Here is a 115,343-nt window from a genome sequence, read left to right as displayed (position 1 = left end):
TAATTCCCTGATATGCGAAAGCTTTTTATACCTTGATTGTAAATAAAGCAGGATCGCCGCCAACGATACTAAAACAAAAGCACCCAAAGCGTAGTAGATATAACTGCGGGTCTTCTGAAGCTGCAGATCCTTTTGGGCCAACTGCAATTTGTTTTGAGACAGAACTTTCTCCTTTTCGGCCGTTTGGTATTTCACTTCCAGTTCTGCGGCATTTTTCTTGATTTTTTCGTTGCTGGCACTGTCGCGGTAAACGATGTATTTTTTAAAGTAATCCAAAGCCTGCCCGTTATCGTTGAGGTGTTCGTGCGCCTCCGACAGGCCCTTGTAAATGTCGTCGAGCTGGATCACCACGTCCTTTTCCTTACCCAGTTGCAAAGCCCTGTTGTAGTACCGGATGCTTTCCCGGAAGTTCCGTGCCAGGCGATAACCATCGGCAAGTCCCATGGTGCCGATCAACTGGTACTGCACGTCGTTGTTGGCAGTGGCATATTGCAGCACCTGCCGGGCGTGTTCGATGCATAGACCAGCCTTGCCCCATTTGCGGTACAGCTCGGCCATGCTGTTATGGGCAACGCATAAAGTGTAGTCATTCCCACGCAAAGTAGCCAGCCGGACGGCCTCGCTGGCATTTGTTAGTGCCTCGGGAAATTTTCCCTGCGAGGACAGGCAGTTCGTCATTCCGTACAGCGTCTCCACCAGCGTCGACGTATCTTTGGCCTGCATAGCCGTCTTAGCGCCTTTTTGAAAATACATCAATCCCTTATCGTACTCGTCAAGGTTGAAAAACAGCACACCCATAGCACTATACGCGTTCGCGAGAATGTTCTGGTATTTCGTATTTTGCAAAAGTTGGATCGCCTTCGAAATCCGGTTGACTTTTTCATCAATTTTACCGAGCCTTTCTGCTATCGCACCGATATTCAAATGGCTGTACGCTTCCATATCAACCCGGTCGGTTTTCTTTAGATACACGGTAGCCGAATCAAAATTCCGCATTGCTTCCACATCATTTGCCGCTTTGGCATTCATATATCCCCGGTTGAACCAAACCATCCCCGACCAATAGGGATAATTCAATTTTTTACTGAGGCGCATCAGTTCATCATACAAGCGTGCCGCCTTCTTTTTGTCGGAATCTACAAAGCTGAATGCATAATTGGCCAGCCGGATCACTTTGGCCGAATCGTCTTTGGCTGAAAGAATTTTTACTTCTTCAGTATCCTGGGCAGCTGTCGCATGCGCGATCCATAAAAAAGCAAAAAATAAAGCAGAGATTTTATTCATCATGAAGGGCCGGTTATCATCACCCAAAGTTAGTTTTCCTGGCCTGATTTTCAACGCGTGGTATAGAGCCGCAGATTCGGGACGCTGCAAACATGATGCTCCCGCGTTTTGGCCGCCATACCTGAACAGGTTTGCAAGGTGCTTTCCAAAACCTGTTCGACCGGTTGCGGAATGTTATTATTTTTTTTTCCTTCCAATGCCCTCTTCCATCGTCGAGCAAAGTACATTCAAAGCGACACAAAATGAGAGAAAGCTCAATCCAAACGTATTCATAGAACATCGATAACTAAAATGCTAATAACCATTACAGTTTAATGAATTCCACGCGGCGGTTTTGCGCCTTGCCTTCTTTCGTCGCATTGTCGGCAACGGGTTTTGCTTCGCCCATTCCTCTCGTTTCCATTCTGGAAGCGTCTATCTTATGTATACCTGCGAGCGCATTTTTTACAGCATTTGCCCGGCGCTGGGACAGGTCCAGGTTCTTTGCATCTTCCCCATCGCTATCCGTGTAGCCGTCAATCCTCACCCTTACCTGCGCATTCTCTTGCATTACCGAGGCTATTTGTTTCAGCACGCCGGCGCTTTCCGGTTTTATATGATCGGAATTGGAATCGAACAGGATTCCGTTTGTTACCAGTTTGCCTTCCGTGATGAGCTTGCTACGCATATCGGCCGCGCCTTCCGATACCAGGATATTTGAAACGAATACGCCCACATTATCCTCCTGGTTATTGTCAGCCATTAAAAAACCCAGGTGGTTGAAGGCCGTTTGCGGGGCTATCGCCTGCGGTATGTCATATACTTTTTCCTCATTGATCCAGCAGCGCAACCGCTGCTTCTGCACCCATATCGCCACATGAAAGGGCTTTCGGTAATTGTTACTGAATTTCCTCAGATCTTTATTGCCGCCCTCGAAATACATGTCGCGTTTGCTATAACTCTGCACATAAATCGAAGAACGGTCCTCATAAGCCGGCTGGACGATCAGACTTATTTTGCTCACCTCGTTTCCGCCCTGGGCAAAAAGCCGGGCACTTTCCTGGCCGGGCGCCAATTGCAATAGCTGCCATTCAAATCCGGGAAACATAGACCCGAAATCCTGTTCATCGCTACCCATGTAAGTGAGCAGCATATCAAATTCAACCGTGAAATTATCCGGCAATTTCTTAATCTCCGGGGAGACAAACTCCCCAATAAACATGCGCATCCATTTGCCTGGCAAACCGTCAATAGAAACTGCCTCGCCCCGGTTGTTGGTAGCCCAATGCATAGGAAACTCACCGATAACATCCTGCGAGAAATCCTCCGCATATATGACATGCTCGCCGCGCACGAAATCATAGGAAGAATAACTTTTGAAGGCATCTCCCGCGGATACCGGATGCGCGGTTTCATTTTTGCCGCCTTTACCGGGTTCTTTCTTTTCGGGTTTTTGTGTGATCGCTTCCTCCGCCTTGTCGATGGCGCGGTCCATCGCCTGATCAGCCCGCTGTTCGGCGCGGTACCTCGCTTTGTCGTGAAATCTGTCCAGAACTGCCTGACACCGGCCGCCGGTAGCAGAGAGAAGAATAATAGAGCATAAAACAAGGGTATTTTTCATAGCTATTTGTGATTTGATGCTACAAAGTAACTTCATCTCACCAGCCGATTTGTGCGAGGCAATACTGATATTTAAAGATACGTAGAAGTACGTACGTCGGCTATTTTTTAGCGATTCATGCCAGTTATCACATTCTCCATTGGCTTCCCGTTCGAAACCGGATTTTAACGTAATTTAACTGGCAACGGGCCTGGCCGGCTTACTTTCAGAAGGTAACCAAATCAGGGGGCGTATATACATAACTGTCAGGCATCCAACCCGGTGCCGCCGGCTGCTCCGGACATTTCCGAGAAGCTCAGGCAGGTTAAGTAATATTAAATCACTGAAATACAGCGCGTAGCTGATAGACAATAATGCCGTTAACCGGCATTCGAAAACATACAACTTCCGGATCGGATTGGAAGTGTATGGGGCTCGCCTCCCTTTTTGAAGCGAACACCATCTAACATACTGAAAAACAATCAATATCACCGATATTACACTGAATCGGCAGAGATAAATCACAAGAAATTGCAATTTTAACGGGCGCATTGTAGTATCAAAATGACAATGAACAGTAAATTGCATAGTTAAAATCTCTCTTAACCGAATTTAACTTTCCTTAAACTAAATGCGAAACACATTTACCTCCTCTCCCAGCCGTATGGGCTGGCTGTGCCGGCTTCTATGCGCGGCACTTGTGGTTATGGCAACCACGGGATACGGCGGCACAGCCCTCCCGTCCCTTTCGCCGGGTGTCCCACTTAACCGGGTATTCTCCACCGCCGACAAACCCGTAAAGGGAACCATCAAAGACGAAGCCGGAAACACCCTCGCGGGCGTCAGCGTCGTTGAAAAAGGAACAACGAACGGTACTATTACCGATCAGGATGGAAAATATAGCCTGACCGTTCAGGGTGAAGGCGCCGTTCTTTCCGTTTCTTTTATCGGTTTTGTTCCCAAAGAAGTCACCGTAGGCAACCAAAGCACAATCGATCTGGTGATGTCGCAGGATATCAAGCAGCTTAGTGAGGTAGTGGTTACCGCACTCGGGGTTAAGCGTGAAGAAAAATCCCTGGGTTACTCGGTACAAAAGGTAAGCGGAGCTGCCATTCAGACTGTTAAGGGTACCAACCTGGCTACATCCTTAACCGGAAAAATCTCGGGGCTTTGGGTTAAAAACAGTACGGAATTCAACGAGGCACCTACGCTCGATCTCCGTGGTGAAACCCCTTTGCTCGTCATCGACGGTGTACCTTATGTGAATATCTCCCTGAAAAACCTCAACCAGGACGATATTGAAAGCATTGATGTGCTGAAAGGTCCCACAGCGGCTGCTTTATACGGTTCGAGAGGCGGCAGCGGGGCGGTTATCGTCACCACCAAACGCGGCGCTGCCGGTAAAGGTCTCTCCGTCACGGTGAACAGCAACAACATGTTCAATGCGGGCTTTTTGATGCTGCCGAAAGTCCAGCACTCTTACAGCGCCGGACTAGGTAGTGCATACAGCCCGACCGACTATATCTGGGGGGCCAAACTGGATAACGGCACCATGGCCAACCAATGGAACCCTATTACCAAACAAATGGAAGTGTCGGAACTGCGGTCGGTAGGAAAGAACAATTTCCGGGACTTTCTCGTACCTGGTCTGATTTCCAACAATAACGTCAGCATTACACAGACCGGCGAGAATGGCAGTTTCCGTGTGTCGATGAGCCATATCTACAATAAGGGCCAGTATCCCAACCTCAAATCCAATACTACCAGTTTCAATGTGAGCGGCGAAATGAAGGTTGGCGATAAGTTCAGGCTGAACAGTCAGGTCGGGTACAACCGCATCACAGCTCCACAGATTGCAGGTTCAGGATACGACGCGCAGGGCTACATCTACAACATCCTGATCTGGATGGGGCCGGAATATGACCTGAGCCTGTACAAAAACAATTACTGGATCACACCCAATATAAAACAAAACTGGCACTACAATGCATGGTACGACAACCCATACATGATGGCTTACGAAAAGCTGAACGGTATTGAAGAGAACAAAATGAATGCCAGCTTCACCGCGACGCTGGATCTTTTTGAAGGCGCCAAAATACTGGTCCGCCCGGGATTTGACCTCTACCAAAACAATGAAACCCGCAGAAACCCGCCGGGAATCCTCTCCACCCGCGGTTGGGACGCTTCCGGATTGTATTCCATTGCCAAAAGAAACGGATACAGCTTTAACGGGGATGCTTTCTTTACCTACAATAAGACCTTCGGCAAATTAGGTATCGACGCCCTGGCAGGTGGTACGATCTTTAAATATGACAACAACTATCTTTACAGTGCAACCCGAAGCGGGTTGCTTATTCCAGGCTATTACTCGCTCAACAACTCCGTCGAAAGGCCGGATGTCAGCGTTGTAGATCCTAACACGGCTGCTACTAACCCCCGGTTCCGCAAACAGGTAAACAGTTTGTTGGGAAAAATCAGTTTGGCCTACAACAACACTTTCTTTCTGGACGTAACCGGCCGAAACGACTGGAGTTCGTCCATGCCTGCCAAAACCAACAGTTATTTCTATCCTTCGGTGGGTGCCAGCGTGGTGGTTAGTGAATTTTTCCAGTCTTTACCCGAATGGCTGGATTTCTGGAAAGTACGTGGATCCTGGACGCTGGCAAAATCCGATTTGGCCGTATACGCCACCAACAATACCTATTCCACCAGCACAGGCGTATGGAGCGGCCTCAACTCCGCAGCTTATCCCGGCACGATCATCAACGCAACAGATGTAGTGGCGGAAACCAACCGCACCTGGGAAATCGGGACGGCAGCTTACTTCTTAAAGAAACGCTTCAAGCTGGACATTGCTTACTTCAACAAGTATAATTACAACATTCAAACCAGCGCGGCGATATCGCAGGCTTCCGGATTTAACAGCACGCTGATCAACATCGATCAGACCTACGTTCGCAAGGGTATGGAAGTTTCTCTCGATGCGAACATCCTGAAAAAAGGGGACTGGCAATGGGATGCAACCGCCAACTGGTCGTACAATCACCGCTACTTTAAGGCGTTGGATCCGCAATATTCTGCTAAAAACAACTGGACAAAAGTGGGCGGACGCACGGACACCTACACTGGTGCTACCTGGCTGAGGGACTCACAAGGCAATCTGATTCACCAGGCTAATGGCCTTCCCCAGGCAAGTACGTACAGCAGCTTGTATGGCTACACCGATCCAAAATTCATTTGGGGGCTGGCAAACACCGTCCGTTACAAACGGTTTACGCTCACTGCTGCATTTGACGGCCGGATCGGCGGGTTCTTAAATAACTACACCTCTTACAAAATGTGGGACACCGGCGCACATCCTGACTCGGATAACGAATGGCGCTACGACGAGGTGGTGAACAAAAACAAGTCGTTTGTAGGAAAAGGCGTGGTGGTAACTTCCGGAAGCGCTACCTACGACAATATGGGAAATATCACCAGCGATACCCGCGAGTATGCGCCCAACACCACGAAGGTCTCCTATGAAACGTACGCCCGACGGTATGGTGACGGAACACGCGGTGTGACCAACGCTACTTTCTTCAAGCTACGCGAACTTTCCATTGGCTACTCGCTTCCACCGTCTTTTGCAAAATATGTGGGTGCCAAATCAGCTTCCATATCATTTACCGGACAAAACGTATGGATGTGGACCAAGGATTTCCGTTTTGCCGATCCTGACAAGGCCAACGACACGCAGCTTACTTCTCCTTCCGTACGCTACGTAGGTGGTAACATCCAACTCACTTTCTGACAACACAAATTGACCTATATCATGAAGAAATTCATTGCTAAATATATGCTCGCGGTTGGGGGTTTGCTTGCGTTGAACAGCTGCGCAGACTTCCAGGAGATCAACACCAATCCCAATGCGGCGACATCGGTGTCGCCCCAGATGCTGGCAACGAACCTGATTTTGAACATCACCTCCATCAGCTATCTGGACCCGGCGCTGCTTTCCAAAGCTATTAACCACACCGAATTCCCCAATTCACTGCAATACAACAATTTGGGAAAACAGGAATACAGCGGACTGGTCGTGCTCACAAACGTGCAGAAGATGATCGATCTGGCGCCCGAGGGCGCATTGAAGAACTCCTTTACCGGGCTCGGCAAGTTTGTACGCGCATGGAGGTTTTATGATCTGACCATGCGTCTGGGAGATATTCCCTATGCAGACGCTTTGCAGGGAGAAACAGGCACCATCCGCCCCACGTACTCTACGCAGAAAGAAGTGTTTCTGGGGATCCTGAAAGAGCTCGAAGAAGCAGATCAGGCATTCTCCCAGGGTACGACTTTCGCCGGTGATCCTATTTACAACGGCGATGTTACAAAATGGCGGAAAGTGGTTAACACTTTTGCATTGAAGGTGCTTCTGACGCTGTCGGCCAAAGAAAGTGATACCGATTTAAATATCAAGTCACGCTTCAATACGATTGTTACGACAAAACCCATCTTCGAAAGCTCGGCCGACAACTTCCAAAGGGTATATTCTGATGTAGCAGGGCAGCGCTATCCCTGGTATAAGTTAAACAACCAGGGGCTTATCTACCCGGTGATGTCTACGATGATTGTAGATAAACTAAAAGAGCTGGAAGACTACCGGCTATTCTATTATGCTGCACCCTCGCCCGTTAAGGTGGCAGCTGGTATAAGCCCCTCGAGTTACGATGCCTACCGGGCAGTCAACCCTTCGGCGGTTTACTCGGACCTTACCGCGGTGGCGTCGTCGAAAGATTATTCCAACCTGAATGCCCGCTATTCCGAATTGGCCAACTCGGAGCCGATTTACCTGATCAGCTATTCAGTTTTGCAGTTTATGCTGGCAGAAGCTTCATTAAGAGGGTGGATCAACGGCACACCTGCGAGTACCTATTATGAAAATGCGATCCGCACGGGAATGCAGTTTGTAGCAAACAACACTCCCGACAATGCTGATTTCCACCATAACCGCAAAATCACTGCCGATTATATCACGGCCTACCTGGCCTCACCTAAGGTAAAATTGTCGGGTACTCCCGAGCAGCAGCTTGAGAAAATCATTACCCAACGGTATCTGGGAACTTTCCTTCAAGCCGGGTTTGACGGATATTTTGAAAACCGCCGCACCGGCTATCCGGTCTTCCCGGTTAATCCACTGTCCAATAACAATACCGACAAGGATAAAATACCCGTTAGGTGGATGTACCCGGACACCGAGATCAACTACAATTACGATAACCTGACAAAGGCGATTCAATCGCAATACGGCGGTAACGACGACTACAACCAGAAGATGTGGTTACTTAAATAGTCAGGCAGGCATATAAATCAAAAAGCTCTCGCAATGAATAATGCCCTCTGAAAGCATCTAACTTTCAGGGGGCATTGTTCATTCAGGCCTGTCCGCGAAGCATGGCTGGCCTCAAAGCATCTGGTCCAGATCTGTCCGTGCCGGGCCGGTGAGTACATGCCCGCGGCAATCGTACCGCGCGCCATGACAAGGGCAATCCCAGCTTTTCTCTGTGCTATTCCATTGCACAATGCATTTCGCGTGCGGACACACGGGATCGAGCACGTGGACTTCCCCCCCAGGATCACGGTAGACCGCCAGCTTCTCGCCTTCAAGCTCGATAATCCTGCCCTCATCGGGACTGACATCCGCAAGTGAATCGATATGGGCAATGCCCCAACGATCGACAATGAAACGTTTTACGACGTCAGCATTTTCTTTCACTACTTCCGCAAATCCCGCAACCGGTTTTACCCGTGCCGGATCGAACAGCGCCTTGTATTTGCTTTCACCGGTCATAATGAGATCGCTCAACACCAGCGCGGCAGCTGTACCGAGGATCATCCCGTTGCCGTTGTAGCCCGTGGCCGCATAGATACCGTCCGGGGCACCCGGAAGGTGCCCGATGTAAGGGAGGCCGTCGGCTGGCACATAATATTGGGCTGACCATCGGTAGGCGACCTGCTCTACGTTATAATACTTACGGGTATAGGCTTCCAGGTCTGCGAAAGCCTGTTCCGGATCATTGTGGCCGGTTTTATGGTCGTGGCCGCCCGCAATAAGGTATGGCTGTCCTTCGATCGTATGTGTTCTGAAATAATGATAAGGATCCTGCGAATCATACACCAGGGCGTCCGGGTAGGCCTCGTCTGCCAGTGTAGCCGCGATAACATAACTGCGGTAAGGTGCATTCCGGAAATGCAGCACGTTGATACCGCCGGGCGGGATATGCGTTGCGTACACTACCCGCTTCGCGCGGATGCGGTGGTGATCCGAGATCGCCGTATAATATCCGTCACCAGTTTCCACTTCCCGAATGCAGGCATTCTCCACAACCATTCCGCCGGATTTCCTGAATTCGTTCAGCAGGCCGCCGATGTATTTCAAGGGATGAAACTGCGCCTGCCCCTCGAATACAATGGCTTTCAGGTAGGGTACCGGCGTGGGTACATCGTCTGCGAGCGCCACTTTCACGCCTGCGCGCAACGCACTTTCATACAGATCGTCGAGCTCCCTGACCTCTTTTTCCGTCTCGGCATAAACATACCCCGGCCGCCATTCCAGGTCGCAGTCGATCCGATAGGTATCGACAAAGTGCCGAATCAGTTCCACGGCGTCACGGATCGATTCGGCGAACAGCGGGGCAGCATCCGTCCCGAATGCCTGTTCCACCTCGGCATAGGTAGTGTCTGCAAATGTGTTTATATGGGCCGAGGTGCCACCCGTTGTACCAAAACCCGCGTGATGGGCATCCGCAATGACACACCGATTTCCCGCCTGTTGCAGGAGCAATGCGGTGGTCAGCCCGGTTATGCCTGCACCGACGACGATCACATCGTAAACGTCGGTCTCCGGGAACGTCGTCCCCTCGTTTTTCAACGTAAGATGCCTGTTCCATAAGCTGGCATTTTGCCCGTCCCGCTCCCATTCAGAGGCGTCGGGCACAATATCAGTTTTTGAAGTGTATTTAGTCTTTTCCATGATCGTTCTGATTTCCAGTGCCGTCTTTTGGCTAAAACCGTACCAGGGCCCAATGCGTCTTTTAAAAACGAGGAAAGTTGCCCAGGCCGCGGTTTTACCCAAAATCATACCACGTGTTTTTCTGCGGGAACGGATTTTGTTAAAACTACTCGATTAAAACACAGAAAATCATGGATAACCAAAAAGATAAAGCGACGCAGGATGCTGTCGCGGAAGCACTTAGAAACGGCAGAAATGCCAACGACAATTTCAACGAAGGAAATGTGGACGACTACGGCACAGCGTCACAGGAGGAAATCCAGGAACGGAATGAAATTAAAGGCGGCGCGGGCCAGCACGGGACAGGAAGGAATGCCAACGACAATTTCAACGAAACCAGATCCTATCCGCAGGACCAATCACAGGTTATCTTTACCGATCTGCAAGGCATCAGACGCCGGGGTATTTACAAAAAGGCCCAGGGCTTTCAGGAGATCAGTGAAACAGAAGTTCCGCTCGAACAACAGTCCTTCTTCCCGGAGGACGATGTGGCCGGGTGGGAATATGAACCGGAAAGCCAGTCAGAATAGCACGCGCCCGGCGTAGACCAGCACCAATGTTCTCATTTAAGTCACATCGTTCACATTTGAGAACACTTTGACGCCGGGGCCGTCGATGCTCCAAGTTTTGTCCGATTTCGCTCCCTCATTTCCCTGTGAATCAAGTATGAGGTGCCAATTTGGTCCTTCGGGCAGCGAGAAAGCCAGTTTTTCGTCGGAAAAATTAATATAACAATACAGCATTGCCCGCTCGTCACGGCTGCTCCGTTTCAGGAGTAATACCCTGTCGCTCAGCACGTCCACTGCGACGCCGTCCTTATCGAGATTGCGTAATGCGGCATGTGTTTGCCGCAACGTGATGAGGGTTTTGGTCCAGACGAGCAAATCAGCGTATCGGCCTTCGGTACGCTTTTCCCAATGTATTTTAGAATGCAGAAAAGTCTCCTCGTCCTGTGGATTACGAGGTTTCTGTCCATCCCCAAAATCTTTGAAATCGCTTTCCCGTCCTTCGATAACGGCCTGGATCAGGTCAGGATCGGTGTGGCTTACAAAGAAGAAAAAGGGCGTATCCTCCCCATATTCCTCCCCCATAAAGAGCATTGGCACGTAGGGCGAAAGCATTAATGCGGCCATCGCCACTTTCTGCCTGGCTATGCTCACGAGCTGGCTGAGCCGCTCCCCGCCGGCACGGTTTCCGGCCTGATCGTGATTCAGATTGAAAGCAACGAACGAAGCGCCCGGAATGCCTGCCGAGGAGGCCCCGTGTTTCCTCTTCCTGAATTTCACGTAACCGCCGCTATGTACAAAACCATCTTTGTAAGCTTTGGCAAGCTGTTCGATAGTCCCGAAATCGACATAGCGCTCACGGCCTTTCTCATCGAGCAGTACGTAAAGTGCGTGGTGGAAATCGTCCAGCCATTGGGCATCGAACCCCATGCCGCCGATTTGGACGGGTTTGATCACACGCGGGCTGTTCAGATCGGATTCGGCAATGAGGTAAAGACTACGACCGCTGTATTGCTGATGTGTACGGAGTTTTTCATGCACGAGTTCCCAGAAACTGAATGCCCCCTTGTCGAAAACTTCATGGATGGCGTCCAGCCGAAGCCCGTCCAGGTGGTAGTATTCCGACCAGAATACGATCAGGTCCGAAAAATAGTCCCGCACACCGTCCGACCATTCGCCGTCGAGATTGATCGCCTTGCCCCAGGGCGTTGCGTATTTATCGGTAAAATAAGGCCCGAAATGGCCCAGGTAGTTACCCTCGGGGCCGATGTGGTTAATGACGATATCTAGAAAAACGGAGATACCAACCCCATGGGCGGCATCTACCAGCGCTTTCAGTTGATCGGGCCCGCCGTACGCACTGTGAACGGAATAGGGAAATACGCCGTCGTAGCCCCAATTCCGGTTGCCTGGAAATTCTGAAACGGGCATTAACTCAATGCCATTGACGCCCAGTTCTGCCAGCGCTGCCAGCCGGGGGATTATCGCCTCGAACGTTCCTTCCGGCGTAAACGTGCCGACATGCAACTCGTACAAAATGAGGTCTTCGAATGCGCGGCCCCGCCATTCACCGTCCGTCCACCGGAAAGCAGTGTGATCTACAAACTGTGAATATCCATGCACACCTTCGGGCTGAAAATGCGAGGCAGGATCAGGAAAAGGCCCCTGTTCGTCCGGTTCATATTGATAACGCCACGGCCCGTCCTGCCAGGGTAATGTCAGATTGAAATACCCGTCGTCATCCGGCTCCATTCGGAAAGTTGCAGGTTCGGCTTGCCGACAAATCAGGTTCATTTGCCTGGTTTGCGGGGCCCATACCCTGAACCTGACTTGCTCGCCGTCCCTGTATGTCCCTCCTTTGAAATTAATCATAATATAAAATGTTAAACACCTGCCCCCTCAGGATTTCCGGCCTGAAAAAAACTTATGCCATGTCACCGCCCGTACAGGCGTGATTTTGGAAGGGCTGCCAACTATTTCAAAAAGACAGGACAATGGAACATACAACGGCGATACTTTCACTGGAACCGGCCTTCGGACAACACAAGTGGTGGCAACACGGTATTATTTATCAGGTATACCCCAGGTCTTTTCAGGATTCCAACGACGACGGCATCGGCGACCTGAAAGGTATTACCACGCGGCTCGACTACTTGCAGTGGCTTGGGATCGACTGTGTGTGGCTCTCCCCGATCTTCCCCTCGCCGATGGCCGATTTCGGGTACGACATTTCCGATTATCGCGGCATTCACCCGCTTTTCGGAAGCATGGAGGATTTCGACGAACTCCTGAACGAGGTGCACCGGCGGGGTATGAAGCTGCTGCTCGATCTCGTACCCAATCATACCTCCGACCAGCACCCTTGGTTTCAGGAAAGCCGCTCATCGAGGGATAATCCCAAACGGGACTGGTACATCTGGCATGACGGCAAGGAAGACGGTTCGGTACCGAACAACTGGCTCAGCGTATTCGGCGGGTCGGCCTGGGAATGGGACGCGCACACCGGGCAGTATTACTATCATGCATTTCTAAAAGAACAGCCCGATCTCAACTGGCGCAATCCGGAAGTGCAGCAAGCGATGCTCGATGTCATGCGGTTTTGGCTCGACAAAGGGGTCGACGGATTCAGGGTGGACGTTATGTGGCACATGATCAAGGACAGCCAGCTGCGCGACAATCCGCCGGTACCCAATGCGCCGGGTAATACTGCCCATCCGCTGTACAACGATTATCTCCCCGTTTATTCGACTGACCAGCCCGAGGTGCACCAGATTGTACGCATGATGCGTGAGCTCACGGACGCCTACGACGACCGGGTGCTCATCGGGGAGATCTATTTACCGATACCTAAACTGGTAACCTACTACGGCCCGGACAATACGGGCGCACACCTCCCATTTAATTTCCAGCTCTTGACCCTGCCCTGGAATTCTCAGGAAATCGCGAGCGCGATCGACGCCTACGAAGGTGCGCTGCCCGTCGGAAGCTGGCCCAACTGGGTATTGAGCAACCACGACAAACCCCGGATCGCCAGCCGCGTGGGATTGTCGCAAGCCAGAATCGCGGCGATGCTGCTGCTCACGCTCCGCGGCACGCCCACCATTTATTATGGCGATGAGATAGGAATGACCGACGTGCCCATCCCCGTCGACGAAATCGTGGATCCGCAAGGACTGAATATGCCCGACCTGAATATCAGCCGCGATCCTTCGCGGACACCGATGCAATGGAGCGCGGAAATCAATGCCGGCTTTTCTGCCCGGAAGCCCTGGCTCCGACTACCCTACAATGCGGCGAGAGTGAATGTTGAGAAACAAAAAAACGACGCGCACTCCATGCTGTCGTTCTACCGCAGGCTGATCGACATTCGCAGAAAAAGTGCGGCACTAAGCGTGGGGAGTTACAGCCCGGTTTACTCAGATGGACAGCTCATCTCCTATCTCAGGCAGGAGCACGATGAGACATTCCTGATCATCCTCAACCTGAGTCACCGCCCGGCCTATTTCCGTCCGCAAAATACCACCTACAAGGGCATTATAAAGCTCAGTACTGAAGAAGAACGCGTAGGAATGCATGTCGCAGACGTGATCACCCTGGCAGGGGATGAAGGTATTGTAATACAAATTGATGATTGAGCAACAAGTGTAGGCATCAGGAAGCTTCGGGAAACTAATGAAACAGGAACCCGAAGCTCTACTTCGCCTTAGTTTTTGCCAGGTTGAGGTGCAGCGTCAAACAGTGCCTTGGCCATTTCCAAATGATGTTTCAATGCGGAGATCTTAGAATCCGCCCATTTCTTAAGGTCGGGATCCTGGCCTTTATTGGATTCGCTCTGAAAAAGGCCGATCGTCTCTTCGTGAGACGCAATCATGATGTTCATATAGAGCATGTCAAATTTCTCACCGCTCTCCGCCGCGAGGCTGTCGTAAATCTGCTGTTTGGCAGTACTCAACCGGGTCGGGACCGATATCTGTTTTTTACGGGCAAGTGCTTTCAGTTCGTCATTGATCTTGCCATGGTCCGAAATCATCGTTTCTGCGAAGTCTTTACATTTGGGCATTGTCGCCCTTTTTTGGGCCAGCTCTCCCAACTTTACTTCCAGCATCCCACCGTCGGCAGCGGAATACACAAAGGCTTTATCGGCAGCATCTTGTTTAAAACGGTCTGAAAACGCCAGAAGGGCGGCCAGCAATATACACATCAGTAGTAGTAAACCCGCTTTCATAGGATTGTTGATCAAGTGAAAAAAGAGCAGCATGCTAACAAAACCATGCCAATGTGATACCGAAACCCGAGCCGCTTTTTGAAGGAAATGCCTGCGTCACATGCAAGCCGGAGCTCAGCACGTGGCACAGCTTTTTACCAGCGCCGCAAATGTCGATTTGAGAATCAAATCCATTACACATATATCAACCACACAATGGAACGTCGCATTGAAAACGAACTACTTGAATCTGCCGGTGAGCAGGAAATAAAAACACTTCCCGGCAAACCTTATCCCCTGGGCGCAACCTGGGATGGCCATGGAGTCAACTTTGCAGTTTTCTCCGAGAATGCGCATAGCATCGAACTGTGCCTTTTTAAGCCAGAAAACGAGGGAGAGGAGTACATTAAGATCAAAATTGAGGAAGTAACACACCATGTCTGGCATGTATATGTTCCAGGCCTCGGCCCCGGACAGCTTTACGGCTACCGAGCCCACGGGCCCTACGATCCCGGAAAGGGACACCGGTTTAATCCCAACAAATTACTGCTCGATCCCTACGCGAGAGCGATCCATGGCAATGTCAAATGGGATCCCGCGGTGTTCGGCTACCAGATCGGAAGTGCCGAGGAGGACCTCAGCTTCAATGACAGCGATAGTGCAGGTTTCATGCCGAAGTCGGTGGTGATCCATTCCGACTTCGATTGGCAAGGCGACGCACCTCTGAACATTCCCTATCATAATACCGTCATTTATGAAGTCCATGTAAAAGGCTTTACCAAACTCCGGGACCAAATTCCGGAAAACATCCGCGGCACCTATGCGGCCATTGCCCATCCGGCGTCCATTGAATATTTGAAACAGCTTGGCGTCACCGCCATTGAACTGATGCCCATTCACCATTTCGTGGCGGACCAACACCTGATCGAAAAGGGGCTTACCAATTACTGGGGTTATAACACCCTCGGTTTTTTTGCGCCGGACATCCGGTACAGCAGCCACCGCGAGCCGGGAGCACAGGTCAACGAATTTAAGGAAATGGTGCGCGAACTCCACAAGGCCGGCATCGAGGTAATTCTGGATGTGGTATACAACCATACAGCGGAAGGCAACCATTTCGGCCCCACCTTTTCATTCAAGGGATTGGACAACGCTTCCTATTACCGGCTGGTACAGGACAACCCACGGTACTATATGGATTACACCGGTACCGGCAATACACTCAACGTCCAGCTTCCCAATGTACTGGCGCTCATCATGGATAGCCTTCGCTACTGGATAACCGAAATGCACGTGGACGGCTTCCGGTTCGACCTGGCCGCCACGTTGGCCCGTACGCTGCATGAGACCGATACCCTCAGTTCGTTCTTTAACATCATCCATCAGGACCCGGTGATTTCACAAGTCAAACTGATCGCCGAGCCATGGGACATTAACGAAGACGGCTACATGGTGGGCAAGTTTCCTGTGGGCTGGGCGGAGTGGAACGGGATTTACCGTGATCAGATCCGCGACTTCTGGCGTGGGCAAGATGTCGAAATGACCGCATTTGCGCGGCGTTTTACAGGTAGCCCGGACCTCTACAAAAGCGATTATCGTAGGCCTACGGCCAGTATCAACTTCATCACAGCTCACGATGGTTTCACGCTCAATGATCTGGTAAGCTACGACCAAAAGCACAACGAAGCCAACGGCGATAATAATCAGGACGGCGATGAAAGCAATCATTCCTGGAATTGCGGCGCAGAAGGCCCCACGGACAATGCAGATATCAATTCACTCAGAAACAGGCAGAAACGAAATTTCCTTACCACCCTGCTGCTCTCCCAGGGAGTAGCGATGGTGGCCGCCGGTGACGAGTTGGGCAAGACCCAGCAGGGCAACAATAACGCCTATTGCCAGGATAATGAGATCTCCTGGCTCGACTGGGCCAATGCCGATCAGCAATTGCTGGAATTTACCCGGGCACTGATCCGGCTGTGTAACACCCACCCTACTTTCCGCCGCAGGCGCTGGTTCCAGGACCTGCCCGTTACAGGCACTGACGTGAAAGATATTATGTGGTTTTGGCCAAATGGGCAACAAATACCCGACCAGGAGTGGGAAGGTCACATCGCCCGGACCTTCGGGGTGTTTCTTAACGGCCAGGGGATCCGGTGCGTTGATCCGGATGGTAATAAAATTACGGACGACAACTTTTACATTATTTTCCATGCAGGAGACCAGCCAATGGATTTCATCCTACCTCCTGCGGAATGCGGCTCCGAATGGCACGTCGTAATTAATACGGCAGAGAATTTCGTCGGCGAATCTGATCAGACAATTCCATCCGGTGGAAAACTGAACGTCACCGACCGCTCGGTAGTTGCCTTGAGGTGTCTGTCGTCTCCCCCTCAAACCGATATGTAAACTATGGGCCCCTGGACGGGGCCCACATAGTTTACTTCCCTGTTTCCATATGGGCGGCATCGACGGGTTTGGATTCCGGCGAACCTTTTTGCCTTAAAAAAATCGACAGAATAACAATGGAAGCGACGGAAAGGAATTCACTTTGCCAGTTCTGAAAAGTCTCAAACCAGAAATCGGGTTCGCCCAGAAACTTGCTCAACGATTGTTCCGGCTGTCCGCGAAGGACCCTTTCCTCGTTGTGATCGGTATAGCTTCCGTACAAATGGCCCATCCAGCTTCCCAGAAATAGCAGGATAAAGGCTATCGATAGTGATTGCTGATACAGTCGCAATTGCCATCCCCCCCGCTTGACCGGCCCCGGCGCGTCTTTTTTGGAGGGGTCGGGCTCACGGTCGACTTCTTCCGGCTTGACGAGGTCTTTAGACTCGGCTGAACCAATCTGACGAAGTGAAATAGTCAGGACCACATACATGGCCATTTGAAGAAACTCGCTCTGAAAGTTTTCAAAGGTGGAAGAAAAAAAGTGACCGCTGGAAAGGTACTGTGTAAATGCAATCGGGCCCGCGCCTAGTTCATTTAATTCCTCATTATGCTGCTTCCAGCCAAGAAAGGCCTGTGCGACGAGAGCGACAATGAAAAATGAGAGGAAGACAATTGATAGTCCGTTTCTATAAAAAAAGTGTGGTTTATTTTTCGACATAGTTGTGATGGTTAAAGTCTGCCTTTTGAATTAGAAAAGTTATGCCAGCTTATTTACCACCCAATATCTCGTGTACAGGAAGAATGATCTGCTTAAGAGGCGTCGAAAAAATTTCTTCCGAACCTCTTTACCTTTGCAAGGTCAGAATAACGATAATAAATATACGTGACTCAGCTTTTACAGCATACACTGTAATCATCCGAATCACGTAACAACCATAATATCCCTTTACTCTTTTCAAAATTATACCTTTTCAAATAGAGCGGTATTGTAAATTGAGGCTATTCTTTTTGCCGGCCGATCTGTATGATAACGTAGGATGTTTGCAGGAACGCCCTCGGGAATAAACCGAATGTTTTCTTAAATGCATTGCTGAAATGTGCCTGATCAGTGAAGCCGAAATTCTCCACCGCCTCGCTAAGTGTCATTTTCCCCGAAGCCACTGCATAGATTGATTTTTTAAGACGTTGCCATATAATGTATTGCGTGAAAGGGAGACCAATCTGCTCGGTAAACAAATGTCTGAAACGATGAGAAGACAGGTGTGCCAGGTTCGCTACCTCCGACAGGTCGATGTTCTTGGAAAGATTTTGGCCAATAAAAGATATCACCCGTTCCATCCGATCATCCATGTTTCTCCCGGGCAACGCCGGAGTTTTTTGGACGAGCCGTGCAAAAAACTCACGAACACACTGCGCTACAATCACTTCCCCCATCGCTTCGAGCCCGCGCGGCAGGATTGCGTCAAGCTCCTCAACAGCAATCAGTTCCTCGACAAAGCACACCTTGCGCCCCGAAAGCAAAATCCTGAGATCATGGCCCCATCGGCTCGCAGGTTCGATGAGGCTGATAAACGTCACTGCCTTACCGGCATCCCAGGCATGCTGTACATTCCGATCGATGATAAAACCTTTAACAGCCTTGTAATGATGCCCATTGATCTCCGAATCAAAGGTATCACCCAAGGTAATAACAATCTTGAATCCATATCTGTTTTGCGTCTGTACAGAGTGGTCCGTTGTCTTGATAATATAAGAGATACTACAATCCTGCAATTCTCTGGATTGAGAATCCGCAGAAACAGATAATTTCATAAACGCGCTACCCCCGTTCTTTCAAAAAGTTTAAAAATATTGGGCGTGGTTCCGAGCTGAAACCGACAAGGTGAGCAAAGGGAGCGCTAAAATGGAACAAACGTAACTACGCCACAACCTTTTGAAAGAAGAAAAGCCCTGAAACTGTAAATATTAGCCCCAATTTACAAGTCTTCACTATTGGCAACAACTTCTTCAACGTGCGCATCGTCCTGGACAATAACCCTGCATTCAACTAAAAAAGTAGATGGGTTCAATCCGAAAATGCTTTTAAAAGTCTTATGGAAATGCGAAAGGTCTGTAAAGCGGTAATCGCGGCAAACCTTTGAAAGCGATTCACCCGACTCGATTACAGTTTTGAGTGTGCGCCGCAGCCGCTGCCACAAAATGTATCTGGATAAAGGAATTCCCACTTCGGCAGCAAACAAATGTCTTGTCCGATGAAACGAGAGGTTGGTAAGATCGAGGATTTCCTGATTTGTGATTTCACTCGTGAGATTTGCAGATACGTAGTCAATAACCCGCCTCACGCGCGGATCGATCAGGTTCGAATCCTGAATTTTCAGCCCCGTAATGAGAAACATCAGTTCGGATATGTACGGGATCAGATCGGTATCTTTTAAAAGTGCATGGTTTGGGGGAAGAATAACCCCAAGATCGTCCACATCCAGTATTTCTTCGAACCGTATAAAATCTTTATTACCAAGGATCGCCCTGATCCTGTTTCCCCACGGGCTTTGCGGCTCAATTAAGATATTCAGCACGGGCCCATCGGGAGAGATACATTTGTGCAGCGTACGGCCATTGACCACAAACCCTTTCATTGCCGCATAGTTAGATCCCCCCACCCGGCATTCGATCCGGTGATCAAGGCTCACAGCCACTTTGTAGCAATAGTGTTTGTGAATGCTGACACTTTTCGTGTTGGATATATATGGCAGGCAGACTTTCCAGAGCCTCTCCGATAAATCATCTGTTGTATACATAAGCTTATGATTAGGCTCAAATGCGTTGTACAGCAATTATTGTGCCCATCGGTGCAGGTTGTACGAAGAGGCTATTCTTTGCTGCTACGAAGTCTTTCTACATAGCTACGGCACACCTTTTGAGGCTTCCATGCACCATTACAGATAGAAATGCCCGGAGTCCAACGTGACCCGGTTGTGCTGAAACTCATAGAAAGGAAAAATGGAACCAATCAACCTGAACCACACCATAGTCAACATCGTATACTACACACAGCCGTTATGCCCTGTCAGCTGGCGAATGCAGCAGCATTGGCAGGAATTCACCAGCAAATTCAGCGAATTGATTAATGTCAGGTTCTGCCTGGCCACACGTGACGCCATGAGCCGCAGCCCGGAGGGACCAGGCGGTGAACCTTCTAACATCAGGGCCTGCCAGGCGGTGAAGGCAGTATCATTACAGTCGCAACGAGCAGCGGGCCTTTATATGAATGCCCTTCGCAAAGCCGCGTTCGTTGAAGGGAAAGACATTTCGCATACAGGCGTTTTGGTAGACCTGGCGCGGGAAATCAGCCGGGAAAATCACGGCATTCTGGATTTACAAAAATTTGGAAATGATTTCGACAGTCCGGCGACACGGCGTGCATTGCAAAAAGACGCACTGAAAATCCGCACGAACAAGATCGACAGCTGCCCTACCCTTACATTTACAGTGAATGGCCGGGGCCTCAAGGCGACAGGGTTTCTTACTTTTCCCCAAATGGCCGCAATGCTCAAAAAAGCTTTGACACCGGTGCCCTCGCCAGCAAGTAATTTGCAGGGGCTTTTTTAAGAATCCATAAATTTTTTACGATTCTGTAACTTTTCCGCCCGGCTCAGGCGAAATATTGGCTACGATGGTTGGAATTTTAATTTCCGGCTGTAAATTTACAACTGTAAAAAAACAATTGGAATGACGTATCTGAGCGCGATGCCGCAAGCGGCTACATCCTGGGAGGAGATTTGTTATCCGGTGGATTCGGTGTTACTGGCCGACATGCTGCCTGAGTATGACATTATCGCGACCGACCGGCAGCAGCTGATTGTAGGCACACCGCCCGGGCACAGGAAGACAATTTTCGGGATACAAAGCTCCGGCTACACGATTATTCCTAATGAAATGATCAGACAGGCTGTGGACAGCCTGTTCAGTCAATACGAACTCCAGATCAAGCACACCATTACCGGGGAGTTCAGCATCAGCATTATCCTTCCCGAGGAACTGCCCATCGGAGGGGAGCGCCTGAAACGAAGTATTATTGTTACCAATGGCTATAATGGCAAAACGCCTTTCAGCATACAGGGGCGCACGCTTGCTGCTGACACCGGCTTGCCAGGCGGAAGCATGTACAGGGCAGTATGCCAAAACGGGTTAATGGGCTGGGCGGATTCCTTCACAGAACTCTCCCACTACCAGGAATGGCTTCGCGGACAATTACCCGGCGCTTTCAAGGGACAGCAAAAGAAAAGCGGTTCTTCCAGCAGTCCGGAAGCTTTACCGCAATTGCGCAGACCCAAAGGAAACCGGAAAATAGATTTGGAAGTACTTCAGCAGCAGCTGACCGACCTGCTAAGCTCTGTAACACAGCAGAACCTTACGCTGACAGCGGCGGTGTATGAACGCTTTCAGAATAAATCCATGACCCGCAAAGAAGAGAATGTGCTGAGTAGTTTGCCGATCCCCGTTCAGTTGGCCCGGCAGGCCCGCGAGCGCCTGAGGATTGAGCAAAACCTGCTCGGAGTAACCCCCTCCTACTGGCTGATGTACAATGCCGTAAACTATGCACTTTTCAACGCCCGCAGCAGCCTTACACTCAACGACCGCTACAAGCTCGACGAAAAGGTATTTCATCAATTTGCGGCATTGGCCTTTAATTAACCCATATAAAATAAGAGAGGATAGTAGTGATTATCAATCGATTGGAATGTATGGATAACATGGGAATTTCACCGGCACTGGAAAAAATCCAGCAACTTTTCAGTACACATGGCCAGTTTCGCCAGCACGAAGCTGGCTTGCCGGGCCATCGGCCTGATATGTCCATCATAACAAACTTCATCCGCGAGAATGCGGTCGTCTTGGACGAAACGGGTACGATACAACGGCAAAGTCAGGTTGGAAACCGGACGGCGAACTCATATAAGATTGCTACCGAACGATTTTTGAGGATTCTGGCCCGGCTAACCAAAGCGAACGAGGGCCTGTCGCGGCAGGAAAGGATTTTCGTTTACCAATACTGGTCCGACCTCCAAAACACTTCTCCCGCCAATTAGCAAAGCGGGCATTTGCCATTCAGCACAAACACATAACGCTATCATTGCATGCAGTTCCATCGCAGCTCAATAAGAGTTGCAATGGACTGCAATCGGCTATTCCTGAACCCATTCATTTTGAAACCACTCCTTATACAACTAACCAACCCAAAAGCATCATGAGCAGCAACACAAGCCCTGTCATACTTGGAAAAAACGATTTTCGCCTTCTCAAGCAGTTTGCGAGCAACTTCTCGGATAGCCCCGCCGCCAGCGAAATGTCGCTTGCTTACGAGCTGAACCGTGCCATAGTCGTAGAAGACGATGAACTTCCCGAGGATAGCATCCGCCTCAATTCACAGGTAAAGGTTTTGGAATTGACCACGAACCGGGAAATGGAATTCAGTATCGTCATGCCCCATCTGGCGGACATTAAGCAGCAAAGAATATCCATCCTCACCCCGATGGGAGCCGCTTTGATCGGTCTTTGCAAGGGTGAAACCGTAGAATGGAAAATGCCCGCCGGGATCCGGAAGTTAAAGATCCTGGACGTCCGTTCTGCTTGAATGCGGGTGATTTAACCACCCGTCGGCAAGCCCGACAGCTTAATACATGGCGTACCAGGCGTCGTATCCCTGAAAGCCCGCTTGCGGGACATATACAAACAACTGTTTCAGTCTGAGCTTGTAGGTTACCTGCCCCAGTTTCGGGTCATTATCCTGATAAATGAAAGTGATGAATGATTGGCCCCCGGCTTTATTCACCTCTCTGGCGCCCGCCAGACTGGAATGTATCCTGGAATGGGCAGGGTCTATATAAGCGGATTTACCGGGAAAGACCATATCAAGCAGCGCCGGCGTATATTTTGAGGCGACAACCAACGTGCCTTTTTCCTCATTCCATTCGCAGGTCAGTCCCGAAGGGTAAGAAACCCTTTTAAACAAGGCGAAAGTTCTTGCCGGCCCTTCTATTTCAGTATTGGGAAATTCATCTCCGAGATAAAGTCCGATCGGGCCTTCTCCCCGATACGGGAAGGCAAGAAAGACTCTCTTCTGGTAAACTTTATAGAGCGTGTCTATTTCAAAAAGACTCACCGAGTCCTTGCCGACATATCGATAGGCCTGATCGACGTATAAAACTCCCAGGTTGACCGAATCCCTGTTCAACCTGGACGAAACTTCGACCGCCTGGACTTCCTTCTTCGAACAGGCTCCTGCCATGAATGCAGCAACCATAGCGACAATAACAAAACAGAATAGCTTTTTCATAGCCTGCGTCTCCATATTTCCTAATATTCTATTGGACACTTATTTCAATCCCAACCGTTGCGAGTTCCTACAGACCAGTGATTTACAACGCTATATCGGACCGGCTAAGATGGTCGTCTATGACGGCGTAAATGCAACTGAATGTCCATAAAATTAATGTAGAGTATAAGTAAATTATAATATATCTGTACTTACATCATAAAGTATCCGATATGTTACGATTTACCTGTGTCGCATTCCTGATGTTGGCCTGTGAATTTGCAACAGGTCAGGACAAAGTATCGCCCTTTGTTTCTGACATCACCTGCACCTTCGAATTGAAATTTTATCCCGATAGCACAAGCAACGTTTCCAAAACGGAGTCGTTTTTTCTGTTTATCAATGGGGAGCAATCCCTCTTCAAGAGCCAAAACAGGTATTTGCAGGATTCGGCCATCGCGGCAGCGAGCGATGGCGCAAACCGCCAAAACCTGGCTTCATTTCTACAACAGCACCGGACGGATTTCGATTTTAACATCGTCAAACACGGCTGCAACTCGATCCATACAACCGACAGGATTTACCACGATTACTTTTCATACGCCGAAACCGGGCGCCATTTGCAATGGACTTTAACACAAGACACCGCGAGGGTTGCCGGTTATCCGGTCCAGCGGGCCACAACGGAATTCGGCGGCAGAAAATGGGAGGCCTGGTTTACGGAGGCAGTGCCGGTTAGTGAAGGACCATACAAGTTTTGCGGACTGCCTGGCCTGATAATCCGTCTCACGGATTCAAAAAGACAGTACGACTTTGTTTTAAACGGCCTAAGGCAGTCGCGGCGCGAAATGCCTGACACGACGCCGTCGAAATTCGTCAAAACTGACAAACGGACATTTTTCAGAAAACGCGAAGCATACCGGGCAAACCCCATCGGCATAGCCGAACAATCCGGCGTGGTTTTCACATCGGGCCGAAGCGAAATAACCCAACGAGTGCAGCAGAAGATCAAATCCGACAACAACCCGATTGAGTTTTATACCAATTGAAGATTGGAATAACCCAGCGAATCATCTTAGCCCTCGTTCTCTTCATCCAGATCGGGAGCAGCCAATCCCATGCCCAAACTATCATATCGGGCAAGGTGACAGACGAGCGCGGCACAGCTATTCCAAATGCAAACATCGCGATCGTTAACAAAAACAATACGATATCCGCATTCACATTCAGCGCCAATGACGGGAGTTTTACATTGAAAATAGCCCTCACCGCCGACACGCTTATTCTAAAAGCAACACGTCTGGGATTCGAAGTGGGAGTGTTCCTGCTTTCCAACAAAACGCAGTCCGTACTGCTGGTCTTAAAGGAAAGCGCATTAAAACTGCAAGAACTAACGGTTAAAGCGCCCCCGATCATTTTACGAAAAGATACGATCGATTACCCGATAAGCGCTTTCAAGGCCGAAGGCGACCGGACGATTGCAGATGTTATCAAACGCATGCCAGGCATCGAGATCAAGGAAAACGGACAGATACTCTACCAGGGAAACCCGATCGGGAAATATTACATCAACGGCCTGGATTTGCTCGAAGGCAGATACAATCTTGCCAACGAGAACCTGCCGGCCGACGCCGTCAGGAAAGTGCAGGTGATGGAAAACGACCAGCCGATCAAAATTTTGAAATCAAAAGTATATTCGGAGAAGGCCTCACTCAACATTCAGCTCAAAAAGATCACGACAACCGGAAGCGCAAAAGCCGGCGTCGGGTTGAGCCCCGTTTTGTGGGACGTAAACGTCACTCCTATGGTATTCAATCGAAACTTCCAGTCGATAGCGAGCGTACAAAGCAATAATGCCGGGACGGACCTTTCCAGACAGCAGGATGTCCTCACCCAATCGCCGCAAGTAAGGGGCCCGGCTCCGGTACTGAGCATTCAGTCGCTGAGTACGCCCAATATCAGCCCCGACCGGTGGCTCGACAACACATCTCACCTCGGCTCATTAAACCTGATCAAAAAAAACAGGAACCAAACCGAGCTGAAATTGAGCATAGGAATACGGGACGAAGTGCAGTTCCAAACCGGAAAAAACTATACACGACTGCTAACGCCCGGCGAAACCGTCGAGATCGACGAACGGATCACGAACCGCTCCGATTCAAAGGCGCTGAATACCCATCTGATCATTGAAAAGAACACCGAACAGCTGTTTTTGAAAAATAATATCAGCGGGCAATTCGGACAAATCGACGGTGCTGGTAAACTAAGCCGTAACCTGCTTCCAACGGATCAGAATTTGGCAAGCAAACAAACCCAACTGCAAAACAACCTTACCCTCATTACACATGCGGGCAAGCAGCTATTAAACATCAACTCGCAAACAATTTACAACCGGCGACCGGAAACGCTGACCGTTCGCCCCGGCGTTTTTCAGGACCTGTTTAATGCAGGTAAAAGTTTTCAATCCATTTCTCAAAATCTACTTACCACCGAATTGGATACGAGAAATTCGATCAGCTTTACCAGGCAATTTTCACGAATCGCATTCACGCCGTTAGCAGGTTTGAACTTCCAAAACCATCAATTCGAAAGCGTTATAAACACCACGGCCAGCGACAGCACACGGACGCACGGCAATGCATTTCGAAACGAGTTGAAGTACATACACCTGACCTCGTTTGTACAAATAAGCAGCTACTATGAATCTTCTAAATGGCAGGTTGAACTGAATCTCCCGCTAAGGGTACATGCATTCAGAGTATCAGATTTCATAAAAGACGAACTTCAAAGGCAGACTCGGCTGGCATTCGAGCCCTCGATAACGGCAAGGTACCGCGTCACGGAATACACCGACTTTACCTCCGGTGTATATTATTCATACGACTTCGGCAGTCCATCGCAGATATACAATGGCTTTATTCTGAGGTCATACAGAAACGTGCAGAAAGCCATCGGAGCCATTCCGGTTAACAGGATCCTCACGGGCAGGATAGGAATAAACTACAAAAACCCGCTTTCGCTGGTATTCCTCAATCTGGCCGCTTCGGCAATGCGGATCAACAACAACTTGCAATACCGCACCAGCATCGATTCAACAGGTGCTGCGGAACTTACCTTCGGCCTAAATAACAATGTTCAGCTTTCGAAGAATGTCCATTTAGGAATTGGTAAGTATTTTGGTGAAATCAAAACCTCCCTCAAACTGAACAGCGACGCCGGATTTACCCGATCCGAACAGATCGTGACCGACCGCGGGGTTTCGGTTCGAAACAGGAATTATCGCCTGGGGCTATCGGCGTCGACATTGTTTACGAGTTATCTTGGCATGGAACTTTCGGAAACCATTCATTTTTTGCAAAGTCGGATCGCCGATCAGCGCAATAAAGCATCGGGCATTTCGCAACTGCAATTAGGAATCGACATTTACCCCGCTAATGCACATGCACTGCGATTGGACGCAGAACATTATACTACCTGGGGAAGCACGAGTCAAAACCAGTTTTATTTAAACCTGCGATACCGTTATACTTTTGGAAAAAGGAAAACCGATCTCGAAATCCGGGGAACGAATCTGACGAATGCACAAAATTATCTATCCATCGTAAATTCCGCATTCACAATCGCGGAGAGCGGCTTGCAACTCAGGCCACGGCAAGTAATGATCGGCGTCCGGATTCCTTTTTGATATTTAAATTGTTTATTCTTTGCAACCGGTTAAATGAGTCATCAATAGCCGCGGTTATTCGATAGTCACACATTATCTTGACATATATTTTGCAGTAAGACACCAACTTTCAAAAAAATGCAAAGGATTTACATAAATGCAGCCCGCGTTATAGTATTGATAGCAATTGCGATAATTCTCCTGTTACTTATACAGTTTCAATTGCAAAATTGGAAAGTAGGACCCACTTTGTATGTGGTTCTTGGCATTCTTGTTGCTGTTGTGATTGGAGACATTTGTCGGAGCAAGATTAAAAGATCGAAATGATATTCGTTCATTACCTTGCACCAACCTCGTCACCAACACCAACTCCACGGGGTCCGGATGTTAAAGAATTTCCTTAACACTTCAATATGTACCCTGGTTGCCAAACAAGTTATTGCAATCACCCGTTTTTAAGTTTCGGCAAGAGCCCGGTGATAATGCCGATCAGCGGCAAAAACGCGCAAAGTTGAAATACATATTCGATACTCGTCTGGTCGGCCAGGTTACCCAGCATTGCCGAACCGAGCCCGCCCATACCGAAAGATAATCCAAAAAATAATCCGCCGATCAGACCGACTTTTCCCGGCACCAATTCCTGTGCGTAAACCACAATTGCCGAGAAGGCGGAGGAGATAATCAGTCCGATAGATACCGCGAGAATGGTTGTCCAAAACAGATTGGCATACGGCAGCAGCATGGTGAATGGCGCGGCACCGAGGATCGAAATCCAGATAACATGCTTGCGCCCGAACCGGTCGCCTATCGGCCCGCCCGCGACGGTGCCAATGGCGACGGCCGACGAGAATATAAACAACTGAATCTGAGACTCCTGAATGGTCAGGCCAAATTTATTCATGAGGAAAAAAGTGTAATAACTGGTCATACCGGCCAGATACACATACTTGGAGAAAATCAGGATAAGCAAGATCACCAGAGAGAAAACCACCTTGTTTCGGCTCAGCGAAGCATGGGTAGCGGACGCTGTTTTGGCCGTTTTCTGTGAAATACTACCCTTGTACCATTTCCCGATGTAGATAGCCAGCATCACACCCATGATCGCAGCCAGCGAAAACCACATAATGCCATGCTGACCAAAAGGCGCTACAATCAACGCAGCCAGCAACGGCCCCAGGGCACTGCCGCTATTGCCGCCGAGCTGGAAAAACGATTGAGCAAAGCCGCGCTTGCCGCCGGAAGCCAAATGGGCAATGCGCGACGATTCCGGGTGAAAGATCGACGACCCCATACCGATCAGACTCACGGCGATCAATACGAATGCGAAGGAATCAGCCCAGGCCAGCGACAGCACCCCGATCAACGAGAAGCCCATTCCCGCGGCGATCGAAAAGGGTTTGGGGTTTTTATCCGTATAAAGACCCACAAACGGCTGCAAAAGAGAAGCCGTAATCTGATAGCACAATGTTACCAGGCCTATCTGGGCGAAACTCAGGTGAAAATCAACTTTGAGCAAAGGGTAAATCGACGCGATGACTGCTTGCATCGTATCGTTCAGCAAATGCGCGAAACTAATTGCAAAGAGAATCGGGTACACCGTTTTGGCGGATTCCAAAACAGGCGCGGGAGTTTCCCTGATCGCGGAACTATTCATCATATCATCTGATGTTTAAGTTTAAAAAAATTTAATGCCTCAAAATTTCCCTGGCGCAGCGTAATGCCTGCTCTTCGTTACCATCTTTAATGCTCATAAACAGGGATTTGTGCAAATCGTTAGTTTGAATGAATGAACTGGTATCGGGGTGGATTTGTAAAAACCAGCTTTTCAGTCGGGACGAAAATGCATAATACATGTCGGCCAGAATTTCGTTGCCGGATGCCCTGGCGATGCTTACGTGAAAATTGATATCTGCCTGGATGCATTCCTCGATCTTGCCCTGGTGAGCAGTTTGGATGCGCTCATTCAGGAAACCTTCTATTTCGTCGAGCTGCTGCTGGGTACGGTTGAGCGCTGCTTTTTGCGCGATTTTAGCTTCCAGCAACTGCCTTACCTCATCAATATCCTTCGCTGCCGCACGGTTTAATCGCTGATGTAACGTTTCATTTTCTTCTACAAACTCATTGATGAATGTCCCCAGGCCTTGCTGCACACGCAATAACCCGGAATTCGCCAGCATTCTGACTGCCTCGCGAATGGAAGACCTCCCTACCCCGTATTGCTTCATCAATTCGGGTTCGGTGGGCAGGCGCTGACCGGCCACGTAATGCCCCGACCGGATATAGGCCTTGATCTGGTTCGCGACCTCGTCGGCTAATGATCTTTTATGTATGGGCGTATTCATCATATCATCTGATGACAAAGATATACCGGTTTTTGAACAAATACATCAATTCTGAAAAAAATACATCAAATGGAAAATCAGCAATGTGTTGCTGAAAACCGGGCAGGTTGTCTTACCGAAATAAAAGTAGCACCAGTCAGCTTATTTGAATAAATTTTATAAAAATTGTAATAGTTTTGCTTTAAAAACCAGTTTTTCCCTCATCATGGCTACGCACAAATCAGATAACGAGCGCGAAATGCTGCGCGAGCTAGCCGATGGAAGCGAATCAGCCTTTGTATGGGTTTTCGATGCGTACAGCCCAAAGGTTTACCGGCTTGCCTTGAAGTTTCTTAACTCGCCGGATGCTGCCGAAGAAATTGTGCAGGATGTTTTTATGGACGTATGGCTGAGACGAGAAAAAATGGCCGACGTCCTGAATTTTGGGGCATATCTGCACGGAATGGCCAAAAAGCAGGTATTCGATGCCTACCGCCGCAAATCTAACTTTACCGAAATGATCCGCGAAATCGGCTATCAGGAACAGGCCGATAACGCCACGGAACGGATGGTCCAGGAAGATGAGCGCGAAAGGCTGTTGCAGGAGGCTGTCCGAAGTTTGCCCGACCACCAGCGGGAGATCTTTCAACTGGCAAGGGAAGAAGGGCTCTCCCACGAGGCCATCGCCGAGCGGATGAACCTTTCGAGATTGGCCGTCAAAGCGCATATGAAACGCATTCTACGTTTTATCCGTACCCGGCTCGCCCCTGTTTTAAAGGCCGAGACGTTCTTCTGGCTGCTGATTTTCGCAGTAAAATAATTTTTTTAAAAAAAAATTGCCCCCTACCGATTTTTCAGGAGACATATGAAATAAAGGGCCGTTCCCGGCTCTGATCCATTCATGTGTTAGTAGAAAAACAGATGCCCTCATGAGCACCGACCACGATGCGAATGCCCCCGGCGATTTCCAGCAATCGGGAATAGAACGATTTGATTTCCTCATGACCAGGTACCTCGCAGGAGATGCCTCCAATGCGGAAAATCAGGAGCTCCGGCAATTGACGGAAAATGGTTATGAGTTCCGTTTCCGGGAGTGGCTGGATGCGCATTCCGACACGGATTCGTCAGAAATAAATCTGCCTGGCAAGGCGCGCGAGGAAATCCTGACCAATATTCTAGGTACCGCCCGCCCCAAAGCGGGGAGGGCGACCATGTGGTGGAGTTGGGCCGCGGCAGTGATTCTGGCCCTGGGCGGCGTCATGTGGCTGACGTTAAGGAGCAGCCAGACGGCCCGGGTGAATATAACCCACAATGAGCAGCCCTCCCGACAGGACCAGCCTCAGGTCGTTCGGGGAAAACAATTTTTAACGCTCCCGGACGGCAGTACGGTGCTGATGAACGAGCATGCCGAGCTCACCTACTCACCGGCCTCTTTTCGGAACGGGTCGCGTGACGTGACATTGCGGGGCGAAGCCTATTTTGACATTGCTCATGATCCTACGAAGCCCTTCCGGGTGAAATCAGGCACTGTCGTGACGCGGGTGCTCGGGACAGCATTTAATGTGAACATGCAGAAAGATAAAGTGGTCGTCACGGTTACCCGCGGATTGGTAGAGGTCGGAAGCGCGCAGCGCGTGTACGCGAAGATCAAGCCGGATGAGCAGATTACCGTCAATACCCGGACCGAACGCTACAACACGGCCTCAGTGAGCGCTATTGAAGAAACTGCGTGGAAGGATGCCTACCTGGTATTGGATAACATCGACCTGGAAAAAGCCGGCCAGCTCATCGGAGAACACTATGGTGTAAAACTGACTTTTAGCCGGGCGGAAGTCCGGAAATGCCGGATCACAGCCTCATTCCTGCATCACGAAAACCTGGATACCGTCCTGACCGTGCTTACCAAAATGATCGGCGCCTCTTATACCATCGAAAACGGCAATGTCTCGATAGAAGGTGGCTCCTGTGATTAATGCAAATGCCGGTAGGAATCCCGATTATGATTACTAAACCCTGAAAACAATGTCGTACGGATCAGATCTTACGATTTTCCCCAGAGACGGCTGAGTGTTGTCTCAATGCCTGAAAATTCGAACCACATTCAAGCAAAAGCCCTTCGGCGGGAACCGAAAGGCTTTTTAACCCGCAAGTTAGGCGTAACGAACGGGTGTCGCTTTTAATAATTGGCTATCACTAAAAACGTCTGGTAAATGTACAAAAACTTTATCATCGGGGGAAGGTATGCACTTTCCAACCATCAGCCCGGTCTCCGATTTCTTATGCGCTTAGGTTTATCCTACTTGATCATCGCAGTAAGCTGCATTCAGCTCATGGCCGCCCGGCCTTCCGAGGCGCAGCCCCTGGCCGAGATGCAGGTTACCATTCAGTTGAAAAACGAAGGTGTGCGGGACCTGTTCCGTAAAATCGAGAAGCAAACCCCGCTTCGTTTCGCTTTTATCGAGAACCAGGTCGACAGCGAAGCCCGCTTTGTCGTCGGCAAGGGAACCTACCGGGTAACGGAGTTGCTCGACAGGATGCTCGGCTCGCTGCATTTGACGTATATGAACACCGGTAGTATGGTGTATATCATTAAAAATCCGCAGAACGGAAAAGAAGCGGGCGCACCGGCCAGTGGTCTGAGCAAAGATTTGCCGGAACAGCGCCCAAAAACCCTGCCCGTGAAAGGAAAAGTGACCGACGAAAAGGGCGAACCACTCCCGGGTGTCAACGTAATCATCAAAGGCACGCAGCAAGGCACTACTTCCGACAGGGACGGAAATTTCAGCCTGGATGTACCGGATGAAAATGCAGTGCTGGTATTTTCATTTGTCGGTTATGTGAGTAGGGAAATCCAGGCGATAGGAAACAAGACACTGATCGAGGTTGCCTTGAAAGTGGATGAACGGAGCCTGGATGAGGTGGTAGTAGTAGGATACGGTACCCAGAAAAAAGGAAACGTAATCGGCTCCGTGTCGACCATCAATGCACAGTCTGTTGAAAACCGGTCGGCTTCGACATTGTCTTCTTCGCTGGCCGGGTTAGCAGCAGGTGTCAATGTGCAGGCAACCACGGGTAAGCCGGGTGCGGACGGATCGAGCATACGCATACGCGGCACGGGCACGTTGAACAGCACCTCTCCTTTGGTCGTGATCGACGGCGTGGTAGGTTCCATGGACGCGGTGAACCCCAATGACGTGGAAAGCATTTCCGTACTCAAAGACGCGGCCACAGCGGCTATTTATGGCTCTCTTGCGTCCAACGGTGTAATCCTGATCACGACAAAAAAGGGTACTAAAGGCAAAACCTCCGTGAACTACACGGTGATGACCTCCCTCCTGCGGCCCAACAACGTGCCGGAGTTTGTGACCGACTATGCCCGGCACATGCGCCTGGTCAACGAGGGTTTCAACAACCTGGGGCAGGCCTCGGTGTATTCCAATCCTACGATCGAAAAATGGGAAGCGGCCAAAGCAAATCCCGACGCATTAACCGACCAGGGCATTCCGAACAGTGTGGCGTATCCGAATACCAACTGGGGAAAGGTTCTGTTCGGAGAGCGCAGGCTTTTGCAAAACCATAACCTGACCCTCAACGGCGGCTCGGAAAACACGCAGTATCTGTTTTCGGTGGGTTATCTCAACAACCCGGGAACCATGCCTGAAACGGGCGCCGACAACGTGCGGATGCGGATCAACCTGCAATCCAAAGTGGCCAAATTCCTGACCGTGGGAACACAGACTTTCGGCGACCTTCAGAATACCAGCGTAGCCGACGTGGGCACCGCTTACTCCTACCTTACCCAGACCGTACCGGGTGTTTATCCGGTTTATCAGGGCAAATATGGCTTTCCCGCAGCCGCAGAGGAATCTGCAACTGCCAACAACGCGATTGCCTGGCTATACAGCCAGGGCGGCAACAACCGGGTAAGCCGGATCAATACCACATTGTTTGCGAAGCTGGACCTTTTCAAAGGGCTGGAATTTGAATCCAAAGTGCATTACAACCAGGGCTACACCGAGAACAATACGCACCCGGTTCCATACGAAAAGTGGAACTTCGCGACCAATACGCTAAGTACCGCAGCACAACCCGCTGCCCAAATGACCACCCGGTACTCGTTGTACAAAAGCCGCAACCTGATCCTGGATAATGTGCTCCGGTACAACAGGGAATTTACCCATCACGAGATAGGTGCGCTGGTGGGGTACAACCAGCAATATTTCAACCAGTACAACTTTGACGCATCCAAGCAGGGCCTTACGCATCCCGACCTGACTACTTTGAATTCAGGCACCACCATGACGGGCATCAATGGAGACGAAACGGACTACGGGCTGAAATCGGTTTTCGGGCGGCTCAATTATTCTTTCAAGAAACGATATCTGGCCGAGGCAGTATTCCGGTATGACGGATCGTCGCGCTTCGGGGAATCGAGCCGGTGGGGCTTTTTCCCGGCCTTCTCGGCAGGTTGGCGCATTTCGGAGGAAGCTTTTATGCAGCCGCTGACCGATATTTTCGACGATATCCGGATCCGCGCTTCCTGGGGACGGACCGGAAACAATGCAGCCGGCAACTACGATCATTTGCCCGCGTACGGCACGGTGAATTACTCTTTCAATAACACGGCCATAAAGGGGCTCGCCCAAACCAAAACAGGCAACCGGGACCTGAGATGGGAAACGACCACAACGACCAATATCGGGCTCAGTGGTTTTGCGCTCCGGCGGAAGCTGAATTTCGAACTCGATTTGTACAAGGGCTTTACGGACGGAATCCTTTTCGCCCCCAATATCCCGCTCATTGTAGGTACTGCCAGCCCGGCTACGATGAATATCGCCGAAGTGACCAAACGCGGTATAGAACTCAGCCTCGGATACCAGGACCGGATTAACGATTTCCAATATTCGATATCGGGCAATTTTGCCTACAATACCAACCGTGTCGACACCTATAAAGGCCAATTACAGGAGGGATATGCGGATGTTTCGGGCAACCGCGTTTACCAGTCCAATATCGGCACGGTGTCGACCGGCGGTACCGAACGTATCCTGGAAGGCCATGTCATCAATGAGCTTTACTTGTACCCGGTTTACAAGGGCTCGGGTAATTACCGCCACTCCGACGGTTCACTGGATGTCAACGGAGGCCCGCGCGACGGGATGATCCGGACGGCGGAAGACCTGACCTGGCTGCGCGGGATGGTGGATGCCGGATACAAATTTCAACCCGCGGACGGCATCGACCCGACCAAAATCTGGTACGGCGATTTAATCTACGCGGATACCAATGGCGACGGCATTTACGGCAACGTGTATGACCAGCAGTTTACGGGCAAACGCGCTACGCCTTCCATCAACTACGGATTGACGCTCAACTTGTCGTACCGCGGCTTCGATCTTTCGATGATCTGGTCGGGTGCGGCCGGAATGCATTACTATTGGAACACGATTTACCTGAACCAGTCGATCGTAGCGCAAGGAAAATCGGTGCCAACGCTGGTGGCGGACAACCACTATTACTATAATGAGTCCAACGCCAGTGACCCCGCCAATAACCTGAACGGGCATTACCCACGGCTCAAAGGGGTAACGGACGCGCAGAACGGGCGTACGAGTAACTATTATTTGTACAATGCCTCCTTCGCGAAGCTCCGCAACCTCCAACTGGGTTATACCTTCCCCAGCCGATTGACAAGCAAACTGGCCATGAGCAAACTGCGGGTTTACCTGGCAGGTGAAAACCTGCTGACGCTTACGAAGTTTCCTGGATTGGACCCCGAAATCGGGCCTAACCCCAATTATCCGACCATGCGCCAGTTTTCGCTGGGGTTGAATGTTTCATTTTAAATGAAGAAAAATGATGAAAAAATTCTTTGCTATAATCATTGCCCTGAGCCTGGGCGGCTGCCAGGATAATTTGCTCGATACAGCCCCCTACTCTTCCGTTTCCGATGCCACCATGTGGACGACCGATAACCTGACCGACCTCGGGATAGCCGGCATTTACAATACTTTCAGGCTTGAAATGGGCCACAGCGGACTTACTACCGTACATGAGCTTTACCAAACCGACCGCTTCGGCTACACCGGACAAGGCCGCTGGGACGAGCCGCTGCTGAGAGGCACGATCACCGCCGGCGACGCGATGTTTTCCAAAGTGTGGCAGCATATGTATGAAGGCATCCAGCGGGCCAACGACGCCCTTTTAAATATTCCTGCAAAATCACCTTCCACCGATAAGAAGAAAGCGCGCTACCTAGCTGAATGCAAATTCCTTCGGGCCTATTTCTATTTCCGGCTCAACCAGCTGTACAAAGGTGTGCCGATTTACCTCGAACCCTTTACGCCCACGGAAGCGACCAAACCGCGGGCTACCGAAGCCGAGGTCTGGAACCAGGTGCTTGCCGATCTCAACGATTGCATCAATGAACCAAACCTGCCCGACCGTTACGCTAGCGGCAATGCCGATTATGGCCACGCCACCAAGGCGGCCGCCTACGCTTTACGCGGGAAGGTGTATATGTACCTGAAACAATGGGAAAAAGCATCCGCCGATTTTCAGAAAGTGAAGGATGCCGGGCACGCATTGTTCGGCGACTACAAAGCGCTGTTTACCGAGGCCAATGAGCAATGTTCCGAAATGATTTTCTCTATCCAGCACCGCGGTGAGCAGGGGTATGGAAACAACTTTCAACTGTTTATCGGCTGGCCTTCGGCATTTCGCCGCGGATGGAACTACTACATGCCGTCGCCGAACCTGGTGGACCTTCACGAGAATATCGATGGCACCCCATTCAAGTGGGACGATGTTATACCGGGTTTTTCGGGTTTGACGGTGGCTGAGCGGGAGGTATTTTTCCTGAGAAACAATATCACCGCAGAGGAACATGCGGCTGCCAGTGCTCGCGGGGCCAAAATGAGTTTGTACCTGCCGCAGGGTAATGAAGAAAGGATCAAAAAAGCCTATGAAAACAGGGACCCTCGCTTGCAGGCCAATGTGGTTACCCCTTATGCCACCTTCCGGGGCGCTTTCAACTTTACGGATGTGGAGAGCTTGCAGACGATGCGGTGGCCGTTCCGGGGACAAGCCGCTACGGGTGGTGATATCCAGAGCGATACCCAGATCAATTTTTACTATTTCTACCGGAAGTTCGTGATTGAAGGCGTTTCGGGACTAATCGATCGCAACTACGGCCCAACCGATTTCCCGATCCTCCGGTATGGAGATGTGCTGCTCATGTGGGCGGAAGCACTGAACGAGGCCGGTGCAACTGCGGAGGCAATCGAGAAAGTAAACGAAGTACGAAAAAGGGCCGGGGTCGCATTGCTGAACTCGAATGCGGCTACGGCGGTAAAAGGCCAGGAAGACCTCCGGCAAAGAATCCGCAACGAACGGAGGATCGAACTGCCGGGCGAAGGCATTAACTACTTCGATGAACTGCGCTGGAAAACGTGGGGCGAGAAAGTGTTCTATACCGGAAACGGCAAAAAACAGATATGGGGCGCCAACGTAAGCGATTATTCTTATAAAGGAGACTTCCTTATGACGTGGCCGATACCTACGGGCGAGATTCAAATGAATCCCAACCTGGTTCAAAACCCGGGATGGATTGATTAATATCCGATAAACTGGCTCTATCAATTCCCAAAGACCCGTTCGCAAACGTGAAAACGGGTCTTTGGGATTACTACCTCCCTATTCTCAATAATGTCAGAATGTCGGCGGAGTGGGATTCAGGTCGGAATCCAGAAAATCGGTGATCATGGGAATAAGCCAATTGGGACGCTGTACCACCATTCCTATGTGAGTAGTTCCTGGCAGTATCGCCAGCCGCGATTTGGGAAGGCCGTGCATATCGCCCATCTTGCCGCCGCCCTTGGCGCGGAATAGCTCAATAGCATGCTCATACCGTACACCGTCGGCATCTCCGATGGCCATGAATATCGGTGCTTTGATGTTTTTTACGTCTTTCGACCAGTCATAAGGTTTCAGGTCGATACTCATCACTTTTTTGAAGAATTCGGGAAACTTCGCTGGGTCGTTGCCCAGGCTATCCCACTGGGTTTGAATGGGCGAACCTTTGAACATATCCGCTGTCGTCGTCGAAAAGCTTGCTTCGACGTCGGGCCACCAGCCATTGTGCGCATAGGCGCCTGAAAGTATTACCAATCTACGGAGCTGTTCGGGGTGACGCACGGCAAACTGAAAAGCCACACCGCCTCCCATACTGTAACCAAGGATATCAGCACTATCGACTTGCAAATGTTTGAGAAGACCGGAAACATCGTCGGCCATGGCTTCGAAACTCAATGACCGGGCGATATCGCGGGTGCGGCCGTGCCCCTGCATTTCGGCTACGATCACCTGCCTGCCGGCCAGCATCGGGATAATTTGCGACCAGTTGGAAATAATGTTCATAAAGGATCCGTGCAGCAAAACCACAGGCTTGCCTTTGCCGTAAACTTCATAATACATTTTCAATCCATTGACGTCGGCATAGCCGCTTTGGGATGGCTTGACGGGCTCGCTGGCTACCGAATCCTTCGGCGCGGCCGGATTGTCCTGCTTTTCGTTCGAACCTTGCCGGCAACCAAGGTTGAAAACGGTAATGGCCGACAACAGGATGATAAGGATGTGCTTGTTCATGAGTGTATCAGTTTTTGTGAGGATACAAATCTCGGCACACTTCCAAAGCAATGAGGGGTGCAATTGCGGCAATGATGGGGGGCTAATAGCCCACAGAAGCTCCGTCGGGAAAGGCGAATGTATAACCGACCGGCCCCGTGGAAGCGGATCGCTACTGTCCCATCAGGTCATCATTCAGAATACCTCGTTTTTTACGTTTGAAACCGCCTTGGAGCTTCCCAAACCGGTAGGTAAATGTCAGCATGTAACGATGCATGATAATTGCGTTGGTAGAAACCATCGAAAATTGGCTGACTTCGGTTACGGTTCGGTTCTGACGGCTTGGGATAAACGGGCTTACGGCGGAAAATGTAAAATCCCCCTTTTTGTCTTTCAGGAAACTGTAATTCAATGACAGGTTGTGAGAAAAGAAACCGATGCTCCGCGCCTGGAAGGATAGGGACGCGGAAGTATAGGATGCGGCTGCATTGGCGCGCAGCGATTTTGTAAAGGTATAGCCGGCGCTGAATAAGCTACTGTACGTCAGTCCGTCACTCGACGTCTGTCTTTGGTCGGTCCTGCTCCTGAACCTTCGGTAATTGATACTGTTGTTCAGATTTATAAAAAGCTTTCCCAAAAAAGTGGAGCTAATCCCCAGAGACAACCCCGAACCTGATTCACTCCCGACGTTACCAAAGGTAGTACGGGCCACCGTGTCGGCACCAATCGTGGTGAACTGCAAAATGGCGTTGTTAGTAAAGTTGTGATTGAGGTTTAACGAAAAATTGGTTTTACCTGTAAACGTATTAAAGTTCAGGTTCACTACATGGCTGACAGTCGGATTGAGCGAGGGGTTACCGTAAAAGATATTATAGGGATTCTGGTTATTCACAAATGGGTTGATGAAAAAGAGACTAGGCCGCTGTAACCGCTGATTATACGATAAAGACAGATTGGTAGATGTGCCAAACTTTCGTGAAAAGGCAGCATTTGGCACTACATTGAAATAATATTGATTGGCCAGGGTACCGGTTGTCCTGAAATTCGCCGCAACCCTCGTCTGCTCCACCCGGGTGCCCGTCCTCAACAACCAGGGGCCCCATTTCAATGAAACGGACACATAGCCGGCATGGATAGTCTGCCGGTTGTCGTACTGGTTGGTCAGGCTGGAATCACGTGTAAACAGACTGGTACCGGCCAACTCGTGGTCAAAAAAATAACTGCTGTTATTGGAGCGCAAAATGGTCTTCAACCCTATTTCCAGAGAGTGATTTTTAATAGGCTGCACATAGTCTATCTGAGCCGTCCGCTCGGTAAAACGACTGCTATTTTCCGAAACTCCACCCCTCAGATAGGCGTTTAACCTCTCTGCTATGCGATTTTGGGAATGTGAACTATTCTCGTTTTCAAGCTCCCGAAACGAAAAGGTCAATAACTGCTGGCTATTCTTCTTAAACCCAAGCTGGTAGTCAAAACCCCAGTCGTGTCCGGGAGAGACCGAATTAAAGGTGTTCAGGGAACGATACGATTGCAAGGCCTTTCCGCTCATGTCCCGTATATTCACCCGCGTGTCCGACAAGCTCTCGCTAGTGGAACGGGTTGAGTTGTAATGAATGTTTAGAAGATTCCGATCGTCGACCTGCCAGCTTAATTCGCCTGATAAATTCAAATTTTCGTAGTTCCCCTTATTTTGTCCCGCCTGTTGCAGAATAGTACCAAAAAGTTTGTCAAGCCGGTCAAGGGAGTTGGTCGTGGTGGGGCGGCGGCTGTTTGCAAGACTCCATATTCCTGCAAAACCCAGGCCCCCCGCTTTGGCTTGTACCGAGCCACTGGTTACAGGCCCTCCCGGCGCTGAATAACCTGCCCGGGCCGATCCTGAATAGCCCGTTACATTCCGGCGATATGTTACGATGTTGATGATCCCGCCAATCCCTTCCGACTCATAACGGGCAGGCGGGCTCGTGATCACTTCAATACTTTTTACCGAGTTCGCGGGAAGGCTTCTGAGCGCCTCTTCCACATTGCTTACAAAAAGCGACGAGGGCCGGTTATTCAATAATACCAGAAAGCTGCTGCTGCCATTCAGTTCAATGCCATCATCACCGTTAATGGTGAGCATGGGAATCTTGCGAAAAAGCTCAAAGGTATTAAGGTTCGCGTTGGTCGGGTCGTTTGCAACAGTGTAGATCAGCCTGTCAGCTTCGTATTGAACCGGATTTTTTTGCGTAGTCACCGTAACCTCATGGAGGGAGACAGGTCGTGCCGACAGTTGCAAAGAATCGAAACGAATGTGACTGTTGGCGGTCATGGGTATACGCAGAACTTTGGACCCGTAACCCAAACAGCTTATTCGCAATTCATAGGGCCCGCCCCCCGGACCTGACAGTACAAACGCTCCCTGTTTGTCGGTCAATGCCAAAGCAACCATCGAATCTGTTCCGATGCTACCCAGCAGCACGGAAACGTTGTTCATAGGAACTTTCCCGGCCGAGTCCCAAACAATACCGCTGATTCTCAAAACAGGCATTTGAGCTACCGGATCAGGCGTTTGACCCTTAACCGATCCCACTAAAGTGATACAAAAAAAAAGAACCCCGCAGCCAATGCTTCTGATTTTGTCTGTGACACAAGATGTTATGGCGCAATTGAATGGCATGGGCTATGTAAAACTATGGTGTGAAAGCCTGAATGTGCTGCAATGTCAAAACAGGCGCCAGTTATTACCAGCCCCTGTTTTGACGCCTATCGCCCGTTAGCGATCTGCTGCAAATCTGACATTTTCAATAGGAATTATTGAAGCAGGACACTCGAAGTGTTAAAGTTGACATAAAGACCACCTGTTGAGCCGGTTGGCGTTACAGAAGAATAGGTACCGTTGGCACCCTCTCCTAAGCACGCACCGCCTACTTCCGGTACCACGCCATCTGTCGTAACTGTCCCCAAACCAGTCAAATTAAAACCGGTAATCTTGCCCAGGTTGTTTTTTCTCGCTTCGTAAGCGATGGTCGAGTTGACCACGGTCGTTTTGTTGAAGGTTACATTATGCGTTTTCTCACCTCTTGTTCCTTCGCCAGTAACCCACGTGCAAACCGCGTCGTATGAGTCGGTGGAATTATAAGTGAAAGTTACGGCGGGTGCGTTAATCTGCAGCGCCGCATCATTCCAGCCGAAGGCGAGCTGCACATCACCCTTGCCTACAAAGCCAATTCCGGTAGCCGGGTCAAAAGTAACGCTTACTGCTTTCTCTTTACCGTCAGGAAGGGTACCAGCGGTAGCTACGAAGTTTACTGCCAGAACAGTAATAAGGATAGAGGCGGTGGTTTGAAAAAACTTTTTCATGATTGAATAATTAAATGGTTAAAATGAGAGAAGGGAGAAAATGTTAATCAGCATAAGAACTTTAAATACAAATTGCATTTAAAATATCCAGAGCTTCAACAATAAAATATTGCGATAAATCTAAATATTAGTTTTTGTATTACTACAACAACTAATTGAAATATTTTTGTAACCAAAATTACACCAATATATTACTTCTACATTCTTACAATATCAAAGAAAACTATTTCTAATATGCAATAGATATACTTCGCATTTTTTAGACACTTCATCAATATATTTTTGGGTATAGCCTACAAATGAGATGACAAAAACAAATTAAAAAGTACGAGAAGATTAATTTATAGGCACAAATAAATCGAACAATTCAATGATTATCAGCAACTTAAAACACTCATAATTCATCTGGTATTATTCTAGCGAACATGCGAAAACACCGTTAAATAAGTTTTATCAGTTACTCCATTTAAATATTATAATTCCAGCTAACATTCTTTTTATAACTCAGGTTTTATCGAAATGCATTACAACAAATGCGAAGCATTTATTCCTGGCATAAGCTTAGAGATTTGTATCTTTTTGATATTAAGAATAGTGAAAAGAGACGATCGTTTATTACCCGGCGGATTATTGGAAATATTTCAAAGACAAGCTTCCACTCGTAACCATTTTGACGGTTTTCGTATGGTGATATAAAGAATGATCAACAGAAAGTAACCGGACCAGATATTCCCGACTACTTTACACCGCGGGTCACCGACAAGTTTGCCTCACGGCATACAGTCCTCTCCCGCAAGCCCTGCCATTTCGGTCACATTCACAACAATATCCGCGTCGGGCTGCCGCGAAACAGAATCGCCCCGTGTTCACTCCCCATTTTCCAGGTAATGGCGAATGCAACATTTGGCTTTTTTCAACAAAAAATATTAGTAAATAGCGTACCACCGGACTCTTTCTACTGCATATTTATTGGCTGCCAAGTCCCGACCCCGGACAGGAAACAAGTCGACAACGCGGCAGGCTCCGTTCGGGCAATCGCCTGATTCAAAACCGGCGAAAACGCTTTTCAAGTTTTTTTTCAACTACACCTAACGAACTAGTTTATGAAAAAAAAACAATTCTACTCATCGCTTAATTTTGCCCGAAAACAACTTGCTCAGCTTGCGTGTGCCCTGGTGGTCGCCATGACCTGCTGCGTATGCGCCGCTGCACAACCCGTCTCCGGAATCGTGCTGGATGAATCGGGGTCGGGCCTGCCTGGTGTAAGCGTCGTCGTGAAGGGGACGGCAAACGGTACCACCACCGACACGAAAGGGAAATTTCAACTGGATGTGCCCGGTGAGAACCCAACCCTTGTTTTCAGCTTTGTCGGGTACGCTACTCAGGAAGTCCTCGTCGCCAAACGTACGAGCATTACCGTTAATATGGTGGTCGAAGATCGCCTGATGACCGAGGTGGTCGTGGTAGGTTACGGAACCCAGCAAAAAGTAAACGTCACTGGCGCAGTGGGCGTGGCAGATGCGAAGCGTATCGAGAACCGCCCCATTGCCAACACCGGCGAGGGGCTTCAGGGCGTAATACCCAACCTGAACATTACGGTCCGCAACGGAGACCCCGCTCAATCACCTACGTTTAATATCAGGGGCTATGAATCGATCAACGGCGGTGCTCCGCTGATCCTGGTAGACAACGTCCCGATGGACATCAACCGGATCAATCCCAACGACATCGAGAGCATCAGCGTACTGAAAGATGCCTCCGCTGCGGCCATCTACGGCGCCCGTGCGGCGTTTGGGGTTGTGCTCGTCACTACGAAAAGCGGCAAATCGGGGAAGGTACTGGTGAATTTCGGTACCCAGTTCTCCCTGGCCAAACCCATTTTCAACATGGATGTGGTGACCGATCCCTACCAGTTCGTGCTGGCCCGCAATGCGGCCAACATCCGGACCCTGGGCGCACCGAGCTACAACGACCAGTTCGTAGCGGCTGTCAAAAAGTACTCGGAAAACCCCATTCCTGAAAACGAATGGGGCGTCGTGGACGGCGCGCTTCAATACTACGGCTACAACCGTTACCAGGAAAAGATCATGACTGATTACGCTCCCACCAACCAGCAGGATTTGTCGATCTCGGGCGGTGGCGAGAAATCCAAATTCTTCTTTTCATTCGGACGGTATAGCAAGGATGGTTACCTGCGCTACAACAATGAGAAGTTCAAGCGGTATAATATCCTGATGAAAGCTGATTTTCAAGTCAACAAATGGCTCAATCTGTCAGAAAAAGTGGTTTTTAACTCTCAGAACAGCGATAAGCCGCACTTTTATAACTGGGACGTAAACATCAACTCACTGGCCAGGGTGAACCCGCTGCAAGCGATACAGTTTCCGGATTTGCCGTATTACATGACACCCGGAGATCACGACAAATACGCGCCTTTGATCGGCAAGTATTTCGGCGGAACGAACTTTTTCCCCTACCTGCTCGACGGCGGACGGGAAACCTTCACCAAAAACGACCTGTGGCTCTCGCAGGAGGCGGTGCTCACGCCCCTGCCCGGTTTGAAGATCACGGGGAATTTCTCTTACAATATCTACAATAATATCTATCAGGATGTTCAGAGCAAGGTGGAGATAGTGTCCCAGGATTTGAAAGAAGCCAATCCGATCAGTTATGGTTTCAGCGGTGATGACTGGATCAAGAATGTCAACGATTACAACCGGTATTATGTACTCAATACATTCGCGGAATATACATTTCAAAATCTGGGCAAACATCAACTGATGGCGCTGGTGGGTTATAACCAGGAAATGGGTAACTACCAATCTGCTACCGCTCAGGCCCGTTCGCTGATCACCCCTCAGGTTCCCGACCTGAATACCACCACCGGCACACAGCAGACGCTTGGCGGCCGGTCGCAGGTGGCATTACGCGGCGTATTCTACCGGGTGGCTTACAACTATGCCGATCGGTACCTGCTCGAATTCAATGGCCGCTATGACGGCACATCGCGCTTTCCTAAAAACGACCGGTTTGGCTTTTTTCCATCCTTCTCGGCCGGATGGCGGGTCAGCAATGAGAAGTTTATGGGCGGCACCAGCAGTTGGCTCGATAACCTTAAACTGAGGGGCTCTTTTGGAACACTCGGGAACCAGATCATCCAGAACCGTAGCACCGGCGCTCAAATCTATTACCCGTCCGTCTCAACGATGGGTTCGGGGCAAGCTCCCTACATTTTTGCAGGCTCGCTGATTCCCTATGTTTCGGCAGCCGGCCTGGTGAGCCCGACGCTCACCTGGGAGTCGGTTACGTCCAAAAACATCGGCCTTGACCTGACTATTTTAAGGAGCCGGCTGGATATGTCGTTCGACCTTTACACCCGCGACACCAAAAAAATGCTGATGAACGTGGCTTATCCGGACATTCTCGGCACGACGGCTCCCCAGGAAAACGCCGCAGACCTGCGCACCAAGGGATGGGAACTGTCGCTGACCTGGCGGGATAAGATCAAAAGCGATTGGAATTACGACGTTACCCTGGCCCTTTCCGATGCCAGCGCGACCATCACAAAGTTCCGCAACCCCTCCGGCGCGTTGCCCAATGAAGGCAGCGGGATTTACTACGAAGGTCAGAAACTGGGAGAAATATGGGGGTATCAAACCGTAGGGATATTTCAATCGGCCGATGCGGTGGCTGCGGCCCCCAACCAGTCGCGACTGGGCAACAACTGGCGTGCGGGCGACATTCAATACGCCGATCTGAATGGCGACGGCATCATCAGCTCAGGCAATAACACCCTCGGAAACCCCGGCGACTACAAGATCATCGGCAACTCCTCGCCCCGGTACACCTACGGGATCAATGCTAGCATCGGCTACAAGGGCCTGCGCCTTACCGCATTTTTCCAGGGTATCGGGAAAGCGGATTACCTGCCCAATAACGGAAACTGGAACTGGTTTTACCCCTTCAACGCAGGGCATGTCGAAAAGTATTACATCACCGACACGTGGTCGGAGACCAACCGGGATGCCTATTTCGCAGCTCCGCACATTTCTACCAGCGATAAAAAGAACATTCTGCCGCAATCGAGGTATGTTCAGAACGCCTCTTACCTGCGGGCCAAGAATATCATGCTCAGTTACACATTACCGTACGATCTGACGGGCAGGATCGGAATTTCGCGCGCACAGGTATTCGTGTCGGGAATGAACCTGTTCGAATTCTCGAAAATCCGCAAACCGCTCGATCCTGAAACGATCCGGACGCCGACGATCGAGTACCCTATGCAGCGTATCGGCACGATCGGGATCAATATATCCTTTTAAGCGGGCTAAATGCAATAGACGGTCTCGCCCTTTCTCGCGGGAGATGCATTGCAGCTAAGCTCATTAATACACAAATATTCAGTTGATTATAAATCAAATTTGTATGAAAGATATATTCTCAAAAACCATAGCGGTCATGGTACTGCTCTTGCTGGCGGGCTGTAACGATGAGTTTCTTGACCGGACGCCGATCGATAAAATTACCAACGCAACTTACTGGAATACTGAAAGCGATCTGGCGGTCTACAACAACAGCCTTTACAACATTGCGCGCAACGACTGGAAGATCCCTATTATGATGGGCCACACCGAGGGATTCGACAGCCACTTCGGCAATATCTGGTCAATCGACGAGCTCTCGGATAATATGGCCCCGCGCGAGCCGAGACACAACTTTTTCCAGCAGATCCGCGCGGGAAAATACAATGTACCTTCCAGCCCCGACTGGTTTGGTTACCAGGGTTGGGATTTTGTCAGGGCCATCAATGTGGGGCTTGCCAATTACGACCGCGCCAAGGTAAGCCAGGCTGTCAAGGACAAATACATTGCCGAAGCGCGGCTTTTCCGCGGATGGTTCTACGCCGACAAGGTACAGAAATATGGCGATGTACCTTTTGTAGAAAAAGAGCTGACGATTGATTCCGAGGAACTTTACGCCGCCCGCACCCCGCGCGCGGAAGCCATGCAGAAAGTACTCGAAGACCTGAATTTCGCAAGCCAGAAGCTGCCTAACAATTGGGGAGATGGCAATGCACCCGGCAGGATCAACCGGTGGGGAGCATTGCTGGTCAAGGCCAGGGTGTGCCTCTTCGAAGGCACCTTCAACAAATACCACGCAGCGGGTGACTCCAAAATGTGGCTGGAAGAAGCTGCCAAAGCAGCCGCGGAATTAATGGATACCGGCCCTTACCGCATTTACAGCACAGGCAAACCCCAGAGCGACTACAATGCCTATCACCGGATATTGGACCTGGCTGGTAACTCCGAGGTGATTTATTGGAGAAAATACAAAACCGGGGTCATTAACAACCACGTCCAACAATATTTCAGTTACACCGGCGGCGCGACAAAGAGCCTGGTGGAAGATTATCTCTGTACCGACGGACTGCCCATTACATTATCACCGCTGTATAAAGGCGACGAAACGATCGAAAGCACCTTCGAAAACCGCGACCCACGCCTGCGCCAGACCATTCTGCATCCCGAGGACACAGGTATCTACAAATACCATCTGGCCGACGGTCGCGCCTATCCGATGCTGGAAGGTATGCCCGGCGGAGGCTTTAAAACGACTACGGGGTATCACATTATCAAGCATTACAATGCCGATGATATGATTGGAAAGGCCTACAACACCGGCGAGTCACCGGCTATTACCCTCCGCCTGGGTGAAGCGCTTTTGATTTATGCGGAAGCGACGGCGGAACTGGGTACCATTAGCCAGGCCGATCTTGACAAGACCATCAATAAACTCCGCGACCGCGTAGGCATGCCGCACCTGCTGCTGTCCAAAGTCCCTGTCGACCCGCGTTACACCAAGGATGGTATCTCGCCGATCATCGCGGAAATCAGGCGCGAACGCCGAATCGAGCTGTTCATGGAAGGCCACCGGTATGCCGACCTGATCCGCTGGAAGCAGGGTAAAAAACTGGAAATCCCCGCCATGGGTATCCGGTGGAACGACGCAGCGAAAAAACGCTTCGCCGGTACCACCATGAAATCGGACATTGACCCTGTTTCCGGCAAAGAATACATCGCGGTGTACAAAGGTACCGACTACGAGATACCGGTTTTCGATGAAAAGAAGCATTATCTCTGGCCGATCCCACTGAATACGCTCGCGCAGAATCCCAAAATCAAGCAAAACCCGGGTTGGGAGTAACAATAGAGCATCAGTTTCATCCGACCGGTATGGTGACCGGTCGGATGATTTTCAATCAAAACACATCCATCAATATGAAAAGAGCGCTGACAATACTGGTTGCCCTGCAACTGTTCACCTTCGCCCGCCTTGCCGCACAGCCCGCTGTGGACAGCAGCCAGATCCTCAAAACACTCCGGCAAGATCATCCCCGGCTTCTCCTATTGAAAGGCGAGGAGAAAGCCCTCCTTACGCAAATCCGGAAATACCCGCAATGGCAAACCCTGCACAAGGCGATCCTCGATGAATGCGACCGAATGCTTGACGTAGCGCCGGTCGAACGGATCAAGATCGGTAAACGCCTGCTGGACAAATCCAGGGAATGCCTCCGGCGCGTTTTCATGCTTTCCTATGCCTACCGTATCACCGGCGAAGCGAAATACCTGGCGAGGGCCGAAAAAGAGCTGCTCGCAGTAGCAGCATTCGAAGACTGGAATCCCACGCATTTTCTGGATGTAGCTGAAATGACGATGGCGGTCGCTATCGGCTACGACTGGCTATACGAGAAACTGGGCGAACCGACCCGCACCCGCCTGCGCGAAGCAATGCTTACCAAGGGCATTAACCCCTCGCTGGACAAGACCTACAACTGGTTTTTGTCGGCCGAGCACAACTGGAACCAGGTTTGCAATGCCGGGATCACCTTTGGGGCGCTGGCAATCGCCGAGCATGAGCCTGCCATTGCCGCCCGGATCGTCAAACGGGCGGTGGGGTCGGTACCCAAGGCCATGCTACACTCCTACAAACCCGATGGCGCCTATCCCGAAGGATTCAGCTATTGGGGTTATGGAACAAGTTTCAATGTGTTGCTGATATCCGCATTGGAAAAGGCGTTGGGAACAGACTTCGGGCTTTCCGGTTCCGACGGCTTTTTAAAAACGGGTGCATTCATGCAGCACCTGGTAGGGCCAACAGGCATGGCACACAACTGGGGCGATAGCGGCTTAAAAGAAGGCCTCACTCCTGCTCTGTTCTGGTTCGCACAACGAACGCAGGATCCGTCCTTGCTATGGGGACAGAAAGCGCTGCTCTCCTCACCCGGCCAGACGGAAGTCAAAAACCGAATTCTGCCTGCATTGCTGATCTGGGGAACGCAAACCGAGCTTTCCGCCGTACACGCTCCGACCCAAACATTCTGGGCTGGCCAGGGTCCCTCGCCGGTTGCGCTCATGCGTAGCTCCTGGGAAAGGCCCCATGCGGTATTCCTCGGAGTGAAAGCAGGATCGCCGTCGGTCAACCACGCGCATATGGATGTGGGATCCTTTGTAGTGGACGCCCTCGGTGAGCGCTGGGCTATGGATTTCGGCATGCAGGATTACAATTCACTCGAATCCAAGGGCGTGGATCTTTGGAACCGGGCACAAAACTCCCAGCGGTGGGAAGTGTTCCGGCTGAATAATTTCGCCCACAATGTGATCTCGTTTGACGGCCAGCTGACCAACGCGAAAGGCTACGCCAGGATTGACGGCGCCACGGGAGAAGGCGCAAATATGCTCGTAACCACTCATTTAACGGAAATGTATCAGGATCAGGCCAAAGCGGTCAGGCGCGGACTGGGAATTATCGACCGGCGGTACGCCGTAGTGCGGGACGAGATCGAATGCGGCCCGAAAGAAACCACCATGCGCTGGAACATGCTCACCAGCGCCGACGTGCGGATTGTCGACGGGAAAACCGTGGAGCTTTCGCAGAATGGCAAGAAAATGTTCCTGATTTTTGATACACAAACTCCGATCAGCATTAAAACATGGCCTACCACGCCGCAGCATGACTACGACGCCCCGAATCCCGGGACGACATTTGTAGGTTTTGAAGCGAAGTTGGGGGCTAATACCCGTCATAGTTTTTCGTCCTACTTATCCGAATCCCGCGATGTAGCCCCCACTAAACCCCTGGCTGATTGGCCCGTAAAGCCATTGAAATGATTGCCACATTTCCTTAACAAGGATTGATATCCATAGTCAGCGAACCGTCTTTTTGTTCAGGGTCAGTGCTTTAAATGGGGTAACCTGCTACTTTCCTGCTTATTGATGATACTATTTTTCACAAACTGGTACATTTTGAAAAATTGTATTAGTATTATCAATACATTCCAAACCCACCATTATGAAAGCCGTTGAATTCCACCTGCCGCAGGACGTCGACAAGTCCTTCATTGTGTTTCAGGAAACCGGTGATTTCTTCCCCGCACCCTGGCATTACCATGCTCATTACGAATTTGTTATGGTCAACAAAAGCACCGGAAAACGGATGGTGGGTGACCATATCGGCTATTTTGAAGCGGATGATCTCGTGTTTATGGGCTCTCTGCTGCCGCACGTGTGGGTCAACGACCCGATCTACCTCGAACGCCGCGCGCCGGAAAAAGCCGATGCGCTGGTGATTCATTTCACGGACGATTTCCTGGGAGAAGATTTTATGAATATTCCGGAAATCGACAATTTTAAAAAGATACTCAAACTTGCTGAGCGTGGCATGGCTCTCCGGGGTGAAACTCGTTCGAAAATCAATGCGCTCATCCGCCAGATGCCCGCGCAAAACGGTTTGAAAAGGTTGTCGTCGCTGATGCTGATCTTCGATATCATGTCCAGTACAACCGAATACGACCTTTTGGCCAGCCCGCGCTTCGTCCAGAACTTCCATTACGATTCCTCCGACCGCTTCAAAAAGATCACCGGGTACATCATGCAGAACTTCGACAAGGACATAAGCCTTGCCGAAATCGCGTCGGTGGGCAACATGGGGGTTACGGCGTTTTGTAACTTTTTCAAGGAACAGTTCCGGGTAACATTCGTAGAATACCTCACCACCGTCCGCATCGGGCATGCTTGCAAGCTGCTCTCGCTGAACGACCGCAATGTGGTGGAAGTCGCTTACGAATGCGGGTTCAATAACCTCGCGAATTTCAACCGGCAGTTCAAAAAGCTCAAAAATATGACACCCAGCGATTACCGGAAGACGTTGATCGTCCGGTAATCGCCGGGTGGCTTTCCTGAAATATAGTATCAGTGGGCGAGTTGGTGAACGAGTTTCAGCAGTTGTTCGCGGATTCGTTCTTCCGAGCCCGCTGCGAGGCAGCTGTACCGGCAGCGCCAGGTTTCGTAACCGCCTTTTTGTATTTCGTGTGCCGGCGGTACGTAGCCCGCATTGCCATTCGCCATCGTAATGGTGAAATAGTGGTCGATGCCGGCTTCCGCTTTGAGATACAGCCCTGTTTCGGAGAAGAACTCGCCTGCCAGCCCGCCGATCACCCCGTTACCGATCCGAAATGCCTGCACAGGACAGTCCTTTTCCGACGGCATTTCATTAAGCAGCAACTGCTCCCGGGCATATATTTGCAGGAGCCCTTTCCCATCCGGCTCAATGGTCTCGAAAAGGGCCGTAGCCACGCGTCCGGCTGCTTCCTGCAATTCCGGTTCGGAAGGTTTTACAATGGCGGCGGTTAATGGTTCGTAAAGGCAAACAAGCGCAGGGTCTGTCTGCCATTGCAGGTTATCCAGCTGCGCCACAAGCCGGTCGGCCAGGTCGTGACCAATGAGCTCGCTTTTTTGAAAATGCGCTTTCGGGTATCGGTCGCTGTTCTGGAAGTCCCAGATGTTGACGTCGCCGCTGGTGCCGTTGCTCATTATACCCACGAATTCCCCTCCCGCGCGAAGGCATTCGCGCAGCCGCTCCGAAAAATAGCCGAAGTAGTCCGCCGAAATGGTGCCGTTCTCCCAGTCACCGACATAATGCAATGAATAGTTGGCCAAAATGCTGATCCATCGTCCGTCGAGCCCCTGCACAGCCAGGAAGCCCAGCTCGGGGTCGGTTGGTGCCGGGCTATGGTCGATCCATTCCTCCACACCGAATGGATTGGTTTTGACCTCATCCGCCTCTCCGGTAACCGGGTTGACGGGCACGTAATCCGGCTTCATCCGGTAGCGGCGGCACAACACGTGCTCGGGCGCCATCACCGACCCGAATGCGATCCGAGCGGGTTGGAGGTTTTGCAATGCAGCCTCCACCGCGGCCGCGATTTGCCCGGGAAGCCATTTCTCATAAGCGGGATCGATGCTTCCCAAATGCACGTCCGCCACAGAGCCTGCCGCGTGCGTATGCGTGCTCGAAATGAGCACATGCGAGGGTAACAAGCCCGTATGCGACGCAATAGCCGTTTTCACAGCATCCACGAACTCTTTCGGCATCACGCAAATGTCCACCACCACCAGCGCAACGGTCGTTTCGCCTTTTCGGAGCACCAGCGCTTTCGCAAACAGATCGTCGTGAATGTAGGTCGCGTAATGTGTGATGAAGTCGCCATTAATGCGCGTCCCGAGCGGCGGCGTAGTTTTTACACGCGCGCTCCCGGCGAGAAATGAAGTCGAAGAGTTTGACATTCCATTTTTGATTAACCAACAACTGAAAAGTTAACAGCTCATTGCCACGCATTTCGCAGGAAACGAAGCCAGTTCTGACTGAAAATATTGTCGATATCCTCGTCCTTATACCCCCGATCGCTCAGGATCGCTTCGAACTTTTGCAGGTCGGCGATGGAGTTCAGGTCCCAGGGCGACTGCTCGGTACCGAAAATACCGTCCAGATCGCTGCCGATGGCCACGTGCCGGCTGTTACCGGCGATCTGGCAGATGTGGTCCCAATGATCGGCCAGATGGGCGAGGCGGATGTCCAGCTGCCACGGGTCAGAAACCATGTCTATAAACCGGATATCCATCGCCCAGCAGTCGAGCATCCCGCCGATCACCGCCCCCCTTCCGATAAGCCTGCGAATCTGTTCGTCGGAAAGCTGCCGCTGGTTGGGCACTATCTTGCGTACGTTGTGGTGGCTCGACCAGACCGGCCCCTCGTAAAAATCCATCACCTGATCGAATCCCTCATCGGTCAGGTGCGTCGTGTCGAGTATCATATTCAGCTTCGACATTTCACGCATCAGCTCAAAACCCAGCGCCGTCACCGGCCCGAGCATTTTTGTACCAGGGGCATAACGCCCCGGCCCGAAATGCGAGAGCCCCACGGCCCGCAGACCATAGTCATAGGCCCGGTGCAGGTACGAAACATCCACCAGCGAATCAGCGCCTTCGAGGCTCAAAATATACCCCACGGGCCGTTTTTCATTCTCCGCCAGCGGCTGCGCCCACCGTTTCAGATGGTTTTCCAAGCCTGTCAGGTCCGTGATCTGCACCATCTCTCCGAGCGCTTCCATTTCGCGGTACCAGGCTAGCTGCGCCTGCGTCATCGCCCAGGCCTGCTGCGGCGAGTTCCAGCCTGCTAATGCGCTGCCATACGGCGAGTAGCGGGCCAGTTGCGTGGCCACCACAATGCCGATATTGCCCTTACGCAGCTCCGGAAGGCATACCGTGCCTTTGCCCCGGTCGTTCTTATCCTTCATATTCATTTCCCGCTGACGGATCTCGTCCAGCGGCCGCGAGAGGTCGCGGTTCCATTCAATGGCGTTCATCGCCAGGTCAAGGTGGGCATCGAATATCAGCCTGCTCATGTCAATGGGATCCGTTTCTAAGATTTAACACCGTTTCTTCGGCATGGTGATACTTCGTGATCAGTTCGCTGATCTCACGACTGAATTTACCCGAAAGATCCCGCCATTTCCCAGCCTCGCCCGGTGCATAGCTGTAAAAGCCTTTCCCGGCATCCATTCCCCATTCTTTATTGACAATCATTTCCTTAAAAAACATCGGCAGCTCCGTGTCCCGGGCGAGCTCGCGATTGAGCTCCTTCATCACCATTCCGTAGGCATAGGTGCCCATCAGGTCCATATAGCGCAGGTTCCCGGCAAAGGGCAGGTAATACCCGGCGTCGTTACGGCAGGCGCGGTCGACGTCCTCCACATTGGCATATCCATTTCCAACCAGGAAAAGCGCCTCCCGGATCAGAGCACCCATCAGGCGCATACGGATGCCCGTGTTGCCGTGGATCACGTACGGATCTTTGTTCCAGGTTGTCCTCGCGATATCGGCAATATACCCCGCATGCGAGGGATGGGTAAGGTTATTGGTAATGATTTCCAGGAAAAACGTTGAGTCTGCCGGTTCCGTCCAGTTCAGGCTGATGATGCGTCCGGGATACAGTGCATGCTCCTGCAATGTGTCGAGCCCGATGGTTTCGGTGTTAATGCAGATCAGTGTTTCAACCGGTACACATTCCTCAACCTCACGGATCAGGCGCTTTTTAGTATCTGAATCCTCTTCCGTAACCAGTATCGCCAACCGGATATCGTCCGGCAGCGCTCCGTCCAGATCGTCGAGCACCGCCCATCCTCCCTGAACCAAACAGTTGGCAATGCTGCCCGCTATCGGATGGGTTCCCAGCAGCAGCACCGGTTGGTTGCTTTGCCCCCTTTGTTTCATCGGTTCACGCTTCGTTTAGATCTGTTTCAACACCTTTTCAGCGGCTGCAATAGCTTGTTCAATATCTTCGTCGGTGTGCACGGCGCTGATATACCACAAGCCCCGGCCAATGATCCGCACGCCCTCCTCATGCATGGCAGCGATGAATTTGCCCAGTTTGGCCTTGTCGGCTGTCAGGGTATCGCGGTAATCACTGTTTTTTTCCAACGATGTGAAACTCGTCGCGAACATAGGGCCCGGGCCCTGGATGAGCATCGAATGCCCGCTATCGGCCGCGGCTTTCCGCAAGCCGGATATCAGTTTTTTCCCAAAACGGAACATTCGTTCGTGCGGCCGCTCCTTTTCCAGCACGGTAATGGTTGCCAGAGCGGCTGCCACCGTAGGGTTCCCGGCATTCATCGTCCCGGCATGGATCACCTTCGCCTGCTCGATCAACTGCATCCATTCGTATTTCCCCGCAATAGCACTGATCGCGTAGCCGCTGGCGATGGCCTTCGCAAATATGGAAAGGTCGGGCGTGATGCCGAAATACTGCTGCGCGCCGCCCAGTGAGAGGCGGAAACCGGTAATGACCTCGTCGAAGATCAATGCCACATTATGTTCCGTACAAATATCCCTCAATCCCTGCAAGAAGCCGGGGTTGGGCTCAATGCAGCCGCTGTTACACATCACCGGCTCGGTAATGATAGCGGCGATCTCATGGCCGCGTTCGGCGATGGTTCTGGCTACGAGGTCAAGGTCGTTCCAGGGCAGAATGATAAATTCATTCTCGACACCCTCCGGCAGTCCTTGCGTCCAGGGGAATACATTCGGATACTCGCGGCTACCCAATGCTTCCGCCGACGGCGCGCTGATACCCCAGCAAACATTGTCCATCCAGCCGTGATAATGCCCCTCGAACCGGAGGAATTTGTGCTTGCCTGTTTTCGCCCGCGCCACGCGGAAAGCCGTTTGCACCGCCTCCGAACCATCGAGGCAAAAACGCATCAGCTCGGCCGAAGGGATCAGCTGGTTCAGTTTTTCAGCCAGCTCGATTTCGCGGATATGCTGGCCGGCAAAGAGCTGGCCCTCCTGCGAATACTCGTTGACTGCGCGCAGCACTTCGGGGTGCGAATGGCCGAGGATCAACGGCCCCTGGCTCAAAGTGAAATCGAGGTATTCGTTGCCATCGACGTCGTAAATCCGGCTGCCGCGCCCGTGCGTGTAGAAGAGCGCGTGCGGATGGTTGTATTTCCTGAATTCGGAAGAAACGCCGCTGGCGAGCACCTTTTTGGCCCTTTCCAGTAGTTCGGCTGATTTCTGGTAGCTTTTCATTGTAAATAGGCTTTTACTTTTCCGGCAGAATATTCCGCCGCTAATTGATGTATCTCCCGGTTGAAGCGGGCAAAGGCATCGTCCCACTGCTGGCCCTCGCCGGGCTCATAAGGGTAAAGTCCGTGGTCGTTATGGACGCCCCGCGCACCTTCGCGCACCATTCGCTGCATGATTTCGGGCACTTCGGTGCTGTTGCTGAGTTGCGGAAACAGGCGGGGCAGGATCGCGTTGAAATCTTTCAGACCCAGGTAATCCATGCGCCTGAAAATACCCATCAGCGTCATCCACGAACCGGCATCATACCGGAACGCCTTGTCCACATCCTCGGCGGTGGCATGGCCGGTCTCGATCTGACTGAATATCTCGCGGTATACCGCGTACATCAGCCGGTTGGTAATGAACCCGCGGATGTCTTTCCGAAGCAGCGTCGGCTCCTTGCCCCACCGGTGTGCCAGCCGGAAAACACGTTCGGCAAAAACCGGGTCTGTTTGCTCGCCGCAGGTAATTTCCAAGAACCGGGTCATGAATGCCGGCTCGGCCCAATGAATACCCAGGAAACGGGCCGGGGTATCGATATGCTTTTGAAGCTCGCTGATGGGAATGGCCGAGGTGTTGCTGCCTACAATGCAATCTGCGGCCACAACGGCGGTAATTTTCGCATATACCGATGCCTTGATTTCCGGCCGCTCGATCACACATTCGATCACAAGCTGGCAACCGGCCAATGCGGCGTAGTCTTCCGAAACGGTAAGCATGCCGAGGTATGGCGGCAACGCACCGACCAACCCGGCTTCCCGGCATTGGCGAAGCTGTCCTTCGATCCGCCCGGGGGCTTCTGCTGCCTCGGATGCGAGGGGTGCAATGGCTTTCACTGAATGGCCCGCGAGGAGCAATGCGGCTACGATGCTGCTACCCATCAGGCCCAGCCCCACCACGCCTACCGGAGGTTCGTTTATCATATCCAGGTCAGGCGGGGAGTTTGACGATGCAGTCGATCTCGACTTTGATATTTTCGGCCAGCACGGATTGTACGGTTGTGCGGGCTGGTTTGATGCCGGGGAAGTATGTAGCGTACACAGCATTGTAGCGATCAAACTCGCTGATATCCGCCAGATGTACCGTGCATTTCACGATGTTTTCCATCGAGCCGCCGGCCGCTCCGATAATCGCGGCAATGTTGTCCAGTGTGCGTGCAGTTTCCTCCTCGATTGTTCCCCGCACAAACTGCGATGTCCGGAAGTCGACGGAAGCCTGGCCGCTTACAAACAGAAACCCGTCGATGAGAACGCCGTCGGAGTAAGCGCCGGTGGCGAACGCCGGGTCGCGATCAGGATGAACTATCTTTTTCATAAAAACAAAATATAATTTCAAAAAATACCCTATTCACAAAAGTACGTATCACCTATCGCTGCACGCTCCTACTTTTCGCTTGATTACTGATACTATTTTTTACAGGATTTCAGGCATTCAGCCCTCCATCCATAAGAATATTTTCACCATTAATGTAAGCCCCCGCATCCGAGGCCAATAACACTACAAGCCCTTTGATGTCGTCCTGATTGGCCATGCGTCGGAGGGGCACTTTTTTACAATAGTTATTCAAAAACGCCTGCGGCTGGTTGTTGAACAGCCCGCCGGGACTAATGCAGTTGAACCGGATGTTCCTGCCCGCATTCATTTGCGCCATATAGCGCGTCAGGTTGATCAGTCCCGCATTATGAAAGAAATAGTCGGGCGGCAGGTCGCCCATGTTTACGGTACCCTCGTAGTTGGAGAGGTCCGGACCAAACATGCCCATCATCGAAGCGATGTTGATCACGCTGCCGCCGCCGCTTTGCACGATGAGGTCGGTCATTTCGCGCAGCAGGTCCATCATACCCGTCGCATTCACCTGCATCGACTCTTCAAACTGGCTCAAAGAGGCATTGTAGCCCTTCATAGGCCGCGACACCGCATTGTTCACAAAGCCATCGAGCCTGCCAAACCGGCCGAGCACATCCGCCTTCAATGCCATTACCGACTCATGCACTGCCTGGTCGGCCTGCATCGGGTGTACATCCAGCCCGCGCTCGCCGAACATCGCCGCTGTCTCCTGCGCCAAAGCCAGTTCCCGCGAAGTGGTGATCACCGTTGCATCCGCCTCCGCGAGGCCTTCCACAATGCATTTCCCATATTGCCCCGATCCCCCGGTCACGAGAATGACCTTGTTTTTCAGGCTCAGTAAATCTTTGACATTCATAACATTAAAAGTTTTTATGAATCAACACCTCCGCACCGCCCCTTTCCAGGCTTTCCTTCGCTCCGATGATGACCTGCATGATCTTTACTGTTTTTTCAAATGCAAGGCGCGGTTTCCCCTCCTGCACCGAGCGGATAAATTCGATGATATTGTCCCGAAACATCGCGTAGGAATTGCGGATATCGATCAACTTCCAGCCCTGCTGACCAAAAAGCGAAATCTGGAAAGTGCCCGTAATGTCCATGAAAAGGTGGAGCATTATATCTGGACCGTCGGTCATTCTGAGGTGGATAATTTCTTTGTCGGGCCGGCCGATATGCCGCACCGAATGGGGCACGGGATCTCCCAGGATGCCGAAAATACCTTCGAGCAAATGCACGCCATATTTCTTCCAATCCTTCTTGCCTACGGCCGTCACCAGCTCCATTTTTCCTAAGGATTTGATTTCCTGCCGTGCAATGCGGCATTCACTGGCATAACGCATGGACGAGCACGACATCAGGAACTTGCCTGCGCTGTGCTGCTGTGCAAACCACGCCAGGTCTTCCCGGGAGTAGGTCAATGGTTTATCAATGAAAATCGGCACGTCCGCTTCGATGAACGGCGCCGCCATTTCGCGGTGGTATTCAGGATCGTCGCGGGCAAGGATCACCGCATCCACTTCCCCGATCATCGCCTCCATGCGGGCGCATACATGCATAATGCCTGCGCCGCGTGCAATGCTTTCGGCGATTGCAGGCTCCTGCGCCCATACGTGCGTCACCTGTGCGCCGGGAATTCCCAGCGTGTCCCGGTTTGCTTCAAGGTAGGCGGTCACGGCCGGGTAACCGATGCGCACAATCTCGTCGCCGTCGAAAACGCCATTGATGATGGCCGACCACGAGTAGGGGTGCGCATTGCCGGGACTCATCCCGATGATTCCGATTTTCAGCATTAGTTCAGTTTTTAGCACAGCCATCCCATCCTGTCCCAATACGGCAGGTTCAGGAAATCCGGCTCGGGATAGGCCATCTGGCTGGCGGTTTGTAATATATGAGGATCCATAACAGGTCCACCGGCCGTTGCCAGCGCATGATGCAGGTATTCAGGCTTATCGATACCCACCAACACCGACGCTATGCTTTCGAAAGACAATGCAAAGCGGGTAGCCAGCCTCGGCAAATCGGGGAAATCAGGGCCCAGCAAGGTCCGGTAGCCGCCGATGTGACGCTCCACATCGGCCAGCGCCGGATGCAGGTTCTTGCCGCGGTCGCTCAGGAGGCCTTTCATCAGCACCGACCTGACCACGATACCCACGCCTTGTTCGGCGGCCGCACCGAAACACACCGCATGGCGCTGATCCATGAGGCTGAACGGCAGCTGGATCACATCCCAATGCCCTTTGTTGATCGCAATGGCCGTTTCGGACGCGAGATAGGTGGATGCTCCCGTCGCGCGAATGACACCGCGTTGTTTCAGCTCCTGAAATGTTTCGGCAATGACTTCATTTTCCAGAATTTCCTGATCCGCCTGATGGAGCATAAAAAGATCTATATAGTCGGTTTGCAGCTCGCGGAGGCTTTCGTGCAGGGAATTTTCAATGAAACTTTTCAGGGTGTGGTCCGATGGCAGCTGGCCGTCGGCTCCCCGGAAATGCCGGCACTTGGTCGCGAGCACGATTTCACTTCTTTGGGAGCTAAAAGCTTTGCCCATAATGGTCTCGCTGGCGCCGTACAGCCGGGCCGTGTCGAAAAAGTTAATACCTTTTTCCAAAGCCTCATGCAGAAGACCGATGGCCTCCTGCTCCGAAAGCATATCCTCCCGGCTATGCACACCGATACCGTAAGGCACGCCTATCTCCACCCCGCCGAATGCGATTTCGGACACCTGCAATCCGGTACGTCCCAGTGTTTTTCGTTTCATTTGGAGCCGCTTTCGAGATAGGAGGATGACTGTCCGGCTGTGGTGGCGCCGAAAGATTTTATGAGGTCGAAGCAGTAGTTTTTCAACCCTATCACGTCCGCACCGACATTCACAAACTGGTAACCCATTGAAACGAGTTCACTCAGATTGCCCGGCCCGCCTACCGTACCGGCAAACTTGCCGTGTTTACGGGCCATCTCCGCCACCCGGATACGCGTTTCGAGCAATTTGGGGTGGTCCCATACGCCGGGCGCGCCAATGCCCTGGCTAAAATCGCCGGGACCAAAGAAAAGCATATCGTAACCATCAAGTGCCGCGATCGCTTCAAGGTTTTCCAGCGGCTCGGGATCTTCGATCTGGAAAATGACAAAACGCTGCCGGTTGGCCTCTTCGAGGTATGCGTTAAAATCCATGGCAGTATATGCCCCGTCGGCATTACCGCCGTCGATAGGCCGCCAGCCAATGGGATGGAAACGCGTCATTTCGATTACCTTCCGGGCGTCGTCAAGGCTCATGATATGAGGTACCATAATGCCGGTAGCGTCGAGTTCGAGCGGGCGTACATAATCGCTGTAACTGCCACGGGGCACACGCACGAGCAGGTCCGCATCCTGGGATTTCGAAGCCCAGACACATCCGGCCAGCACCGACCAATCGAGCCCGATATGCTCCTGATCGGCCCAGACGCAATCAAAACCGGCGATTCCGGCCATCTCGGCCACGCGAGGCTCGGACAGGTTCATTTTGAAACAACTGACAATTTCGCCGGCCCGCAATTTGCGCAGCACCCGGCTTTCGCGCATTTTCAATGTCATGGTATTAAGAGTTTCGCCCTTCGTGGCAATTAAAACAATCGGTACTATTTTTCCCGCTGGCAGATTCTGATCAGGGCATAAGCCGCCGCGGCCATCACATCATAATCTGCTGCGCTGTCTTGCAGGGAATGCTTGTTCTCAAACATTCCGGTGAGCACTGGGACGGCGGCTGAATCCCCCCTTTCGGCCAGCGCCATCGCCATTTCGGAACGGGCTCCTTTTTCCGGGGAAGTACTGTATTTCATAAGCAATTGCCGTAGCTGGCCCACCTGCACATCGGGCTGCCCGCCGGACGTTACCCAGGCCGCGCTCAACAGATATACTTTTGTCGGCGAGTCATCAGGTTCTTCGAGCGCGGCGCGGGCCAATAGCTGCCATTGATCTGCTTCCAAATCCCCAAGCTGCCGTAGTGCATAGGCCGGGATCGTTTTGCCAGGCCCATGCGAGCCGGACGGCGATGCCAGATTCCCGATCAGTTCCTGCTTCACCTTTTGCCGCTCCTGCTCCGAGTGAAAAGCCGTACTCCAGAGCGCGTATATTGCCAGCGAAGGCACATTGCTACTAATCGCCCGGCGCGTAATTTCAGGCGCCTCGGCAAGTGTCGATTGATGGAGTTTTGCCAGGGTTTCGGCTGCGTGAATACGGTCCCGGCCCTGTTCGTCGAGGAAAGCTTCCTTAATTTTACCGGACCATATTTGCCTGTCGGCTTCCCCACGCGAGGCCTGGTGCAACACGCGCCAAATTCCCACGCGGTATTGCGGCCTGTTCCCCAAGCGCGTTTCTTCTTTCAGGAACACTTCTCTGACGCCCTCCGGGTAACCCGCCCAAAGCAGATATTCGGCGGCATGTACTTTCACCCATTCCTGCTGTTCGTGCAACACCTTTTGCAGCAATGCGACATAGGTCTTTTCCCGACCGGGGCGCTGCGCCAAACCAACCGATAACACACTCATGAGCAAAAGAGTAAGAAGCAATCGCATATTCTGACATTCTTTAAAATCTTTTCGAACCTTAGGTTCACCCGATAGATTCCGGAATCAAGTGGAATGGTAGCCATTGCAATGCCGGTTTAATTGCCAGTTTGCAGAATGGTCCCGGCGATATGCCTTGTGCCGTTCCCGATGTTGAAATAATAGGTAACAAGCACCTCTTTCGGGTTCAATTGTACCGCCCAGGGATAGCCGATGTCGCTGCCGCCGCCATCCTCCCGCAAAACGATTTCCTTTGAAGTAGCAAAATCAGTACACTCCGCATTCAAAATCCGGGCGCGTATGCCATAGGGCTTGTGCCTGTACCCGTACACGAGCAACACGCGCTTGTCGGGCAGGCGCATCGCCTGCATGGGATGTCCCTGAAAACCCATTTGCTCCCATTTGCCGAATGTCTTTCCGCCATCTGTCGATCGCGCAATGCAGGCCTGGTCGTTCATCTCCGCCGTCCGCAGGAAAGCCACCAGGTCGCCTTTGGGTGTTTCGTAAATGGATGTCTCGTTAAACGACGCTTTTTCATCGGTAGCCACGACGCTGCTGTATTTCCAGCTCATCCCTTTATCCTCCGACACGAGCAAATGGTTGGAGGTACGCTTCGGCTTGTTCGATTCGCTGGCGGCTACCACCCAGAATATCCTCCCGTCTTTCCCTTCATACATCGCTCCGCGATTGTACGCCGCGACGGGTTTCCCGAAGGGGTCCAGGTTTATCTCGGGCTGCACGCGCGGGGGGTAAATAGGCCCTTTCCAGGTTTTGGCACCGTCGGTCGAGCGCAGGATATAACCGCCGAGAAACACCGCTCCGGAGGTCTCGAAATAGGGCTGTTTAAGTTTTTCCATGCCGTCCGGCCGGAGAAATGCCCATCCGTAACTGGCACACAACAACGTACCGTCCTTTAATTGCAGCAGGCAAGGGTCCTGTGAGCCGCCGAAAGGGTGTGCGTACAGCAACTCCGGCTCTTGCGTCCAGGTGACGCCATCCTTCGACTTTACAGTGACCAGATAGCTGTTGGGATCCACGTGGCTGCTGGATTTCTCGCCGAAATTCTTCCGCTCCGGCGCCCGACGGAACGCGACCAGGATTTCCCCGTCTTTCTTTTTGACCACCGACGGGAACGTGGAATAAAACCGGGCATCCTCGTAGATGATCACATCGCGGACTTTTCGCGGACCTTTGAGGCTATCGGGGCCAAAGTCTGTGCTGGCATGGGCTACCTGCCCTATCACCAGCGCGGCCACGAGCATGTAAATTCGTAGAGTATTCATAAGATTCAAGCGTTTTGAGAATAGATCAGATTGATGTTAAACGGGGATGAATACGGTAAAGCAAAAAAGCGCAAAGCAGCATCGTGAACGCCGCTACCTGGAACATAATGCTGAGATTGACCTGCGCATCACGCAATAATCCCCCCGCATAAATGCCAAGTCCTCCTACGATGCAACTGAAAAGGTTGAGTATTCCGTAACCTGTCGCCAGGTAACGGGGATTTGCCACCATGCAGAGAATGGGCATCATGTTCGCATCCAGGAATGGCCGGGTAAATGCATAAACCATAAAACCCGTCACCGCTACCCATACCAAATCGGTGCTGCTCGCCAGCAACACACCAGGCGTCCCGATCACGAGGCCCAGGGCCGGCAGCAGGATGCGTGCACGCTTGTTGAACCGGTCCCAGTAGTCGGCAATGCCGCCCCCGGACAATACGCCGAGGAGCATCGGAATGAAGAAATAGGTGGTTGCATACACGCCGGCCTCGGTTTGAGACAGGTTGAAATGTTCCTTATAATAGGTAGGCAACCAGCCGTTGATCATCCAGCTCGCGACCCCGAGCAATCCCCAGGCGGCCAATGCCCGCAAGTAGGCAGTATGCCTGAAAAGCTCCCGGATGGCATCCCGAAAACCTCCGGCAAGCGGCTCGACAGTAGCTCGCGGATTTTCCGCAGCAACCCGGGGCGCATCCTTCAATGTGAATGCAAGAAAGGTAGCATATACGACGCCAATGGTTCCGAAAACCACAAATGCATAATTCCAGGTGCGGCTTTCGGCCAGCCAGCCGCCCACAAAACCAAGGCTTTGCCCCACATAAACACCCGCCATGTGGATGCCTGTGGCTTTCGACCGGGTAGATCCGTGATGGTACTCGACAATCAACGCAAGCGCAGCCGGGATGTAACAGGCTTCGCTTACCCCCATCAGGATCCTCGTTACAAGCAGCTCTTCGAAGGTGGTGGCATGTGAAGTAAGCCACGTCACGACCGACCAGATAAACAAGCTGCCGATAATCACCTTGCTGCGGTTGAAACGGTCGGCAAGGTAGCCGGCAACAGGACTAAGTAGCCCATACACCCACAGGAACACCGATGTGAGCAGGCCGAACTGCGCTTCGGACATGGGGATGGCCGCGACAATCGAGGCACGCATGGTGGTGATCATCATGCGGTCGAGGTAATTGAGGCCGCCTACGACGCACAACATCAGCACGACCATCCACGCGTAAGAGAAAATACCGGGTTTAGAAATAGTGTTATCGGTGGTCATCCGTTTGGGGCTTACTTATTGATATCCGGGATTTTGCTTTACTTTCGGTTCCAGGCTTAGCACCGTGTTCGCTATCGGAAAGAGCAGCAGGTAATCCTGCCCCTTCCGGGTTTTGAGATTCGGCACCAGTTCAAAAGCCTGTTCGAAACGCACCAGGTCCCACCATCTCTTACCTTCGTAAACCAGTTCAAGCAACCGTTCTTGGAGAATGGCGGCATCGTTCTCCTCCTTACTGCCGTTCACAAATGTATGCTTCCTGAAATTGGCCTTGTAGGCACGCTGGCGTACGAGATTGATCTGCTCGGACGGATCCTCACCCAACGCATTCCTGATCTCGGCCTTCATGAGCAGCAGATCCGCCCAACGATAAAGGACAATATCGCTTAAAAACAGCCGCGTACCTCCCGTCACCAGTCCACGCCCTTTCATGGAAACACTGGTATAAAAAGTGGCTTTTCCCGATGCATCATAGGTATATATTTCATGAAAAGATGCCTTTTTGCGGGTATCGTCTTCGGTGAATTGTTTCCTGACCAGTTCTGTCAGCACGAGCAATCCCTGTCCCCCGCCGACTGGCTGAACCAGCGCCTTCGTTTCGGCGTCGGTATTGGAGGGAATGGCGCTATCGATGATCCAATGCAGCCAGAACTGATTATTGGCAGCGCCGTCCAGGTCCTGGTACCGGATCGTCATGATCGTCTCCTTGTTGCCTTTGTTGGCATACTCAAACAAATCGGCAAAATTCGGCAGTAGTGCAACATCTGCTTTCTCAATCTCCCGGATCGCATTCAGTGCCGTTGTGAGATCCTGGTTACCGCCGTTCATACGTTTGGCGGTCCACAGAAACACATCGGCCTTTACAGCATTGGCCGCAGGCTTAGACCATTTGAACCGGCCCGTGGGAAAGTTGTTATCCGTAAACCGCGCAAGCGCTTTTTCCAGATCCGATTTGATAAGGCTAAAAACCTCTGCCTGTGGAGCGCGCTCCCGGATGGTCACTTCTGCTTTCGATGTTTCCGTTGGTTCCGTCCGTATGATCAGATCTCCCCACGTCCTGGTCATCACAAAATACAGGTAAGCACGCATCGTATAAGCCTGGGCCAAAATATTGTTTTTCGCTGCCTCATTAGAGAAAGTGACCTCATCCGCATGTTTAATGATGAGATTGGCGCTATTGATGACCGTATAGAAACCCGACCAATCGGGATGATTGGGTTGATCGCCGCTTAGCGCATTCAAATACAAATCGTTGCGGCCACTTCCATATACGCCCCCTTCGAATACCTCGCTGCGCTGCTCACCAAGTGTATAGATAGAGCCCGATATGTTTCTCAGATTAACGTACATCCCATTCAGTGCTCCCTCGGCATCATTCTGGGTTTTCCAGAAAGAATTGGTAGTGATCACACTCGTTGGCGAAACATCCAGTACATTACAGGAGAAAATGCCTGCCAGCATAGCCAGCCCTAGCATAAAGACTTTGATTATTTTCATGTTTAATGGCTTATCAAAATGAAACACTGGCACCGAAGATGATATTCCTGGGCATCGCGTAGCGTCCGTCATCCACACCGCCTTCTTCGGGGTTCAGGCCGAGGTATTTGGTAAAGTAATAGATGTTGTTGGCTGTTACATTGAACCGCAGATTGGAGATTTTGAGCTTGCCCAACAGCGAAGCCGGCACCTGATAACTCAGGGTGACCTCCCGCAAAGCCAGAAAATCGCCCGGCTCGTTGTACATGGAATTGCCGGAGGTCGTGACGCCGTCGAACAGATTTCGCTGCGTTCTTTCGCCACCCCAGTAGGATCTCGGCATATCCGTCACATCGCCCTGTTTTTTCCAGGATCTTTCCACCATGCGCTGCGTCAGGTTACCGTCGGAATAAAGGTTACCGTCCAGGAACAGCCTTGCCCAGTTGAAAATGGTATGACCGGTGGTATAGTCAAGACGGACATAAAGGCCGAAGTTTTTGTAATTGAGCGTATTTGAAATACCACCCGTCCAGGCCGGATAGGCATTACCCATATAGCGTTTGTCGCGCGAGTCGATGGTGCCGTTCTTGTCGGCATCATAGTATTCCACGTCACCGCCATATTGCGTTTTGTCGGTCCCCACGATGTATGACGCTATCGGACCGTTTTTGGCATCTTCGTCGGTAGCATAAATGCCCACCTGCTTGCGGTCGTACATTTCTCCGAGCCTGCCGCCTTCCTGAAGTCCTCCTTTCCATGCATAGTCCTGCCGGGCATCGTCCCACACCAGCACACCGCCGATCCGGTTGTTTTCTACGCCATTATAGGGCAGTTTCAGGATTTTATTACGGGTCCAGGAGGTGTTGAATGCCAGGTTCCATTGCAAAGCCGATGCCGGCGGCAACACTCTTATGCCCAATTCCACTTCGAAACCACGGTTCTGCAATGTGCTCAGATTGGTAAGCACGCTGGCAAAGCCGGTCGATTGCGGCAGCGACAGGCTGGTGAGCAGGTTGCTGGTTGTACGGACATAGTAGTCGGTGAGGATAGTTAACCGGTTCTCGAAAAAGCCCAGGTCCGCACCTACATCAAAAGTCCTGGATTGTTCCCATTTCAGGTCGTTGTTGGGAATGACCGTATTCTGGATCGCCGCGGCGCCTCCGTACTTCGCACCAACCCCGTAAGCCCCCTGGGCAGTAAAATCACCCAGCCCGGAAATATTCCCGTTCACGCCATAGCTGGCTCTCAGCTTGGTTTGCGACACCACCCGTGAAACACCGCTCCAAAAAGCCTCTTTATGCACGTTCCAGCCAAGAGAAACGCCCGGAAAGAAGCCCCATCGATAAGCCTCGCCCAGGTTGGATGCTCCGTCGTAACGCATATTGACGGTCAATAGATATTTGTTCTGAAAGCTGTAATTGACATTGGCAAAATAGCCCATGACCACCTGGCGCGTCACTGTCCCGCTGACGGCCGTCGGTTCGGCCGAGGCATTCAGCGTAGGGATAAGGTCGGTAGAAGCGCCCCGCCCCGTCGCACTGATGCCCGAGGTGTCCCTTACAAAATACGACAGCCCGGCCCGTGCGTCCAGGTGATGGTCTTTACCCAGTGTTTTGGTATAGGATAATACCCCGTCGGCCTGTGTCTGCCGCCACTTTGAGGATGCTGCGGTGGATATACGCGAGTCGACAAATGCCAGCGGGCCGTTCCAGTAACCGGGTTGGAAAGAGCGGGAATCGCGGGAAACGTTGTACATCGAAACCTGGGGCTGAAACGACAGCCCGGGCAGAATCTCCCAGTTGCCGCCGAGACTGAGTGTCAGCTTTTCATTGGTATTGTTGTACTGACGGGAGTTCATAAAATATTCCGGATTGCCTATGCCATTATTGGTCCCCGGCGCCAGCGTTCCATCTTCGAACCTGTATTTGGCTGTCGGTGCTAATCCCGCATTCCGATAAAAGGTAACAGCTGTGGAACCGTAAGGGATGTTGGATTTGGCCCGTGAGTACATCACCCGTGAAAAGACTTTCATGTTTTTCTTTAGCATTACATCCCCATTCAAGTTGAAACTCAGCCGATCGTAACTGGTCGTAATAACGGTCCCTTCTGTTTTCATATAGCCCAGTCCGGCATTGAACGTGGCCTTTTCATTTCCCCCGCCCATCGACACGTTGTGGTTATGCGACACCCCCGTGCGGTAAAGAAGGCCCTGAAAATCCGTATCCTGAAAAATGAGCGTTTTGGTCGGGTCTGCCGGATCGGGCATACTCTCCCAGCCCTCTTTGAGTTTGTGCTCGTTTTGCGGGGTGAGGTACTGCGTGGTGAAAGCGGTTTTGTTGGTCAGGTCGTTACCCGTACCATAGCCCATGGGTAGGGTCAGGCGCGAAGTGTTGTCACCAAATTTGGCCGCCCCGAAAACACCAAGCCGGTTGATAGTCAGGTAATCCCGTGCATTGGCCATTTCGTACAGTTTGCCCGGCCTGGAGGTGGTCAGGTCGTAAGAGTAAGTGATGCGCGCCTGGCCCGACTTGCCGCTTTTGGTAGTGATGATGACGACGCCGTTAGACCCTCGCGCACCATATATCGCGGTAGAGGCAGCGTCTTTCAACACCTGCATTGATTCGATATCCTCGGAGTTCACATCGTTCATATCCGTACGGATCACACCGTCGATGATGTACAACGGGGAAGCTCCGTTGGGGTTATTAATGGAAGTACCTCCGCGTACGATCACGCGGGGAGCCGCACCGGGCTGCCCCGACGTACTTTGGACGCGCACGCCCGAAACCGTACCCTGCAAAGCCGAGGCTGCATTGGCGAAAGGGACGTTCTCGAAAACCTTTGTATCCAGTTTGGAAACCGAAGTAGTGAGCGTCTCGCGCGACTGCGTTCCATATCCGGTCACGACAACTTCCCTTAATACGGCTACGTCGGGCTTCATAGTCACATTGATCACCGAGCGATTGGCCAGCGCGATTTCCTGGGTCTGATATCCGATGAACGAGAATATGAGACTTCCGCTGCTGCCAGGCAAGTCGAGGGAGAATTTCCCTTCGGCATCCGTAATGGCCCCGGTAGTGGTGCCCTTGATTTGTACATTCACGCCGGGCAGGCCTTCATCGTTCTCATCGACGACCCGGCCTGTGACCTTTCCCACAGACTGTGCGGTCAGCGACGCAGTGCAGCAACAAATTATGGCCATAATAAGCCACACGGATGTTCGCCACAGGAGGTGTAGACGTTTTCCTTTTCGCATGAGGTTAAGTGATAAATTTTGACAAATTTCGTTTTGACAAAACTATCTTCCGGAAAAGTAGGCATCCTCTATTTTTGTTTGCTTTTGTAATACTATTTTTCGAAACTGTAAAAACCCTGCTCCGGACCGCCCGAAACCGGAGAACAGCTTCGGCGGAAGTCAGCCTGGACATTGTAAAAACGCATCTATCTGAGCCACGAAAGGGCAGAGTTCAGTAATTCTTCATAGGACAATCCGCACCGGACATTTAACCCAACGCCCTGCTTTTGCTTCAACGACCGCTGGTAAATGGAGTCGGCCTGCTGCTGATTCATTTCCTTTCCCGCCGCAGTAACCGGATTAATCATTAGCAAGTTCTTCGCAGCAAGTGTTTCCACCAGATCGGGGAGATCATATTCGGCCAATGCTCCGGGCACGGCCGATAATGCGAAGCCAGGTTTGTAAAGCCTTTCCTCGGCAATGGATTGATACGATACCAGCGGCTGGATCAGCACCAGTTTGCCGAATGGATTGTGAATGGCAGCCGCGTGCAGCAAATCGGAGGTAAGCGTTCCCGCGGCGACGCCTGTCAGAACAGTCCCTGCGGTTCCGTTTTTCCTGATAAATTCTGTGAGGACCATAATCTCTTCAGCACGGGTTGCCACCAGACTTTTGTGCGTTAACATGCCAAAAAACCACAAGTTCAGCGGAACACCGTCAATAACCGAATCGCCACCGTTAATGAACCCGCTTCCGAGTTCGCCGATGCCGCTCAGGTCGGGGACAACCACTTCATAACCCTGGCGCGCCAGCCGGTCGGCCAGCTTGTCTTGCTGTGCTGCGTTTGCCTTGCCCTGGTCATCCAGAAGCAGGACGGTCGTACCCATGCTTTTGGCGGGTTTCAGCCAAAGTATCGGCAGATGGTAACCATTACTGCCTTTCACCAGGTATTTTTCGATGGCATAATCGGGGCGGTGCAGCCTGCCTGAGAAAATGACGTCTATTTTGCCTGCCGGCTTTGTAAATCCGGAAACCGAAATAATTTTCTTCCGTAGCGCTTCGGAAAGATTCGCAGCCGGATTTACCGCGTTCCTCTTTGCCGCAAGCGCTTTGGCACGTTTTTCATTCAATGAGAACATACTTTCACCCTTCAAAGCGGTGATTACTCGTCCGCCGGGCGTTACATGCAGCTCTTCGTCCGTCAGCATTTGTACCTCCTGATCGACAGGGCTGCCGGGGTTGTCAAGGTATTTTTGAAAAAAGGCATAGGAAGCCTCCCTGTTTTTGACCGTAGAAGCATGTCCGGCGTCATCTTCCGTCATCTGGATCTGTTCGGGTTTCCCGAAAACCTTGTACGCCCTTTTGGCCTCATTATAAGTATCCCTGGCACCCTGAATCGCAAATATATCCCGGGTAGTGGCCACGATCAATGCGGGTTTAGGAGCGCGCACTTCCAGGAAGTCGGCCATATCGATCCCCTCTTCCAGCCCGAACATCAGGTTTTGCTCGGCGTCCTGCGGGCCGTTGGAGCGGATCAGTTTATCAAAGGTGGTAATATAGCATTCGGGAGCCGCTGCCACGATCCGGTCATCCATTGCCGCGATGTAGGCGCTTTGTGTTCCCCCTCCCGAGCGGCCGGCTATGCCTATACGCGCCGGGTCGACTTCCTTCCTGGTCAGTAAATAATCCACGGAACGAATGCCGTCCCAGATAAAGTAATTGGCTGGTGGAATTCCGGAAATAAATGATTGCACGCCCGCATAGGAATGCTCGGCCGTTGCACCTCCTTTCAGCTCGTCGGGCTGGTACTGTATGCGTTCTCCCTGCCCGATCGGATCAAAGGCCAATACGATGAAACCCTTCTTGACGTAGTTCAGGATCAAACGTTGATAGGCTTCGCTGCGGAAGCCGTTCTCGCTATGTCCGCTGCAAAAAATAATCGCTGGTGCCTTTTCCTGCCTTTTATCAGGCAGGAACATGGCGGCTGTCACGTGGTAGCCGGGACGGGATTCGAAGTACAGCTTTTCAACCGAAAAGCCCTCCTTCTTCAATGTTCCCGTAATGACCGGGTTCAAGGGTGTTTTTGCAGGAAAAGGCCAGACAGCCCTCGCGAGCTTTGCGCGGACATCCGCTTGCCGTTTCTGCCATTGCTCTTTGGTGGTCAGGGATGAAACAGTAGCCTCACGTTTGCCCAACTGCGAAAATGCCCTTTCACTAAGCGATTTGTAAAAGAGCTGATCCGCCGCGGGTTGATGGTATTTCCAGTAACCATATACTGAAAGGTCCTCTTGGGCAAAAAGGTTATCAGATAATCCTAAAAAACAGCAGGCAGCGACGATCCAGGTATTGTATTTCATTTTATGATGCAGGTTTAGGCGAGAAATTCAACAGTCAGCATTCTGTTCTGGCTTCCTGTAACGCTCGATACGGGCTACGGAACAAGCAGTTACATTCGCTAAAAGACCGTGGTTGAAAAACTTCTACTTGACAGAATTTAACTCTCGTAGCCGCTGGCCGGTTATGGCCAGGCAACGACGTCTCTCTTGCACGTGCCTAAGCAGCCTTGTACAAGGGAGACCAAGTGTCTCCCGGTGCTTATCCGTACGAATTGGGTATCGAATTTGAAAACGGCAAAAAGGAATTGATTCGAAATACGATCATGGTAATGCGCTAGAAACCTCCAGAGAAGCTACCAACTCGTCCAGCCGCCATCGACCAGCAGGTTATGCCCGGTGATGAATGCGGATGCGTCCGAGGCCATAAACACGATGGGTCCTTTGATATCCGCGTCATCGGCGAACCGTCCCAACGGCGTGAGTCTCTTATAGTTTTCAACGAACTCCTCCTTCCCTTCCAGCTGCGCGACCCCGGGCCCGTATCCACCCGGACTAATGCAATTGGCCCGGATGTTGTACCGGCCATAAAAATTAGCCAGCCATTTGGTGAAACCTACCATTCCCCATTTATCGTACGTATAGTTGACCGGACTTGTCATACCCGTCTGTCCATAAACCGGAAAATGCGGCCCTACCGCTCCCTGGATCGATCCGATATTGATAATGCTTCCCTTACCCGCCGCCTTCATGGGTTCGATAACCGCTCGGGTCATGAGCACTAGGCCGGTAGCATTGACGCGCTGCGCCGCTTCCCAGCCTGTAACCTCTATTTCTTCCAGATTCTGAAAACCCTGCCGCGAAACAGCATTATTGACGAGGATATCTATACGTCCGAACATGTTCATGACTGTTTCCACAAGTGTGCGGATCGAAGCTTCATCTTCCAGGTCTAGCGGCATGGCTGTTGCCAGGAGCCCCCGGGCCGACAACCCGGATGCTAAATCCCCGCAGGTGCTCACGTTACGCGAGGCAATAACTACCTGAGCGCCTGCTTCCGCCAGGGCTATGGATATGGGTGTACCAAAAAAGCCGGCTCCTCCGGTGACGATCGCAACTTTGCCGGCCAAACTGAATAACTGGTTCATCATCTGATTAAATTTTCCATCTTCCCGGCGTAAGGATTTCGTCGGGGACAGCTGTAAATACTTTCATAAATTCGTCCCGAAGCGACGCCGGGATCTCGGGAGCACCAAGCAATTTCACATTTTCTGCCAACTGGGCCGAAGTAGCCGCCCCCACCACAATGCTATCGATCCCCGGCAGGTCCCTGACGTAAGAAAATGCCAGGCCGGCGATATCGGCCCGATATTCTTTCACAAATGTGTGAAGCTGCTTCAAAAATGGTACGGCTGAGATAAGGTTGCCAGTGATTTGCCCGGGGTCCATAAAAAACAATCCCTGCAGGAACACACTGCGGGCAAAAACAAGCTTCTGCGCCTTTGCAAGACGCTGCAATGCACCCGAGACGACCAGCCGCTGATCGAAGACGTTCACCGGCACCTGCACCGCCTCGACGAGCGGCTCCGCCAGGCAAAAGGCGACATCTGCCGGCTCGTACACCGACACCCCGCCTATATCGATCAACCCCTGCTCCCTGAGCCTTGAAATGATCACCGGCAATATCCCGGCCACCGCATCCATCGGCTCTTCTCCCTTGTGCAGCAGACAGACGGGGAGCTTGCTGATACCCAGGCATTCAATGGAAGCTCTGACACTGCCCTCTACCGATTTCCAGGCCCGCTCCAATGCACCGGCATCTTGCGGGGCGATCTTAAACTTGGAAACCATATTCAGGTCAGCTTCGGTATGACCTGCCAAAAAACGGCCTAATACTGCCTCGGAGGCACCATATTGCCGTGCCGTATCGAAGGTGGTAATCCCTGCATCCACTGCCGTACGCAGCATATCCAGTGCTTCCCGGTCGTCGGGCATGCCTTGTGAATTGGATATTCCGTAAGGCATACCCAGTTGAACGGTCCCCAAGGTAAGCTGGGAAAAACGATATCCTTTAAATGCGATTGTTTTCATGGATCAGCTAGTGCCGAAAGTCAATGTATTTTAATAAACTCCAATAACAGCGGGCGTTCTGATACCGGGTTTGATCTCGCCGCTAATGTAAAACCACTGGTTCTGCCACTGCACCACCGGCAGCGTCACGCGGGCCGGGATACGCTGCTGCCGGCCCGCAAACTCCCAGGAATCGGTGTGGGGGAAATAGTAAAGCACGTCGTTGGTAATCCCCGGATGCGAGGATGGCGTCTTGTGTTGGGCCGTAACGGCGTCAACCCCGCCCCAGAACAAAAAACGGTCGCCCTTTAACACCGGAAGCAGCGAACCACCGGCGGACATCCCCCTCGGCATTGCCGCAAGTTTTTCCCAATGCGCAGTCCGCTGTCCGCCCGAATGCTGAATGTTCAGCCGGTAGCCGTCCTGATGAATCAGCCTGTATGAATTTCCTCTGGAATTGATCGCGGTCGTCTCTCCGCTGAACATATAAAAGTCGCCGTCGAATGTCGCGCAAACCGGGAAAATGCGTCCGGGGCCGGGCCATGCTTCCCATTCAGCCCAGCCGGTTTCGACTTGTTTCAAATCCAGCACCAGGCATTTATTCAATCCCGGACCTGTGGGCGAAACATTTCCCCCCACCACGATCAGCAGGTCGTCAAGCACCGCACCGGACATATTGGCCAGAGGAAAAGGCAACGAAGGATATTGATGCTGCACCAGTGCGGGGCCATTCCATTCATAGCCGATCACCCGGCTTAAATGTTCGTGTGCATTGCTGCCGCCAATCAGAATTACCCGTTCCTGGTGGGAAACCGAAACGCCATAGCCGGCAGCGGTTTCCATTTTTTGCGGCAGCTTTCTCCAGCTACCACCTTCTTGGAGCAAAAAAATCCCGTCATGCCATTTTTTGACGCCTCCTTCCCAGGGGTAACCGTCAGGAAAATTTGCGCCGCCCAGGCAGAGCAGCGCACCGTGGCTTACACCCCCATACATACCCGCAAACCCGCGCTTGTCAGGCAAATCGGGCAAAGCAATCCATTTCAATCCGGTTTGCGCAATAGCCGCTTCAACTACCATCATCATCACTATAATTGAGAAATATTTCATAAAAACTTTCATATCACATATCGACAGTCATCATCAGCACAGCGCCAGGTCCGGGCTCTGCGTACCCACCGGTAATCAAAACCGATTTACGGTGCGGCTGGTCGGAAATAAAACACAGGTTACTGCTAAGGGGTAATGCAGTTTCCAAGCTGGCGAGTAACAATCCCTCAGGCGAAAATACCTGAATAGCCCCCATGCCATAATGGGCCACCCAAACACGCCCTTCCGCGTCAGTTGCCAATCCATCGGGTAAATTATCCACCGGCCTGCCGGAGCGATGCCCGGGCAGCGTGGCCCAAACAGATACCGGACAGACTGCCTCCTCGCTTAACGATATGGCTAGTATCCTGTTCTGATAACTTTCCGCGACGTAAAGCAGCGATTGGTCGGGCGACAACGCAAGTCCATTCGGATAGTCCAGGCCGCCGGCAATGCATTGCTGCGACCCGTCCTTTCCTACTTTGAAAACCCTTCCGCTTTCGCGTACCGAATCGGTAAAAAACACGTTGCCGTGGCGATCTTCGATCAGGTCGTTCGGGCACTGTACAGCGTGCCCGGCGCATTGCCCGTGGAGCAGCTCGCCGGTGCGACCGCCTGTATGATCGAATTGAACGATGGCCCTCTGCATACTGTCGCAGACCAAATGAATGCCCCCGGCGGTGATAAGCTGACCATTCGGGCACCGGGCCTCGGCCCATTTTACGGGCGCTTCACCTCGCTGCATCCGCAGCAGCTGTCCGCCGCTCAATGTGGTAAAGAATAAATCCCCTACTTCATTGACACAGGGACCCTCCGTATAGAAAGGCAGGTCTAGTAGTTTTACCGTGGTACTTTGCAGGTTCATAAACTGTCAGACATATTCTTCAAAAGGAAACAGAGGCACCTTTCGGTTTTTGTATTCAAAAAAGGTCATATCGGCTTGGGTCACTCCGGGCGTGTCGACCTGGATAATAGATGGGCAAACCTCCCCATATGCCGCAATAGGCGCATTGACTCCCTTGGCGACAATTCCCCGGAAACCACGTGGATACAGGCCGAAAGCGGTAAGCTGCCGCAGACTATACGGTGGAGTACGCTTCGTTGTAAGCATCACCGTATTGCCGCTCAGCGTACGGACTACCGCCGTAGGGCCCATGTCGTAATGGACAAATCCGCCATGCCGCGGAGCATCCTCCGTAAAGTGACCGTCATATAATGCAATTACCTCAACGTCGGTTTGAAAACCTTTTTTCCCTCCCAAAGAAAGAGAGGTAACCACCCCGGCATCCACTCTCCTGCATTGGGCTACGCTTTCTGGATCATACAAGCAGATAAAAAAGCCAGAAAAGCCGCCTGCTTCTAGATGTTCGAGGATCAAAGTACTGTCGCCCGGCGCTCCGCCCCCGATATTATCGCCCATATCCAGCAGTAGTATCGGTTGAGGGTGATTTTCAAGACCTTTCAGTACGGCTTCAATATCCGACTTCTTCCCGTTGAATGCCTGTTTGTGGTCCATTAAAAAATCCGAAAGCTTCCATGCCGCTTCCTTTGCCTGGCTGGCCGCAACCGGTGACTGGCTGTGATCCGCGATCACAATGAACCCCGATCCCATTTCGTACACATCCGCATAAGGAAAGCCGAGCAATACGCTCACCGATACCAACCCGTGAAGCTGTTTCAACTCCTTCGCAAATGCATAAAGCCCCAAACAGGGCTGTTGGGAAGTAAACTGCTGCTCGATGCTAATGGCCACGGGCGGTTTAACCAACAGCTGCATGGGCGAAATCTCCCCACGCAGCGTCCTGACCAGCAGCCAGGCTGCCGCCACGCCGGTCTGTTTCTGATCGACGTGCGGGTTGGTTGCATAGGCTATCAGGCCATCAGTCGCATCGATCATCGCCTGGCTGACATTGGCGTGAGGGTCCAGCGTACCGATGACCGGCACCTTGGCTCCCAGTTTCTGCCTCAGCAACGACAGCCAATGCCCGTCCATATCCGGGTACCCCTCGGCCACACCGGCGCCATGCGGCGCGACCAGGCAGGCATCCAACGGGCCTGCCTCGTCCAGTAGCCGCATCGTACGGTCCAGCAATTGTTCATAGCATTCCCTGGTGATCAGCCCCCCCGGCGTAGCCATAGCGTAAAATATAGGCACCAGTTCCATATCCGGAGCGCTGTCTATCACCTCGATCAATCCGCTGATCTCATGATTGGCGCCCTGGTATTCGTCTCTGATCCGGTCCGATTCCAGCCAGTATCCATCCCGGAAATCGGCCAGCGTCGTGGCCGACTCGATAAACGTGTTGGTCTCATGATAAATTCCCAATAATCCCACGCGCCGGGGCGCTTGCTGAAAATCAGGTTTCTGAGGCGCTGGTTCAATCATAACCGGTTATTTACCTAAATGGATGACGGCGTCGACTTCGAATTTGAGCAGGTCGCCCAGACATCCTATCAGCGTGGTACGTGCCGGAAACGGCTCCCGGAAATACTCCCGATAAATGGCATTGAAACTGGCCAGATCCTGCTGCCGGCCGACGTAATTTCTCACCTGTACCGCATCGTTCAGTGTTGCGCCCGCGGCCTCGACAATCCTTTTCAGGTTATCGAACGACCGGCGGCATTCGCCCTCAAAGGTGTCGTTGACGATCTGGCCCTGATCGTCGACGCTCGCCTGTCCGGACACGAAAAGATATTCCCCCGACACGATTCCCGGCGAAAAAGGTAAATGGCTCTGCGGGACAGGCCCGGTAACAACGTGCTTTGTTTTCATAATACACCAAATTTCTGATATGCCTCCATAGCCTTCATTCCATTCCTGATCGCGTCGCGCGTAACGTTCTCAGCGGAAACCTTTTCGAGCGCCGCTGCCAGCACCTGTGCTTCTACCTGCTGCGGTACTACCACAATCCCGTCCTGGTCGGCCATAACCAGGTCGCCGGGCACAAATTTCACCCCGTCGATCTCTACGACCACATCCAGGTCAACCACTTTCTGGCGATTCTGGCTGTCATAGGGGTTTTTACCGGTTGCAAATACAGGAAATCCCATAGCCGTCATTTTGTCGATGTCGCGCACCGAACCGTGCACCACCACGCCCACACAACCGGCATTACTGGCGGCGGTAGAAAGCAGCTCACCCCAGATACCTGACCGATTGGATCCGCCGGCCGCACAGATGAGCACATCGCCCGGCTGGCATGAATCGACTGCCTTCAATTCGAGCTCATAAGGATTAGGATCCTGGTGGTACATATCCGCCCACAGCGTCGTCTTGCAGCGGCCCATCAGCTTGTTGATACCGGTATAGGCGAAAAAAGAGGTTCGGGTGGCCTGGTGGGTAAACCCCAGCTGATCGAGTACGTCCGCTAGCACGGCCACGTATAGTTTGTCTTTTAGTTCTTCAATATTCATTTTTCAATTTGATTTAATACCTGATTCTCAACAGGCCCTGTCCTGATATATCTTAAAACCACCACGCATACCAGCATCATAGCTGCCGCGACCCTGAACATGGCAGAAAGCGGCACGTCCGCGTCGCGAAGCACCCCTCCCGCATAGATTCCCAGCCCGCCGACGATGCAGCTGAACATATTGAGAATGCCATATGCCGTTGCCCGGTAGCGTGCATCGACGATCATGCTCAGGATGGGCATCATGTTCGCATCCGTAAATGTGCGTGTGAGGGCATACAACATGAAACAGCCGATGGCCACAGACAGTACGGCCGTATTACTCGCCAGAAAGATAGCCGGCGCGCCGATCAGCAAGCCGTACAGGGGGACCAGTACCCGCGCGCGGGGATTTTGCCTGCTCCACCGATCGGCCAGAAAACCGCCCAGCAATACGCCCGTGAGCGATGCGGTGTGAAAATACCCCGTCGAATACAACCCGGCCATGCTCTGCGACAAGGCAAAATGCTCCTTAAAATACGTCGGTAACCATGCTACCACCACCCAGCCGACGATACTGATCAACCCCCAGTACAGGATCGCCAAAAGGTAGGACTGCGTTCTGAGCAACCTGCCGATCGCTCCCGCAAAACCCGCGGGCCTATCCTCGCTGCTCTCCGGTTTTTGAATGGCTATTTGAGGATCACGCAGGGTAAGTGCCAGCAACATCGCGTAAACGATGCCGAAACCACCGAAGACCTTGAATGCGAAATTCCAGGAATGGTTTTCAGCGAGCCATCCGCCGATAAAACCCAGGCTTTGCCCGAACATCACGCCGCCCATATGGATACCCGTGGCCAGCGATTTGGTCTTTTCAGGGTGATAATCCATGATCAGGGCCAATGCAGCCGGAATGTAGCATGCCTCGCTGATGCCCATCAATGCCCTGGTCGCCAGCAGTTGCTCGAAGGTGACCGCCTGCGAGGTAAGCCAGGTCACGAGTGACCACACCAGCAGGCTGACAATGATCACTCTGCTGCGGCTGAAACGGTCGGCCAGGAAACCCGCCACGGGGCTTAACAGCCCGTATACCCAGAGGAAAACGGAGGTAAGCAGCCCGAACTGCGTCTCCGACATCGGAATCGCCGCCACAATGGAGCTCCGCATGGTGGTAATCATCATCCTGTCCAGGTAGTTGAGACAACCCACCAGACATAGCATACCGACCACCAGCCAGGCATACAAAGCCGGCTTGTCTTCCGGAAAGGGTTTTGCAATCCTCATAAACCGTGGGTTTGGGATGTTGTTGGTAAAATCGAGGCCAGCGCTCGACTAACTGACGGGCGTATAGAAATTCTCTATTTCCTCCATCATGGCCATGATTTGATCGTCGGTCCATGGAAGGGGCTTCGCCAGCAATGGCGGCTTGGGTTCACCAATGACGATATTGTAGCGTAAATACATCGCACGATTGAAAAAGGACCAGATAACCGGGATAATCGTCTCGATAAACTTCTGGAAAGTAAGCATATACTCCATGGCATGCATCGTTTCTCCGGCCAGGAACGATTCCCTGATGTATTTGCAAGTCGGGCCAAACAGGTTGTAACTTGTACCGATGGCTCCCACAGTACCGCAAAGCGCGGCCTGGCACATCAGCTCATCGGCCCCGCTGAACAGTTTCCATTGCTCCCCTGCCCTGTTTTTGATCGTACTGATTTCCAACATCTTGTCGGTTGTCAATTTCATACCGTGTACCTGTGGCAAGGTCAGCAGCCGGTCGATCACCTGCATATTGGCCGCATTGCCGATCTGATAGGGAAAGAAAGGGACGTCGGTAGCTTGCGCGATGCGCCGGTAATGCTCGAAGGCCATGTCGGCCGAGGCGCCGTAATAGATCGGACCGACAGCCGAAATGCCGTCGGCACCGTGGTCGGCGGCATGCCTTGCCAGGCGTATAGATTCCTCGGTATTGAGGGCACCCACCTGTACCATCACCGGAATACGTTTTCCGGCTATTTCCAGCGTCAGCCGGGTAATCTGCTTACGCTCTTCTTCTGAAAAAAGGAAACCCTGGCCTGTCGAGCCCAGCAGGTACAGCCCATCCACCTTTTGGGCGATCAACAGTTCGATGAGCTTTTCGAGCTCCTTCGGATTAAGGCTTCCGTCCGGGTTTACCGGTGTAAAAAGCGCAGGCCACAGGCCCTGGAAAATAGAACTTTGCTCACGCATAATCTTGATTAAAAAGAGTTTGAATTATTTTTATCCATTGATGTGACGGCATTAGGTCCGTCGGAGGGAGTTGAAAACGCTGATCTACCGCATTCATATCCTTAAAGCCGCTGCCGGTTACCAGGCACACTACCGGGCGGCTTTTATCCAGTTCGTTTTGTCTGAGGGCATTTTCCAGCCCTGCCAACGCTACCGCCCCGGCAGGCTCACAGAAAACACCCTCTCTTTGGGCCAATGCCCGTTGCCAGGCAAACACCTGCTCGTCGCTAACGCTGTACCCGTTGCCGCCCGACCGCCGGCAATGCCCGATAACCGCATCACCGTCGATCACGCTGGCTACCTGCAAGCCGCTGACGGCAGTTGTGGACGCATTCACCGGGACTGCCGCAGCTTCGCCATTCCGCAGCGCGCCCACAATCGTATTGTTTCCTTCTGGCTGCACGCAATGCACCGTGAAATCTGCACCGGATTGCTCCGCGCCACGGCATACCGCCAGCGTAAGCCCCCCGCCACCGGCCGGCACAAAAACTTGCACACCAGTCGGCAGTACCTCAGCTATTTCCGCTGCGATTGTTTCGACACCCCTCATAGCGGACGGACAATACCGGTAGGCGCTAATCGGCAGAGGTAGGTTATGCAAATGGCAAAGCGCTTCCAGCTGGTCGAAAACGAAGGTGGTAGTCTGCGGATCTTTGCCAAAGTCTTTCACCATGACCACTTCCGCCCCATAAAGCTGCATTTGCCGCACTTTCTGCACCGGCGCCCCGTCCACTGCTACGATCACACAACGGATACCGGCGGCCGCGCAATAGGCGCTCAGCGCCGCCCCGGTGTTGCCGCTCGAAGTAGCAATGCACACTTTTTGTCCGCGCATATTCATTTCCGAAACCAGCACGGCCGCAAACCGGTCCTTATACGAGCCTGTCGGGTTAAGGTTTTCCAGTTTGAAATACAATGTATCCAAACCCAGAGCGGCCCCGATACTCCGCGAACGTACCAATGGGGTCTCGGCTTCACCGAGCAAAACCCGGCTTTCTGCCGTCACCTGCGGCAATAGGGAGGAATGTCTCCAGATGTTTTTCAAAATTGATCAGGGAATTGATTTCTTTTTACACTATACCCGCTGAAATTGGGTTTAAAACCACCGTCGACGACCAATGTCGTTCCGGTGACGTAAGAGGCTCCCTCCGAGGCCAGCCAGCATATTGCAGCCGCGATTTCCTCAGGGTTCGCCCCTCTTCCCAAGGGCACATTATCATTTACCGCGTCGATCAGCCGGGCGCTTACATCATCTCCACGGGCATCGCGGTAATCTCGGCTCAATGCAGTCTCGACGTATCCCGGGCTCACGCCTACCACCCTGATCCCGCCGCGCCCATAAGTCACGGCCAGCTCGGCGGTCAGGCTGTCGAGCCCGCCCTTCGCGGCAATGTAGGCCGGGGACGTGCCGGCGGGCCGATCGGCCATCATACTCGATACGTTCACAATCACAGCCGGGCGCCGCAATGCTTCCATTCGCATTGCCACCGCTTGCGAAAGAAACGCCGGCGCGGTCAGGCAAATGCGCAGGGTTTTCTCCCAGGTGTCAACCGGGATTGTCCGCATGGTTTCGATCGTCCGCCAGGCTGCATTATTGACCAGCACATCGACCGTGCCCCATTTTGCAAAAGCATTGTCTATAAGCTCCTTCCAGAAACTGGTTTCGCTCAAATCGCCGGGCAACGATATGATTTGCTTATTGTGGTCACCTTTCAACTCGTCTTCCAGTGCCGCCAATTGCGACGGTTCTATGTCGGTTAACACCAGCCTGCAACCCGCCGAGGCAAATGCCGTGGCGGCGGCCCGACCGATCCCTCCGGTAGCGCCGGTAATCAATACCACCTGGTCCCTATTCATAAATCGTATATTTTCCGGTTTTAATAATGGGCAAAATGCCCCCCAGCGCATCGCCGGACTTCACTTTCACGATAGCTCTTTTGAGAAAGACAATTCCCTCAACGTCGGTATACACCGAATGGCTGGCACCGGACAACGGATCGAAAATGCGCCCGAAACATTGGCCTGCGCGTACTATCTCTCCCAATGCAACCTCGGTCATCAGAATACCATCTGCAGGCGAAGGCATTTTCCCCTGAAGATAACCGCTGTCGGGACGATGATCTTCCAGCCAATAAGGTTCGGGCAACCGGCTTACCTCTCCATCAACCATCCTCAGAAACCTGAGCAGATTTATCACCCCAGCCACATAGGTATCGACCACTGGTCGGCGGAACCCGGTCCCGCCGCCGAATTCCAGGTAAACAGCCGGAACATTTGCGTCTCTTGCGACCGATAAAGTCCGCCCCTGCGGCCGGCAGTCGGTACCCCACACCACCGGCACATCAAAACAGCGGGCCATTTGCCGCTGCATATCCAGAATGCCTTCGTCGGGATGCAGCATATACCCAGCCAACGGGTGGATTTCGTAGGTTAACCCGCCGGTGTGCATATCCACGTAGTAATCGGCCTGCTCTATCAACAAGCTGATTCGGGCGGCATAGGCTTCGGAGGCCGACCCGCTGAGGCTACCCGGGCAAATCCGGGCCAGATCCAGGCCATCGCTGCCCTGCCGTGTCCCATGCCGATAGGCGTCGGGATTTACGACCGTGACCACCGTGACCTGGCCGTGCGTCAGCATTCCCGGCAAAACCGCCGCAAGCTCAGCTGCCGCAACCATGGGCTCGTATTCGTCGCCATGCACGCCGGCAGAAATCAGCACGGCGGAGCCCGGCTGCTTCGCGGCGATAATGGTGATTAGTTCGTTTTCAATGCGCTCCTTCATAATAGGCTGCCCCGCAGGTAGGTTGGGCTGGGTCAAAAATGTTCAGCGTTTTAAAAAGGACTGCGGCCAGCTGCTGATGCCCGGTCTGATTGGGATGCAACGGATCGTTCAGCCATTCACGATGGATTGCCTCGGCCGACCGGCTTGCTATCCCGGCATTCCACGCGGCATCATGATCCACCAGAATGGTATTTTCCCGCCCGGCCACTTTTCGGATCACTGCCACGTATTCAGGGAGTGACACGCGCTCCGGGGCCTTTCCGGCAATGATCGGATTGGGCGTATGGAGGATCGGCACGGCATTCATCGCACGAACCTGCGCTACGATTGATAGCAGATTAGCCTCAAAATCCGCCAGGGGCACCTGGTTGCGCGCGCAGTCGTTGGTTCCCAGCATGACCGAGACCACCCCGGGCCTGAATTGCCCCACACGCCATTCCATATCATTCAGCACCTGCCGGGTCGTGTGCCCGCTCATGCCGGTATTGACGACGATGTCGCCTACCCGCGCCAGTTCCCAGCGGAGGCGCTCCGCGAAAATTTCAGGATAGCTCCGATGCCCGTGGGTATGCTTGGCTCCCTGGGTAATGCTGTCCCCGGTAAAGACCCAGACACCGCGCGTTTTGCCGTTCAGCAAAGCCGCAATCTTTTTCAGATCCTCTTCTGCCGAAGCTGCTTTCCTGCTCGTATGTACATGCGCGGTCGTCCAAGTGGGCAACAGGCCCGCCAATGCGCCTGCCAGCGCACGCAGGAGAAAAAATCGACGCGAACGATGATGATGCTCTCTCATACGGTCGCTTACTGGTACAACCATTTTTGCGAAAAACGCTTCACGTTCGTCACCGACAGATGCGTCTTTTTCGCCTGACTTCCGGCACAATAACCCAGCAACACGTCATTTTTGGTAAAATGGATCGCGATATAGCAGTACCAGCCATCCGGATCGATTTCGATATTCCGGGTGTTGATCCAGGTCTTACCATCGTCTTTGGAAATAGCCACCGTCAGCGGCGTGCGCTCATCTTTCGTTTGGGGCTGGCTGCCATCGTTGTTATTCCACACCAGCAGCAGATCGGACGTGCCGGGGATTCTTTTGATGGAGGCAGGCGAAAGCGGCGAAGCAATGTTGCTAGGCGCTATATGCGACCAGCTGGCTCCTTTATCGGATGAATAGGACAACTGCTGCACACCACCGCTCGCGCGAATGAACATCATAATCCGGCCGTCCTTCAATTCGATCAGTCCGGGCTCCTGCGTAATAATCTGCGAATTATTAGGTACTGCCGAAGACGATTTCCAGCTCGCACCCTGGTCATCGGAATAATAGCTGTACAGCGTGGCCTGATTCTGCCATTTGCCGTCGATAGCGCGATGCAGTGCGACAGCCATCATCAGCCGGCCATCCGACAGTTGGATCACCCGGCTGTTGTTCAACACTAAATACCCTTTTTTGTCGGTAATGCAGGGCACGGGCGCGCTCCACGTCTTGCCTTCGTCGGATGAAGTCCTCATCTGTGGAATACAGTCCGTCTCCGAGTTCTTTTTCAGGTAAAACAGAGCAATTTTCCCATTCTTCAACCGAAGCAGCGATACGGACATCACATTCATATCGCCTTCCCGCTCGACGATCAGCCTGTCGGTAGAAGTCCACGTCTTACCACCGTCACGGGAGAGCCTTCCGGCCAGGTAGGCAGGCGCATGGTCGCTGGTGGAACTGCCGGTGTAACGGCTGTATATAAAAAGGATATCGCCGTTTTTAAGTGTGATAAAATCCCCTTCACTGTTTCTTGGGTTATCCGGGCCGGGGTTGAGCTGCAATGCAAGCTGCGGCTCCCCGCCCGACCGCTCTTGGGCGTGCGTGCAAATGCCCGATGTGACTACCAGGAAGATAAAAGCACTAAGAATTAATTGTTTCATGAGGTTAAGAGTTTAAGTCAGCAATGATCTGATTAATAGCCGGGGTTTTGCTTGACCTGCGGTTCGAGGCTTAATGTAGCCTCTGAAATCGGGAAAAGCAGCAGATAATCCTTACCGGCACGGTCTTTCAATGAGGGTATTTTTTCGAATGCCTTGCCAAAACGCACCAGGTCCCACCATCTTTTTCCTTCAAAAACCAATTCGAAAAGGCGCTCCCGGAGAATGGCTTCGTCGTTGGCATCCCTGGTGCCGCTTACGAAAACATGTTGCTTGTAGGCGGCTCCATAGGCCCGTTCCCGTACCTTGTTGATTTCCGCGGAGGGATCCTGGCCCAATGCATTCTTTGCTTCCGCCTTCATCAACAGCAGGTCGGCGTACCGGTACAGGATCACGTCGTCCAGGAACAGCCGGACGCCGGAGTTGACAAAACCATTGAACTTCACGGCCAGCGACCCGACAAATTTCTGTGTACCCGACGCCGATGTGTATACTTCGATAAAAGAGGCATTCTTCCGGCTGTCGTCTTCCGTAAATTGGCTCCGGATCGTCGCGGACGGTGCCCAGTAGTTCTGGCCGGCCGGCAGACCGATCGCCGCTTTGGTCGCGGCGTCCAGATCGGACGGTAAAAACGCCTGCGGGAAGTACATGAGGCTATAATGGTTGTCGGTCACTTCGATATCCTTGAAACGGACTGCCATCAGAATTTCCTTGTTGCCTTTGTTGGTATAGTCAAAAACGTCTTCGAACTTGGGCAGGAGGCTTATATCCGCCTTCTCTGCCTCGGTAATGGCTGCCAGCGCTGTATTAAAATCAGCATCGCCCCCGCCGAGCCGCTTGGCGGTCCAGAGAAACACATCCGCTTTCAGGGCATTCAAGGCAGGTTTCGACCAGAACTGCCGCCCCTGCGCCAGGGCATTGGATTCACCAAAAAGCTGGGCGGCCTTCGTGATATCCTCCTTGATAAAAGAAAAAATCTCTTTCACCGGTGTGCGCGGCTTCTGGATGGAGGCCGGGTCGTAACCCTCGGTCGGCTCGGTTACCAACGGCAAATCTCCCCAGGTTTTGGCCATGGTGAAATACGTAAATGCCCGCATGGTGTACGCCTGGGCGAGGATGTTGTTTTTGGTCGCCTCGGAAGTAAAGGTAATTTGCGGCACATATTTCAGGATCAGGTTGGTCTGGTGGACAATGTAATACATCCCCAGCCAGTTGGGACCGGCGGTGGTCACATCCAGGCTGTTGTCATGATACCGCTCGCGGCCGCCGGACCCCTGCACGCCCAAGCCCATCACCTCGCTGCGTCCTTCGCCCCACAGGTACAGGTTCTCCGATGCCTGTCTTCGCAAAAGCACATAAAGGCCATTCAAAGCGCCGTTCGCGTCGTTTTCCGATTTCCAGTACGAGGCCTCCGTGATCACACTCACAGGCGCAACGTCGAGGTTATCGGTGCAGGACTGGTTCACCCCGGCACATAACAGTGCCAGGCAAGTCAGGATTTTATATTTTGTCTTCATCTGAATCGTCATGATGGTTTTACAATGAAATATTCAAACCCAGGATAATAGAGCGGGGTATCGGGTATCTTCCCCGGTCCACCCCGCCTTCCTCGGGGTTCAACCCCTTGTAGCCGGTGAAGTAATGCAGGTTGTTCGCCGTGATATTAAGCCGCAAACCGTTGATTTTGACTCTGTTTAAGATGGATTTGGGTATGCTGTATGCCAGGGTTAGCTCCCGCACAGCCAGGTAATCGCCCTTTTCATAGTACATCGAGTTCCCTCCGCCGATGCCTCCACGGTACAGGTTGTTCTGCACCTGCTGATCGGCCCAGTAAAACCTGGGAATGTCGGTAATGTCTCCGGGCTTCTGCCACGATCTTTTCACATCCGAAAGCAGCCCGATTTCCCCCTGGAACTGGCCGATCATCTGTGCTCTCGGATAATTCTGGATCGTGTGACCGGTCGTATAATCCATCCGCAGCAGCAGGCTGATCCCTTTGTATTCCAATGAATTGGTAAAACCACCCGTCCAAACCGGATAGGGATTACCGACATACGCCCTGTCCTTTTCATCGATCACCTTGTTCTGATCCGCATCCAGCCAGTTCACATCTCCGCCATATTTGGTCTTGTTGGCACCTGTTACCAGGTTGTCAACGGGGCCGGCGGCAGCTTCCTCGTCGGTGGCGTAGATACTCAATTGTTTATAAGTATACATGTCGCCGATCCGGCCGCCCTCTTGCAGGCCGCCCATCCAGGCATAGCCATTCATAGCCGGGTTCCAGACGTAAACCCCGCCGATACGGTTGTTTTCAATGCCGTTGTAAGGCAGGCTGAGGATCTTATGCCTGGTCTGCGCCGCATTGAAGGAGACATTCCAGTTGACCGCGCTGCTGGACGGGAGCACGCGCGCGCTCAATTCGAGCTCTACCCCTTTGTTTTCCAGGCTCCCCAAATTGGTGAGTACGCTCGAAAAGCCGGTCGACATGGGAAGGCTTAGCGAGGTCAGCAGATTATCGGTGACCCTGCGGTAATAATCAAAGAGCAAGCTGATCCTGTTTCCGAACAAACCGACGTCGGCCCCTATATCAAATGTCTTCGAACGTTCCCATTTCAGGTCCGCATTGGAGATGGTCGTATTGAGTACGGCCGCATTGGTCGAATACTGGTTACCGACGCTGTAATTCCCCTGCGCGGTGAAGTCGCCCAAGCCGCTGATGTTCCCATTCACGCCATAGCTTGCCCGCAATTTCACCCGCAGCAGATTTTCCGGCAGCACCTTCCAGAACTCCTCCCGATGCAGGTTCCAGCCAACCGACACGCCCGGGAAAACACCCCATTGGTTATTGCGCCCCAGGTTGGAGGCCCCATCGTAGCGCGCGCTGAGCGATAAGAGATATTTCTGATCGAAATCATAGTTGATCCTCGAAAAATAGCCGATCAATACCTGACTGCTCTCCGATCCGCCAACCGCTACGGGCTCCGCCGATGCATTGAGGGTAGGTACCAGATCGGACGCCGCTTTTCTACCTGTCGCGCTCAGCCCGCTAATGATGCGATTAAAATAAGAAATACCTGCCTTCACTTCCAGATTATGCTTGCCTGCCAGCGTTTTGGCGTAGGTCAGCACGCCATCGGCCTGGTACTGCTCGGTTTTATCGAAAGAGCCCGTCGCGTTACGTGTATCCACGTACAAACCCGGCCCATTGTAAAATGCTTCCTGGAACGACCGCGCCTCTACCGTGGACTTGAACAGCGACAGTTGGGGATCGAAAGAGAGTCCCGGCAAAATATCCCAATGCGAGCCGATCGCCAGCGTCAGGTTATCACGGTTATTCTTCGCCTTGATTTTATTGAGGTGATACACCGGGTTCCCGATACTCTGGCCGGTTCCGGGGGCCAGTGTCCCGTCTTCGTAGGCATATTTGGCCGTCGGGGCCAGGCCGATGGAGCGTTCGAACAGCGCATTATCGGAAATACCCTGGTTATTGCCCGAACTGGAAAACATCAACCGGCTGTAAAACCGGAGCTTGTTGCTCACGGTCAGATCACCATTCAGGTCAAAATTCAGCCTCCGGTATTTGGTGGTAATAGCGATCCCCTCGGCATCCATATAACCGAGTCCGGCGCTATAAGTAGCCTTTTCCGTCCCACCGCTCACCGAAATATGGTGATTTTGTGATAATGCGGTCCTGAAAAGGAGATCCTGGTAGTCGGTACCTTTGAACAGCAGCGTTTTGCTCGGATCGACCGGATCGGGCATGCTTTCCCATCCTTCTTTGAGCTTATACTCATTGGCGGGCGTCAGATACTGGGTTGTGTAGGCCGTATTATTGGTGAGGTCATTCCCGGTGCCGGAGCTGTTGGGCAATGTTAATTTGTTAAGGTTGGCAGGGTTCTTAACCGAAGAAGCTACCGTGCCCATCCGCTGAAAATAAAGCCAGTCCCGCGCAGAAAGCAGGTCATATCCTTTGGCAAGGCTGGACATCGTCGCATCGTACTGATACGAAACCCGCACCTTGCCTGCCTTGCCCGACCGCGTCGTGATAATCACTACCCCATTGGAGGCCCTGGCCCCGTAAATGGCCGTAGCGGCCGCATCCTTCAACACCTGCATCGACTCGATTTCCTCAGAGCTGATGTCATTCATATTGGAACGGATCACGCCGTCGATAATAAAAAGCGGAGCCGAGCCATCGGGGTTATTGATCGACGTCCCTCCCCGCAGGATAATGCGGGGCGCATTACCGGGCAAACCCGACGTACTTTGCACCCGCAGGCCCGCGATAGACCCCTGAAGGGCCGAAGCCGCGTTGGCGAAGGGGATATTTTCAAGAACCTTGCTGTCGAGCTTGGAGATGGAGGAGGTAATATTTTCGCGTTCCTGCTTCCCGTAACCCACTACTACCACTTCATTCAGGTTGTTTTGGTCGGGTTCGAGGACCACGTTGAGCTCGGTCCTGCTTCCGACCCGTTCTTCATGCGTACGATAGCCTACGAAACTAAAGATCAAAATGCTCTCCTTGCCTACGCTGATCCTGAATTTCCCATCGGCGTCCGTATTCACTCCCTGCTGGCTGCCCTTTACCACGACAGTCACAAACGGCAACGGCTGATTGTCCTGCCCGGACTTCACCTGCCCGGAAACTACCAGATCTTGCGCATACACCGCCGAAACCGCAGACCACAGTCCCGCGAGAATCATCAGTGTTTTGATCGTTTTGCTTTTAATGTAACGCATAAAATTTCAAATCATAAAGGTTTATATCGGGAATTGTCAGAAATACGAAAGAATGATTGGTTGTTTATTTGTCCTACAAATGTAATTATAGGATTTTAATATAAAAGTGTTTGTCTGAAAATATTATAAAAGTTGCCTATGTAGCCATCTTTAACTTACCTTTGCGACCAAAAGGAAACTGAGATCAATGAAAGCGAGCGCACTAGGCCCCATGGAGAGCCTGTCGATGACCGACAGGGTGGAAAACATTCTGAGGGAATATCTGATGGACAATGGTTTTAAACCGGGTGATTCGCTGCCCAATGAAACCGAGATTGCACAAAAACTGAATGTAAGCCGGAATGTGGTCCGCGAAGCGCTGAGCCGGCTAAGGATGCTGGGCCTGATCGAAAGCCGCACACGGCGCGGGATGATCATGGCGCAACCCGACCTTTTCGCGGGTATTGAAAAGGTAATGAGCCCGTCGATCCTGAGCCATGATAACCAAAAAGACATCTTCGAGCTACGCCTGATCCTTGAAATGGGTATCGCCGAATTCTTGTTTGCCCGTAAAACCGATAAGGACCTCGAAGAGCTCGAAGCCATTGTGAACAAACAGAAAGGGCTCAAATCGCTCTCACGGGAAGACGAGATCGAGTTTCATGGCAAACTGTACGAAATGACCGGCAATGATACGTTCAGGCGATTTCAAACGCTGCTGTTCCCGGTCTTCGACCATGTATTCAGGGAATATTTAGATAAGGGGATTCATGCGGATTTGCCCAATCCGGTTTCTCACGCCGATCTCCTCGATGTCCTGAAAAACGGCACCGCCGCGCAATTCCGCAATGCGATGTACGTCCATCTGACGCCTTATTTTACGACGACGCTTAAAAGCGGGGGACCGTTATAGATGATCCCAGATAAAGCTGGGATGTCCATGCAGCCTAGAACGGTAGTCAAAAGTGTGATTCTGATGTTCGACAGCTGCGTACAGCTCTAATCGGAGCGGAACGTAGATGAGATAAACGAACAAAGCCCATCTTACCAGAACGTGTCCCGAGAAATTGCCCCAGGGATTAACTCCCGGCCCATAAAAACCGGTCACCATCCGCATAGGCCGTTACGAAAGCGACAAGCACCACGAATAATGGCGCGAACAGCGGAAGCCACATCACCAACGTATTCTTAATCTTGATTTTCTCCGGGTCCAGCACGTTGGTAGGTTCATCCAGGATCAACGAATCGGGGTCGCCCAGCAAAGCGAGTGCGCCCCCCAGCCGCTGGCGCGCGAGTCTGGCAATTTCCGGATTCTCCTCTCCTGTCAGATGCGGATAAAGTGTCGGCATTTCTACAAATGCTCCTACCCTCCGGAGCACCGAAGGCCGCTCACAGTTGATGTCCTGACCGGATAATGTAATGCGTCAGGTCTTCGACTATCAGTTTGCTCCGGCGCTCGATTCCGGGCTGGATCAGATGATAACTCGTATCAAAAAACAAGGAATCCGGCAGCTCATAGCGCCCTGGAATTGCTATGATCGGTAGATTGTATTCTTTGATCGACCGATATATTCTGTCAATCATTGGTTTTTGGTTAACGAATGAGGTGGATTGATAAGCAGGCGGTAAAAGCAGTATTGTGGCATTCTTAGCTTCAACAAACTCTTGAAAATCAACCAAAAAACGCATAGATTCCGGATTCACACGATCCTCCTCCTTAGCTTTTTGCGCAGCTTTGAACTTTATGCCGGGCCTGGTCCAGTGTACATACGCATCACCAAAGCCGTTAAATGCTTTTCGGTCATACACGCCAACTGGTTCTGTTGCGCCTGGCTCCTTCAAAATTTTCAGTTTTGACGCTGCATAAAACGGAATAAAGCGCATCAGATACCACCATTGTTTGGCATCGATTTGCTTCATGCCGTCGCGATACACATCGAAAAGTACCGAAACCAACTCCATACTCCCATAAAAGGAATCGGTGTAATATTGACTGTATTCAGGAATCACCAATACGATATCTCCTTCCCGGATATAGGGTTTGACGTCGGTGAGATAGAATTTCATTCCCAGCCCTGCGTGCAGGCCGGCGTTCACGACAGGAATATGCAAGGCCTGCTGCACACACTTGCTATCCAGTCCGTAGGCAACGTTAGACCCTCCAATAACGACGATTCTCGGCCCCGTTCTACCGGTTTTACGCAGCATTTCATGTTTGTCGAGCAACGCGCCAAGCATATTGTGCTTTACGGCGGGATTGGGAATAAAAAGTACTGCGGCCAGCAACAGAAAAGCCATGCCGGCAAAAATGGTGGAGTGTGCGACAAACCGCTTCATTGTCAAAACTGAAAATAAATGAATTCCTGGTCCTGTTTATAATTGGCCAGACAAAGCATCAGCAGAAAAAGGTACGTGCCCCAGCGGATCGCCGGATATCGCGAATGCAATTTTTCGAACGGATGGTTGCTGCTACGTTCAACCCATTCAATACCGAACATCAAAGCGATGAGGATCATCAACGTGTGGTAGCCGCTATGAAGCGGTATCGAGAAAAGAGACGTGGTGGCAATACCTTTCAGGTACGCTCCGGCCTTGGCAATATTTTCGGCCCTGAAAAGTATCCAGCCAATGGTCACCAGCACAAAAGTAAACGCCATTTGAAATGCTTCTAGCAAGGAAGGCAAAAATCGCCCCGCCGCGACCGGTCCTATATTTTTACGATTCTGATCGAATATCAGAAGCGGCAGGAATAGTAAGCCATGGTATGCACCCCAGGCTATAAACGTCCAGTTTGCGCCATGCCAAAAGCCACTAACTGTAAAAATGATTATCGTGTTACGGATTGTTTTGAACTTTCCGAACCGGCTTCCACCAAGCGGGTAATAAAGATAGTCTTTGAACCACGACGATAACGATATGTGCCAGCGGCGCCAGAACTCGGCGATGTCTCTCGAAAAGTAGGGAAAATTGAAGTTTTTCAACAGCTCAAAACCAAACAGCCTGGCTGTTCCGAGGGCGATGTCGGAATAGCCGGAGAAATCCCCATAGATCTGGAGTGCAAAAAACACCGCTCCAAGTACCAGTGTGCTTCCGCTATAATTTCCCGGATCGCTGAAAATCGGAGTTGCGTAAGCGGCACAACCATCAGCGATCACGACTTTTTTGAAAAAACCCCATAGCATCTGCCGAAGTCCATCCACAGCGTTGGCGTATTCAAAAGTACGTGTTCGTTCTATTTGTGGTAGAAGGTGCGTCGCCCGCTCGATCGGCCCGGCCACCAGCAGCGGAAAAAAACTCACGAAAAGTGCATAATCGACGAAGTCGGTCGTAGGGGTTACTTTCCTGTTGTAAATATCAAACACATAAGACAGGCCATGGAATGTGTAGAACGAAATTCCGATGGGCAATACTATCCTAAGAGCACTTGAATAAGCTTGCAACCCATTGGAAGAAAGCAATTCGGCGAAGGATTCGACGAAGAAACCGAAGTATTTAAAATAGGCTAAAAAACCCAGGTTGATCGTTACACTGGCAACCAGCCAAAGCTTACGGGCTCCTGGCGATTGTGAACTATGAATGCGAAGTCCGCTGTAAAAATCGAGTAGCGTGGAAAAACCCAGCAACCCCAAAAAACGCCAGTCCCAGCAACCATAAAAAAAATAGCTGGCGATAAGCACCAGGATATTTTGATATTTCACCGTATTACTGGGCAAGAGCCAATACAGTGTGAAAACACCGGGAAGAAATACAGCAAATTCGATTGAATTGAATAACATATCGGTCAATCATTTCAACTGTTCCGTCGGAACAATAGCGTGGTATAAGATTGGAACAAAATAACAGTATTGCCGCCAATTAGCCTTTGGCACAGGCTAATTGACATTCACCGTTAAATCATTTGGCACACTATCACTAGTCCTATTTGCTGCTATGAGACAAATTTCTAAACTGGTTGGAGGTACCTTGCTTGTACTTCTAACGCTTCCACAGCCCGGATCCGGACAGGGTTCGAAACTCAGGATTACCACTACTTCTTCCGGGGAATACCAGACGAACCCCAGAACCTCGCTTTACCCGGCATTTGTCGATAACCTATCGTACCAATCGTGGACCGAAGATGGACCGTCCCCATTCTTCCAACTCTCCGCTGATGGCGGTGTGGTACCCTATACCTGGGATTTGGCTGGTGGAGCGTTACCCAACGGACTCGAACTGGACAAAAACGGAAGGATCCATGGCATGGCGATCAGAGAGGGCATTTATACCTTCACTGCCAGGGTCACAGATTCAAAGGGGGCAACTGCGAGCAAGATCCTCACGTTCGAAGCGGCCCCTTATCGTTCAAAATGGTTCTCGGATGCTAAATTTGGTATTTACATTACATGGGGGGCATATAGCGCTCCCAGCCTCAAGGGCAAGGATGGGATCGCTCAATTTGAAAAACGAATTACTAAATTCAACGCCGACCAGTGGGCACAGACCATCGTAGACCTGGGCGGCAAGGTATTGACAGCCAATGTAAAAGCGGGGGATGGTGTACGCCTCTGGCCTTCCACTTCTCCCAGCAAGCTCGAACTTAAAACGAAACGTAACATCGTAAAAGAATTGGTGGACGCCTGTCATAAAAAAGGCATTCGCTTCATCGCCTACATTGCGCCTGACAATGGCTGGAATAAAGATATTGTCGATACGGCGCCTGATGGTACATACGGAACCCTCAACCTCGGGCTGATCAGGGAACTGATAGCGCTGGGCGTTGACGGCTTTTGGGTAGATATGACTTCCGCCACCGAACTTTACCAGGGATTTGACTATAACTGGTTTCCATGGAATAAAATAATTCCCATCCTGCGAGCTAACAATCCGAAAGTGATATTTGCCAACAATACAGGGCTGGGAAACGGGGGCACGGTGTTGCAATATCCGAATACAGATGTCATTGTGTACGAGGGTGGCACGTCGTCCCAGGAAACGGCATTGGAGGTGGCAAAACCGGCCACTGTCAAAAAAAAACTTGCTATCGAGGTTGATAATCTCCTGGATAATACCTGGTCTTGGCGTGAAGATCCAAAACTTCGGTCGCCGAAGCCAGTCGACATGATGATCAGGAACATTCAAAAGAACTGGGAGGTTGGGGCCACCTACATGCTCAGCTACCCGATAACTGCAGATGGCAACATTCTTCCCGAATTCTATAAGGACAGGCTTACGCAAATCGCCAATTTTGTCAAGAAAAATCAAGGATGGAGTGTCATTCCAGAAGCTTCTTTGTCGGACACCATCGATTACTCCGGAAGCCAGAAACTCACACTCGCGGCTGCGCCCCGCTCAAAAATATACTATACTGTTAACGGAAGCCGTCCTACTACCGCTGGCAAGACATACAGAGGCGCCCTTACATTAACCCGGACGAGCCGGGTGCAAGCCATTGCGGTAGAACCTGCTAAACCTGCAAGTAAGCTACTTGACAAGACATTCACCATTCTCAACAAAACACCCAATGCACGTTCCGCGAAACGCGTCACAGCAACAGAACCTACACCAGCAGGCAGAACCGATCCGAGAGACTTCTACCGTGGTATGCGTATTACGGTAGGCAGCGTTCAAATCCGGCTGACTGAGGTAGGCCGGAAAAATCTGGCGGGAAACAGTAACCGACATTCGCTTATTGTTAAGCGGTATGTCGACGACTACCCCCTGCTGACAGCGTCCCTAAATACCGCAAGCTTGTCTATTGATCCAGATGGTTATCAATATGCCCAAATCCCGCCTCTTACACTTGAAGCGGGAAAATCCTACGTAATCGGATTCCGTGAGGACAGTAGCGACCTATTCGCAGCCAGCGACTTCAAAGTTATACCCGCTGCTGACGACTACCGCGTGATTAGTTATAGCATATTAAGCCCGCAAGGCGCCCAAAAACCCATTGTGGACGACAAAATCGGGCAACTCATTAACTTAAAATACGAAAAAGTAGGTCCCAAAAGCATGAAGACCAATCTCGCTATCGGGAAGCAGGCTTTTCTACGGGCCAACAACGAAGGCGCTCTTGGTCCGGCCAGCCAAATCTACTTTGCGGAAAACGGTATCGACGGCGACCCGACCACCATGGCACAAGCCGGTGGACAATATCCATGGACCCTGCTGGTAGATTTGATGAAGATTGAAACGGCCATTACAGAAGCAAAAATTACATTCGGCAAAACGGCGTTTTCAACTGACTTCCAGATAATGGCGTCGCCCGACAATAAAACCTGGACAACTTTGCTACATAAAACGGACAACTCAGATTTAAATATTAACATAAAATTCAGTCCTATCACTGCCCGTTATTTCAAAATTAGGTCGTTTAAACCTGAAAAAAGCGGGGATAGAGGGGGATCCATGGGAATACTCGAATTTGAAGTGTATCAATAAAATTAGTTTCTGAAACCAACAAAGCACCCTACAAACCTTCACCCCTATTCCAGAATTTTGACAGGAATCAACATCGTTTTCGCCTGGGGGTCAATGCCGTATTTGGAAACCTGCATAATTTCAAACGGCAGCATATACTCCCCGGCGGGAACTTTGCCGGTTATCAGGTAGTAGGACATCGCCTGTTCATTGTTCTGGCCGGCGATGGTAAAACTGGCCTGATCAATTCGATAGGCCGCGGCAGGCAGTAATTGATGCGTTGTTCCCTGCTCCTTGTTGTAGGCCTCCAGGGCATGCTCGCTCACTTCTACTTTGTATTGCAGGTCCGACTGGTTGTGGTAATTGGTTTGCAGAAAAGCGTAATACCTGGTTTCGGGCGCCGAGTTGGCCAGGCTGACAGACGCCGTGGCCGGTGCGAGTCCCGGTGTTTTGAATTGGATATAAGGATTCAAAACCTTCGGAACGACCACGGAAAAGAGCTGCTGATCCGGAGCAAGTTTAAGGGTATTTGACGAAAGCCTGAAAGGAATCGCATATTGCAAATGGGTACTGGCTTCCAGACGCTCGATTGCAGCGGCGTCAAATTCTAGTTCGAAATGCGCCTTATACTCTGAACTTTTGAGTGGAACCTGCGAAGATTTCACTTGATAGAGTTCCGCTGGCAGCAAGGTATACTTGCCCTCATACCGGGCCAGAATGGACTCATCGACATTAATAGAAACCTCACCACCCTGCTGCCCCACACCGCTTTTGATGACTTGCAGCCGATAGGTAAAATGATCCCCCTTGAAAACAGGCTGCACGTTCTCACCGAATTCATTTAGATAAACCTGATCGCCTATCATATTATTCATGCGGCGGTCTTCGCACCCGTAGCCGAGCATGGCGAGGAGGCACACCCAAACCTGCGCCAGCCTGCATGGAACGATCATCGCAGTCCGGCATTTGTTATTTTCACCAGCCATAGTTCTGTGTAAAGTTTTTCATTTCGTTTAATTGTTCCTGATTGATCGGGAAGAAATAGTGCTTCTTTTCAAACACCCTGGTGCCGGGAAATAATGTCGACGATCGTTTCCAAGAATCATCGTAATTGGTCGCCTCCAAGTTTCGGGTATAATTAGGACCGACAAATTCCTTCTCGGCGATCATCCACGTGCGGGCATCATGATAGCGGTGGGATTCAAAAGCCATTTCAACCATCCGCTCTTTGCGAATCAGTTCCCGCAGCAGCGCCTGATTACCGATCACCTCCGGATAGGCGACTTCCAACTTGTTGAGCCCGCTGCGGTTCCGGACCTTGTTGACGTATGCCAATGCTTCTGCTTCGTTGCGCTGCGGTTTTTCGTTACATGCCTCGGCATAGCTCAGATAAATTTCCGCCAGCCGGAACATTGGCCAGCAAAATTGTCCCCATTGCCCATTCTCGGTATTATTGCTGGGATCGCTCATCCTCCTGAACAGGTAGCCCGCCTTCACGCAGTCGCCCGAAGCCTGGTACCCCGAGGTCCCGCCGGTATGGAAGGTGATCACCTTGTCACCTGAGCCGCGGTTATACCAGTTGAAGCCATTGGCAAGAATGGAAGCGTAAAAACGCGCATCTCGCCCCACCGTACTGTTGTGCGCGCGGATGGGCGCCCAGTTGTCCATCGGGTGAATGTAGGCGGGCGTGAAACCCTCCTCGCGGTAACCCGACTTCGGGTCCACGATGGGGTATCCGGTACCATCGTACCCGGTTACCGGATACCGTCCGCTTGCGGCCATTGGGTAGGTGTCCACCAGTTTGAGGGAAGGCGCATAGCCTCCGTACCCTTCCTTTACCGCCCTGGGCGGGTTAGCCCTTACAACCCAGCCATTGGCCGCCCCCAGCCAGCGTCCCCAGATTACTTCCGAATTCCAGAACTTGAAAAATATCCCCTGATACGACTTGATCGCTTTCCGCATGGGGTCCGTTTCCGTGTTGTCGACATAGAGCGCATATTGGTTCATATCGATCAGCTGCTTAGCCGTTTGCGCGGCGATTTCCCATTTGGCAGGATCGGTACTTTGCGGAAAGAGGTTTTTACCTTCCTTGTTCACCATGCCTTTCAAATAGTCCGCGCCGTTAAAAAGCGGCCTGGCCGCGTAGAGCGTGGCGCGGGTCTTTGCCGCCAGGACGGCCCCTTTGGTAGCCCTGCCCGCCCAAGCCTCCTCCGCGATGGTGGCTGGCAGTACAGCAATGCATTTATCAAATTCTGATAACACAAAGTCGAAGTTCTCGGCTACGGTATGCCGGTCTATTGTTTCGGGCCGGATGGAAATATCCGGATCCTTGTCCCCCCAGATGTAAACCGGACCGTACTTGCGCAGCAGGTTGAAGTATAGAAATGCGCGTATGAACCGTGCTTCCGCTTTCATAACTTCCTTTTCCGCCGGACCGATCTCCACATTCCGGTCCACATTGTTCATGAAAATGGTAGCCTGGTTAATGCCGGTATAACTGCTTTTCCAGGTCGCGTAGGAATTGGTCGTCGGTCCCCACGAGCCATTATTCATATTCAACCACGATACGCCCGACAACCAGGAAAACATCGCCTCGTCGGACCTGGGAACGACAGAACCCTCGCCGCCGACCATGTCGGAGTCGTCGGGTAGAAACCCATAAATCTGCGCGAGATATGCTTCGGTGGTCGCTCTTTTATTGAAAGTTTCTTCCAGCGTTAGTGCGTTCTGCAATTCCACAGAGAGGTAGTCACTGCAAGAGGTAGCTACAAACATGCAAAGCAAAATGCCTGAAATAATAGAAAATTTTCTCATGTTAATTGCTGTTAAAAATTGAGACTTGCTCCTAAACTGACCGTCTTCATTTGCGGGTAAATATTTCCGAAACTGGCATTGAGCTCCGGGTCCCATAACTTGAACTTGCTGAACGTAACCAGGTTAACCGCCTGTGCGTAAAAACGCAAACTGGAAACCCGCGCTTTACTTACAATGCTTTTTGGAACGGTATAGCCTATTTCCGCATTTTTCAGCCGGATAAAACTCATGTCCCTCTGGTAAAAAGTGGACGCCTGCCGGTTGTTTTCATTATAGGCCAGCGACATACGGGCATACTCGGCATTCGGGTCCTGGTTACGTAAGCTCCATCTCTTCTCGGCCGCGTCGGCCAGAATTTGCCCATTTACCAGAATACTTCCCTGCGGCCCTTGCAGCGGGTCCCCGCCGATAATCCTGGTCACATGGCCGACGCCCTGAAAAAAAGCCGATAAATCGAAATGCTTGTATTTCGCACTCGCCCCGAATCCGTAGGATAGTTCAGGGACTGTGCTTCGTCCGATCGCAATCCGATCGTAGCTGTCCACTACCCCATCCCCGTTGATATCCTTGAACTTGATATCACCCGGCACAACCGAACCGAATTTTTGAACCGGGCTTTGTTCAATATCCTCCACGGATTTAAAAAGACCCATCGACACCAATCCGAACTGCTGATCGTAAGCCTGTCCCGCGATTTCCTGGTAACCATAAATCGGCGTTGGGGAATCGTTGTAAATGACCTTATTGCGGTTGTAGGAGAAATTCCCCCGGGCAGAGAGCAGCCAGTCTCCTTTCACATAGCTGTATTCGACAGACCCATCAACACCCCTGTTGGCCATTTTCCCCAGGTTCACATATTGGGCCACGTTAATCCCGACGACCGATGGGACGCTCTGCTGCAAAATATAGATCCCGTCGCGGCGCTCGTTGAAATAGTCGATTTGCAATTTCAACTTATCCCATATCCCGAGCTCCAATCCGATGTTCGTTTTGATGGCCTCTTCCCAGGCGACATTGGGGTTCCCTGGATTCCCCGTGGCAATACCCGAAATATATTTCTGGCCCGTGGTACCGAAGGTATATGAACCCGAATACTGCATCTCGGAATTGTAAGCAAACCTGCGATCGCCCCCGATCTGGTCGTTACCGATGTACCCGTGCGAGCCCCGGAATTTCATCAGATTGACTACCGGAAACAGATCCTGAAAAAACCGCTCCTTGCTCAGGTTATATCCCAGGCCGATCGAAGGAAAGAACCCGAAGCGATGGGATGGCGCAAAGTTTTCGGAGCCGTTGTAACCAAAGTTCCCGTCAAAAAACAGCTTGTTTTTAAAGGCATATGTCAAACGGCCCGCAATACCGATATTGCGGTAAGGAAATGCCATGATGTAATTCGTCGGAAAATTGTTGGTAAACTCCCTCCGCGTGAACAGAAACAGGCCTCCGACCCGGTGATCACCAAATGCATTGTCGTAGTTGAGCGACGATTCAAGATTGGTCGTCTTCGTGCCACGATTGGACCGTGCCAAAGACAAATAATCACTGCCGTCCGCGTTTTTATGAAGTATCAGCTTGCCCGCTTCGTCGCGCCCGGTGGCATAGTAGGTCGCCGGGTTTTTCCGCTTATCCAATGTCGACTCATTGGTAGCATCCCACGAAAATTTCACGTTGAATTTGAGGCCGGGGAGCACATATTCGCTCAAATCCTGTGTGAGGCTCATCAACGACTGCGAGGTGTTCCAAAAGTCCTGGGAAAACCCGGTCGAGTTCAGCGAGTAATATGGATTGCTTCCCACCAGCGGCTGTGCGTGGCTTCCGTCTGAATAATACGGCGCAATGGCGATCGGCGGGGTGGTCATCACAATGTTGTACATCGTGGCCATATCCACGCCCAGGCGGCTCTTGTTCTCGTAAGTATTGGAAAGGCTAAGGCTTAACTCCGTGGATTTGGTTATATCTACATCCAGATTGGACCGGAAAGTAAACTTGTTGTACTTCACGGATGGATTGTAGGATTCGGTGACAACGGGGTTAAACAAGCCGTTCTCATTGTAGTACGAGCCTGACACGTAGTACCGCGCAATTCTGCCGCCCCCGGTCACATTCAGGTTCAGGCGGTTACTGGTTGTAACGTCTTTGTACGTGGTTTTCATCCAATCCACATTGGGATACAGGTCGGGATCCTCCCCGGACAGGTATTTTTGCTTGATATGGTCCGGGAAGGGGGTAGACCCGTTGGCATCATAGCTGATATCATTGTAATAGTCCATCCATTGTTCCGCGTTCGCCAGCTTCGGCAGCCTTATCGGCGCTAAAAAGCCGTGTTCGTACCGGGCATTGATAGTCGGTTTATCGGAATACTTGCCTTTTTTGGTGGTGATCAGCACGATCCCGTTTGCTCCTCTCACCCCATAAACGGCGGTTGCACTGGCATCTTTCAGGATCGAGAAGGATTCAATATCTTCCGGGTCCACCAGATCCATGGAGCGCTGGATCCCGTCCACCAGGATAAGCGGCGTATTATTAGCCCCAAAACTACTAATGCCGCGGATCCAGAAACTTGATCCCGAGCCCGGTTCACCGCTTCCCTGTACGGATACAATGCCCGCAATCTGGCCGGCCAGGGCGTTACTCAACTTGCTTACCGGCATTTTCAAATCGCTGGGGGACACGGATGAAATAGCCCCTACTATGCTTTCTTTCCGCTGCGTCCCGAAAGCAACGACCACTACTTCTTCCAGGTTCTTGTTATCCGACCGCAAAATGACATCCAGGGTCTTTTTCCCGCCAAGCTGTACTTCCTGTGTGACATATCCCACAAAAGAAAACACCAGGGTTACCTGCCCCGACGGCACCGACACACTATAATTTCCGGAAGCGTCCGCCGCGACACCTCTTAGTGTACCTTTCACCGTCACATTCACGCCCGGGAGGACCTCCCCTTTTTCGTCCGTTACCCGCCCGGTAACCGTTACATCTGCCACTTTGGCCGGTACCTGCAGCATTTTTCTTTCCAGCATTTCTACTGCTTTTAACCTGTTATCAGCCGGAAAAGCAGGCACGTGTTCAAGCGGCTTTTGCGCGATACTGATTTTCTCGGTCCTCAACACGTAAGTATTCTTCTTGACCTTCATATAATGGATGCCCGTCGACCGCAGAAGGGTTTCCAGGTTATCTTCAAATGAGGCCGAGGACCGAATGCTGTTGGACGAAACCCGGATGTTCTCCACGATTTTCTCTTCGAACAGCAAATCGACCTGAAACTTGTCCTTCAATTTCAGAAGTATATCTGCAAGGCCCACCAGCTGAGGTCGCGTGTCCGATTGGCGAACGATGGTCTTGGAGTCGGCCAGCAGCTGTCCAAGCGAACGTGTAGGAAGTGCCCCCACAGCCAGACAGAGCAACAGCAACCTTATAAATTGTAATCGTAGCTTCATAAACAACAGGTTAAGGGATAGAAAACAATTAACGGTTAGGAGTTAAAATGACCTTATTCTCAGCTTTTTTGATCTCGAAATCGTACATGTAAGAGAGGATTGCGAGCAGTTCCTCGGCATTTTTAGCCGGGAATGACCCCGTTGCGGTGCGCGCGGCCAGCTCTTTGCCGTTTATTTTCACTTCCACCCCAAAGAGTTCGTGGATCTTCCGGGCAACTTCATACAATGGCGTATCGTCGAATACCAGCCGGTGTTCCTTCCACGCCGAATGTTCGGCAAGCTTTTCATGGGATAGCTTTTCGATGGTAATCTGACCGCTCCTTCCGACCGTCGCGTGGTCTCCCGGCAACATGGTCAAAGGCTTTTCCCCGGCCGACGAAGAGATTTCCACCTTTCCTTTGTTAAGCACCACGCTGGTCTCCCTGGCCCTGGTATAGACCACAAATTCAGTCCCGAGCACAGTAATCAAACTTTTATCAGCGTTATGGACCTTGAAATACTGATGATCGTCCGTATGCCGCACCGAAAACTCGGCCTCCCCATCCAGGTATACATGCCGGGTCGATTTCCCAAATCCCCACCGCGGAACCTTTAATGTTGAGTTTGCATTCAAAAGTACCGTACTTCCATCGGCGAGCAGGAACCTGGTTTGCTCGCCAAATGCTGTATGATAGGTACGGTAAATCAAAAATTCCTTCCCCAAAAAAGCCGCGAAACTCATCAGAAACAGACAGGCTGCTGCCCATAGCAATACCCTCGTTTTTGAAATTTTCCCGGCTGGGAGCGGCTCTGGCGGTAAAGCTTGCGGTTCTTCGTCGCGGAGCTTGGCCTTTACTTTCGTGAGTGCTTCCGCGGGATCGGGCTGAAACTGGATGTGCATTTTCTCCCATTCCTCCAACCACGTAAAATACAACTCCACATTCCGCCCGTCTGCCAGCCATTCGAGCACCATTTCTTTTTGAAGAGGTGTCGCATCGCCCGAGAAATAGGAAAAAACAATATACTTCGTCAATTCTGGCTTCATTTGTTGTTTTAATAAAATTTGTTTCGGGCCACTAAGGCCCTTCCATAGACGCATGTTTGAGTCCAACAATTCTGAAAAAGCATTAGCCCCTTTCGTCAAAGGCTGCTACCGAGTGCTCTCCTCAGTTCTCCAAGAGCCTTGCTGATATGAGCTTCGACCGCCTTCCTTGAAATTTGCAGCTTGTCCGCGATCTGCTGATAAGACATTCCATTGAAACGGCTCATCAAGAAAACTTTCTGATTCTGAGGAGGCAGCCCGTCGACTATTTTCACGATTCGCTGATAGAGCTCGTCAAACTCAACAAGCTTGTCAGGTTCCATATGCATTGATACAAGCGTACTATCGGACAACTCCTCAGCGATTTCATTCTTGAATTCCCACCTCAGGTAGGTAAGGCATTTATTCCTTACCGACATAAAAAGGTATGCCCGGAAAGAGGTGGTAATGTGAATATGTGCCGCCTTTTTCCAGAAAGCCATAAAGACCTCCGAGACAATATCCTCGGCTACCTCTCGTGAATATACGTACCTAACCGCATGGCTGCACAACGAGGTGTAATAATGACAAAACAGAAGGTCGTAGCCTTTTTCTACGTCTGTTTGAAATACACTTCTGATAAAAAATTCCTTATCTATCGTCGCATCCGAAGCTTCTTCCCGGTCCAGGTTGGATTCCGCCTGAATCAAGCTTTTGTTCGAATAATCCTGATCCAAAGTTTTATTCTGCATCTTTTTCAGTTCGACGAATGAATGTATACCATTTATCACAATGACAAAATCTTAAAACAACACCCTACCCTGGCCGACTAAATAATTTAAATTAGAAACTATCTGGTGACAAAAAACGCACGTAATGCCCCCCCGCCGAGCAGGGAGGCAACCATCTTCCGAGCGTCACACCCTATTTCGTCATGCTTTTCCGGCATCCGTGTTTTTTCTCAACAAAACCACTACCGCCAGCAAACAGCTCGTTGCTCCGAACGAGTATACCGAGGCATATCCCGCCCAACCTGCGATCATGCCTGCGACCGGCCCGGCCATTCCGAGCGAGAGGTCAAAAAACGCGGCATAGGCGCCCAAGGCGGTACCGCGCATTTGCGGAGCGACTTTCTGAATGGCCAGTACTCCCAGTGAAGGAAAGACCAACGAGAAGCCTGCGCCTGTGAGGCTGCATCCTGCAATGGCGAGCTCGGACGAGGGAGCAAAACTGATCAGCAACTGGCCGCACAGCTCGATCAGGAGCGATACCAAAGCCACACGGTAACCGCCGAAACGGTCGGGGAATGAGGAAAAGAAAACCCTTGTGAGCACATAGCATGCGCCAAATGTGACAAATGCGGGCGACGGGCTCCCCCAGCTCCGGGAATTGAAAAACAGGGAGATAAAGGAAGAAATGCAGGCAAAACCAATGGACGCGAACGCCAGCCCCAGCCCTTGCTTTGAAATACGGCCTATGATTTTGTAAAAAGGGGTCCGGATGTGCGTTCCGTCCACCTTCAATGCCGGCAACCGGACAGTGGCCACCCAGCTTATTCCGGACAGCATGATCGTGGAAGCGAACACGTACTGAATGCCGTGAGCCTGTCTCATCCAGATTGCCAAAGGCGCACCGAGAGCGATGCCGGCGTACATGGCAATCCCATTCCAGGTCATTACTTTGCCCGATCTGGGCGCTCCCACCAGGCCGATGCCCCACGTAAGCGATCCGGTCACCGAAAGGCTTTCGGACACGCCATGCACGATGCGCGCGAACATCAGGAAAACGAGCGCTGTGTAAGCGTCAAATCTGAAAGTGACGGCGCAAGTGTAAACCACGCCCGCAATGCCTACCAGTGCAATGCCGAGATAATTGCTGGTTTTAGCTCCGCTGGTATCGGTGAGCCTGCCCGAATAGGCCCGGGTGAGCAGGGTTGCCAGCGATTGCAAGCCAATGACTATGCCTACGACGAGACTTCCGAAATGCAGGTCGTTTTTGACAAAACCAGGAAGTACCCCGAGCGTCATACCCATTGTAAGGTATATTGCAAAGACCGAGATAATAATGGGCGTGATGAATTTCGCGAAGGTCTTGTCTTCGCTTGCTGCAACAATGGTGTTCATTTTTGTACCGTATGATGATTTTACGGCAGCAAAATTAACGGGTGCGACTGTCGCCCGGGGAGAGGCATTGCATGGCTATGATTGGACAAATAATGGTTTTGAATTCCGGAATGCGACTGCGGTCATGCCCGTGTGTTTTTTGAAAAACCTCGAAAAGTACGCATGATCTTCATAACCCAGCTCATAGGCAATCTGCTTCACATCCAGCCGGGTATAGGCAAGCATTCTTTTCGCTTCCAGCAGAATTTCATGATTGATGCGCTGGCTGGCTGAAAAGCCGGTGACCTCCTTTATGATTTCATTCAAGTATAATGGCGTAATATTCAGCAATGCAGCATATTCTTTCACTTGTTTCAATTCCTTGCAATGCTCGGCAACAAGTTGTTTGAAGCGTGCAGCGGTGCGATACTTCCGCCCCTCGACCGGCCCCGCCGGATACTCTGATTGCAGGATATGCGACGCCAGCAGCGTCGTAACCGAAGCGGTTAACGAACTCATCACCCCTTCTTTGAGTGCCAGCGTGGCTTGTTCAAGCGTCGTTTTGAGAATGGGTACCAGCTGGAATAGCAGATTATCGGGCGTAATAGCTGCTACTTGCCGCACATGACTGAAATTGTCGAAAATCTCGCGGTTTTCCGGTGATACCAGCCCCGGTTCAACGAACATCAGCCACCCGCTGGCCTCATTGAAGTCCAGATTATGGTGTACCTGTCCCGGTGCTATAAAGCCAACCGTCGGGCCTGTGAGCGCTACCTGGCTGAAATCCAGTTCCCAAAGGCAGTAGCCCTCTTGCTGCACGATAAAGATGTAGTGGTCGTCGCGATGCGCCGGATACGTTTCGCATTGCAGCGACTTCACGGGCACAATCTCCACCCCGACGCCGTCCAGCTCGTCCCGATGTATGTCAATAGCAGTTTTTTTCATTCCATATGATTTCGCGGAGGCTATCATTCCTCATTTCTTCATACGAGGCGCATTTAAATCAGCCGACAAAAGTACCCAAATAATAGGTTGTATTGAAAATAGTGATCGATCAGCACATACCCGGGGCGGCATAAGGTAAAAAGCACCCGGAAATTGTCGCGCCCGCACCCCTCCCGGGTATCCGGCCTTGCTTAATTTTGTCCATCATCAAACCAACAAAACAAAATGAGAAAGATCAGAATCTTCGAACACATCTCGCTTGACGGCGTCATCGAACATGATGGCGACTACACCTATGGCGCGTGGACAACCCCCTATCGAAGCCCGGCCGGCGCTGCCATGCTGTTTGAAGCCTACGGACCGAATTTCGACCTGTTGCTGGGCCGCCACACCTACGATATTTTTAGTGGGTTTTGGCCCAACGCCGGAGATTTCCCGATGGCAAACGCCATCAATGCGGCCACGAAATACATTGCAACCCATAGACCCGCCAGCCTGGAATGGGGACCGGTACAACATGTAGGCGAGAATGTTGCGGAACAGATTCGTGCACTTAAATCGACGAACGGCCCCGACCTGATTGTTGTAGGGAGTTCGACGCTGACCTCTTTGTTGCTCGACCAAAACCTCGCCGACGAAGTGGTGCTGATCACCTATCCGGTTCTGCTTGGCAAGGGCAAACGCCTGTTGTCCGACACTGTTGATGCCAGGGAACTTGCTTTTGTTGACTCCAAAGCCACACCAACAGGCTTATTGATCAACACCTACAAACATTTGGGATCTTTGAAAAAGTAATTCCTTCAAAAATCATTACCAGGAAATATTTATCGCCCTGCCCGGCGATTCACTCGTGGAGGTCAGCAGTTGAAAATTCAAATTCCATCCTTAATCCCAAAATTATGACCATAGAACAAGTAGCAACCCGTCTGGCAGACTATTGCCGCAAAGAACAATTCACCCAAGCCCTTCAAGAGCTGTATGCCGATGATGCGGTGAGCGTAGAACAATTCGAATTTCCAGGCTTTGAAAAGGAAACCAGAGGCCTGAAAGCCATGCTGGCGAAGGACGAGAAGTTTAGCGCCCTGGTAGAGTCACGCCATGGGACAACGGTATCGGAACCCTTGATTGCCGGGAGCTCGTTTTGCTTTGTCCTGACAATGGACATCAAAATGAAGGGCAGGGATCGTGACAAGCTAGTTGAACTGTGCGTGTACACAGTAGCCGATGGAAAAATTATTTCCGAACAATTTTTCATGTAACGGCCCAGGCTGCTGGAATCCTAAAAGCGCCAAAAAATGACTTTTTTCGTCTCTTTCAATCCGATAACCTTAGCTTTGCGGATTCAAACAATGAGAAGATGATTACAGTTGAAAATTTGGCCGTTGAGTTTAGCGGTTCTACCCTGTTTAGTGAAGTTTCCTTCGTTATCAATCCTACGGATAAAATTGCCCTGATGGGCAAAAACGGCGCTGGGAAGTCCACCATGATGAAAATTATTGCTGGTGAACAAAAAGCCACGCGCGGCCATGTACGTGCCCCTAAAGACGCTGTTATTGCTTACTTGCCGCAACATTTATTGACCGAAGATAACTGTACCGTTTTCGAAGAAGCAGCCAAAGCATTCAAGCAGGTTTTTGAAATGCGTGCCGAAATGGACAGGCTGAACCTTGCGCTGGAAACCCGCACCGATTACGACAGCGAGGAATACATGGCGATCATCGAGCAGGTGACCGAACTCGGTGAAAAGTATTATCAGCTGGAAGAAGTCAATTATGACGCGGAGGTTGAAAAAGCGTTGAAAGGACTGGGATTCAGGCCGGAAGATTTCCAGCGACAAACCAAGGAATTCAGCGGCGGGTGGCGTATGCGCATTGAGCTCGCCAAAATATTGTTGCAAAAGCCAGACCTTATTTTGCTGGATGAGCCTACAAACCACATTGACATTGAGTCGGTGATCTGGCTGGAAGACTTTTTGGTGAACAAGGCCAATGCGGTCATGGTGATTTCCCACGACCGTGCCTTCATCGACAATATCACCAACCGTACGATTGAAGTGACGATGGGCCGGATTTATGACTACAAGGCCAACTACTCGCATTATCTGGTATTGCGGGAAGAGCGCAGGGCACATCAGATGAAGGCGTATCAGGAACAGCAGAAGATGATTGCCGATAATTTGCAGTTTATCGAGCGCTTCCGCGGGACATATTCCAAAACCAATCAGGTATCCTCCCGCGAACGCATGTTGGAAAAACTGGAAATCATTGAAATCGACGAAGTGGACAATTCAGCCCTGAAACTTCGCTTTCCGCCTTCGCCACGGTCGGGGGACTATCCGGTTACCGTGAAAGATGTATCTAAATCCTATGGCGACCATGTCGTGTTCAAAAATGCCAGTATGTCCATTTCAAGAGGCGAAAAAGTGTCTTTTGTAGGCCGGAATGGTGAAGGGAAATCCACGATGATCAAAGCTATTATGGGCGAGCTGGATGTGGATGGAACCTGCCAGTTGGGGCATAATGTCAAGGTCGGCTATTTTGCACAAAACCAGGCAGCATTATTAGATCCGAATCTGACGATTTTCCAAACGGTAGACGAAGTTGCGGAAGGAGATGTGCGCACCCAGATCAAGAATATTCTGGGCGCATTTATGTTTCAGGGCGACGATATCGATAAAAAAGTAAGCGTACTATCCGGTGGAGAAAGAACGCGGCTTGCCATGGTGAAGCTGCTCCTTGAACCTGTCAACCTGTTAATTCTCGATGAGCCCACCAACCACCTGGATTTGAAGTCGAAAGATGTTTTGAAAGAAGCACTCAGGAACTTCGACGGAACGCTGGTGCTGGTTTCGCACGACCGTGATTTTTTACGGGGCTTATCCGAAAAAGTCTTTGAGTTCAAAGACAAACGTGTGATCGAGCATTTTGAAACGATTGACGCTTTCCTGGAACGCAACCGGATAAAAAGCATAGCAGATCTGCAACTTGCCAGGTAACCGAAGGTAGCTGATCATTCACAGCAGCAAACGGGATCGCTAAAAACCGGAAAGATGTAAGCTGTTGAAATCCGATTTTCAGCACATTGGTTTTCAATAGCTTACAATAAACATAACGTATCGAACGGCACCCGACGACACCAATTCTTGGACTTCTTCCAATAAAATCATAGTTTTCAGCTCCAAATTGAAACTTTTAGATATTAATCACTGAACACATGCTGATTTCTGGACAGAACAACCTGATCTTTCGTCCACTAGAAAAAGAAGATACCTATTCCGTTTGTTTGCTACTCGAACAATTGTCTGAATTCCCTGGCGGCGTGGATGCCATCGATATAGAAGAAAGCTGGAATAAACTTGCGGCCTGTTCCAATGCTTACGCAGTTGTAGGAATTTCCGATGACAAGATCGTCTGCTACGGCAGCGTGATTATTGAATATAAAATCCGGGGCGGAAGGTCGGGCCATATTGAAGATATTGTTGTGGATCAACAATACAGGCGAAAAGGATATGGAGATCTGTTGATAACGCATCTCACCGATTATTGCAAAGCTGCCGGCTGCTACAAAGTGATTCTCGATTGCTATCAGGAGACAGTCCCGTTTTATAACAAACTTCATTTCAATGCCACTCATTTTGGAATGTCGAGATATTTATGAGCATTGAGTACGGCTTGTGTTGATAACCAGAGTAATCTTGAAATTCCGCTTTACTTCCGATAAATCTCCGCGCCATATTGGCAATATTCGCCGATCTGAGCAGGAGCATAGTTTCCCTCTTCTTCACCGTCGTCACTGCATTTGCAAGTGATTTCAAAAAACTCAAACTGAAAAACAATCGCCTCTCGGGGCTTAGTCCACATTATGATTCCATTTAATAAGCCATACCTGACTGGAAAAGAGGCCCATTACCTCTATCAGGCAGTTTTGTCCGGCAAGATTTCCGGAGACGGGATTTTCACGAAGAAATGCCACTCTCTTTTTGAAGAGCGTTACGGCTTTCAGAAATCGCTCCTGACAACTTCCTGTACCGACGCCCTGGAAATGGCTGCTATCCTGGTGAATATCGAACCAGGCGATGAGGTGATCGCACCTTCGTACACATTCGTATCTACGGTCAATGCTTTCGTGCTAAGAGGTGCCAAAATTGTTTTTGTAGACTGCCTGCCCGATCATCCCAACATGGATGTGTCGCAAATTGAAGCGCTGATTACCCCTAAAACAAAGGTGATCCTTCCGGTTCACTATGCGGGAGTTGCCTGCGATATGGCACCTATTATGGAATTGGCCGCAAAATACGGCCTGTTTGTAATTGAAGACGCGGCTCAGGCCATCGATTCTTTCTTCGATTCCAGGCCGCTTGGCGGCATTGGCCACATGGGAGCGTTTTCGTTTCACGAAACCAAGAATATCATATCCGGCGAGGGCGGAATGCTCGCGATCAACGAACCCGGCCTGACAGAACGCGCAGAGATCATCAGGGAAAAGGGGACAAACCGGTCGCAATTTTTCAGGGGACAAGTGGATAAGTATTCCTGGGTAGACATCGGGTCGTCATTTTTGCCGTCGGATATCATCGCAGCATTTCTTTTTGCGCAACTCGAACATCTGGACGACATCCAGGCCAAACGAAAGGCCATTTGGAATCTTTACAATGAAAAGCTTGCGCCACTCTCCGGTTACGGTGTGCAGCTTCCCTATATCCCCGGGTTCGCAACCAATAACGCGCATATGTTTTATCTGGTGTGCAACTCACTCGATGAACGGACCGCGTTGATACAGTTGCTGAAAGACAATGGAATTCTGTCTGTTTTCCATTATTTATCGTTGCATAAATCCCAATTCTATGCACAAAAACATGACGGACGGGCGCTGCCGGAAACCGACCGTTATGCCGATTGCCTCGTCCGCTTGCCGCTGTTCTACGAACTGGAAACAGAAGATGTTCTCAAAATTACTGACTTGATACTCGGCTTCTACCATAATCGTTTTTCTGCATGATACTGCACCTGATGCACGACGAAAAGTTTTGTGACAATACGATCAAGAATTTCGAAAAAGTAAATCCAGGCAATAATAAATATCTTGTATTCAAAGCAGATAAAGACAAGGGGATATATCGGTTTATCAGTCATCCCGAGCTTACCTGCGAATTCTTTTATGAACACGAGAATTTAGACGATCACGTAACCGCTACACCGGCGGTCAGTGGTATCGTAGCGCATTCCATAAGTGCCGCTTTCGCGTCCGCTATTTCAAAACTGAGCAGAAAACCCAAGTTATATTGGGTCGTATGGGGTTACGACATGTATACGCTGCCGAAAATCCAGCCCGGATTGTACGCGCCGGAAACCCTGTCGTATCTGACGCGCGAAAAGCGATGGTTAAGCCTTTCCTGGACTTTAAACAAATACAAACCGCTCCGATGGCTTTTCTACACGGCCTGGGGAAAAGAGAATTTCTGGGATGTGCTCGAATCGGCGCAGCGCGAGGTGGACTACTTCGTAACTTATATCCGGGAAGATTACGAGTTATATAAAGAAAAATATCCTGAAACGAAATGTGAATTCTTCGATGCGGCTTTCTTCAATCTGAATCAGTATGTTGGGGAAGCCTTTATGGATAAAAAGATTGCCGGTAAAAATATACTGATAGGCAATTCCAACACCCCGGAATCAAATCACCTGGACGTCATTCACCTGCTCAAAAATGTACCGCTGGATAACGAGACAAAGGTATTTATTCCGCTTTCTTATGGAGAGAACAACAATTACAAAAAGGCGGTGATCCAAAGTGCTAAAAAACTGTGGGGTTCAGGCTCATCTCCATTGCTGGGTTTCATGCCCCAGCAAGCCTATATCGAGATATTACTGACTTGCGGTGTAGGCATCTTTTACCACCACCGACAGCAGGCAATGGGTAATATTATCGCTATGCTTTGGCTCGGAGCGCGTGTTTACATGGCCGGAATCAATCCAGCTTTCCGGTTTTTCAAAAGACTGGGCATCCATGTGTTTGATTTGCAGCGTGATTTCGAGATTCATGGATTGAACGCATTGACGGAAGACCAGGTTAAAACCAATCGGGCGATTCTGGCAGAAGCATTCTCTGCCGGGAAAGTGGAGCAAGACTACGAAAATCTGGTCAGGAATATTTATGAAATTAACACTCTTACATGTCACTGAAACAAAAAGCATTTGGAGCGGCAAAATGGACGTCTTTTTCAGCCGTGGCTACTTCTCTGATGCAGCTGTTACAAATCGTTATCCTATCGAGGTTTATTGACAAAGCCGATTTTGGTTTAATGGCAGTGGCTCTTTTTGTGATCGGACTTTCCCAGATATTTATGGATATGGGAATTTCCAATGCGATCATTCATAACCAAAAGGTCACTAGCAGGCAGATAAATACGCTGTTCTGGCTGAATATCTTTGCAGGTACATCCATCTACATTATACTGTACGTCGCCACCCCTTTCATTGCCGATTTTTACCAAAGCCCTGAGTTAGTCGGCATTATCCGGTGGACATCCGCTACCTATTTGATTGTCCCATTTGGCCAGCAATTTGAAACGCTGCTGGTTAAAGAACTAAATTTCAAATCGTTATCCATCCGGGACGTAATCGGGAAGACAAGCGGCCTTTTGATATCTATTCTCCTGGCATTCTGGCATTTCGGCATTTATGCGCTGGTTTACGCCAATTTGGCCCAGGCCATTGTTTCCACCTTGCTACTGGTCGTTTACGGCCTGAAAATCTTCAGACCTAGGTTCGAATTTGACTGGCACAGCCTGAAAAGCGAAGGCTTTTTTTCGTTCGGACTTTTCCAGATGGGTGAGAAAACGGTTAATTATTTTAACTCCCAGTTCGATACACTCCTGATCGGAAAATTGCTCGGCATGGAGGCGCTTGGTGTCTACAATATTGCCAAGACCCTCGCTTTCAAACCATATCAAATCATCAATCCGATTGTAACCAAAGTCGCATTTCCCGTGCTGGCAAAAATGCAGGACGATATTGGAAAACTAAGGCGGGCCTATGTTCAGATTCTGCGCATGCTCACCTATGCCAATGCACCAATTTACGCAGCCATGATCTTGCTGGCCAAACCTTTGATCATTCTCTTTTTTGGAGAAGCCTGGGTTGAATCGATACCCTTTTTAAAAATCCTTGCGGTAACCGCGCTTTGCAACAGCATTGGTAATCCGGTTGGGGCACTATTGTTAGCGAGGGGCCGTGCAGACTGGGGCTTTTACTGGAATTTGGGTATGCTGCTGTTTATGCCGCTTTGTATTTGGATAGGCAGCTCCTGGGGGCTAATAGGCGTTGCCTGGGGACTAACGCTATTCAAGATTGCTGTGATGCTTCCGGCATGGGGTTTATTTGTATACCCACTCTGCAAAGCCGGGTTTCTGGAATATTTTGGCAGCGTTGGCAAACCTATTCTGCTTGCAGCAGTCAGTTTCGCTGCCGCCTATTTCCTTTCCCCGACCGTAAGTAATAATTATCTCGCATTAGGGATAGGGCTGCTGATACTCGGTACGGTGTATGCGATCATTGGAATGCTGGCTACAAATACCCAGGAAAGGGCTTCGCTGATGCACTTCTTTGTCAACAAAGGACAAGCTGGCCAGCAAAGTTGAAACGAAAGCCAGCCGAGCTCAAACAAGGTTATGCCTTTTTGACTTTATACGCACTACAAAGAAAACCCTGCAAACGATTAATTTGCAGGGTTTTGCTATTAAAGACTTCGGTCAATCAATGCCAGGTAGCCTTCGCTGCCATGTGGATAAAATAAACACCGGCGGGCAGCGATCGGAAGTCTTTCCGAATCATGAACCAGGGGATACTTGTTTGATAAGATGCAATCGTTGGAAGCTACCGATTGGCCTTCTCCATATCGAGCAACCACTGTTTGCGCCATACCCCGCCGCCGTAGCCCGTCAGGTTGCCATCTGCTCCTATGACCCTGTGACAAGGTACCAGAATGGATATTTTGTTCATGCCATTGGCATTCGCTACCGCTCGCACCGCATTGGGGCTCGTGATCATCGCGGCTTGCTGTTGGTAGCTCCGGGTTTCGCCGTAGGGTACGGCCTGCAATGCTTGCCAGACTTTGTTTTGAAAGGCGGAGCCCACCGTGAGCATCGGGACAGAAAACGCCTTTCTTGCTCCTGCAAAATACTCCCTAAGCTCCTTTTCCAGCAATGCGAGATGCTCATTTCTTCCCTGTACGATCATTGCATTCAGGGATTTTGAGAGAAAACGGAATTCGGTTTCCAGCATTTTCCGGTCTGTGAATTCCAATAGACACAAACCTTCTTTTGTGGCGCAGGCAAACATAGTACCCAAAGGCGTTTCCAGCCTTGTCAGGTCTATCACTCGCTGTAACTTTCCTCTTGCAGGCGAAAACCCGAAAATACTCTTAAAGGATTCCCCGAAACCGCTAAGGGAATCAAACCCGGAATCAAATGCCGCGGTAGTGACAGATTGTCCCTGCTGAATATGCTTGAAAGCGGAATTGATCCGGTACATGCGCTGGTAGGCATGAAAGGTCATCCGATGATTTTTCAGAAACCAACGCCTGACTGCATTCGGTTCAAGGCCGCGGACGAGCAGATCCGCATCCTTGAATTTTAAGGCGGGGTCGCCAGTCAGTTCATCCAGGAGCGAGCGAATGGTTTCCGGCGTCTGTTGCGAATGTTCCAGCGGCCGGCAGACCTTGCAAGGCCGATACCCTCTTTGAAATGCCTCTTTTGTAGAAAAAACAAATTCAACGTTTTCCATTTTTGGTTTCCGGGCTGTGCAGGTCGGACGACAAAAAATACCTGTGGTTTTCACAGCAGTAAAGAAAATGCCTTCAAATTGGCTATCCTTTTCAATAATAGCCTGATACATCCTTTCCTTTGAAAGATTCATAGAGCCGTTTTTTTAATTGATAGCCAAAATTAGCGTGGTTGCGAACCGGCAGGCAACCGGAAAATTGACAAGTATTTTCCGGTAAACATCAAATCAATACATTACATAGTGTCGTCTGGTAACATTATCCTCTCTTTTGTATTTTAATTTCGATATTTAGAAATCAAAACCTCATTTATCAGTTTCATAACTTATCCATGAAAAAAATTCTATTGCTTTTTTTCCTGCTGCATCCTGTTGCCGGCACCTTTTCCCAATCTAAAATCCAGCTTACTGTCAATGACCTGCAAACCGGCATTGATTTCAGGACGAATACGCCGCTGAAAGGGCGCGAAATTGGCTTTGGAATACCCGTTTACCGCCTTCACCTGCTCCCCGACGAGTCCTTTGCGATAATGCTCCGCGAAAAAAAACCGGGCAAACAAATGTGGACGATGAAAGGTAACCTGTTGGTATTCGACCCTGCCAGCGGGCAGCCCAGGTGGCAGAAAAAATTCAAATATGCGCAAAGCCAGCTACTCCTGGACGGCAATGTAATGCTCCAACAGCGAGGTAACAAACTGGAAAGGATCAACACCGACAATGGCTTGCCGCTGTGGACTTCGAAGGGTATCGCTTTCAAAGTTTTTCCAGAGCTCGACCGCGCGCTTTGCTACAACTTCCAGGATGGCGGCTTCAAAGTCATGCAGGGCATTGATCTCGAAAATGGCCGATCGGTCTGGCACAGGTACGTACCGGGCACTTACGGCTGGCAAGATCTGCAAATGCTGG

At 51.2% G+C, this 115,343-nt stretch carries 86 protein-coding genes (2 of these 86 cut by a window edge); 29 read left to right on the top strand and 57 right to left on the bottom strand.

The window, feature by feature from the left end:
* Positions 1-1,287 carry the 5' portion of a tetratricopeptide repeat-containing sensor histidine kinase gene (locus tag ACQ4MZ_RS17515; protein ID WP_430846767.1) on the bottom strand. 675 nt of this gene lie to the left of the window's left edge, so 1,287 of the gene's 1,962 nt are visible here — the first part of the coding sequence; its start codon is at positions 1,285-1,287; the stop codon falls past the left edge of the window.
* A 301-nt stretch (positions 1,288-1,588) separates the two neighbouring features.
* Entirely contained in the window at positions 1,589-2,884 is a 1,296-nt protein-coding gene (locus ACQ4MZ_RS17510) for an OmpA family protein (protein ID WP_430846765.1), read from the bottom strand.
* Between the two features lie 610 nt (positions 2,885-3,494).
* On the opposite strand from ACQ4MZ_RS17510, the gene ACQ4MZ_RS17505 reads away from it, so the two are divergent.
* Both ACQ4MZ_RS17505 and ACQ4MZ_RS17500 read left to right on the top strand, forming a co-directional pair.
* Positions 3,495-6,659, top strand: a complete 3,165-nt coding sequence (locus ACQ4MZ_RS17505; protein ID WP_430846763.1) for a SusC/RagA family TonB-linked outer membrane protein — start codon at positions 3,495-3,497, stop codon at positions 6,657-6,659.
* A gap of 21 nt (positions 6,660-6,680) precedes the next feature.
* Entirely contained in the window at positions 6,681-8,198 is a 1,518-nt protein-coding gene (locus ACQ4MZ_RS17500; protein ID WP_430846761.1) for a SusD/RagB family nutrient-binding outer membrane lipoprotein, read from the top strand.
* Positions 8,199-8,309: 111 nt separating this feature from the next.
* Here ACQ4MZ_RS17500 and ACQ4MZ_RS17495 read toward each other — a convergent pair whose 3' ends face one another.
* Positions 8,310-9,878: an FAD-dependent oxidoreductase gene (locus tag ACQ4MZ_RS17495; protein WP_430846759.1), complete on the bottom strand. Its 1,569-nt coding sequence runs from the start codon at positions 9,876-9,878 to the stop codon at positions 8,310-8,312.
* A 170-nt stretch (positions 9,879-10,048) separates the two neighbouring features.
* On the opposite strand from ACQ4MZ_RS17495, the gene ACQ4MZ_RS17490 reads away from it, so the two are divergent.
* Entirely contained in the window at positions 10,049-10,447 is a 399-nt protein-coding gene (locus ACQ4MZ_RS17490) for a hypothetical protein (protein WP_430846757.1), read from the top strand.
* Between the two features lie 36 nt (positions 10,448-10,483).
* Here ACQ4MZ_RS17490 and treZ read toward each other — a convergent pair whose 3' ends face one another.
* The gene (gene treZ / locus ACQ4MZ_RS17485) at positions 10,484-12,295 is read right to left on the bottom strand and encodes a malto-oligosyltrehalose trehalohydrolase (RefSeq protein ID WP_430846755.1); all 1,812 of its coding nucleotides are present in this window, start codon (positions 12,293-12,295) and stop codon (positions 10,484-10,486) included.
* Positions 12,296-12,417: 122 nt separating this feature from the next.
* Between treZ and ACQ4MZ_RS17480 the strand changes: the two genes are divergently transcribed.
* The gene (locus ACQ4MZ_RS17480) at positions 12,418-14,058 is read left to right on the top strand and encodes an alpha-amylase family glycosyl hydrolase (protein WP_430846753.1); all 1,641 of its coding nucleotides are present in this window, start codon (positions 12,418-12,420) and stop codon (positions 14,056-14,058) included.
* A 68-nt stretch (positions 14,059-14,126) separates the two neighbouring features.
* Here ACQ4MZ_RS17480 and ACQ4MZ_RS17475 read toward each other — a convergent pair whose 3' ends face one another.
* A complete protein-coding gene (locus tag ACQ4MZ_RS17475) occupies positions 14,127-14,648 on the bottom strand; it encodes a DUF4142 domain-containing protein (RefSeq protein WP_430846751.1) in 522 nt (173 codons plus the stop codon).
* A gap of 195 nt (positions 14,649-14,843) precedes the next feature.
* On the opposite strand from ACQ4MZ_RS17475, the gene glgX reads away from it, so the two are divergent.
* A complete protein-coding gene (gene glgX / locus ACQ4MZ_RS17470; RefSeq protein WP_430846749.1) occupies positions 14,844-17,036 on the top strand; it encodes a glycogen debranching protein GlgX in 2,193 nt (730 codons plus the stop codon).
* A gap of 31 nt (positions 17,037-17,067) precedes the next feature.
* Here glgX and ACQ4MZ_RS17465 read toward each other — a convergent pair whose 3' ends face one another.
* The 3 genes from ACQ4MZ_RS17465 to ACQ4MZ_RS17455 form a co-directional block, all read right to left on the bottom strand.
* Entirely contained in the window at positions 17,068-17,736 is a 669-nt protein-coding gene (locus tag ACQ4MZ_RS17465) for a DUF6766 family protein (protein WP_430846747.1), read from the bottom strand.
* Between the two features lie 281 nt (positions 17,737-18,017).
* The gene (locus ACQ4MZ_RS17460) at positions 18,018-18,830 is read right to left on the bottom strand and encodes a helix-turn-helix domain-containing protein (protein WP_430846745.1); all 813 of its coding nucleotides are present in this window, start codon (positions 18,828-18,830) and stop codon (positions 18,018-18,020) included.
* 164 nt (positions 18,831-18,994) lie between these two features.
* Entirely contained in the window at positions 18,995-19,816 is an 822-nt protein-coding gene (locus ACQ4MZ_RS17455; protein ID WP_430846743.1) for a helix-turn-helix transcriptional regulator, read from the bottom strand.
* A gap of 202 nt (positions 19,817-20,018) precedes the next feature.
* Here ACQ4MZ_RS17455 and ACQ4MZ_RS17450 point away from each other — a divergent pair, with 202 nt between their 5' ends.
* The 4 genes from ACQ4MZ_RS17450 (at position 20,019) to ACQ4MZ_RS17435 (ending at position 22,653) form a co-directional block, all read left to right on the top strand.
* Positions 20,019-20,627: a DsbA family oxidoreductase gene (locus ACQ4MZ_RS17450; protein WP_430846741.1), complete on the top strand. Its 609-nt coding sequence runs from the start codon at positions 20,019-20,021 to the stop codon at positions 20,625-20,627.
* A gap of 120 nt (positions 20,628-20,747) precedes the next feature.
* Positions 20,748-21,713 (top strand): hypothetical protein, encoded by a 966-nt coding sequence (locus ACQ4MZ_RS17445; protein ID WP_430846739.1) that lies wholly within the window; start codon positions 20,748-20,750, stop codon positions 21,711-21,713.
* A gap of 50 nt (positions 21,714-21,763) precedes the next feature.
* Positions 21,764-22,108, top strand: a complete 345-nt coding sequence (locus ACQ4MZ_RS17440) for a hypothetical protein (RefSeq protein WP_430846737.1) — start codon at positions 21,764-21,766, stop codon at positions 22,106-22,108.
* Between the two features lie 158 nt (positions 22,109-22,266).
* On the top strand, positions 22,267-22,653 hold the full coding sequence (locus ACQ4MZ_RS17435) for a GreA/GreB family elongation factor (RefSeq protein WP_430846735.1): 387 nt from the start codon (positions 22,267-22,269) through the stop codon (positions 22,651-22,653).
* A 39-nt stretch (positions 22,654-22,692) separates the two neighbouring features.
* On the opposite strand, the gene ACQ4MZ_RS17430 is transcribed toward ACQ4MZ_RS17435, so the two are convergent.
* Complete coding sequence (locus ACQ4MZ_RS17430) at positions 22,693-23,355, bottom strand: hypothetical protein (RefSeq protein WP_430846733.1); 663 nt, start codon at positions 23,353-23,355, stop codon at positions 22,693-22,695.
* A 212-nt stretch (positions 23,356-23,567) separates the two neighbouring features.
* Between ACQ4MZ_RS17430 and ACQ4MZ_RS17425 the strand changes: the two genes are divergently transcribed.
* Together ACQ4MZ_RS17425 and ACQ4MZ_RS17420 are read left to right on the top strand one after the other, a co-directional pair.
* Positions 23,568-24,383 carry a GLPGLI family protein gene (locus tag ACQ4MZ_RS17425; RefSeq protein ID WP_430846731.1) on the top strand — a complete coding sequence of 272 codons (816 nt, stop codon included), beginning with the start codon at positions 23,568-23,570 and terminating at the stop codon, positions 24,381-24,383.
* The gene (locus ACQ4MZ_RS17420) at positions 24,380-27,019 is read left to right on the top strand and encodes a carboxypeptidase-like regulatory domain-containing protein (protein ID WP_430846729.1); all 2,640 of its coding nucleotides are present in this window, start codon (positions 24,380-24,382) and stop codon (positions 27,017-27,019) included. Before ACQ4MZ_RS17425 ends, ACQ4MZ_RS17420 begins: the two co-directional genes overlap by 4 nt.
* 424 nt (positions 27,020-27,443) lie before the next feature.
* Here the strand turns inward: ACQ4MZ_RS17420 and ACQ4MZ_RS17415 are convergent, their stop codons facing one another.
* Together ACQ4MZ_RS17415 and ACQ4MZ_RS17410 are read right to left on the bottom strand one after the other, a co-directional pair.
* The gene (locus tag ACQ4MZ_RS17415; protein WP_430846727.1) at positions 27,444-28,655 is read right to left on the bottom strand and encodes an MFS transporter; all 1,212 of its coding nucleotides are present in this window, start codon (positions 28,653-28,655) and stop codon (positions 27,444-27,446) included.
* 28 nt (positions 28,656-28,683) lie between these two features.
* Entirely contained in the window at positions 28,684-29,358 is a 675-nt protein-coding gene (locus tag ACQ4MZ_RS17410; RefSeq protein WP_430846725.1) for a FadR/GntR family transcriptional regulator, read from the bottom strand.
* Positions 29,359-29,545: 187 nt separating this feature from the next.
* Here ACQ4MZ_RS17410 and ACQ4MZ_RS17405 point away from each other — a divergent pair, with 187 nt between their 5' ends.
* The 4 genes from ACQ4MZ_RS17405 to ACQ4MZ_RS17390 all read left to right on the top strand — a co-directional run bounded on the left by ACQ4MZ_RS17405 (position 29,546) and on the right by ACQ4MZ_RS17390 (position 36,936).
* On the top strand, positions 29,546-30,139 hold the full coding sequence (locus tag ACQ4MZ_RS17405; protein WP_430846723.1) for an RNA polymerase sigma factor: 594 nt from the start codon (positions 29,546-29,548) through the stop codon (positions 30,137-30,139).
* A 109-nt stretch (positions 30,140-30,248) separates the two neighbouring features.
* On the top strand, positions 30,249-31,292 hold the full coding sequence (locus ACQ4MZ_RS17400; RefSeq protein WP_430846721.1) for a FecR family protein: 1,044 nt from the start codon (positions 30,249-30,251) through the stop codon (positions 31,290-31,292).
* Positions 31,293-31,529: 237 nt separating this feature from the next.
* Positions 31,530-35,165 carry a SusC/RagA family TonB-linked outer membrane protein gene (locus tag ACQ4MZ_RS17395; RefSeq protein WP_430846719.1) on the top strand — a complete coding sequence of 1,212 codons (3,636 nt, stop codon included), beginning with the start codon at positions 31,530-31,532 and terminating at the stop codon, positions 35,163-35,165.
* A gap of 10 nt (positions 35,166-35,175) precedes the next feature.
* Entirely contained in the window at positions 35,176-36,936 is a 1,761-nt protein-coding gene (locus tag ACQ4MZ_RS17390; protein ID WP_430846717.1) for a RagB/SusD family nutrient uptake outer membrane protein, read from the top strand.
* Positions 36,937-37,029: 93 nt separating this feature from the next.
* On the opposite strand, the gene ACQ4MZ_RS17385 is transcribed toward ACQ4MZ_RS17390, so the two are convergent.
* The 3 genes from ACQ4MZ_RS17385 to ACQ4MZ_RS17375 all read right to left on the bottom strand — a co-directional run bounded on the left by ACQ4MZ_RS17385 (position 37,030) and on the right by ACQ4MZ_RS17375 (position 41,283).
* Positions 37,030-37,965 carry an alpha/beta fold hydrolase gene (locus ACQ4MZ_RS17385; RefSeq protein WP_430846715.1) on the bottom strand — a complete coding sequence of 312 codons (936 nt, stop codon included), beginning with the start codon at positions 37,963-37,965 and terminating at the stop codon, positions 37,030-37,032.
* Positions 37,966-38,116: 151 nt separating this feature from the next.
* Complete coding sequence (locus ACQ4MZ_RS17380) at positions 38,117-40,471, bottom strand: TonB-dependent receptor domain-containing protein (RefSeq protein WP_430846713.1); 2,355 nt, start codon at positions 40,469-40,471, stop codon at positions 38,117-38,119.
* A gap of 263 nt (positions 40,472-40,734) precedes the next feature.
* The gene (locus ACQ4MZ_RS17375; protein ID WP_430846711.1) at positions 40,735-41,283 is read right to left on the bottom strand and encodes a hypothetical protein; all 549 of its coding nucleotides are present in this window, start codon (positions 41,281-41,283) and stop codon (positions 40,735-40,737) included.
* Between the two features lie 1,103 nt (positions 41,284-42,386).
* On the opposite strand from ACQ4MZ_RS17375, the gene ACQ4MZ_RS17370 reads away from it, so the two are divergent.
* The 4 genes from ACQ4MZ_RS17370 (at position 42,387) to ACQ4MZ_RS17355 (ending at position 50,502) form a co-directional block, all read left to right on the top strand.
* A complete protein-coding gene (locus tag ACQ4MZ_RS17370; protein WP_430846709.1) occupies positions 42,387-45,605 on the top strand; it encodes a SusC/RagA family TonB-linked outer membrane protein in 3,219 nt (1,072 codons plus the stop codon).
* Positions 45,606-45,708: 103 nt separating this feature from the next.
* Positions 45,709-47,487: a RagB/SusD family nutrient uptake outer membrane protein gene (locus tag ACQ4MZ_RS17365; protein WP_430846707.1), complete on the top strand. Its 1,779-nt coding sequence runs from the start codon at positions 45,709-45,711 to the stop codon at positions 47,485-47,487.
* A gap of 74 nt (positions 47,488-47,561) precedes the next feature.
* Positions 47,562-49,451, top strand: a complete 1,890-nt coding sequence (locus ACQ4MZ_RS17360) for a heparinase II/III domain-containing protein (protein ID WP_430846705.1) — start codon at positions 47,562-47,564, stop codon at positions 49,449-49,451.
* Positions 49,452-49,632: 181 nt separating this feature from the next.
* Positions 49,633-50,502, top strand: a complete 870-nt coding sequence (locus ACQ4MZ_RS17355; protein WP_430846703.1) for an AraC family transcriptional regulator — start codon at positions 49,633-49,635, stop codon at positions 50,500-50,502.
* 29 nt (positions 50,503-50,531) lie between these two features.
* Here the strand turns inward: ACQ4MZ_RS17355 and ACQ4MZ_RS17350 are convergent, their stop codons facing one another.
* The 32 genes from ACQ4MZ_RS17350 to ACQ4MZ_RS17195 all read right to left on the bottom strand — a co-directional run bounded on the left by ACQ4MZ_RS17350 (position 50,532) and on the right by ACQ4MZ_RS17195 (position 88,984).
* Positions 50,532-51,905, bottom strand: a complete 1,374-nt coding sequence (locus ACQ4MZ_RS17350) for a hypothetical protein (protein ID WP_430846701.1) — start codon at positions 51,903-51,905, stop codon at positions 50,532-50,534.
* A 38-nt stretch (positions 51,906-51,943) separates the two neighbouring features.
* Entirely contained in the window at positions 51,944-53,023 is a 1,080-nt protein-coding gene (locus tag ACQ4MZ_RS17345) for a dipeptidase (protein WP_430846699.1), read from the bottom strand.
* Between the two features lies 1 nt (position 53,024).
* Complete coding sequence (locus ACQ4MZ_RS17340) at positions 53,025-53,891, bottom strand: 3-hydroxyacyl-CoA dehydrogenase family protein (protein WP_430846697.1); 867 nt, start codon at positions 53,889-53,891, stop codon at positions 53,025-53,027.
* Positions 53,892-53,906: 15 nt separating this feature from the next.
* Positions 53,907-55,205: an aspartate aminotransferase family protein gene (locus tag ACQ4MZ_RS17335; protein ID WP_430846695.1), complete on the bottom strand. Its 1,299-nt coding sequence runs from the start codon at positions 55,203-55,205 to the stop codon at positions 53,907-53,909.
* Entirely contained in the window at positions 55,202-56,164 is a 963-nt protein-coding gene (locus ACQ4MZ_RS17330) for a 3-hydroxyacyl-CoA dehydrogenase family protein (RefSeq protein ID WP_430846693.1), read from the bottom strand. The genes ACQ4MZ_RS17335 and ACQ4MZ_RS17330 overlap by 4 nt, the downstream gene beginning before the upstream one ends.
* Positions 56,165-56,171: 7 nt before the next feature.
* Positions 56,172-56,555: a RidA family protein gene (locus tag ACQ4MZ_RS17325; protein ID WP_430846691.1), complete on the bottom strand. Its 384-nt coding sequence runs from the start codon at positions 56,553-56,555 to the stop codon at positions 56,172-56,174.
* A 109-nt stretch (positions 56,556-56,664) separates the two neighbouring features.
* Positions 56,665-57,444 carry an SDR family oxidoreductase gene (locus ACQ4MZ_RS17320; protein ID WP_430846689.1) on the bottom strand — a complete coding sequence of 260 codons (780 nt, stop codon included), beginning with the start codon at positions 57,442-57,444 and terminating at the stop codon, positions 56,665-56,667.
* A gap of 4 nt (positions 57,445-57,448) precedes the next feature.
* Positions 57,449-58,378 (bottom strand): Gfo/Idh/MocA family protein, encoded by a 930-nt coding sequence (locus ACQ4MZ_RS17315; RefSeq protein WP_430846687.1) that lies wholly within the window; start codon positions 58,376-58,378, stop codon positions 57,449-57,451.
* Between the two features lie 11 nt (positions 58,379-58,389).
* Positions 58,390-59,346, bottom strand: coding sequence for an aldo/keto reductase (locus ACQ4MZ_RS17310; RefSeq protein ID WP_430846685.1), 957 nt, complete (start codon positions 59,344-59,346; stop codon positions 58,390-58,392).
* A complete protein-coding gene (locus ACQ4MZ_RS17305) occupies positions 59,343-60,161 on the bottom strand; it encodes an HpcH/HpaI aldolase family protein (RefSeq protein WP_430846683.1) in 819 nt (272 codons plus the stop codon). The genes ACQ4MZ_RS17310 and ACQ4MZ_RS17305 overlap by 4 nt, the downstream gene beginning before the upstream one ends.
* 44 nt (positions 60,162-60,205) lie before the next feature.
* Positions 60,206-61,114, bottom strand: a complete 909-nt coding sequence (locus tag ACQ4MZ_RS17300; protein WP_430846681.1) for a hypothetical protein — start codon at positions 61,112-61,114, stop codon at positions 60,206-60,208.
* 116 nt (positions 61,115-61,230) lie between these two features.
* Positions 61,231-62,415, bottom strand: a complete 1,185-nt coding sequence (locus ACQ4MZ_RS17295; RefSeq protein ID WP_430846679.1) for a sialidase family protein — start codon at positions 62,413-62,415, stop codon at positions 61,231-61,233.
* A 25-nt stretch (positions 62,416-62,440) separates the two neighbouring features.
* Positions 62,441-63,688: an MFS transporter gene (locus tag ACQ4MZ_RS17290; RefSeq protein WP_430846677.1), complete on the bottom strand. Its 1,248-nt coding sequence runs from the start codon at positions 63,686-63,688 to the stop codon at positions 62,441-62,443.
* 15 nt (positions 63,689-63,703) lie between these two features.
* A complete protein-coding gene (locus ACQ4MZ_RS17285; protein WP_430846675.1) occupies positions 63,704-65,182 on the bottom strand; it encodes a RagB/SusD family nutrient uptake outer membrane protein in 1,479 nt (492 codons plus the stop codon).
* Positions 65,183-65,195: 13 nt separating this feature from the next.
* Positions 65,196-68,318, bottom strand: a complete 3,123-nt coding sequence (locus tag ACQ4MZ_RS17280; protein ID WP_430846673.1) for a SusC/RagA family TonB-linked outer membrane protein — start codon at positions 68,316-68,318, stop codon at positions 65,196-65,198.
* A 284-nt stretch (positions 68,319-68,602) separates the two neighbouring features.
* The gene (locus tag ACQ4MZ_RS17275; RefSeq protein WP_430846671.1) at positions 68,603-70,753 is read right to left on the bottom strand and encodes an acetylxylan esterase; all 2,151 of its coding nucleotides are present in this window, start codon (positions 70,751-70,753) and stop codon (positions 68,603-68,605) included.
* Between the two features lie 332 nt (positions 70,754-71,085).
* Positions 71,086-71,880, bottom strand: a complete 795-nt coding sequence (locus ACQ4MZ_RS17270; protein ID WP_430846669.1) for an SDR family NAD(P)-dependent oxidoreductase — start codon at positions 71,878-71,880, stop codon at positions 71,086-71,088.
* 4 nt (positions 71,881-71,884) lie between these two features.
* Complete coding sequence (locus ACQ4MZ_RS17265) at positions 71,885-72,820, bottom strand: aldo/keto reductase (protein WP_430846667.1); 936 nt, start codon at positions 72,818-72,820, stop codon at positions 71,885-71,887.
* Positions 72,821-72,850: 30 nt separating this feature from the next.
* The gene (locus ACQ4MZ_RS17260; protein ID WP_430846665.1) at positions 72,851-73,906 is read right to left on the bottom strand and encodes a hypothetical protein; all 1,056 of its coding nucleotides are present in this window, start codon (positions 73,904-73,906) and stop codon (positions 72,851-72,853) included.
* Between the two features lie 13 nt (positions 73,907-73,919).
* Complete coding sequence (locus tag ACQ4MZ_RS17255; protein WP_430846663.1) at positions 73,920-74,750, bottom strand: SMP-30/gluconolactonase/LRE family protein; 831 nt, start codon at positions 74,748-74,750, stop codon at positions 73,920-73,922.
* Between the two features lie 6 nt (positions 74,751-74,756).
* Entirely contained in the window at positions 74,757-76,271 is a 1,515-nt protein-coding gene (locus ACQ4MZ_RS17250; protein ID WP_430846661.1) for a M81 family metallopeptidase, read from the bottom strand.
* Between the two features lie 6 nt (positions 76,272-76,277).
* Complete coding sequence (locus ACQ4MZ_RS17245; protein WP_430846659.1) at positions 76,278-76,658, bottom strand: RidA family protein; 381 nt, start codon at positions 76,656-76,658, stop codon at positions 76,278-76,280.
* The gene (locus ACQ4MZ_RS17240; protein ID WP_430846657.1) at positions 76,655-77,299 is read right to left on the bottom strand and encodes an RraA family protein; all 645 of its coding nucleotides are present in this window, start codon (positions 77,297-77,299) and stop codon (positions 76,655-76,657) included. Before ACQ4MZ_RS17240 ends, ACQ4MZ_RS17245 begins: the two co-directional genes overlap by 4 nt.
* Positions 77,296-78,561, bottom strand: a complete 1,266-nt coding sequence (locus ACQ4MZ_RS17235) for an MFS transporter (protein ID WP_430846655.1) — start codon at positions 78,559-78,561, stop codon at positions 77,296-77,298. Before ACQ4MZ_RS17235 ends, ACQ4MZ_RS17240 begins: the two co-directional genes overlap by 4 nt.
* Before the next feature lie 48 nt (positions 78,562-78,609).
* Positions 78,610-79,509, bottom strand: coding sequence for a dihydrodipicolinate synthase family protein (locus ACQ4MZ_RS17230; protein ID WP_430846653.1), 900 nt, complete (start codon positions 79,507-79,509; stop codon positions 78,610-78,612).
* Positions 79,502-80,593, bottom strand: a complete 1,092-nt coding sequence (locus tag ACQ4MZ_RS17225) for a threonine synthase (RefSeq protein WP_430846651.1) — start codon at positions 80,591-80,593, stop codon at positions 79,502-79,504. The genes ACQ4MZ_RS17230 and ACQ4MZ_RS17225 overlap by 8 nt, the downstream gene beginning before the upstream one ends.
* On the bottom strand, positions 80,590-81,405 hold the full coding sequence (locus ACQ4MZ_RS17220; protein WP_430846649.1) for an SDR family NAD(P)-dependent oxidoreductase: 816 nt from the start codon (positions 81,403-81,405) through the stop codon (positions 80,590-80,592). The genes ACQ4MZ_RS17225 and ACQ4MZ_RS17220 overlap by 4 nt, the downstream gene beginning before the upstream one ends.
* Positions 81,398-82,366, bottom strand: a complete 969-nt coding sequence (locus ACQ4MZ_RS17215) for a succinylglutamate desuccinylase/aspartoacylase family protein (protein ID WP_430846647.1) — start codon at positions 82,364-82,366, stop codon at positions 81,398-81,400. The genes ACQ4MZ_RS17220 and ACQ4MZ_RS17215 overlap by 8 nt, the downstream gene beginning before the upstream one ends.
* Complete coding sequence (locus tag ACQ4MZ_RS17210; protein WP_430846645.1) at positions 82,314-83,120, bottom strand: SGNH/GDSL hydrolase family protein; 807 nt, start codon at positions 83,118-83,120, stop codon at positions 82,314-82,316. The genes ACQ4MZ_RS17215 and ACQ4MZ_RS17210 overlap by 53 nt, the downstream gene beginning before the upstream one ends.
* A gap of 8 nt (positions 83,121-83,128) precedes the next feature.
* A complete protein-coding gene (locus tag ACQ4MZ_RS17205; protein ID WP_430846643.1) occupies positions 83,129-84,247 on the bottom strand; it encodes a sialidase family protein in 1,119 nt (372 codons plus the stop codon).
* A gap of 32 nt (positions 84,248-84,279) precedes the next feature.
* Complete coding sequence (locus ACQ4MZ_RS17200) at positions 84,280-85,761, bottom strand: RagB/SusD family nutrient uptake outer membrane protein (RefSeq protein ID WP_430846641.1); 1,482 nt, start codon at positions 85,759-85,761, stop codon at positions 84,280-84,282.
* A gap of 19 nt (positions 85,762-85,780) precedes the next feature.
* Positions 85,781-88,984 carry a SusC/RagA family TonB-linked outer membrane protein gene (locus ACQ4MZ_RS17195; RefSeq protein ID WP_430846640.1) on the bottom strand — a complete coding sequence of 1,068 codons (3,204 nt, stop codon included), beginning with the start codon at positions 88,982-88,984 and terminating at the stop codon, positions 85,781-85,783.
* 187 nt (positions 88,985-89,171) lie between these two features.
* On the opposite strand from ACQ4MZ_RS17195, the gene ACQ4MZ_RS17190 reads away from it, so the two are divergent.
* Positions 89,172-89,876, top strand: a complete 705-nt coding sequence (locus ACQ4MZ_RS17190) for a FadR/GntR family transcriptional regulator (protein ID WP_430846638.1) — start codon at positions 89,172-89,174, stop codon at positions 89,874-89,876.
* A 166-nt stretch (positions 89,877-90,042) separates the two neighbouring features.
* On the opposite strand, the gene ACQ4MZ_RS17185 is transcribed toward ACQ4MZ_RS17190, so the two are convergent.
* From ACQ4MZ_RS17185 to ACQ4MZ_RS17175, 3 genes are read right to left on the bottom strand one after another with little or no spacing between them, the layout of a single operon-like run.
* On the bottom strand, positions 90,043-90,342 hold the full coding sequence (locus tag ACQ4MZ_RS17185) for a hypothetical protein (RefSeq protein WP_430846636.1): 300 nt from the start codon (positions 90,340-90,342) through the stop codon (positions 90,043-90,045).
* A 10-nt stretch (positions 90,343-90,352) separates the two neighbouring features.
* The gene (locus ACQ4MZ_RS17180; RefSeq protein ID WP_430846635.1) at positions 90,353-91,300 is read right to left on the bottom strand and encodes a hypothetical protein; all 948 of its coding nucleotides are present in this window, start codon (positions 91,298-91,300) and stop codon (positions 90,353-90,355) included.
* A 2-nt stretch (positions 91,301-91,302) separates the two neighbouring features.
* Complete coding sequence (locus ACQ4MZ_RS17175; RefSeq protein WP_430846633.1) at positions 91,303-92,739, bottom strand: MBOAT family O-acyltransferase; 1,437 nt, start codon at positions 92,737-92,739, stop codon at positions 91,303-91,305.
* 154 nt (positions 92,740-92,893) lie between these two features.
* Between ACQ4MZ_RS17175 and ACQ4MZ_RS17170 the strand changes: the two genes are divergently transcribed.
* Positions 92,894-95,380, top strand: a complete 2,487-nt coding sequence (locus ACQ4MZ_RS17170) for an alpha-L-fucosidase (RefSeq protein ID WP_430846631.1) — start codon at positions 92,894-92,896, stop codon at positions 95,378-95,380.
* Positions 95,381-95,424: 44 nt separating this feature from the next.
* Here ACQ4MZ_RS17170 and ACQ4MZ_RS17165 read toward each other — a convergent pair whose 3' ends face one another.
* The 7 genes from ACQ4MZ_RS17165 to ACQ4MZ_RS17135 form a co-directional block, all read right to left on the bottom strand.
* Positions 95,425-96,345, bottom strand: coding sequence for a DUF1735 domain-containing protein (locus ACQ4MZ_RS17165; RefSeq protein WP_430846629.1), 921 nt, complete (start codon positions 96,343-96,345; stop codon positions 95,425-95,427).
* Entirely contained in the window at positions 96,335-98,173 is a 1,839-nt protein-coding gene (locus ACQ4MZ_RS17160; protein WP_430846627.1) for a RagB/SusD family nutrient uptake outer membrane protein, read from the bottom strand. The genes ACQ4MZ_RS17165 and ACQ4MZ_RS17160 overlap by 11 nt, the downstream gene beginning before the upstream one ends.
* Before the next feature lie 11 nt (positions 98,174-98,184).
* Positions 98,185-101,610 carry a SusC/RagA family TonB-linked outer membrane protein gene (locus ACQ4MZ_RS17155; RefSeq protein ID WP_430846625.1) on the bottom strand — a complete coding sequence of 1,142 codons (3,426 nt, stop codon included), beginning with the start codon at positions 101,608-101,610 and terminating at the stop codon, positions 98,185-98,187.
* Between the two features lie 28 nt (positions 101,611-101,638).
* Positions 101,639-102,634, bottom strand: a complete 996-nt coding sequence (locus ACQ4MZ_RS17150; RefSeq protein ID WP_430846623.1) for a FecR family protein — start codon at positions 102,632-102,634, stop codon at positions 101,639-101,641.
* Positions 102,635-102,729: 95 nt separating this feature from the next.
* Positions 102,730-103,362 carry an RNA polymerase sigma-70 factor gene (locus ACQ4MZ_RS17145; RefSeq protein WP_430846621.1) on the bottom strand — a complete coding sequence of 211 codons (633 nt, stop codon included), beginning with the start codon at positions 103,360-103,362 and terminating at the stop codon, positions 102,730-102,732.
* 180 nt (positions 103,363-103,542) lie between these two features.
* A complete protein-coding gene (locus tag ACQ4MZ_RS17140; protein ID WP_430846619.1) occupies positions 103,543-104,733 on the bottom strand; it encodes an MFS transporter in 1,191 nt (396 codons plus the stop codon).
* A gap of 75 nt (positions 104,734-104,808) precedes the next feature.
* Entirely contained in the window at positions 104,809-105,657 is an 849-nt protein-coding gene (locus ACQ4MZ_RS17135; protein WP_430846617.1) for a helix-turn-helix domain-containing protein, read from the bottom strand.
* Positions 105,658-105,882: 225 nt separating this feature from the next.
* Here ACQ4MZ_RS17135 and ACQ4MZ_RS17130 point away from each other — a divergent pair, with 225 nt between their 5' ends.
* The 7 genes from ACQ4MZ_RS17130 (at position 105,883) to ACQ4MZ_RS17100 (ending at position 113,296) form a co-directional block, all read left to right on the top strand.
* Positions 105,883-106,452 carry a dihydrofolate reductase family protein gene (locus tag ACQ4MZ_RS17130; RefSeq protein WP_430846615.1) on the top strand — a complete coding sequence of 190 codons (570 nt, stop codon included), beginning with the start codon at positions 105,883-105,885 and terminating at the stop codon, positions 106,450-106,452.
* Between the two features lie 104 nt (positions 106,453-106,556).
* Positions 106,557-106,916, top strand: coding sequence for a SnoaL-like domain-containing protein (locus ACQ4MZ_RS17125; RefSeq protein ID WP_430846613.1), 360 nt, complete (start codon positions 106,557-106,559; stop codon positions 106,914-106,916).
* Between the two features lie 98 nt (positions 106,917-107,014).
* Positions 107,015-108,652 carry an ABC-F family ATP-binding cassette domain-containing protein gene (locus tag ACQ4MZ_RS17120; RefSeq protein WP_430846611.1) on the top strand — a complete coding sequence of 546 codons (1,638 nt, stop codon included), beginning with the start codon at positions 107,015-107,017 and terminating at the stop codon, positions 108,650-108,652.
* A gap of 218 nt (positions 108,653-108,870) precedes the next feature.
* Positions 108,871-109,314: a GNAT family N-acetyltransferase gene (locus ACQ4MZ_RS17115; RefSeq protein ID WP_430846609.1), complete on the top strand. Its 444-nt coding sequence runs from the start codon at positions 108,871-108,873 to the stop codon at positions 109,312-109,314.
* Between the two features lie 204 nt (positions 109,315-109,518).
* The gene (gene rffA, locus ACQ4MZ_RS17110) at positions 109,519-110,655 is read left to right on the top strand and encodes a dTDP-4-amino-4,6-dideoxygalactose transaminase (RefSeq protein WP_430846607.1); all 1,137 of its coding nucleotides are present in this window, start codon (positions 109,519-109,521) and stop codon (positions 110,653-110,655) included.
* Positions 110,652-111,839 carry a TDP-N-acetylfucosamine:lipid II N-acetylfucosaminyltransferase gene (locus tag ACQ4MZ_RS17105; protein WP_430846605.1) on the top strand — a complete coding sequence of 396 codons (1,188 nt, stop codon included), beginning with the start codon at positions 110,652-110,654 and terminating at the stop codon, positions 111,837-111,839. Before rffA ends, ACQ4MZ_RS17105 begins: the two co-directional genes overlap by 4 nt.
* Positions 111,830-113,296, top strand: a complete 1,467-nt coding sequence (locus tag ACQ4MZ_RS17100) for an MOP flippase family protein (protein ID WP_430846603.1) — start codon at positions 111,830-111,832, stop codon at positions 113,294-113,296. The genes ACQ4MZ_RS17105 and ACQ4MZ_RS17100 overlap by 10 nt, the downstream gene beginning before the upstream one ends.
* Before the next feature lie 235 nt (positions 113,297-113,531).
* Here the strand turns inward: ACQ4MZ_RS17100 and ACQ4MZ_RS17095 are convergent, their stop codons facing one another.
* The gene (locus ACQ4MZ_RS17095) at positions 113,532-114,551 is read right to left on the bottom strand and encodes a bifunctional transcriptional activator/DNA repair enzyme AdaA (protein WP_430847708.1); all 1,020 of its coding nucleotides are present in this window, start codon (positions 114,549-114,551) and stop codon (positions 113,532-113,534) included.
* Positions 114,552-114,769: 218 nt separating this feature from the next.
* Between ACQ4MZ_RS17095 and ACQ4MZ_RS17090 the strand changes: the two genes are divergently transcribed.
* On the top strand, positions 114,770-115,343 hold the start of the coding sequence (locus ACQ4MZ_RS17090) for a PQQ-binding-like beta-propeller repeat protein (RefSeq protein ID WP_430846601.1). It continues 1,028 nt past the right edge of the window; only the first 574 of its 1,602 coding nucleotides appear in the window; the start codon lies at positions 114,770-114,772; the stop codon falls past the right edge of the window.

The organism is Dyadobacter sp. BHUBP1, assembly GCF_050587785.1.
GTDB lineage: Bacteria > Bacteroidota > Bacteroidia > Cytophagales > Spirosomataceae > Dyadobacter.
The sequence above is the reverse complement of the archived record's forward strand: the minus strand, read 5'-3'. Positions and strand labels throughout refer to the sequence as shown.

Bases quoted from the DNA above. Each gene is read 5' to 3' on its own strand.
- ACQ4MZ_RS17330 (WP_430846693.1), bottom strand. From the start codon at position 56,164: ATGATAAACGAACCTCCGGTAGGCGTGGTGGGGCTGGGCCTGATGGGT.
- ACQ4MZ_RS17335 (WP_430846695.1), bottom strand. From the start codon at position 55,205: ATGAAAAGCTACCAGAAATCAGCCGAACTACTGGAAAGGGCCAAAAAG.
- ACQ4MZ_RS17125 (WP_430846613.1), top strand. From the start codon at position 106,557: ATGACCATAGAACAAGTAGCAACCCGTCTGGCAGACTATTGCCGCAAA.
- ACQ4MZ_RS17490 (WP_430846757.1), top strand. From the start codon at position 10,049: ATGGATAACCAAAAAGATAAAGCGACGCAGGATGCTGTCGCGGAAGCA.
- ACQ4MZ_RS17265 (WP_430846667.1), bottom strand. From the start codon at position 72,820: ATGAAAACAATCGCATTTAAAGGATATCGTTTTTCCCAGCTTACCTTG.
- ACQ4MZ_RS17440 (WP_430846737.1), top strand. From the start codon at position 21,764: ATGGATAACATGGGAATTTCACCGGCACTGGAAAAAATCCAGCAACTT.
- ACQ4MZ_RS17510 (WP_430846765.1), bottom strand. From the start codon at position 2,884: ATGAAAAATACCCTTGTTTTATGCTCTATTATTCTTCTCTCTGCTACC.
- ACQ4MZ_RS17270 (WP_430846669.1), bottom strand. From the start codon at position 71,880: ATGATGAACCAGTTATTCAGTTTGGCCGGCAAAGTTGCGATCGTCACC.
- ACQ4MZ_RS17290 (WP_430846677.1), bottom strand. From the start codon at position 63,688: ATGACCACCGATAACACTATTTCTAAACCCGGTATTTTCTCTTACGCG.
- ACQ4MZ_RS17380 (WP_430846713.1), bottom strand. From the start codon at position 40,471: ATGCCTGTTTTGAGAATCAGCGGTATTGTTTGGGACTCGGCCGGGAAA.
- ACQ4MZ_RS17250 (WP_430846661.1), bottom strand. From the start codon at position 76,271: ATGATTGAACCAGCGCCTCAGAAACCTGATTTTCAGCAAGCGCCCCGG.
- ACQ4MZ_RS17115 (WP_430846609.1), top strand. From the start codon at position 108,871: ATGCTGATTTCTGGACAGAACAACCTGATCTTTCGTCCACTAGAAAAA.
- ACQ4MZ_RS17200 (WP_430846641.1), bottom strand. From the start codon at position 85,761: ATGAAGACAAAATATAAAATCCTGACTTGCCTGGCACTGTTATGTGCC.
- ACQ4MZ_RS17175 (WP_430846633.1), bottom strand. From the start codon at position 92,739: ATGTTATTCAATTCAATCGAATTTGCTGTATTTCTTCCCGGTGTTTTC.
- ACQ4MZ_RS17255 (WP_430846663.1), bottom strand. From the start codon at position 74,750: ATGAACCTGCAAAGTACCACGGTAAAACTACTAGACCTGCCTTTCTAT.
- ACQ4MZ_RS17480 (WP_430846753.1), top strand. From the start codon at position 12,418: ATGGAACATACAACGGCGATACTTTCACTGGAACCGGCCTTCGGACAA.
- ACQ4MZ_RS17260 (WP_430846665.1), bottom strand. From the start codon at position 73,906: ATGAAATATTTCTCAATTATAGTGATGATGATGGTAGTTGAAGCGGCT.
- ACQ4MZ_RS17245 (WP_430846659.1), bottom strand. From the start codon at position 76,658: ATGAAAACAAAGCACGTTGTTACCGGGCCTGTCCCGCAGAGCCATTTA.
- ACQ4MZ_RS17400 (WP_430846721.1), top strand. From the start codon at position 30,249: ATGAGCACCGACCACGATGCGAATGCCCCCGGCGATTTCCAGCAATCG.
- ACQ4MZ_RS17205 (WP_430846643.1), bottom strand. From the start codon at position 84,247: ATGAAACAATTAATTCTTAGTGCTTTTATCTTCCTGGTAGTCACATCG.
- ACQ4MZ_RS17500 (WP_430846761.1), top strand. From the start codon at position 6,681: ATGAAGAAATTCATTGCTAAATATATGCTCGCGGTTGGGGGTTTGCTT.
- ACQ4MZ_RS17465 (WP_430846747.1), bottom strand. From the start codon at position 17,736: ATGTCGAAAAATAAACCACACTTTTTTTATAGAAACGGACTATCAATT.
- ACQ4MZ_RS17195 (WP_430846640.1), bottom strand. From the start codon at position 88,984: ATGCGTTACATTAAAAGCAAAACGATCAAAACACTGATGATTCTCGCG.
- ACQ4MZ_RS17450 (WP_430846741.1), top strand. From the start codon at position 20,019: ATGGAACCAATCAACCTGAACCACACCATAGTCAACATCGTATACTAC.
- ACQ4MZ_RS17145 (WP_430846621.1), bottom strand. From the start codon at position 103,362: ATGCAGAATAAAACTTTGGATCAGGATTATTCGAACAAAAGCTTGATT.
- ACQ4MZ_RS17435 (WP_430846735.1), top strand. From the start codon at position 22,267: ATGAGCAGCAACACAAGCCCTGTCATACTTGGAAAAAACGATTTTCGC.
- ACQ4MZ_RS17285 (WP_430846675.1), bottom strand. From the start codon at position 65,182: ATGAAAATAATCAAAGTCTTTATGCTAGGGCTGGCTATGCTGGCAGGC.
- ACQ4MZ_RS17095 (WP_430847708.1), bottom strand. From the start codon at position 114,551: ATGTATCAGGCTATTATTGAAAAGGATAGCCAATTTGAAGGCATTTTC.
- ACQ4MZ_RS17155 (WP_430846625.1), bottom strand. From the start codon at position 101,610: ATGAAGCTACGATTACAATTTATAAGGTTGCTGTTGCTCTGTCTGGCT.
- ACQ4MZ_RS17505 (WP_430846763.1), top strand. From the start codon at position 3,495: ATGCGAAACACATTTACCTCCTCTCCCAGCCGTATGGGCTGGCTGTGC.
- ACQ4MZ_RS17430 (WP_430846733.1), bottom strand. From the start codon at position 23,355: ATGAAAAAGCTATTCTGTTTTGTTATTGTCGCTATGGTTGCTGCATTC.
- ACQ4MZ_RS17360 (WP_430846705.1), top strand. From the start codon at position 47,562: ATGAAAAGAGCGCTGACAATACTGGTTGCCCTGCAACTGTTCACCTTC.
- ACQ4MZ_RS17375 (WP_430846711.1), bottom strand. From the start codon at position 41,283: ATGAAAAAGTTTTTTCAAACCACCGCCTCTATCCTTATTACTGTTCTG.
- ACQ4MZ_RS17105 (WP_430846605.1), top strand. From the start codon at position 110,652: ATGATACTGCACCTGATGCACGACGAAAAGTTTTGTGACAATACGATC.
- glgX (WP_430846749.1), top strand. From the start codon at position 14,844: ATGGAACGTCGCATTGAAAACGAACTACTTGAATCTGCCGGTGAGCAG.
- ACQ4MZ_RS17190 (WP_430846638.1), top strand. From the start codon at position 89,172: ATGAAAGCGAGCGCACTAGGCCCCATGGAGAGCCTGTCGATGACCGAC.
- ACQ4MZ_RS17385 (WP_430846715.1), bottom strand. From the start codon at position 37,965: ATGAACAAGCACATCCTTATCATCCTGTTGTCGGCCATTACCGTTTTC.
- rffA (WP_430846607.1), top strand. From the start codon at position 109,519: ATGATTCCATTTAATAAGCCATACCTGACTGGAAAAGAGGCCCATTAC.
- ACQ4MZ_RS17425 (WP_430846731.1), top strand. From the start codon at position 23,568: ATGTTACGATTTACCTGTGTCGCATTCCTGATGTTGGCCTGTGAATTT.
- ACQ4MZ_RS17230 (WP_430846653.1), bottom strand. From the start codon at position 79,509: ATGCGTGAGCAAAGTTCTATTTTCCAGGGCCTGTGGCCTGCGCTTTTT.
- ACQ4MZ_RS17150 (WP_430846623.1), bottom strand. From the start codon at position 102,634: ATGAAGCCAGAATTGACGAAGTATATTGTTTTTTCCTATTTCTCGGGC.
- ACQ4MZ_RS17495 (WP_430846759.1), bottom strand. From the start codon at position 9,878: ATGGAAAAGACTAAATACACTTCAAAAACTGATATTGTGCCCGACGCC.
- ACQ4MZ_RS17445 (WP_430846739.1), top strand. From the start codon at position 20,748: ATGACGTATCTGAGCGCGATGCCGCAAGCGGCTACATCCTGGGAGGAG.
- ACQ4MZ_RS17460 (WP_430846745.1), bottom strand. From the start codon at position 18,830: ATGAAATTATCTGTTTCTGCGGATTCTCAATCCAGAGAATTGCAGGAT.
- ACQ4MZ_RS17315 (WP_430846687.1), bottom strand. From the start codon at position 58,378: ATGCTGAAAATCGGAATCATCGGGATGAGTCCCGGCAATGCGCACCCC.
- ACQ4MZ_RS17370 (WP_430846709.1), top strand. From the start codon at position 42,387: ATGAAAAAAAAACAATTCTACTCATCGCTTAATTTTGCCCGAAAACAA.
- ACQ4MZ_RS17340 (WP_430846697.1), bottom strand. From the start codon at position 53,891: ATGAAACAAAGGGGGCAAAGCAACCAACCGGTGCTGCTGCTGGGAACC.
- ACQ4MZ_RS17140 (WP_430846619.1), bottom strand. From the start codon at position 104,733: ATGAACACCATTGTTGCAGCAAGCGAAGACAAGACCTTCGCGAAATTC.
- ACQ4MZ_RS17210 (WP_430846645.1), bottom strand. From the start codon at position 83,120: ATGAGAGAGCATCATCATCGTTCGCGTCGATTTTTTCTCCTGCGTGCG.
- ACQ4MZ_RS17160 (WP_430846627.1), bottom strand. From the start codon at position 98,173: ATGAGAAAATTTTCTATTATTTCAGGCATTTTGCTTTGCATGTTTGTA.
- ACQ4MZ_RS17305 (WP_430846683.1), bottom strand. From the start codon at position 60,161: ATGACATTGAAAATGCGCGAAAGCCGGGTGCTGCGCAAATTGCGGGCC.
- ACQ4MZ_RS17300 (WP_430846681.1), bottom strand. From the start codon at position 61,114: ATGAGTGTGTTATCGGTTGGTTTGGCGCAGCGCCCCGGTCGGGAAAAG.
- ACQ4MZ_RS17395 (WP_430846719.1), top strand. From the start codon at position 31,530: ATGTACAAAAACTTTATCATCGGGGGAAGGTATGCACTTTCCAACCAT.
- ACQ4MZ_RS17135 (WP_430846617.1), bottom strand. From the start codon at position 105,657: ATGAAAAAAACTGCTATTGACATACATCGGGACGAGCTGGACGGCGTC.
- ACQ4MZ_RS17390 (WP_430846717.1), top strand. From the start codon at position 35,176: ATGATGAAAAAATTCTTTGCTATAATCATTGCCCTGAGCCTGGGCGGC.
- ACQ4MZ_RS17130 (WP_430846615.1), top strand. From the start codon at position 105,883: ATGAGAAAGATCAGAATCTTCGAACACATCTCGCTTGACGGCGTCATC.
- ACQ4MZ_RS17275 (WP_430846671.1), bottom strand. From the start codon at position 70,753: ATGAAATACAATACCTGGATCGTCGCTGCCTGCTGTTTTTTAGGATTA.
- ACQ4MZ_RS17220 (WP_430846649.1), bottom strand. From the start codon at position 81,405: ATGAATAGGGACCAGGTGGTATTGATTACCGGCGCTACCGGAGGGATC.
- ACQ4MZ_RS17165 (WP_430846629.1), bottom strand. From the start codon at position 96,345: ATGGCTGGTGAAAATAACAAATGCCGGACTGCGATGATCGTTCCATGC.
- ACQ4MZ_RS17240 (WP_430846657.1), bottom strand. From the start codon at position 77,299: ATGAATATTGAAGAACTAAAAGACAAACTATACGTGGCCGTGCTAGCG.
- ACQ4MZ_RS17405 (WP_430846723.1), top strand. From the start codon at position 29,546: ATGGCTACGCACAAATCAGATAACGAGCGCGAAATGCTGCGCGAGCTA.
- ACQ4MZ_RS17235 (WP_430846655.1), bottom strand. From the start codon at position 78,561: ATGAGGATTGCAAAACCCTTTCCGGAAGACAAGCCGGCTTTGTATGCC.
- ACQ4MZ_RS17350 (WP_430846701.1), bottom strand. From the start codon at position 51,905: ATGTCAAACTCTTCGACTTCATTTCTCGCCGGGAGCGCGCGTGTAAAA.
- ACQ4MZ_RS17365 (WP_430846707.1), top strand. From the start codon at position 45,709: ATGAAAGATATATTCTCAAAAACCATAGCGGTCATGGTACTGCTCTTG.
- ACQ4MZ_RS17475 (WP_430846751.1), bottom strand. From the start codon at position 14,648: ATGAAAGCGGGTTTACTACTACTGATGTGTATATTGCTGGCCGCCCTT.
- ACQ4MZ_RS17355 (WP_430846703.1), top strand. From the start codon at position 49,633: ATGAAAGCCGTTGAATTCCACCTGCCGCAGGACGTCGACAAGTCCTTC.
- ACQ4MZ_RS17170 (WP_430846631.1), top strand. From the start codon at position 92,894: ATGAGACAAATTTCTAAACTGGTTGGAGGTACCTTGCTTGTACTTCTA.
- ACQ4MZ_RS17120 (WP_430846611.1), top strand. From the start codon at position 107,015: ATGATTACAGTTGAAAATTTGGCCGTTGAGTTTAGCGGTTCTACCCTG.
- ACQ4MZ_RS17180 (WP_430846635.1), bottom strand. From the start codon at position 91,300: ATGAAGCGGTTTGTCGCACACTCCACCATTTTTGCCGGCATGGCTTTT.
- ACQ4MZ_RS17320 (WP_430846689.1), bottom strand. From the start codon at position 57,444: ATGAATGTCAAAGATTTACTGAGCCTGAAAAACAAGGTCATTCTCGTG.
- ACQ4MZ_RS17310 (WP_430846685.1), bottom strand. From the start codon at position 59,346: ATGAAACGAAAAACACTGGGACGTACCGGATTGCAGGTGTCCGAAATC.
- treZ (WP_430846755.1), bottom strand. From the start codon at position 12,295: ATGATTAATTTCAAAGGAGGGACATACAGGGACGGCGAGCAAGTCAGG.
- ACQ4MZ_RS17345 (WP_430846699.1), bottom strand. From the start codon at position 53,023: ATGAGCAGGCTGATATTCGATGCCCACCTTGACCTGGCGATGAACGCC.
- ACQ4MZ_RS17100 (WP_430846603.1), top strand. From the start codon at position 111,830: ATGTCACTGAAACAAAAAGCATTTGGAGCGGCAAAATGGACGTCTTTT.
- ACQ4MZ_RS17455 (WP_430846743.1), bottom strand. From the start codon at position 19,816: ATGTATACAACAGATGATTTATCGGAGAGGCTCTGGAAAGTCTGCCTG.
- ACQ4MZ_RS17325 (WP_430846691.1), bottom strand. From the start codon at position 56,555: ATGAAAAAGATAGTTCATCCTGATCGCGACCCGGCGTTCGCCACCGGC.
- ACQ4MZ_RS17415 (WP_430846727.1), bottom strand. From the start codon at position 28,655: ATGATGAATAGTTCCGCGATCAGGGAAACTCCCGCGCCTGTTTTGGAA.
- ACQ4MZ_RS17295 (WP_430846679.1), bottom strand. From the start codon at position 62,415: ATGAATACTCTACGAATTTACATGCTCGTGGCCGCGCTGGTGATAGGG.